The sequence below is a fragment of the Flammeovirga sp. MY04 genome (genome assembly GCF_001682195.2).
GTDB lineage: Bacteria > Bacteroidota > Bacteroidia > Cytophagales > Flammeovirgaceae > Flammeovirga > Flammeovirga yaeyamensis.
On the sequence record NZ_CP003560.2, the window covers coordinates 3511201 to 3626543 of the forward strand.

104 protein-coding genes and 1 tRNA gene (2 of these 105 only partly in view) are annotated in these 115343 nt (G+C 33.3%); 42 read left to right on the plus strand and 63 right to left on the minus strand.

All coding sequences use genetic code 11. The annotated features are described in order from the left end of the window. The 10 genes from MY04_RS14010 to MY04_RS14055 form a co-directional block, all read left to right on the plus strand. Positions 1 to 722: the 3' portion of a thiazole synthase gene (locus tag MY04_RS14010; protein ID WP_066210502.1), read on the plus strand. 52 nt of this gene lie to the left of the window's left edge; the window shows 722 of its 774 coding nt (coding positions 53-774); its start codon lies beyond the left edge, outside the window; it ends in the stop codon at positions 720 to 722. Between the two features lie 204 nt (positions 723 to 926). Continuing rightward, the gene (gene thiH, locus MY04_RS14015; protein ID WP_066210504.1) at positions 927 to 2036 is read left to right on the plus strand and encodes a 2-iminoacetate synthase ThiH; all 1110 of its coding nucleotides are present in this window, start codon (positions 927 to 929) and stop codon (positions 2034 to 2036) included. A 423-nt stretch (positions 2037 to 2459) separates the two neighbouring features. Beyond that, entirely contained in the window at positions 2460 to 3530 is a 1071-nt protein-coding gene (moeB, locus tag MY04_RS14020) for a HesA/MoeB/ThiF family protein (protein WP_066210506.1), read from the plus strand. Positions 3531 to 3572: 42 nt separating this feature from the next. Then, positions 3573 to 4433 carry a glycosyl transferase gene (locus MY04_RS14025; RefSeq protein WP_066210508.1) on the plus strand — a complete coding sequence of 287 codons (861 nt, stop codon included), beginning with the start codon at positions 3573 to 3575 and terminating at the stop codon, positions 4431 to 4433. A 73-nt stretch (positions 4434 to 4506) separates the two neighbouring features. Next, on the plus strand, positions 4507 to 5250 hold the full coding sequence (locus MY04_RS14030; RefSeq protein WP_066210510.1) for a polyprenol monophosphomannose synthase: 744 nt from the start codon (positions 4507 to 4509) through the stop codon (positions 5248 to 5250). Further along, complete coding sequence (gene glf / locus MY04_RS14035) at positions 5240 to 6337, plus strand: UDP-galactopyranose mutase (RefSeq protein ID WP_066210512.1); 1098 nt, start codon at positions 5240 to 5242, stop codon at positions 6335 to 6337. Before MY04_RS14030 ends, glf begins: the two co-directional genes overlap by 11 nt. Before the next feature lie 8 nt (positions 6338 to 6345). Continuing rightward, a complete protein-coding gene (locus tag MY04_RS14040; RefSeq protein WP_066210514.1) occupies positions 6346 to 7101 on the plus strand; it encodes a DUF4422 domain-containing protein in 756 nt (251 codons plus the stop codon). Positions 7102 to 7139: 38 nt separating this feature from the next. Further along, positions 7140 to 8042: a hypothetical protein gene (locus MY04_RS14045; RefSeq protein ID WP_084005887.1), complete on the plus strand. Its 903-nt coding sequence runs from the start codon at positions 7140 to 7142 to the stop codon at positions 8040 to 8042. 13 nt (positions 8043 to 8055) lie between these two features. Further along, positions 8056 to 9084 (plus strand): glycosyltransferase, encoded by a 1029-nt coding sequence (locus MY04_RS14050; protein WP_066210519.1) that lies wholly within the window; start codon positions 8056 to 8058, stop codon positions 9082 to 9084. Between the two features lie 37 nt (positions 9085 to 9121). Next, positions 9122 to 9913, plus strand: a complete 792-nt coding sequence (locus tag MY04_RS14055; protein ID WP_066210521.1) for a DUF5672 family protein — start codon at positions 9122 to 9124, stop codon at positions 9911 to 9913. Here MY04_RS14055 and MY04_RS14060 read toward each other — a convergent pair. From MY04_RS14060 to MY04_RS14070, 3 genes are read right to left on the minus strand one after another with little or no spacing between them, the layout of a single operon-like run. Further along, a complete protein-coding gene (locus tag MY04_RS14060; protein WP_084005888.1) occupies positions 9910 to 10983 on the minus strand; it encodes a glycosyltransferase family 4 protein in 1074 nt (357 codons plus the stop codon). The two genes, MY04_RS14055 and MY04_RS14060, sit on opposite strands and share 4 nt — an antisense overlap. A gap of 1 nt (position 10984) precedes the next feature. Next, positions 10985 to 12835 carry a glycosyltransferase gene (locus tag MY04_RS14065; RefSeq protein WP_066210522.1) on the minus strand — a complete coding sequence of 617 codons (1851 nt, stop codon included), beginning with the start codon at positions 12833 to 12835 and terminating at the stop codon, positions 10985 to 10987. Continuing rightward, positions 12836 to 14674: an ABC transporter ATP-binding protein gene (locus tag MY04_RS14070; RefSeq protein ID WP_066210524.1), complete on the minus strand. Its 1839-nt coding sequence runs from the start codon at positions 14672 to 14674 to the stop codon at positions 12836 to 12838. A 209-nt stretch (positions 14675 to 14883) separates the two neighbouring features. Between MY04_RS14070 and MY04_RS14075 the strand changes: the two genes are divergently transcribed. Both MY04_RS14075 and MY04_RS14080 read left to right on the plus strand, forming a co-directional pair. Next, on the plus strand, positions 14884 to 15537 hold the full coding sequence (locus MY04_RS14075) for an NAD-dependent epimerase/dehydratase family protein (RefSeq protein WP_066210526.1): 654 nt from the start codon (positions 14884 to 14886) through the stop codon (positions 15535 to 15537). A 66-nt stretch (positions 15538 to 15603) separates the two neighbouring features. After that, positions 15604 to 18069: a DUF6089 family protein gene (locus MY04_RS14080; protein WP_084005889.1), complete on the plus strand. Its 2466-nt coding sequence runs from the start codon at positions 15604 to 15606 to the stop codon at positions 18067 to 18069. A gap of 47 nt (positions 18070 to 18116) precedes the next feature. Here the strand turns inward: MY04_RS14080 and MY04_RS14085 are convergent, their stop codons facing one another. From MY04_RS14085 to MY04_RS14120, 8 genes are all read right to left on the minus strand, one after another. Further along, complete coding sequence (locus tag MY04_RS14085; protein WP_066210530.1) at positions 18117 to 19196, minus strand: PCMD domain-containing protein; 1080 nt, start codon at positions 19194 to 19196, stop codon at positions 18117 to 18119. A 4-nt stretch (positions 19197 to 19200) separates the two neighbouring features. Continuing rightward, positions 19201 to 19923, minus strand: coding sequence for an outer membrane beta-barrel protein (locus MY04_RS14090; protein WP_066210532.1), 723 nt, complete (start codon positions 19921 to 19923; stop codon positions 19201 to 19203). A 126-nt stretch (positions 19924 to 20049) separates the two neighbouring features. After that, positions 20050 to 20874, minus strand: coding sequence for a DUF6048 family protein (locus MY04_RS14095; RefSeq protein WP_066210533.1), 825 nt, complete (start codon positions 20872 to 20874; stop codon positions 20050 to 20052). Continuing rightward, positions 20855 to 21823: a DUF6452 family protein gene (locus MY04_RS14100; RefSeq protein WP_066210534.1), complete on the minus strand. Its 969-nt coding sequence runs from the start codon at positions 21821 to 21823 to the stop codon at positions 20855 to 20857. The genes MY04_RS14095 and MY04_RS14100 overlap by 20 nt, the downstream gene beginning before the upstream one ends. A 111-nt stretch (positions 21824 to 21934) precedes the next feature. Then, positions 21935 to 22582, minus strand: a complete 648-nt coding sequence (locus MY04_RS14105) for a DNA alkylation repair protein (protein ID WP_066210536.1) — start codon at positions 22580 to 22582, stop codon at positions 21935 to 21937. An 86-nt stretch (positions 22583 to 22668) separates the two neighbouring features. Continuing rightward, positions 22669 to 23847, minus strand: a complete 1179-nt coding sequence (locus MY04_RS14110; RefSeq protein WP_066210538.1) for an acetyl-CoA C-acyltransferase — start codon at positions 23845 to 23847, stop codon at positions 22669 to 22671. Between the two features lie 47 nt (positions 23848 to 23894). Then, positions 23895 to 26303 (minus strand): 3-hydroxyacyl-CoA dehydrogenase/enoyl-CoA hydratase family protein, encoded by a 2409-nt coding sequence (locus MY04_RS14115; RefSeq protein ID WP_066210540.1) that lies wholly within the window; start codon positions 26301 to 26303, stop codon positions 23895 to 23897. 66 nt (positions 26304 to 26369) lie between these two features. Further along, positions 26370 to 26888 (minus strand): MarR family winged helix-turn-helix transcriptional regulator, encoded by a 519-nt coding sequence (locus MY04_RS14120; protein WP_066210543.1) that lies wholly within the window; start codon positions 26886 to 26888, stop codon positions 26370 to 26372. 275 nt (positions 26889 to 27163) lie between these two features. Between MY04_RS14120 and MY04_RS14125 the strand changes: the two genes are divergently transcribed. From MY04_RS14125 to obgE, 4 genes are all read left to right on the plus strand, one after another. After that, the gene (locus tag MY04_RS14125; protein ID WP_066210545.1) at positions 27164 to 28945 is read left to right on the plus strand and encodes an ABC transporter ATP-binding protein; all 1782 of its coding nucleotides are present in this window, start codon (positions 27164 to 27166) and stop codon (positions 28943 to 28945) included. Between the two features lie 111 nt (positions 28946 to 29056). Continuing rightward, entirely contained in the window at positions 29057 to 29593 is a 537-nt protein-coding gene (locus MY04_RS14130; RefSeq protein ID WP_236941075.1) for an RNA polymerase sigma factor, read from the plus strand. 189 nt (positions 29594 to 29782) lie between these two features. After that, positions 29783 to 30355, plus strand: a complete 573-nt coding sequence (locus tag MY04_RS14135) for an adenylate kinase (RefSeq protein ID WP_066210548.1) — start codon at positions 29783 to 29785, stop codon at positions 30353 to 30355. A gap of 202 nt (positions 30356 to 30557) precedes the next feature. Then, a complete protein-coding gene (gene obgE / locus MY04_RS14140) occupies positions 30558 to 31658 on the plus strand; it encodes a GTPase ObgE (protein WP_066210551.1) in 1101 nt (366 codons plus the stop codon). Between the two features lie 160 nt (positions 31659 to 31818). On the opposite strand, the gene MY04_RS14145 is transcribed toward obgE, so the two are convergent. Together MY04_RS14145 and MY04_RS14150 are read right to left on the minus strand one after the other, a co-directional pair. Further along, the gene (locus MY04_RS14145; protein ID WP_205960477.1) at positions 31819 to 32298 is read right to left on the minus strand and encodes a Dps family protein; all 480 of its coding nucleotides are present in this window, start codon (positions 32296 to 32298) and stop codon (positions 31819 to 31821) included. 404 nt (positions 32299 to 32702) lie between these two features. After that, entirely contained in the window at positions 32703 to 34775 is a 2073-nt protein-coding gene (locus MY04_RS14150) for a S9 family peptidase (RefSeq protein ID WP_066210552.1), read from the minus strand. A gap of 344 nt (positions 34776 to 35119) precedes the next feature. Between MY04_RS14150 and MY04_RS14155 the strand changes: the two genes are divergently transcribed. The 3 genes from MY04_RS14155 (at position 35120) to MY04_RS14165 (ending at position 37342) form a co-directional block, all read left to right on the plus strand. Further along, complete coding sequence (locus tag MY04_RS14155) at positions 35120 to 35530, plus strand: hypothetical protein (protein WP_066210555.1); 411 nt, start codon at positions 35120 to 35122, stop codon at positions 35528 to 35530. 130 nt (positions 35531 to 35660) lie between these two features. Next, complete coding sequence (locus MY04_RS14160; RefSeq protein WP_066210557.1) at positions 35661 to 36980, plus strand: DUF2851 family protein; 1320 nt, start codon at positions 35661 to 35663, stop codon at positions 36978 to 36980. Positions 36981 to 37051: 71 nt separating this feature from the next. Continuing rightward, on the plus strand, positions 37052 to 37342 hold the full coding sequence (locus MY04_RS14165; RefSeq protein ID WP_066210559.1) for an ArsR/SmtB family transcription factor: 291 nt from the start codon (positions 37052 to 37054) through the stop codon (positions 37340 to 37342). Between the two features lie 4 nt (positions 37343 to 37346). Here the strand turns inward: MY04_RS14165 and MY04_RS14170 are convergent, their stop codons facing one another. Beyond that, positions 37347 to 38780: a BamA/TamA family outer membrane protein gene (locus tag MY04_RS14170; RefSeq protein WP_066210561.1), complete on the minus strand. Its 1434-nt coding sequence runs from the start codon at positions 38778 to 38780 to the stop codon at positions 37347 to 37349. Between the two features lie 279 nt (positions 38781 to 39059). Here MY04_RS14170 and MY04_RS14175 point away from each other — a divergent pair, with 279 nt between their 5' ends. The 4 genes from MY04_RS14175 (at position 39060) to MY04_RS14190 (ending at position 43202) form a co-directional block, all read left to right on the plus strand. Continuing rightward, complete coding sequence (locus MY04_RS14175; protein ID WP_066210563.1) at positions 39060 to 41099, plus strand: PP2C family protein-serine/threonine phosphatase; 2040 nt, start codon at positions 39060 to 39062, stop codon at positions 41097 to 41099. Between the two features lie 99 nt (positions 41100 to 41198). After that, positions 41199 to 41759, plus strand: a complete 561-nt coding sequence (locus MY04_RS14180) for a DUF4199 domain-containing protein (RefSeq protein ID WP_066210566.1) — start codon at positions 41199 to 41201, stop codon at positions 41757 to 41759. A gap of 3 nt (positions 41760 to 41762) precedes the next feature. Continuing rightward, positions 41763 to 42446 (plus strand): YggS family pyridoxal phosphate-dependent enzyme, encoded by a 684-nt coding sequence (locus tag MY04_RS14185; protein ID WP_066210568.1) that lies wholly within the window; start codon positions 41763 to 41765, stop codon positions 42444 to 42446. Between the two features lie 45 nt (positions 42447 to 42491). Continuing rightward, entirely contained in the window at positions 42492 to 43202 is a 711-nt protein-coding gene (locus MY04_RS14190; protein WP_066210570.1) for a Bax inhibitor-1/YccA family protein, read from the plus strand. 48 nt (positions 43203 to 43250) lie between these two features. Here MY04_RS14190 and MY04_RS14195 read toward each other — a convergent pair whose 3' ends face one another. After that, entirely contained in the window at positions 43251 to 43697 is a 447-nt protein-coding gene (locus MY04_RS14195) for a hypothetical protein (protein WP_066210572.1), read from the minus strand. Between the two features lie 486 nt (positions 43698 to 44183). On the opposite strand from MY04_RS14195, the gene MY04_RS14200 reads away from it, so the two are divergent. The 5 genes from MY04_RS14200 to MY04_RS14220 are packed head-to-tail and all read left to right on the plus strand — an operon-like array spanning position 44184 to position 47621. Further along, positions 44184 to 44681 carry a hypothetical protein gene (locus MY04_RS14200; protein ID WP_066210574.1) on the plus strand — a complete coding sequence of 166 codons (498 nt, stop codon included), beginning with the start codon at positions 44184 to 44186 and terminating at the stop codon, positions 44679 to 44681. A 48-nt stretch (positions 44682 to 44729) separates the two neighbouring features. Continuing rightward, positions 44730 to 45257: a hypothetical protein gene (locus MY04_RS14205; protein ID WP_066210576.1), complete on the plus strand. Its 528-nt coding sequence runs from the start codon at positions 44730 to 44732 to the stop codon at positions 45255 to 45257. 39 nt (positions 45258 to 45296) lie between these two features. After that, positions 45297 to 46088 (plus strand): 5-oxoprolinase subunit PxpA, encoded by a 792-nt coding sequence (gene pxpA / locus MY04_RS14210; RefSeq protein ID WP_084005890.1) that lies wholly within the window; start codon positions 45297 to 45299, stop codon positions 46086 to 46088. 1 nt (position 46089) lies between these two features. After that, entirely contained in the window at positions 46090 to 46761 is a 672-nt protein-coding gene (pxpB, locus tag MY04_RS14215) for a 5-oxoprolinase subunit PxpB (RefSeq protein ID WP_066210578.1), read from the plus strand. After that, positions 46758 to 47621, plus strand: coding sequence for a biotin-dependent carboxyltransferase family protein (locus MY04_RS14220; RefSeq protein WP_066210579.1), 864 nt, complete (start codon positions 46758 to 46760; stop codon positions 47619 to 47621). Before pxpB ends, MY04_RS14220 begins: the two co-directional genes overlap by 4 nt. Positions 47622 to 47801: 180 nt before the next feature. Here the strand turns inward: MY04_RS14220 and pruA are convergent, their stop codons facing one another. Then, positions 47802 to 49436, minus strand: a complete 1635-nt coding sequence (pruA, locus tag MY04_RS14225; RefSeq protein WP_066210580.1) for an L-glutamate gamma-semialdehyde dehydrogenase — start codon at positions 49434 to 49436, stop codon at positions 47802 to 47804. A 252-nt stretch (positions 49437 to 49688) separates the two neighbouring features. Here pruA and MY04_RS14230 point away from each other — a divergent pair, with 252 nt between their 5' ends. The 3 genes from MY04_RS14230 (at position 49689) to MY04_RS14240 (ending at position 54150) form a co-directional block, all read left to right on the plus strand. Continuing rightward, positions 49689 to 50153 (plus strand): hypothetical protein, encoded by a 465-nt coding sequence (locus MY04_RS14230; RefSeq protein ID WP_066210582.1) that lies wholly within the window; start codon positions 49689 to 49691, stop codon positions 50151 to 50153. 535 nt (positions 50154 to 50688) lie between these two features. After that, positions 50689 to 53544, plus strand: coding sequence for an excinuclease ABC subunit UvrA (gene uvrA / locus MY04_RS14235; RefSeq protein ID WP_205958199.1), 2856 nt, complete (start codon positions 50689 to 50691; stop codon positions 53542 to 53544). Between the two features lie 252 nt (positions 53545 to 53796). Beyond that, positions 53797 to 54150, plus strand: a complete 354-nt coding sequence (locus MY04_RS14240) for a DUF5684 domain-containing protein (protein ID WP_066210586.1) — start codon at positions 53797 to 53799, stop codon at positions 54148 to 54150. A 65-nt stretch (positions 54151 to 54215) separates the two neighbouring features. Here MY04_RS14240 and MY04_RS14245 read toward each other — a convergent pair whose 3' ends face one another. Both MY04_RS14245 and MY04_RS14250 read right to left on the minus strand, forming a co-directional pair. Further along, on the minus strand, positions 54216 to 54755 hold the full coding sequence (locus MY04_RS14245; RefSeq protein ID WP_066210588.1) for a hypothetical protein: 540 nt from the start codon (positions 54753 to 54755) through the stop codon (positions 54216 to 54218). Positions 54756 to 54911: 156 nt separating this feature from the next. Beyond that, entirely contained in the window at positions 54912 to 55517 is a 606-nt protein-coding gene (locus MY04_RS14250; protein ID WP_066210590.1) for an OmpH family outer membrane protein, read from the minus strand. A 232-nt stretch (positions 55518 to 55749) separates the two neighbouring features. Between MY04_RS14250 and MY04_RS14255 the strand changes: the two genes are divergently transcribed. Beyond that, entirely contained in the window at positions 55750 to 57801 is a 2052-nt protein-coding gene (locus MY04_RS14255) for a BatA domain-containing protein (RefSeq protein WP_066210593.1), read from the plus strand. A 75-nt stretch (positions 57802 to 57876) separates the two neighbouring features. Here MY04_RS14255 and MY04_RS14260 read toward each other — a convergent pair whose 3' ends face one another. Both MY04_RS14260 and MY04_RS14265 read right to left on the minus strand, forming a co-directional pair. Then, positions 57877 to 60270 carry a GAF domain-containing protein gene (locus MY04_RS14260; protein WP_066210595.1) on the minus strand — a complete coding sequence of 798 codons (2394 nt, stop codon included), beginning with the start codon at positions 60268 to 60270 and terminating at the stop codon, positions 57877 to 57879. 215 nt (positions 60271 to 60485) lie between these two features. Next, a tRNA-Leu gene (locus MY04_RS14265) sits at positions 60486 to 60567 on the minus strand. Positions 60568 to 60852: 285 nt separating this feature from the next. Here MY04_RS14265 and mnmA point away from each other — a divergent pair. Continuing rightward, complete coding sequence (mnmA, locus tag MY04_RS14270; protein WP_066210596.1) at positions 60853 to 62058, plus strand: tRNA 2-thiouridine(34) synthase MnmA; 1206 nt, start codon at positions 60853 to 60855, stop codon at positions 62056 to 62058. A 91-nt stretch (positions 62059 to 62149) separates the two neighbouring features. Here mnmA and MY04_RS14275 read toward each other — a convergent pair whose 3' ends face one another. From MY04_RS14275 to MY04_RS14300, 6 genes are all read right to left on the minus strand, one after another. Next, positions 62150 to 62965 (minus strand): hypothetical protein, encoded by an 816-nt coding sequence (locus tag MY04_RS14275; RefSeq protein ID WP_066210598.1) that lies wholly within the window; start codon positions 62963 to 62965, stop codon positions 62150 to 62152. A 19-nt stretch (positions 62966 to 62984) separates the two neighbouring features. Further along, the gene (locus MY04_RS14280) at positions 62985 to 63515 is read right to left on the minus strand and encodes a hypothetical protein (RefSeq protein ID WP_066210600.1); all 531 of its coding nucleotides are present in this window, start codon (positions 63513 to 63515) and stop codon (positions 62985 to 62987) included. A 2-nt stretch (positions 63516 to 63517) separates the two neighbouring features. Then, on the minus strand, positions 63518 to 64375 hold the full coding sequence (mreC, locus tag MY04_RS14285; protein WP_066210602.1) for a rod shape-determining protein MreC: 858 nt from the start codon (positions 64373 to 64375) through the stop codon (positions 63518 to 63520). Between the two features lie 263 nt (positions 64376 to 64638). Beyond that, positions 64639 to 65664: a rod shape-determining protein gene (locus tag MY04_RS14290; protein ID WP_066210604.1), complete on the minus strand. Its 1026-nt coding sequence runs from the start codon at positions 65662 to 65664 to the stop codon at positions 64639 to 64641. 340 nt (positions 65665 to 66004) lie between these two features. Then, positions 66005 to 66667: a carboxypeptidase-like regulatory domain-containing protein gene (locus MY04_RS14295; protein WP_084005891.1), complete on the minus strand. Its 663-nt coding sequence runs from the start codon at positions 66665 to 66667 to the stop codon at positions 66005 to 66007. 176 nt (positions 66668 to 66843) lie between these two features. Next, the gene (locus tag MY04_RS14300; RefSeq protein WP_158297707.1) at positions 66844 to 67482 is read right to left on the minus strand and encodes a hypothetical protein; all 639 of its coding nucleotides are present in this window, start codon (positions 67480 to 67482) and stop codon (positions 66844 to 66846) included. A gap of 489 nt (positions 67483 to 67971) precedes the next feature. Between MY04_RS14300 and atpD the strand changes: the two genes are divergently transcribed. From atpD to MY04_RS14335, 7 genes are all read left to right on the plus strand, one after another. After that, positions 67972 to 69486 carry a F0F1 ATP synthase subunit beta gene (gene atpD / locus MY04_RS14305; RefSeq protein ID WP_066210608.1) on the plus strand — a complete coding sequence of 505 codons (1515 nt, stop codon included), beginning with the start codon at positions 67972 to 67974 and terminating at the stop codon, positions 69484 to 69486. A 101-nt stretch (positions 69487 to 69587) separates the two neighbouring features. After that, the gene (locus MY04_RS14310) at positions 69588 to 69833 is read left to right on the plus strand and encodes a F0F1 ATP synthase subunit epsilon (protein WP_066210610.1); all 246 of its coding nucleotides are present in this window, start codon (positions 69588 to 69590) and stop codon (positions 69831 to 69833) included. A gap of 87 nt (positions 69834 to 69920) precedes the next feature. Further along, the gene (locus MY04_RS14315; RefSeq protein ID WP_066210613.1) at positions 69921 to 70616 is read left to right on the plus strand and encodes a WbqC family protein; all 696 of its coding nucleotides are present in this window, start codon (positions 69921 to 69923) and stop codon (positions 70614 to 70616) included. Beyond that, a complete protein-coding gene (locus MY04_RS14320; protein WP_066210615.1) occupies positions 70609 to 71532 on the plus strand; it encodes a glycosyltransferase family 2 protein in 924 nt (307 codons plus the stop codon). Before MY04_RS14315 ends, MY04_RS14320 begins: the two co-directional genes overlap by 8 nt. Beyond that, positions 71525 to 72556, plus strand: a complete 1032-nt coding sequence (locus MY04_RS14325; protein ID WP_066210617.1) for a sulfotransferase — start codon at positions 71525 to 71527, stop codon at positions 72554 to 72556. The genes MY04_RS14320 and MY04_RS14325 overlap by 8 nt, the downstream gene beginning before the upstream one ends. Before the next feature lie 6 nt (positions 72557 to 72562). Continuing rightward, positions 72563 to 73675 (plus strand): dTDP-4-amino-4,6-dideoxygalactose transaminase, encoded by a 1113-nt coding sequence (gene rffA / locus MY04_RS14330; RefSeq protein ID WP_066210619.1) that lies wholly within the window; start codon positions 72563 to 72565, stop codon positions 73673 to 73675. Positions 73676 to 73677: 2 nt separating this feature from the next. Then, positions 73678 to 74520 (plus strand): class I SAM-dependent methyltransferase, encoded by an 843-nt coding sequence (locus tag MY04_RS14335; protein ID WP_066210621.1) that lies wholly within the window; start codon positions 73678 to 73680, stop codon positions 74518 to 74520. Here the strand turns inward: MY04_RS14335 and MY04_RS14340 are convergent. From MY04_RS14340 to MY04_RS14475, 29 genes are all read right to left on the minus strand, one after another. Continuing rightward, positions 74517 to 75902, minus strand: coding sequence for an undecaprenyl-phosphate glucose phosphotransferase (locus MY04_RS14340; protein ID WP_066210623.1), 1386 nt, complete (start codon positions 75900 to 75902; stop codon positions 74517 to 74519). The two genes, MY04_RS14335 and MY04_RS14340, sit on opposite strands and share 4 nt — an antisense overlap. A 41-nt stretch (positions 75903 to 75943) precedes the next feature. Beyond that, positions 75944 to 76651: a WecB/TagA/CpsF family glycosyltransferase gene (locus tag MY04_RS14345; protein WP_066210624.1), complete on the minus strand. Its 708-nt coding sequence runs from the start codon at positions 76649 to 76651 to the stop codon at positions 75944 to 75946. Continuing rightward, a complete protein-coding gene (locus MY04_RS14350; protein ID WP_066210625.1) occupies positions 76638 to 77882 on the minus strand; it encodes an O-antigen ligase family protein in 1245 nt (414 codons plus the stop codon). Before MY04_RS14350 ends, MY04_RS14345 begins: the two co-directional genes overlap by 14 nt. Next, the gene (locus MY04_RS28100) at positions 77857 to 79011 is read right to left on the minus strand and encodes an O-antigen ligase family protein (protein WP_066210627.1); all 1155 of its coding nucleotides are present in this window, start codon (positions 79009 to 79011) and stop codon (positions 77857 to 77859) included. The genes MY04_RS14350 and MY04_RS28100 overlap by 26 nt, the downstream gene beginning before the upstream one ends. A gap of 11 nt (positions 79012 to 79022) precedes the next feature. Then, positions 79023 to 80669: a DUF6044 family protein gene (locus MY04_RS14355; protein ID WP_066210629.1), complete on the minus strand. Its 1647-nt coding sequence runs from the start codon at positions 80667 to 80669 to the stop codon at positions 79023 to 79025. A gap of 4 nt (positions 80670 to 80673) precedes the next feature. Beyond that, positions 80674 to 81561: a beta-1,6-N-acetylglucosaminyltransferase gene (locus tag MY04_RS14360; RefSeq protein ID WP_066210631.1), complete on the minus strand. Its 888-nt coding sequence runs from the start codon at positions 81559 to 81561 to the stop codon at positions 80674 to 80676. A gap of 237 nt (positions 81562 to 81798) precedes the next feature. Continuing rightward, positions 81799 to 82620: a polysialyltransferase family glycosyltransferase gene (locus MY04_RS14365; RefSeq protein ID WP_066210635.1), complete on the minus strand. Its 822-nt coding sequence runs from the start codon at positions 82618 to 82620 to the stop codon at positions 81799 to 81801. Positions 82621 to 82626: 6 nt separating this feature from the next. Then, a complete protein-coding gene (locus tag MY04_RS14370; protein ID WP_158297708.1) occupies positions 82627 to 84000 on the minus strand; it encodes a lipopolysaccharide biosynthesis protein in 1374 nt (457 codons plus the stop codon). Between the two features lie 46 nt (positions 84001 to 84046). After that, positions 84047 to 85075: a pseudaminic acid synthase gene (gene pseI, locus MY04_RS14375; protein WP_066210638.1), complete on the minus strand. Its 1029-nt coding sequence runs from the start codon at positions 85073 to 85075 to the stop codon at positions 84047 to 84049. Beyond that, entirely contained in the window at positions 85072 to 86091 is a 1020-nt protein-coding gene (locus MY04_RS14380; protein ID WP_158297709.1) for a hypothetical protein, read from the minus strand. The genes pseI and MY04_RS14380 overlap by 4 nt, the downstream gene beginning before the upstream one ends. 1 nt (position 86092) lies before the next feature. Further along, entirely contained in the window at positions 86093 to 86749 is a 657-nt protein-coding gene (locus MY04_RS14385) for a NeuD/PglB/VioB family sugar acetyltransferase (protein WP_066210642.1), read from the minus strand. After that, positions 86749 to 87630: an HpcH/HpaI aldolase/citrate lyase family protein gene (locus MY04_RS14390; protein ID WP_066210643.1), complete on the minus strand. Its 882-nt coding sequence runs from the start codon at positions 87628 to 87630 to the stop codon at positions 86749 to 86751. Before MY04_RS14390 ends, MY04_RS14385 begins: the two co-directional genes overlap by 1 nt. 1 nt (position 87631) lies before the next feature. Further along, entirely contained in the window at positions 87632 to 88105 is a 474-nt protein-coding gene (locus MY04_RS14395; protein WP_066210646.1) for a MaoC family dehydratase, read from the minus strand. Beyond that, positions 88095 to 88772 carry a pseudaminic acid cytidylyltransferase gene (pseF, locus tag MY04_RS14400; protein WP_066210648.1) on the minus strand — a complete coding sequence of 226 codons (678 nt, stop codon included), beginning with the start codon at positions 88770 to 88772 and terminating at the stop codon, positions 88095 to 88097. The genes MY04_RS14395 and pseF overlap by 11 nt, the downstream gene beginning before the upstream one ends. Then, positions 88769 to 89917, minus strand: coding sequence for a UDP-4-amino-4,6-dideoxy-N-acetyl-beta-L-altrosamine transaminase (pseC, locus tag MY04_RS14405; RefSeq protein ID WP_066210650.1), 1149 nt, complete (start codon positions 89915 to 89917; stop codon positions 88769 to 88771). The genes pseF and pseC overlap by 4 nt, the downstream gene beginning before the upstream one ends. A 12-nt stretch (positions 89918 to 89929) precedes the next feature. Further along, on the minus strand, positions 89930 to 90943 hold the full coding sequence (pseB, locus tag MY04_RS14410; protein WP_066210652.1) for a UDP-N-acetylglucosamine 4,6-dehydratase (inverting): 1014 nt from the start codon (positions 90941 to 90943) through the stop codon (positions 89930 to 89932). 12 nt (positions 90944 to 90955) lie between these two features. Further along, the gene (gene rfbB / locus MY04_RS14415) at positions 90956 to 91963 is read right to left on the minus strand and encodes a dTDP-glucose 4,6-dehydratase (protein ID WP_066210654.1); all 1008 of its coding nucleotides are present in this window, start codon (positions 91961 to 91963) and stop codon (positions 90956 to 90958) included. A gap of 52 nt (positions 91964 to 92015) precedes the next feature. After that, a complete protein-coding gene (gene rfbD / locus MY04_RS14420; protein ID WP_101958151.1) occupies positions 92016 to 92870 on the minus strand; it encodes a dTDP-4-dehydrorhamnose reductase in 855 nt (284 codons plus the stop codon). Then, a complete protein-coding gene (rfbC, locus tag MY04_RS14425; protein WP_066210657.1) occupies positions 92870 to 93418 on the minus strand; it encodes a dTDP-4-dehydrorhamnose 3,5-epimerase in 549 nt (182 codons plus the stop codon). The genes rfbD and rfbC overlap by 1 nt, the downstream gene beginning before the upstream one ends. A gap of 9 nt (positions 93419 to 93427) precedes the next feature. After that, entirely contained in the window at positions 93428 to 94288 is an 861-nt protein-coding gene (gene rfbA / locus MY04_RS14430) for a glucose-1-phosphate thymidylyltransferase RfbA (RefSeq protein ID WP_066210659.1), read from the minus strand. 78 nt (positions 94289 to 94366) lie between these two features. Further along, the gene (locus MY04_RS14435; protein ID WP_066210660.1) at positions 94367 to 95398 is read right to left on the minus strand and encodes a hypothetical protein; all 1032 of its coding nucleotides are present in this window, start codon (positions 95396 to 95398) and stop codon (positions 94367 to 94369) included. 75 nt (positions 95399 to 95473) lie between these two features. Beyond that, entirely contained in the window at positions 95474 to 96451 is a 978-nt protein-coding gene (locus MY04_RS14440; RefSeq protein ID WP_066210662.1) for an SDR family oxidoreductase, read from the minus strand. Positions 96452 to 96457: 6 nt separating this feature from the next. Beyond that, a complete protein-coding gene (locus tag MY04_RS14445) occupies positions 96458 to 97723 on the minus strand; it encodes a nucleotide sugar dehydrogenase (protein WP_066210663.1) in 1266 nt (421 codons plus the stop codon). A 144-nt stretch (positions 97724 to 97867) separates the two neighbouring features. Beyond that, complete coding sequence (locus tag MY04_RS14450) at positions 97868 to 98953, minus strand: mannose-1-phosphate guanylyltransferase (protein ID WP_066210664.1); 1086 nt, start codon at positions 98951 to 98953, stop codon at positions 97868 to 97870. 2 nt (positions 98954 to 98955) lie between these two features. Continuing rightward, complete coding sequence (locus tag MY04_RS14455) at positions 98956 to 99297, minus strand: DUF721 domain-containing protein (RefSeq protein ID WP_066210665.1); 342 nt, start codon at positions 99295 to 99297, stop codon at positions 98956 to 98958. After that, positions 99290 to 100381 carry a DNA replication/repair protein RecF gene (gene recF / locus MY04_RS14460; protein WP_066210667.1) on the minus strand — a complete coding sequence of 364 codons (1092 nt, stop codon included), beginning with the start codon at positions 100379 to 100381 and terminating at the stop codon, positions 99290 to 99292. The genes MY04_RS14455 and recF overlap by 8 nt, the downstream gene beginning before the upstream one ends. A gap of 32 nt (positions 100382 to 100413) precedes the next feature. Beyond that, the gene (locus MY04_RS14465) at positions 100414 to 101298 is read right to left on the minus strand and encodes a D-alanine--D-alanine ligase (protein ID WP_158297710.1); all 885 of its coding nucleotides are present in this window, start codon (positions 101296 to 101298) and stop codon (positions 100414 to 100416) included. A 115-nt stretch (positions 101299 to 101413) separates the two neighbouring features. Beyond that, positions 101414 to 102151, minus strand: coding sequence for an NRDE family protein (locus MY04_RS14470; protein WP_084005893.1), 738 nt, complete (start codon positions 102149 to 102151; stop codon positions 101414 to 101416). 16 nt (positions 102152 to 102167) lie between these two features. Then, entirely contained in the window at positions 102168 to 102689 is a 522-nt protein-coding gene (locus tag MY04_RS14475; protein WP_066210672.1) for a DinB family protein, read from the minus strand. 258 nt (positions 102690 to 102947) lie between these two features. On the opposite strand from MY04_RS14475, the gene MY04_RS14480 reads away from it, so the two are divergent. Then, positions 102948 to 103625 (plus strand): arylesterase, encoded by a 678-nt coding sequence (locus tag MY04_RS14480; protein ID WP_066210674.1) that lies wholly within the window; start codon positions 102948 to 102950, stop codon positions 103623 to 103625. Here MY04_RS14480 and MY04_RS14485 read toward each other — a convergent pair. The 6 genes from MY04_RS14485 to MY04_RS14510 all read right to left on the minus strand — a co-directional run bounded on the left by MY04_RS14485 (position 103622) and on the right by MY04_RS14510 (position 113022). Then, the gene (locus MY04_RS14485) at positions 103622 to 104656 is read right to left on the minus strand and encodes a hypothetical protein (protein WP_066210676.1); all 1035 of its coding nucleotides are present in this window, start codon (positions 104654 to 104656) and stop codon (positions 103622 to 103624) included. The two genes, MY04_RS14480 and MY04_RS14485, sit on opposite strands and share 4 nt — an antisense overlap. Positions 104657 to 104940: 284 nt before the next feature. After that, complete coding sequence (locus MY04_RS14490) at positions 104941 to 106740, minus strand: chloride channel protein (protein ID WP_066210678.1); 1800 nt, start codon at positions 106738 to 106740, stop codon at positions 104941 to 104943. A 205-nt stretch (positions 106741 to 106945) separates the two neighbouring features. Next, entirely contained in the window at positions 106946 to 108748 is a 1803-nt protein-coding gene (locus MY04_RS14495; protein WP_066210679.1) for a hypothetical protein, read from the minus strand. Positions 108749 to 108775: 27 nt separating this feature from the next. After that, complete coding sequence (locus MY04_RS14500) at positions 108776 to 110038, minus strand: OmpP1/FadL family transporter (RefSeq protein ID WP_066210680.1); 1263 nt, start codon at positions 110036 to 110038, stop codon at positions 108776 to 108778. Between the two features lie 346 nt (positions 110039 to 110384). Further along, entirely contained in the window at positions 110385 to 111647 is a 1263-nt protein-coding gene (locus tag MY04_RS14505; RefSeq protein WP_066210683.1) for a GDSL-type esterase/lipase family protein, read from the minus strand. Then, a complete protein-coding gene (locus MY04_RS14510; protein WP_158297711.1) occupies positions 111631 to 113022 on the minus strand; it encodes a GDSL-type esterase/lipase family protein in 1392 nt (463 codons plus the stop codon). Before MY04_RS14510 ends, MY04_RS14505 begins: the two co-directional genes overlap by 17 nt. 373 nt (positions 113023 to 113395) lie before the next feature. Here MY04_RS14510 and MY04_RS14515 point away from each other — a divergent pair, with 373 nt between their 5' ends. After that, a complete protein-coding gene (locus MY04_RS14515) occupies positions 113396 to 113878 on the plus strand; it encodes a GAF domain-containing protein (RefSeq protein ID WP_066210686.1) in 483 nt (160 codons plus the stop codon). A gap of 204 nt (positions 113879 to 114082) precedes the next feature. On the opposite strand, the gene MY04_RS14520 is transcribed toward MY04_RS14515, so the two are convergent. Further along, entirely contained in the window at positions 114083 to 114613 is a 531-nt protein-coding gene (locus MY04_RS14520) for a D-glycero-alpha-D-manno-heptose-1,7-bisphosphate 7-phosphatase (RefSeq protein WP_066210687.1), read from the minus strand. Positions 114614 to 114675: 62 nt separating this feature from the next. Further along, positions 114676 to 115343, minus strand: the 3' portion of a protein-coding gene (locus MY04_RS14525) for a glycosyltransferase (protein WP_066210689.1). It continues 322 nt past the right edge of the window; only the last 668 of its 990 coding nucleotides appear in the window; the start codon falls outside the window, past its right edge; it ends in the stop codon at positions 114676 to 114678.

A 115343-nucleotide genomic window follows, 5' to 3' on the forward strand; every position in this document is an offset into this window, starting at 1 on the left:
GTACAGGTAAATTTATGTCTAACGAGTTGATGGAACAATCACTTTTAGCATCAGGATCAGAATTGGTGACTGTTGCATTAAAAAGAGTGGATGTTGATAATCCAGAAGATGATGTATTAGCTCATCTAAAACACGATCAGTTTAATTTATTACCTAACACTTCTGGTGCTAGAACAGCTAAAGAAGCAGTATTTGCTGCACAATTGGCTAGAGAAGCACTAGGAACCAACTGGGTAAAATTAGAAATCCACCCCGACCCAAAATACTTGATGCCAGACCCTATCGAAACGCTACAGGCGGCAGAAGAAATGGTAAAACAAGGTTTTGTGGTACTTCCATATATCCATGCAGATCCAGTTTTATGTAAACGCTTGGAAGATGTAGGATGTGCAGCGGTGATGCCTTTAGGTGCTCCAATCGGAAGTAACAAAGGTTTAAAAACTTTGGATTTCCTAGAAATCATCATAGAACAAAGTAATGTTCCTGTAGTTGTAGATGCAGGTATCGGTGCTCCATCTCACGCAGCACATGCCATGGAATTGGGTGCAGATGCAGTGCTTGTCAACACAGCGATTGCAGTTGCAGGTGATCCCGTAGCAATGGGTAAAGCATTTGGTCAAGCAGTAGAAGCAGGTCGCGCAGCACACTTAGCACAAGTGGCACAACCGAGGGTGACTGCTGAGGCAAGTTCACCGTTGACGGGATTCTTAAATCAACTGTAAGTTAGGTAGTAGGTAGCAGGTAGTAGGTAGCAGGTGCTAATAGTTCGCTCCTCATTACTTGGTACAAATTTAAATTTGCTAGAAAGTAGATGTATCACTTACTTCTTACCTTTTACCTCTTACCTTATAATGATTCTCACAGAACAAGATCTTGGTAACTACTCCCTTAGTTCCTTAGTTTCTTAGTTCCTTAGTTATAAAAATATGTACCAAGATTTATTCTATCAGCATAATTGGGACGATGTTAAAGCTAGCATCTACTCAAAAACTGCTCATGATGTAGAAAGAGCATTGGGAAAAGAGAAAAGAACTTTGGAAGACTTCAAAGCATTGATCTCCCCTGCTGCTGCTCCATATCTTGAGCAAATGGCACAATTGAGTCATCAACTCACTAAGAAGAGATTCGGTAATACGATTCAGATGTACACACCGATGTATCTTTCGAATGAGTGTCAGAATATATGTACTTACTGTGGTTTCTCTTTGGACAATAAAGTGAGAAGAAGAACTTTATCCGACGAGGAAATCATTCGTGAGGCAGAAGCGATCAGAGGAATGGGCTTTGAGCATATTCTTTTGGTTACCGGTGAGGCCAACAGAACAGTTGGAGTTCAGTATATCAAAAAAGCTATTGAATTAGTTAAACCTTACTTTTCTCATATCGCCATGGAAGTTCAACCTATGGATCAAGATGAATATGAGGAATTGATTGAAGCAGGTTTAAATACCGTATTGGTATATCAAGAGACCTACCACAAAGAGGATTATAAAAAACATCACCCGAAGGGGAAAAAATCGAATTTTGACTATAGAGTGGATACACCTGACCGATTAGGAAAAGCGGGTATTCATAAAATTGGATTAGGTGTTTTAATTGGTTTAGAAGATTGGAGAACGGATTCTTTCTTCACTGCCGCTCACCTCGATTATTTAGAAAGAACGTACTGGCAAACAAAATACTCTATCTCTTTCCCTAGATTGAGACCTTTCTCTGGTGGATTGGAACCAAAGGTGGAAATGACCGATAGAGAATTAGTTCAGCTTATCTGTGCCTACAGATTATTTGATGAAGAAGTCGAATTATCTTTATCGACCAGAGAGCATCCGATTTTCAGAGATAACATCATAAAATTGGGAATCACATCTGCAAGTGCAGGATCAAAAACCAACCCTGGCGGATATGTAGTTGAGCCAGAATCATTAGAACAATTCGAAATTTCTGACGAAAGATCAGCAGAGGAGTTTGCTGAAATGGTGAAGAGTCAAGGATACGAAGTAGTCTGGAAAGATTGGGATATGGCGTTGCAGAGATAGGTAGCAGGTAGCAGGTAGCAGGTAGCAGGTAGCAGGTAGCAGGTAGCAAAGTTAACGCTCGTTTTTAGTTAGGAGGTAGTAATTAGGAATTAGGAGTTGCTCAAACTGGCGCAAATGTTAAGCGATAGCGTCATTTGTGCCTAAAAACGTTAGAGGTCTCCCGACCTCGTGTTTTAACTAAGGAACTAAGGAACGTTACTTTGTCGATGAGTTTAAACCTAATGCAAATTATGTTACATCCCTGTCTTCAACGAGGTGGCCTTGGCCCCTCGGTACACGGACCGGTTACACAGAATGGATATACGGACCGGACACGGACTAGATACATAGACCAGACTACACAGACTAGATACATAAACCGTATACACAGACAGGGTACGCAGACTGAATCATGCTAAAATAGCAGATAATATATAAGTAGACATGTTGACAAAAGAAGAATACAAAAGATACGACAGACACATCCGTTTAAAAGAAATAGGTGTAGAAGGACAGCAAAAATTGAAAGATGCCACTGTTTTAATTATTGGAGCTGGTGGCTTGGGATGCCCAGTCTCTCAATACTTAGCAGCAGCAGGGGTTGGACATATTATTTTGGTGGATCATGACGAAGTATCGATTTCCAATCTTCAACGTCAAATTATGTTTACGACAGAGGATGTCGGAAAACCGAAAGCTGAAGTGATTCAGAAAAGGTTAAATGCCATGAATCCACATGTGAAAGTGACGACAATTCTAAAGCAATTCAATAAAGAAAATGCCTTAGAGATTATCGCTATAGCAGATATTGTAGTGGATGGTACCGACAACTTTTCTTCTCGTTATCTTATCAATGATGCTTGTGTGATTCAGAATAAGCCTTTAGTATCAGCTTCTATCCAAGGATTTGATGGGCAACTTTCTGTTTTTAATTACCAAGACGGGCCGACCTATCGTTGCATTTTTCCTAATCCTCCTTCTGCTGAAGAAGCGCCAAACTGTAATGAAATTGGAGTGGTTGGAGCGATGGTAGGTGTATTGGGGACAATGCAGGCAACAGAAGTCGTAAAACTAATCACGAATGTTGGTAAGTGTTTAAGTGGCGAGCTTTTGTTGATAAATGGCTTAAATATGAGTTTTCAAACGCTCAGATTTAAGAAAAACCCAAAAGTTGCCAACATATCCACATTGGGTGATTATAATTTTGATTTTTGTGCGGTTCCTGATGATGATATCGAAATCACTTATTCACAATTGGAGGAGTTACTCACAGAAGAGGGAACAGTGTTGGTAGATGTTAGAGAAACCTACGAAAGAGAAATTGATGATATTGGAGGTATTCACATTCCACTAGCAGACCTAGAGGATAGCATCGATGAAATTCCTACAGCTAAAAACGTAGTCTTTTATTGCCAATCTGGAAAAAGAAGTATGATGGCAGTCGATATCTTTAAAGAAAATGCCCTAAATTCTCCTAATATTTTCAGTTTAAAAGGAGGTATGGAGTTATTATAATCAAAAGCTAATATCTTTGCAGTCTGTAAATGACTGTAGCAAATGAAAGTAACCGGTTTTAGTTTTATAAAAAACGCCATTAAGTACGATTATCCTGTTCTAGAAGCAATTACATCAATTTTACCACTTTGTGATGAATTTGTTGTTGCTGTTGGTAACTGTGATGATGGAACAAGAGAACTTATAGAAAACATTGACCCAAAAATCAGAATTATTGATACAGTTTGGGACGAATCTTTAAAAACAGGCGGTAGTGTCTTAGCCGACGAAACTAACAAAGCATTTAAAGAGATTTCTAAAGACACCGATTGGTGTTTCTATATTCAAGGAGACGAAGCTCTACACGAAGACTTTATCCCTACTGTAAAAGAAGCCATGTTAAAATACAAAGACGATAAAAATGTCGATGGCTTACTTTTTAAATACAAACACTTTTATGGATCGTATGATTATATTGGTTCTTCCACTAAATGGTATCGACATGAAATTCGTGTGATTAAAAATAATCCTGAAATATATTCATACCGTGATGCACAAGGATTCAGAAAAGGAGATAACGAAAAGTTAAGGGTAAAACCTATTGATGCTTTCATTTATCATTATGGTTGGGTACGCCCTCCAGAAAAAATGATGGCTAAGCAAAGTAACTTCAGTTCATTATACAACAACGGTACACCATCAATTGAAGGTGCTGAGTTCGATTATTCTGAAATCGATTCTTTAGATCTTTTTGATGGCTCTCACCCTAAAGTGATGCATAATAGAATTCAAAAAAAGAATTGGAAATTTGATCAAGATATTAGTATCAAAAACTATTCACTTAAGGAGAAAGTAAAACAGTTTGTGATGAAACTGACAGGAGGATATATTATTGGTGAGTATAAAAATTATATTAAAATATAATTCATTCTCTTTATTTAAGGACAACCTACTTTTCATTCTTTAATCCTAACAAACAAAAACATATCTTTGCATCGTGAAAGAAAATCTAGTAATAACACCAACATATAATGAGATCGAGAATATTGAACTGATCATCAGAGCAGTTATGAATCTCGATACACCCTTCGACATGCTAATTGTAGACGATGGGTCCCCTGATGGTACAGGAGCAAAAGTAAAAGAATTGATGCAAGAATTTGATGGCCGTTTGTTTTTGGAAGAAAGAACCGAAAAAAATGGTTTAGGTACTGCATATATTCATGGCTTCAAATGGGCAATGGAAAGAGATTATCAATACGTTTATGAAATGGATGCTGATTTCTCTCATAACCCTAACGACCTACCTAAACTTTACAAAGCGTGTAAAGAAGAGGGGAACGATATGGCTGTTGGTTCTCGATACAAATCGGGAGTAAATGTAGTAAACTGGCCAATGGGAAGAGTTTTAATGTCCTATTTTGCTAGTAAATATGTTCAGTTTATTACTGGATTACCAATTAACGATACAACTGCAGGTTTTAAATGCTACACTAACAGAGTCTTAAAAACACTCCTTAATAACGATAAAATTCATTTCGTAGGGTATGCTTTCCAAATCGAAATGAAATTCAAAACCTGGAAATACGGATACAAAATTCAAGAAGTGCCGATCATCTTTACAGACCGTACTCGCGGTGAATCAAAGATGTCCACTAAAATATTTAAAGAAGCTTTCTTTGGGGTAATTTTCTTAAAAATTAGAAGTTACTTCCGAAAATTTCATCGCTATGAAAACTAAGTATGATTACATTATTGTAGGTTCAGGTCTGTTTGGAGCTGTATTCGCCTACAAAATGAATCAAGCAGGGCATAAATGTCTTGTTATTGACAAAAGAGACCACAAAGGTGGTAACATCTACTGTGAAAATGTTGAAGGCATTAATGTTCATAAATACGGACCCCATATTTTCCATACCCACAGTAAAGAAGTATGGGATTTTGTGAATCAATTTGTGGAATTCAATCATTTTAGATACTCTCCTCTAGCAAACTATAAAGGCACTTTATACAACCTGCCTTTTAACATGCACACTTTCTATCAATTTTGGGGAACACAAACTCCAGAAGAAGCAAAACAAAAAATTGAAGAACAAAAAGCAGAGTTAAACATCAAAAAGCCTCAGAATTTAGAGGAACAAGCTATTTCGTTAGTAGGAAATGATGTTTACGAACGCTTAATCAAAGGATATACTGAAAAACAAAGGGGAAGAAATGCTAAAGATCTTCCATCATTTATTATCAAAAGATTGCCGGTAAGATATACTTACGGTAACAATTACTTTAACGATAAATATCAAGGTATTCCTATTGGTGGATATAATAAATTAATTGATGGCTTATTGGAAGGTATCGATGTTCAATTGAATACGGATTACTTCGAGAACAAATCATCTTTTGATGAAATGGGTACTAAAGTGGTCTATACTGGTAAAATCGACGAGTTCTTCGATTATCAATTGGGCTATTTGAATTACAGAAGTCTTCGCTTTGAGTCGGAAACTTTAGACAAGGCGAACCATCAAGGTATAGCAGCAATAAACTATACTGAAAGAGAAGTTCCATACACTCATATTATCGAACACAAACATTTTGAGTATGGCACTCAAGATAAAACGGTAATAACTAAAGAATATCCTCAAGAGTGGGACAAAGATAAAGAGCCTTATTACCCTGTTAACGACGAAACAAATTCTTCTCTATATAATCGCTACAAAAAACTAGCGGAAGCTGAAAATAATGTAATTTTTGGTGGCCGTCTGGCTGAATACAAATATTACGATATGCATCAAGTGATTGCTTCTGCATTAAAACGAGCTGAAAAATAATTAGGTCTATGATTTTTGTAATCCATCATAAAGAATTCCCTTTCGCAAAAAATGCTACTTTTCAACCTTTACATTGTGGGAAAGAGATTTCTGATAAAGAATTATATATTTTAGGTGATAACACCGGTGATCATATTTCTGAAAAGAACAAATATGTAAACGAACTGACGGGATTGTATTGGATTTGGAAAAACTATAATTATAAAGCATCAGATTTTATTGGTATATGTCATTATAGAAGGTTTTTTAACTTCAATAAAGTAAATCTATTTCTTGATAAGTATAGAAATGCAGATACTTATAAAAAAGGTGATATTCTAAATTTTTATCACGAGAATTTGGGAGATCAGATCAAATCTGACTTAAAAAAGTACGATGTAATTCTTCCTAGAAAACAATATTGGAAACACCTTTCTATTAAATCACAATATCTAAATAGTCATCATGAGGAAGACTGGGACATCATGATAGATGTGCTATTAAATAAGTACCCTAAGTACAAGGCAACTGTAGATGAAATAGAAAATAGGATTCCAACATATTGTTATATCTACAATATGTTTATTACCAAGCCGGAAATTTTTGAACAATTTATGACTTGGATGTTTGATATCATTTTTGAAATTGAAAAGCGTATTCAATTTCGACAAGAATCATATCAAAACAGAACAATTGGCTTCTTAGCGGAAAGGTTGACAAATATTTACTTTCACCACAACGTTTATAAAGTGAAACATTACCAAATTGCTTTTATAGAAGACTAAAACTTTTAACGACATATTATTCTTAACAGGTTACTCAAATGAACACTACACAAGAGAGAAAAATATACGATTGTTTCATGTTATTCAATGAACTTGATTTACTTGAAATTAGGCTTAAGTTATACTATGAACATGTTGATCATTTTGTAATTGTTGAGTGTAATCAAAGTTTCGTTGGAAAGGAAAAAGGTTTTTGTTTTGAAGAAAATAAAGATCGATACAGTCAATTCTTAGATAAGATTATCTATATCAAACTAGAAAATGAATTAACTTCTGCGGATGCTTGGGAAAACGAGGTAACTCATAGAAATGCAATTATGAGAGGTCTTACCGAAGCAAATGATGAAGATACTATATTCATTGCCGACCTTGATGAATTTTATGATATCAAATTGTTAGATCGCAATAAGAGTTTTGATAAAATATTGAAAATAGATATCCCACATTATAACTATTTCTTTAATTATAAAACAAACTCAATTTTTGATTTAACTTTTGTCTCTAATCTTAAAGAAATCAAGAACAGTGACAAAACATTAGATCAGATCCGAAAATCATCTGATTTTGATCATATAGAGTATGATCCTAAGAATGATAAATCGGCACATATGTCTTATGTTTTCGGAAATGATATTGAAATGTATGTGTATAAATTAAAAAGCTTCTCTCACCAAGAGTTTAATAAGAAGCCTTTTATCACGCATAAGCATATCAAGCATTGCTTAAAATTCCCTACGGATTTATTCATGAGAAAAGGAATATGGATCGATTGTATCCCTCCTGAGGAGACAATGTTTGCTGATATCTATAAGGATTATCCTCATTTATTTCAAACGAAAATAGATCCCAAACCTATTAATCTATCAGAATATATTTTCGCGTTTAGAAGAAATATATACAAGAACTCGAAAAAGTTTTCAGCTAAAAAATACCAATTCTAATTGATCCAATTTCATGCAAAAAAAAATAGTTTTCAGTGTTAATGGTTTTAGTCGACGAGGAACAGAAGTCGCTATATATGATTATGCCTATTTTAATGAAACGATATTAGGTAATACATCTTATATCATTTATTCATTAGAAAATAATGCAAAGCATGAAACACATGATGATGAAGTATTCAAAAAGTTTAAAACTCAATTTGATGACCGAATGTCAGGCTATAGTTCTCATGATGATGCACAATCAATAATAGATTATATTAAACCTGATTGTATCTATTTTTTGAGAGCTGGAAAACAGGATCATGAACTATATAATGGATATCGAAATGCTATACATGTAGTATTCGATTATTACAAACCTTACGGGGACGATTACTTTTATATTTCAGAGTATTTAGCCCGCAAAAGAGGAAAATTCCGTTCTTCATATGTTCCGCATATCATTCATATGCCTGAAGTAAATACCGACTTAAGAGAAAAATTAGGAATTCCTAAAGACGCTACTGTCGTTGGAAGATATGGTGGGGCAACAACTTTTGATCTTAAATTTGTACATGAGGCGATTACAGAAGCTGTTCAAGAAGACGAAAACCTTTACATCTTGTTTGCTAACACGAATAAGTTCTTCGATCATCCTAGAGTGATACATTTAGATCCTATTTATACCTTAGAGGAAAAGGCTACATTTATCAATACTTGTGATGCCTATTTACATGCTAGATCTGAAGGTGAAACATTTGGTTTAGCCATTGCAGAATTCCATATTCTAGGAAAAAATGTACTTACTTCTAAAAGTAAAAAAGACAATGCTCATCTAGATATTTTGGGAGATGAGTGTTATTTATACCACGATAAATCTTCTTGTAAAAAACTTTTATTCAATGCTAAATCATTACCAAAGAAGAATTACGATGCCTACAAACAGTTTTCTCCAGAAAAGGTAATGCAAATTTTTAATGAAGTGGTGATTGAAGAAAATCAATATTTACCCACGGCTCAAAATCTTTATCAAAAATTTTTAAAAATGATTTTTCAATAATTTGACGAATTATTAATAAAGAAATTACTTAAATAACATGAATAATAACTGCGTTGTAGTCATCCCTATTTATAAAAAGAGCTTAACTGATCTTGAAAAAATTTCTTTACAACAAGGATTGAAAGTATTACATCAAAGAGATATTTTTTTTATAGCTCCAAAAGGGTTAGATATTTCATATTATCAATCAGTTTGTCAGGAAGACTTTAATATAAAATACTTCAATAAAAATTACTTTCAAGATATTAAAGGCTATAACCGTCTGATGGTTTCTGAGGAGTTTTACAGTGCTTTTGATGCCTATAAATTCATGCTTATTTATCAAACAGACTGCTTCATATTTAGAGATGAATTAGACGATTGGTGTAATAGGAATTATTCATATGTAGGTGCTCCATGGCCAGAAAATGATGGTTCAGATTCTATTTGGTTTAAATATGTAGGTAACGGAGGTTTTTCACTGAGAAAAATTGATGATCACCTTAAGGTATTAAACGAAACTTCATCTTTCACGAAAACACTTTTTTCTTTTGACGGCAATCGATTTAGTAGTTGGTATGCATTATTCCGATTAAGAAAAAATGATTGGTCTGTTTATAAAAACAGTGATAAAAATGAGGATATGTTTTTTGGGAAGAACTCTTCAAAATCTTTTCCTTACTTTACTGTTCCAACTCCAGATGAAGCACTTGATTTCGGAATGGAATTAAGAGCAAAAGAAGTATTTAAATATCATAACGAAAGACTTCCTATGGGTATTCATGCTTGGTGGAAGGACGATTTTGATCTTTGGAAACCCTTTATTGAAGCTGAAGGTTATTCTTTCTAGGACAGTAGCTTTTCATATAATTCAAAATAGGCCTGTGCATTCTTTTCCCAAGTAAATTGAGAAGCATAATCAATTAATTTTTGGGAATTAGCTTCTTCATTTTGAAGATGTTTAGCTAAGCCTTCATTTACTATATTAGCCATATATTGGGGATCAAAATTCTCCCAATAACATGCCATATCACCACCTACTTCTGGTAAACTTGTTAGGTTAGAACTAAAAACAGGTTTACCACAATACATTGCTTCAATTATTGGTAAGCCGAAACCTTCATATAAAGAAGGAAATAAAAAACCAGAGCAATTATGATACAAATAGTTTTTTTCTTCCGTAGTTACTTCTCCTAATAATTTCACCCTATCCTCTAATCCATGTTCGGTTATCAAAGAATTAATAGTTTCAACATATTCAGGCTTGGAGAGTTGACCTCCGATATATAAATGATAATCATCTCCTATATATTTCATCATTTCCACCAATACGTGAAAATTTTTCTTCGGCATGATTGTACCAATCGTAAAGAAGAAACGGTCTGAACTTACCTGAGAAGGTTTACTTACATTGCCTTTTTGAGGCGGTTCTACACCATTAGGGACTACAATTATTTCAGTTCCCTCCGGGATAGTCAGGTATTCTTCAACTACTTTTTTAGTGAAATTAGAGATTACAGTAATCAATGTTGCGTTATCTACATGACGCTGTAACTTTTGTAATTTCTTTGAATATATCTCTTCGGGTTCTTCGTAAACATAGTTCAAATCATGGATTGTCACTATGTTTTTCTTTCCCTTAGACACAAAGTATTTGATCATTTGATTGGTAACATGGACCAAATCAGCCGACTTATCAAAAGCTCGAATATTTTTCTTTTTTAATAAGGATAGCTTTTGAATTGAAAAATTAGAATAATCTAAATGACTTACTGACTGAGTTTCTGATACTAAAACTTCCCATTCGAATTCATCTTGTTGAATATCAAATAGCTTGTTTCCAAAATTGATGGCTACATTACCCAAGCCACAATAAGGGATCTTAAGTTTATCAAGATCAATCAGTACCTTTTTTTTCATCTTATAATTCTAACAGTTCTTTGTAAAGTTGGTGATACTTTTCAGCATTCTTTTCCCATGTAAATTGAGAGGCGTAGTCTAAGAGTTCTTTTTGCTTTTCTTCTTTATTGTCATTAAAATCTTTTAATCCATCCATTACCACTTGTGCCATGTTTAATGGATCAAAATTGTCCCAATAATACACATGGTCTTTACCTATTTCAGGAAGAGAAGTTCTATTGGAAGAGAATGTAGGCTTTTGTGCATACATAGACTCAATGATAGGTAAACCAAAACCTTCCAATAAAGAAGGGAAAAAGAACCCTTCACAATTCTTGAATAAGTATGATTTTTCTTCGTCAGAAATAGGTCCCACAAGAATCACTCTATCTTGCAAACCATTTTTCTGAATGATATCCTCTATCTTTTGAACATACTTTGCTTTTTCTGGATTACCAGCAATGTAAAGCTTGTACTTTTCGTCTATATGAGCCATCATTTCCACCAAAACATGGAAATTTTTCTTTGGCATCACCGTTCCAATAGTGAAGAAAAAAGGTGAATCATCTACTTTCACAGGTGGATTACTTTCTGGTAAAATAGGTGATTTCACACCATTGTAGATTACTTTTATAGGTTTATCTGCAGGGATATCAAGGTGTTTGGTAACAATACTTTTAGTGAATTCAGAGATTACAGTAATCACATCAGATCGATCTACTGCAGCTTGTATTTTCTTGATGGTTGCTTGTGATTGCTGTTCACTTTTTTCTTCCAAAAAGTTTAAATCATGAATAGTATAAATACTCTTTTTAGAGTGATCTGCCTTGTAATTGATTATTTGATGTGTAAGATGGAATAAGTCAATATCTTCATCCACTGCTTTTACTCCATTTTTGGTAAAAAGATCATGTATTCTAAATAATATCCCGCTTTTATTTAGAATAAACTTTTTCCTATCCTTAGAAGACAAAAGGAATTCCCATTGAATTGAGTCATCCTCTATTTGTGTAAGCTGATTAGAGAAATTAATACTTACCTGTCCTAAACCACAATTTGGATATTTAAGGCGTTCAAAATCGACTAATACTCGTTTCTTATTCGAATAGTATTTGTTTTTATAATTCAGTTCGTAAAGCTTGAAGTATTTAAAAAATACATCAATACCAATATATGAAGAGATTAAAAAACCCCTCCAACCAAACATAAATCCACTCTTAAGGAAGTAACTTCTAAAAAAGGCAAACAATGCTTTAAGAGGTATCATTGCTGCTGAAACCTTTTTCTCACCAGCATTTTGTTTAGCATATAAGCCTGTGTAGAGTTGCATCTTAGTGATGATCTCATCAACAGAAGTATAAGATTCGTGCAACAATACACCTTTGAATATAAATCTATTTAAACCTTTTGTTTCAATAGTCTCATGAACTTCCGCATTGGTAAATTGAGTCACTTTTCTGTTATAAAGACGAGTGACATATTCATTTCCCCAATCCGTTCCTGAAATTACTTTTCCTAAGTATTCATTTGATCGATGAATAACTCCAACAGTATCTGTTTTATTTAGATCAAAATTCCTAATCTCTCCAAGTAATTGCTCATCAGGAACTTCATCAGAATCTATAGAAAAAACCCAATCATTTGATGCGTAAGAGGCAGCCTTATTCTTTAATGGTCCAAATCCAATAAATTCAGAATGAAATACCTTAACGTTGTTATACATTGCGGCTATTTCTAAAGATTTATCAGTTGATCCATTATCAAGAATAACAACTTCTTCAAATAATTCGAGAGAGTTTAAGGTGGTGATCAAAGAATTTTCAGCATTCTTTAATATCATCACCGCAGATATGTTTGTTATTTTGCCGTTCATCTATTGCGTATATTCCTGCATCTCTTGAAGTTTTTTATACACACCGTCTTCTTTACTCATCAAATCAATGTGCGTTCCTTCTTCAATGACATTACCTTCCTTGATCACCAAAATATTATCTGCCTCTTGAATTGTAGACAATCTATGGGCAATTACTAATACAGTTCTACCTTTCATTAAATGCTGTATAGCATCTTGTACCAATTTTTCTGATTCTGTATCTAAAGCAGATGTTGCTTCATCTAGAATTAGAATTTCAGGATTTTTTAATATTGCTCTCGCAATACTTAAACGCTGACGTTGACCACCAGATAATTTAGAACCTCTATCTCCAATGATTGTTTCATAACCATTATCTGTTTTCTCAATAAATTCGTGAGCGTTTGCAATTTTGGCTGCTTTAATTACTTCTTCTAAAGTTGTTTCGGCACCAAATGCAATGTTATTGTAGATAGTATCGTTGAACAAGATTGATTCCTGAGTAACAATACCCATATGTTCTCTTAAACTATTCAATGAATAGTCTTTAATATCGTGACCATCGATCAATACTTTTCCATCTCTTGGATCGTAAAAACGAGGAATTAGATCGGCGATCGTAGATTTACCACCACCTGATGGCCCCACTAACGCTAACATTTGCCCTTTCTTTAAATTGAAGTTGATTCCTTTTAAGACATCATTATCTTCATAGGCAAAACGTACATTTTCAAAAGTAATTTCTTTATCAAAGGTATTTAATGTTTTAGGATTCTCTTTATCCTTAATTTTGGACTCGGCATCCAATAATTCAAAAATTCTTTCTGTAGCAGCAATACCACGTTGAATACTTGAGATGTTACCCGAAATTGCTTTTACAGGGTTCAATACTTGTGTAAATAATACCAAGTAAGCCATAAATTCTGAAGCCGATAAAGACGGATCATCAGAAAGTACGATGGTACCTCCTAAATAAAGTAAAACACCTACGAACATTACGCCCATTGCTTCTGAAAGTGGAGAAGCTAATTCTCTTTTTGAAGCAAACTTTGTGTATTCCTGAACGTAACCTTGGTTACTCTTCTCAAAAGACTTTGATACATATTTATCAGCATTAAAACCTTTCACTACTCTCATACCCACAATTGTCTCGTCTAAAACACCAAGTAAATTACCAGTGATTTCTTGAAGGTTATGAGATACTGATCTTAGTTTTCGTGAGATTAAACCAATTGAAATACCCGATAATGGTAAAATCATGAATACGAACAAAGTCATCTTAGGTGATAAGTAGACCAATGTTCCAAAGAAAAAGATCAACATTACTGGATCTTTGATAAAAGTAACAATTGAACCAAATGCTACCTCTGTTTCACCAACATCTGTTGTTGAACGTGCAATGATGTCACTTTTTCTATTGTTCGTTAAATATCCAATATCTAAAGAAAGTACTTTCTTAAAAATCTTTGTTCTTAGGTTCGCTACAGCGTTTCTTCTGTAAGCTTCCGCCATTCGTCTTTCTATATATCTAAATATGTTAGTAGCAAAAGAGGCGATAATTGTAAAACCACAAATCAACATCAAAGCACTTAACTTACCATGTTCCAACATCAAAGTACCAAACTCTTGATACATATAATCTTTTAGGAAAGTAACATCAAATTGAAATTGGTCTAGTGTTAATGGTGTTTCAGGAATTTCGAATGAAGTCTCACTATTAAATAGCATATCCAATAATGGAATCATCATAGTAAAATTCAACAAACTGAACAAACTCATTAATAATGTTACAGCAATATAAGGAATCATAAAACCGCTAAAATTACCGGTTATTTTGATTAATCGTTGGTAAATTTTCATATGCTCTTTGAGCTTTCTTTTCTTTGATTTTAAACTTTCACAAAGGTAAGGATTGAATCGATAACCTAAACACCACTACATATAATAAAACTATAATTCGAGTGATTTCGAATGAATAGGTAAGATTTACCCCTTTTATGTGACAAATGAAAAGGGATTATATACAATTCAATAATTTTTGTATTTTTGAAAGTAGCATTTATAATAATATGGAACATCGAGTTGCACTTGTTATCGGAGGAACTGGTTTGATTGGAACATCGCTGATCGAACAACTCATTGATGATGAAAATTATTCTAAAATCATCTCTATTGCCAGACGTCCTTTAGGAAAACCACACCCAAAAGTTTCTGAGGTGATCACGCATTTGGAGAATATTGATACATTAGAAATAAAAGAAGAGATTAATGATGCCTTCTGTTGTTTAGGAACAACTATGAAAAAAGCAGGGTCAAAAGAGGCTTTTTATAAAGTGGATCACGATTATGTTCTTGCCTTTGCTGATTTATCAAAAAAGCTAAATGTACACTCATTTAATGTGATTACTGCAATGGGTAGTAATAAGAATTCAAAAGTCTATTACAATAAAGTAAAAGGTGAAGTACAAGATCATCTAATTAAGTTAGACTTTGATGTACTAAATATTTACCAACCTTCGTTATTACTTGGAGAAAGAGATGAAAATCGTTTAGGTGAGGATGTAGGTAAGATTCTTAACAAAGTACTACGTCCTATTATCCCCAAAAAATATCAAGGAATTGATGGAAGTAAAGTTGCAAAAAGTATGATTAAAACAGCTTTAGAGTCTAATAAAAAACTCAATATTCTTACTTCCGATCAACTTCAATCTTTAGGTCAATAGACATACATATTCATCGTTTGTTATTTAACTTTCTTTCTACTATCACTTTTTAGTTTCTATTTTTTTATGAACTATTACAACAGCGGTCTGAAACTACTAATTACTTCTATAATTACCCTTGTAGTTACATTTTCTGTGTCAGCACAAAATAAGGTGAATAAAAACTTTGCTCCCTCCACGGATAAGCATTGGGCCTTGACCATTTTTGGCGGATGGGGAAATTATTTTGGAGACCTCACTCCTTCCCGTTCTCCTTTTTCTACTCAGTGGAATATGAAAGGAGGTAGCTTTGGTACAGCCTTAGAAAAAAGGTTAACTCATCGTTTCTCCGTTCGTGCAGAAGCAAGTTGGACCCGAATCAACGGCGATGACGCACAAACAGCAGAAATAGGCTCTTTTGAATACAATAGAAATTTACATTTCAGAAACGATCTATTTCAGTTATCTGGTTTGGTTCAAATAGATATTCTCCCTCATACAGGTCACTTTTCACAAAGACGTTTGGTTTCCCCCTATGTAGTAACAGGAGCAACTTTGCTTTTTCATACTCCAGAAGGTATGACCACCATGCAATATGGAAATACTTGGGTGGATTTAAGACCACTAGGCACAGAAGGACAAGGAAAACAAAATACAAGACCACTTTACGGAACTTCTGCATTGGCCATCCCTTTTGGTATTGGTGCTAATTTTAAAATCAACGAACGACTAGATCTTGGCGTTGAATGGATGGCTCGGTTTACCTCAACAGATTACTTGGACGATGTCAGTAGATCTTATGTTGGTGATGTTCATTTCGGGAATAATCAAGTAGCAGCTGCAATGGCTGATCGCTCAAGAGAAAGTATTGCAGTACTTACAGGTCAACCTAGGGTAGTTCCTGATCAAAGATTTAGCCCTGGTGACAAAAGAGGAAGTAATAATACAAATGATGGTTATAGCACTGTTTCGTTTCGTCTAAAGTATATATTATCAAAAAATAAGGCTCCTAAAGATTTATCTTGGCTGCATAAAAGCAACGAAACTTATATTCCTATGTCGATGAATAGGAGTAAAAGATCTAGAAAGTCATCATCAAGAAATAATTCTGAATTTTCGAAGTACAAAGATCGCTATTCAATTCAAAATCTAGCTATCAATACAGAAGGCTCTGAAAAGTCTCCTAACTTCTATTATGGTGGAATCATTTATGCCACGGATAGAAACGATAGAAAACATTTCAATAAAAGAAGTAGAAAGTCATATTACAATCTTTACTATGCGCCTTTGCACGATTTATACAGAAATGAGCAAACACGTCCCGTAAACATTGACACTACTTTCTTAAGCAAATTCCATCATCATTCTGCCTTTCAAATTAATGATGAGCAGGTAATCGCAACTATGTATTCAGCTGACTTACCAAATACAGAAGTAGCTCAACACAAGCTATTTTTGATGGATATTTTAGGTGAAAACGTATGGAAAGAAAGTAAAGAACTACCTTTTAATAACGAACATTACTCTATCTCCGAGCCTACTTTTAGCAAAGACGGTAACTTAATGTACTTTGTATCTGATATGGATGGAGGCTATGGTGGTACAGATATTTATGTGAGTTATTTATATAAAGGTCAGTGGACTTACCCCATTAATGCAGGTCCAGTGGTTAATAGTGAAGGTGATGAAGTTAGTCCATTTATACATCAAGATGGTACTTTATATTTCGCTTCTGATGGTCATGATGGAATGGGTGGCTTAGATGTTTATGAATGTATCATGAAAGATGGGCAGCCATTTGATATCGCCAACTTAGGTGAACCAATCAATTCTGAATACGATGATTATGGTTTGATCTTAAATACAGTAAAGAGAGTTGGATATTTTACTTCTAATAGATTAGGCGGTAAAGGTGGCAACGATATTTATCAGTTAAATGTAAAAGAAATAAATGTTTCCAGATTACTAACTGATGATCATAAAAACTTATTTGTTGTCGAAGAGATGAAACTGAAAGGAAAAGTCATTTCTAAAGACACCAAATCTCCTCTAGCTAAAATAATGGTCAGCTTAAAAAATAAAGAGACCAAAGCCTTAGTGACCAAAAGAACAGATAATAACGGTTACTTTGAATTTAATATTTCTAACGAATCCAATTACGAGATATTCCCATCAGCATTTGGTTATAAACGTATGAAGGCAACTGAAATATCTACAGTAGGTATATTTGGTGTCGGCGAAATTGATCAGACATTAGTGATTGAACCTTTAGAGAAAAAGGTAAAACTATATGGCAAAGTAACCAATAAAGAAACGGGCGAAGTGCTTAGAAATATAGAGCTAGTGATTATATCTCCTAACGAAGAACAAAACTTATATGTAAAATCCGATAATGAAGGAAATTACAAATTAGAAATCGATAAGAATAAGCGTTATTTCTTCTTTGTCGAAGAAGATGGATTTGAGAAAAAGAATTATGCTATTCCTGATCTTTCTAAATTTAGAACGGTGAAAACGATGAAGTATAATATTAAGTTGGCGCCGAAAAAATAAAGCTAAAAAAGCCTATCATTTTTCATTTATGATAGGCTTTTTTAATCTTATTCATATTGAAGAGCAAAATTATCTATTTCTAATATACTACCTGCTGCACCTGTAAAATCATCTCCTAAAGCACTTGCAGAATATACTATAATTATATGAGTCGGAAACTCTGAAGCATCTGCAAAACCAGTTTCAACTTCATCTTCATATTGATTTAAACCTGTGTAAGAAGGTGCATTTTCGGGTAGTTCTCCATAGTGAATATCCAGTTTCAAATTTGTCCAATCAGACACCGTCTCACCACTTCTATGCCATGCTGTTCCTAATCTCAATCTCGTTCCATCATCTTTACGAACTTGAAGCAATACATAAATATCACACTCGTCATTTCCAGTTGAAGGTTGACTATTTACTCTATAATCAGTTCCAGGAGTATATTTATAATCCACAGAAAATGAAATTGGCTTACTTCCAAAATTTCTACCAAAGTTGATGTTCTTTCTTGGGTTATTAAGATCTAAACTACCATCAGTAAATTTCCCAGAAAAAACACTCGCAGCCGATAAGACTTCTATTAGTGGGGGAAGACCTGTAATTTTAGTTTCCATGTGAATATATTGACCAGTAGGTCCATCCGCTGGATTAACTAAAATTTGACCTCCAGTATTTGATCCTCTATTAGGAGTATCCCAATATTGTGCACCTGTTGACTCACTCCCTGGACCAGGTTGTTGATATGAACCTACAGTATACCATTCCTCATAATCAGCATTTGGTATTTCATCATTTTGAGCTTCCGCGATTACTTTCCAATTCTGAATTGAGCCATCTTCAGCCGTTACAACATAAGTTACTGTATCTCTAAAATCTTGTTTCTCTCCAACTCCGGGTTTAATAGTAGCCAAACTAGATAGTTTAATTTCAGTTGGAGCTAAGTTCGATCGATCAGCAGTTTTATTTACTGGAACTATTATTAATGAATTTACTGAGTCTATTTCTGAAGGAGAACCCGTTTGATCTTCTAAAGAAAAGATAATAATTTGATTTTCATTTAGTAAACCAAAATAATCCCAATCTATACAAGATGTAAACACAACTACCATAGCAGTGAACATCAAATAATTTAATTTTTTCATATCTCTAGAAATAATAAGCTACAGCAAGTTTAATTTGTAATAAATTGACTTTAAAGTCTAAGTCAAAATCAGTTCTTTGTGATTCTTCTGTGTAATTTTTAACTGATTTACTATGGTCCATTTCTAATCCTAATAGACCCACTGAAGCTTCAAAAGCAAAACCATCAGTAATAAATGCGGCTAAACCGGGTTGAATACCTATACCTAATGTAATTCGATCAGTCTTTACTTTATCAGTTTCTTCATTAGCTTCTGTTTGTTTTAAACTTGTTCCAAAACCAACTTGTAAAGCTGTCTGATTAAAAATACTAAACCTTCTATTCTTTGATAACGGAATATAATTTCTGATATATGGTGCAATGTAATATCCCTGACCCACTGATTTCAAATGAGTTCTTATATTATTAGCAGTATAGATTTCATCTTTTTCTTGACGGTTGTAAGAAAATTCAACCCCCACCATAAAAAAGTCTTTAATGAAATAACCACCTTGAGTACCTATTTCAAAGCTTCCATTGTCTTGTGAATGTAGCTGCCTAATAAATTGGTCTTCATCTGTAGCATTACTAGATGACACTTGAACTGTTAAAGAGGTATACCATTGTCCTCTATTTTCATTAGCATTAAAATCTAACAACCTTGGGTCTGCATCAGAAGTCGAACTTTCTTGTGCCCAAAGGAAACCTCCAAAAAAGAGTAATAAGATTGTAAAAAGTAGTTTTTTCATGAATGATTGTAAAAAGAGTAAGTATAAATCCGAGTTCAACGAACTCCGATGATCAGGTTTTACAAAATAGTTTTTGAAGAGAAATAAAACCTAATACAATTAGATATAATTTAAGATAGTAAATATCTATCTTCTTCTAGGTCTTTCTTGAGTATAAATTGGGAATAAAGGTATTCTATATAATAATCGATATTGAAAATTAAGTCTAGAACGATCATCTTTATTGAAATACCAACCAGGGATATCATTTTTAGTAATTGCAGTATCAGGAAAGTCTTTTTTGATATTGTAGGCAAAACCGAAGTCGGCAGTTAGGCCTTTCCATAAAGCTAAACGTAAACTGACTACAAACTCAAACCAATCCACATTCACATTTTTCTCTGTTAAACTTTTTAAGGTTGCCCCTTCATCCCAATAGCCATTTCCTGTACTGTAGTAATCTGCTGATTGATCGAATCTAGAATTCGCATATTTCAAACCAATAGACAAACCACTATCTACAGAAGCACGACGCATTAGGTTATATTCAATTCCAAAACGATAAAAATTTCCTACAGATTGATAGTTAAAAACATTAGTTTCTACACTACTTCTTGTTCTATCCATATAACCGTATTCTGCAGTAATATACCACATGTTACGAATCATAACATCTCCATAAAAAGTATAGGCAGTCATTCCTTCATCTGTTAATGAAGTGACAAGTGGTCTTAAATCTGTTCCTAATCGGATACCTGATAAAACAAAGTAACCAGATCCTTTCGGTTGACCTTTCTTATTTAAAGGCCAATCGATAACCGTCGTATCTTGCTCTACTAAAGCAGAATCAGCTGCCTGATCTGCGGCATCAATATCATCATCTAACGTTTGTGCAAATCCTTCGATATTGAATAAACACATCATCAAGATGAAAATAAATGAATATGTATTTCTAATTAAATAACTTAACATTCGGGAAATCAGGATTAGTGTTTACTGTCTTTCTATCAACTTCCATTCTTTGGAAAATAGAATCTATAGGAAAGACAAAGTTATCTCCTTCTACATTATTACTTACCAAAGTTACCGAACCTGTACCATTTGTAAAAATACATCCGGTTTCATCATCATTTATTACGGTAGAATTATTAAATCTTACTTTTAATTCCTGAGTAATCGTGTTCGGGTCACTATCATCTTCACCTATTCTAAACTCAAATACAGTGGTAGTATCAGATTCTAATGGTAAATTAATTGTACTAAACTTATCTGCATCAGTGTAAATAGGATCTGAATCTCTACCTTTAACATGTATAGAGGTAAACTGTAACTCTCTCGGATTATTCGTTTTTATATCATAAAAAGTAACAATCAAATTTCTACTAGCTGTTTTAATATCAGCATCGCATATATCAATTAAAAATTGAATATTTTCATTGATAGTATCGGCCGATACCGTATTATTTACCACTACAACAGAATCGAACAATGCTCCTTGTACTCCACTATACGACGATTGACCGGGTTGAGAAGGATCTCTTGATACTCCTAAACCAGTAAACTGCTCAAAAGCACCACAATCAGGACCATTCACTTTTACTGATGTCGAATAATCAATATAAGTTGTATCCGCCAACCCTGAAGTTATAAACGAAAACCCAGTCTGACGCTCAGTTACTTTCAACGGCAATAAAATCTTTTGATTTGATAACTGAGGAATATTTGCTCCCCCAATACCATTAATCGACTCAAAAGTAATATTTACTGCTGTTGTCGGATTATTTTTATCATAAAAAGCCCCTAATGCATATGATGATGGATTAGAAAAGGCGTCACAATCTCTACAAGAAGGTGTTACTAAAAAAATAAATAGAGGTAAAAAAGATAATACATACCTCTTCAAATTGTTTTTAAAGTTCATAGAACAAAGTTAAAAGTCATTTCTCAATAAAAAAGGATTTATTGAGGTTAACTTTTCGATAAAATCAAAAAGATAGAAACATTAAGATACTGTCTCTTCTTCTTATGACACTTATAGTCCTCTTTTGGACGTTTCAATTCTGATAAACTCAGGTAAATAATTCGGCGTACATCCTTTTGGCGCCTTCTCCTCTTTATATAACCCAATAGTTTCTCCAATAGAAATACAACGATCTCTATATTCTTTTTCGTAGATACCAATCCATGCTGCAGTAAAGTTCATAGCCCATTGCACTTCAGGAGGTTCGTTTAGTATATCAGCTTCTAATTTATCTATTAACTCTTTAGAATTTGGAGGTGGCGTTTTTCCTGTCCATCTCAATCTTGCTTGATAATACCAGAATAATCTTCTCTGCAATGCCGAAGGACTATTTTCCCAAGATTCCATCAACCCAATCAGCTTTTTATTTTTGGTTAATTGATTCGCCATCAACCAATCAATCATTTGTGTTTTTTCCTTTTGAGGATGTTGTTCTTGTATGTCCTTATCTAACTGATTAATGACCTCTTGATCCAATTTTGCCTTATCGAATATCAAAATAGCTAATTGACGTGGAAAGAATTCCGGAATTGTCCATAATTCCAACGCCATTTCATGGTCTTTCTTTATCTCCTTTGCCAACTTTTTGATATCACCCAATTTGGTCGTATCTGAATTAATTTGATCGTAAATCGATTGTGTTTTTTCTGATAACTTCATTTTATAAATATATCATTTATAAAATAAAAAAGAGCACTCCGAAGAATGCTCCTTTTATAACTTTCAAATTATATATTATGGCTATATTATTTCAATAACTCATAGATACCTGCGACACCTTGACCTCCACCTACACAGGCAGTGACCATTCCGTATTTCTGATTACGACGACGCATCTCATTAAATAATTGAACAGATAGCTTGGCACCTGTACAACCTAGAGGGTGACCTAAAGCAATCGCTCCTCCATTCACATTAATTATGTTTGGATCGATATCAATGTTTTTGATTACAGCAAGAGATTGAGCAGCAAAGGCTTCGTTCAATTCTACCTGCTCGATATCAGATGCTTTTAGACCCGCTTGTGCTAATGCTCTTGGAATAGCTTCCACAGGACCAATACCCATGATTCTTGGATCTACCCCTGCCGATGCATAAGATACCATTCTAGCAATTGGCTCCAGCTTTAACTCTTTCACCAAACGCTCAGACATCACCATCACAAAAGCAGCACCATCTGATGTTTGTGAAGAGTTACCTGCAGTTACTTGACCACCTTGTTTGAAGGCAGGTTTTAATCTACTTAAACCAGAAACATCCGATGGACGAGGTCCTTCATCTGTATCTACTACAAACTCTCTTGTCTTTTTGCGATCTCCTTCCAAATACGTTTCTTTCACAGTAATTGGAACGATCTCGTCTTTAAATTTACCTTCCTTGATCGCTGCCAAAGCTTTTTCGTGTGATTTTACTGCAAACTCATCTGCTTCATCACGATCAATTCCGTATTCTTTTGCTACTTCCTCAGCCGTCAATCCCATGTTCAAGTAGTATTGAGGTGTTTCTGTAGCTATCTTATAGTTTAATCCCGTTTTGTATCCCATCATTGGTACCATCGACATCGATTCTGTACCTCCTGCAATAATACAATCGGCCATACCTGCTCTAATTTTAGCAGTCGCCATGGAGATTGTTTCCACACCAGAACCACAGTAACGGTTTACTGTAACACCCGGCACTTTTAAATTATCTGGAGCAAATGCCAATAACGAAATCATTCTCGCCATTTGCATACCTTGTTCTGCTTCTGGAATCGCACAACCTACAATTAGGTCGTCGATTCTTGTTGGATCCAAAGCGGGAACACTTTGGACTAGATGTTGGATAACATCTGCTGCTAAATCGTCAGGACGTGTGAATCGAAATCCCCCTTTTTTCGCCTTGCCGATCGCTGTTCTATAACCTGCTACGATATAAGCTTCCATTGTCTTTTAATTAATGATCTGTGGTTAATTTTTGATGATGAATTAAATTAGTTTCTTAAAGGTTTACCCTTGAAAATAATACTCTGGATACGCTCCAATGTTTTCTTTTCACCCGATAAACTTAAGAATGCCTCACGCTCTAAGTCCAGTAAATACTGCTCAGACACATAAGTTGGTGATGATAAATCGCCACCATTAATTACATAATTTAGCTTTCTAGCAATCTTTGCATCATGCTCTGAAGCCCAATTTGCATACTCCATTCCAGCAATACCTGCTTCGAATAAAGCCATGCCACCACGACCTTGTACTTTAATATCTTTACGCTGATTTTTCTCTACATAACCAAGAGCGGATAACTCTAATACTCTTGTTTTAGCATCTGCAATCACACGTTTACGGTTAAGCGTTATTCTCGATGCTTCGTTCATGAAGCCCATGTCTCTCATCTCTTCTGCTGAAGTCGCTACTTTAGCAGTCGCAATGCTCATAAATGCATCTTGAAGACGGTTGTACTCTGGGTCACCCGATTTTAAGTGATCCGATACACGAAGTGCCATTTCTTTGGTACCTCCACCGGCTGGAATTAAACCAACACCAACTTCTACTAGACCCATATACGTTTCGGCGTGTGCTTGTACAGCATCACAATGCATCGAAAGCTCACATCCACCACCTAGTGCCAAGCCAGAAGTGGCCGCAACAACAGGTACAGAAGAATAACGTGCTCTCATCATTGTTTTCTGGAATTGAGCAATCATCAAGTTGATTTCATCGTATTCCTGATCACAAGCAAACATAAATAACATGGCAAGGTTAGCACCTGCTGAGAAATTCGCAGATTCGTTACCAATCACAACACCTTTCCATCCTTGATCTTCAGCGATAGAAATTGCTGTATTGATACCTTCCAAGTTTTCTTGTCCAAGGGCATTCATTTTGGTATGGAACTCTAAGTTCAATACGCCATCTCCAATATCAAATAGTGTTGCTCCTGGGTTGCTCCAAACTACATTTTCTTCTCTAAGTGTTTCTAACATCACTAGAGACTCAGTACCTGGAACCACTTTATATGATTTCGTAGGGATATCGTAATAATATCTCTGACGTCCTTCATTTTTATAGAAAGAAGTATGACCTGCATCAAGCATTTCGTACACCCACGCAGCAGGCTTTTCTCCAGCTGCTTCCATTTTTTCTACAGTATCTTTTACTCCAAGAATATCCCATGTTTCAAATGGACCTAATTCCCAAGCAAAACCTGCAGCTACCGCTTCATCAATTCTGAATAACTCATCCGCAATTTCTGGAATACGGTTCGAGCAGTAACGGAATACATCAAAGAATGTTTTACGGTAGAAATCTCCCGCTTTATCCTCAAAATTTAAAAGAATTGGAAGACGCTTTCTTAGGTTATCGATATCCTTCACCGCCTCTAAAGCTTTAAACTTCGCTCTAGTTTTTGGTTGATATTCGAAGGTTTCAAGATTCAATTCAAGAATGACTTTCTTACCTTTCTCGTCTTTTGTCTTTTTGTAATAACCTTGCCTAGTCTTATCGCCATACCATTGTCTATCGTTCAATTCGCTAACGATTTTAGGTAATACGAAACGTTCTTTTGATTCATCTTCTGGCAAACCTGCATGCAAGTTATTCGATACCTTAACCATAGTATCCAAACCAACGACATCACTGGTACGGAATGTTGCCGATTTTGCTCTACCAATAATAGGACCTGTAAGTTTGTCTACCTCACCAACAGATAATCCCATTTCTTGGATGGTATGCATACCCGACATAATTGCGTAAACACCAATACGGTTGGCAATAAATGCAGGTGTATCTTTACATAAAACAGTTTCTTTACCTAATTGAACATCACCATAGTTCATCAAGAAATCGACTACATCTTGATCTGTTGATGGGCCTGGAATGATTTCCAATAATCTTAGGTAACGCGGAGGGTTAAAGAAGTGAGTACCACAGAAGTTTTTCACAAAATCTTCACTTCTGCCTTCACACATAAATTTCATCGGGATACCCGAAGTATTTGATGTGATCAGTGTACCTGGCTTTCTGTATTTTTCAACTTCCTCGAATACTTTCTTTTTGATATCCAAGTTTTCCACAACTACTTCGATGGTCCAATCACACGATGCGATTTTAGACATATCGTCTGTAAAGTTACCTGTGGTAATAAGTCTTTCTACTCCTTTTTTGTATACAGGAGCCGGTTTTGATTTTAAAGCTGTTTTAAGAGCATCGTTTACTATTTTATTACGAAAAGCTTTGCTTTCCATAGTAAGCCCTTTGGCTGCTTCAGCCTCTGATAATTCTCTAGGTACGATATCTAATAATAGAACTTCGACACCTACATTCGCAAAGTGACATGCGATACGCGACCCCATAACTCCGGAGCCAAGTACTGCTACTTTCCTGATAGTTCTTTTCTTCATCGGTTTACCGATTTGTGTTGTTTATTTATGTGTATTCAAAATTGAATCGAGATAGATAGTATCATATTATTTGTTGAGATTGTCTTCTGTGATACCGTATTCTTTTAAACGGTCTCTAATCTCATCAAACATATGATTTTTAGGGTCTTTAATGACATCATTAATTTGATCCATCACATGAAAAAAAACGCCTAATTCGTCTAAGGAAACTTTCTCTTCTACTCTTCTCTGAAAAACCTTTACCGTCTGTTTCGACATTTCGCGTTTGGCTTGTCCGTAATCAGTCAACTTGATAATCACCTTACGTTTGTCGTGTTTATCAGGTATTCTAACTATTAAACCTTTTTCTTCGAAATTTTTAAGCATTCTGGTCAAACTCCTTGCTTCCATACCCATCAAAGGAGCAATTTTGGTCGCAGGTGTTCCTTCTACCGGATCAATATTCAACAATACGAAACCTATAGAATGGGAAATATCATAAGGTGCACCTAATAGGTTATACATCTTAGAAATTCCTAACCAAGTGGCTTTGATACTTAAGTCGACCGACTGCTTCTTTTTTTCAGATCTGCGCAATCCCTCCATGCTTTCATTTTTACTTTTGTGATGTATTGTTTGGTGTGTGTGTTTGTCAAATATAGAAATAAAAGGTATGCAAGCATAACATTTTTAGATAAAATATTAAATCTTATTTAGAATTTACCCTTCAGATATAAAATTTTCATGATTTTAAGTTTAAAATTTCCTTATCCAAACCTCTCTTTACATTCATGTTTAAACTATTTGGTTACATTTGTGTTTCGATATTTTGTGACAACAATTATCCCTATTATCTTTCAAAAAAGATTTCTTAAAGAAGCATGAAAGAACTCGCTTTCTTAAATAAATACATTATTCGATATGGTTTTAGGCTGACCCTTGGGATCATCTTCATGATCATATCAAACATTTTTGCCATTGCACCTGCACAAGTTGTACGTTACGCTCTTGATCTAGTTATTGATACTTTCAAGACACAAGAGCTATTGAAAGGATCTGCAGAACATACTGTTTTTGTAGATGATTTCTTCCAAACAGTACTTCTTTATGGAGGAATTATTGTTTTGATGGCCCTTATGAGAGGCGTATTCTTATTTCTTGTTCGTCAGACTATCATTGTGATGTCGCGTTTGATAGAATACGATTTGAAAAATGATATCTTCGAGCATTATCAAAAACTCTCTTTGAGCTTTTATAGAAAGAATAATACAGGTGATTTGATGGCAAGAATCTCTGAAGATGTAAGTAAAGTGAGAATGTATTTAGGACCTGCTATCATGTACTCTATCAACATGATCATTTCCTTTATTCTGACGATTGGTATTATGTTAAGTATCAATGTTCATCTTACTTTTTGGGCTTTATTTCCACTTCCTCTTTTATCAATTAGTATTTACTTCGTCAATAATATCATCAATAAGAAGTCTGAATTGATACAGCAACAGTTGTCGTCGATGTCGACTTTTGTACAAGAAGCTTTCTCTGGAATTCGAGTGATTAAGGCTTTTGTAAGGGAAAACGAATCGCTCTCACAATTTGATGAAAACGCTACAGAATACCAGAACAGACAATTAGAGCTAGCCAAAGTGAACTCGATGTTCTACCCTTTGATGTTATTCCTCATCGGTCTATCGACTATCCTTACGGTATATGTAGGTGGTATTGAAGTAGAGAAAGGTACGATCACTGCGGGTGTTATTGCCGAATTTATCATGTATGTTACTTTACTTACTTGGCCTGTCACCTCTTTAGGTTGGGTAACTAGTATTGTGCAACGAGCAGCCGCCTCTCAGAAAAGAATTAATGAGTTTTTAAACGAAACTCCAGATATAGTTTCTACCTCTTCAGAAAAGAAAGACATTAAAGGTAATCTAAAATTCGATAAAGTTTCTTTGGTCTATCCTGACTCTGGAATTAAAGCTTTAGATGAATTATCTTTTGAGATTGAATCAGGTAAAACATTAGCGATTCTAGGCACTACAGGTTCTGGTAAGAGTACTGTAGCCAACCTAATTTCTCGTCTTTACGATCCTTCATCAGGTACTATTTATATTGATGGAGAAGATCTGAAAGGGTATAATCTTCAAGATATCAGATCACAGATTAATATGGCTCCTCAAGATGTCTTCCTATTTTCTAATAGTTTAAGAAATAATATCTCTTTTGCTAAGACAGATGCGACAGAAGAAGATATCATTCAAGCTACAAAAGACGCTGGACTTTATGAAAATATCGTTCAGATGGACAAAGGCTTGGATACTTTAGTGGGCGAACGTGGTATTACGTTATCTGGTGGTCAAAAACAAAGAACGACGATTGCTAGAGCGATCTTAGGGAATCCTAAAATTTTAGTATTAGACGATAGTCTTTCTGCGGTAGATACGAAAACTGAAAACCTAATTTTAAATAATCTACAGAGGGTAATGAAGAATAAAACTTCTGTAATCATCTCTCACAGAGTTTCTTCTGCAAAATTGGCTGATAAAATAATTGTGCTTCATGAAGGCAAAATTATTGAAGAAGGTACTCATAATGAACTTCTTGAGAAAAAGGGTCATTATAATACCTTATTCGAACAGCAATCTAAAGGGAATAATTTGTAAACATTATTCAATAACTTTTGTATTTTTACCCTCTAGCGTAAGTTTCTTCAATCATTTTATTGATTTAAAATAAAAAATTCTAGAACTTCTCTATTCATCTGACAATTAAAAGTGACGTCAATAAATTATCAAGATAACAATCAACCCCAAATAAATGAAAAAGATTTAAAGTTGCTTTTTGATCAATATTTCGAAAGTATTCGAAGTTTCATTTATTATAAATTAGGCGATATCGATGCAGCAGAAGATATCGCACAGGAAGCGTATATCAAATTTTGGGAAGCGCGTGAAAAGGTGATCAAAGAAACAGCTAAAACTTACTTATATACGATTGCGAATAATCTTGCGATGAATTACATCAAGCATAATAAAGTGGTGTTACAATTCGAGCAAAAACAAAATAAGAAAGACGGAGAAACAGAAACCAATCCAGAATTTAAGATGGAATTGAATGAGTTTCAACATTCATTGGAGGAAACCATTAATCAGTTGCCAGATAAAAGTAAAGAAGTTTTTTTAATGAATCGTATGGAAGGTTTGACCTATGCGGAAATAAGCGATAGATTAGATGTAAGCATTAAGGCCATAGAAAAAAGAATGAGTAAAGCCCTAAGCATTTTAAGATCAAACCTTAAAATAAATATATAATTCGTATTGCAACCGATTTATATCCAATTCATTGCCATTTTTCTAAATAAACCTTTTTCAAGCACATCAATTTTAAATTAAGAGAACATTATCTTACAATTAATTCGGTATTTTTTTTAGTTTTGCCGTTTAAGGGTATTTCTCTTAATTAAGATGAAGAAATATTTTATACTAAAATAAACTTACAAAATGATCAATCTTGTATTATTTGGCCCTCCGGGTGCTGGTAAAGGTACGCAAAGTGATAAAATCAAAGCGAAGTACGAATTGACTCACCTTTCTACTGGTGATTTACTTCGTGGTGAAATCGCAGCGGGTACTCCACTTGGGCTAAAAGCAAAAGAATTGATGGACCAAGGTCAATTAGTTCCTGATGAAGTAGTTATTGGTATGATCGACTCTAAGATCAAAGAATTTAAAACTGGTAACGGTTTTATCTTTGATGGTTTCCCTCGTACTGTAGCTCAAGCAGAAGCTTTAGACCAATTAATGGCAAGCAATGACATCGCTATTTCTGGTATGGTTGCTTTAGAGGTGGATGAAGAAGAGTTGACAAAACGTATCTTAAAACGTGGTGAGACTTCTGGTCGTACAGATGATCAAAACGAAGATTTGATCCGTAACCGTGTACAGGAGTACAATAACAAAACTGCTCCTGTAGCGAACTTCTACGAAGGTCAAGGTAAATTCAAATCAATTAACGGTGTAGGTACTATCGAAGAAATCTTCGAAAATGCTTGTACTGCAATTGAATCTTTATAGTCTATAATTATACATTATAGAGACAAAAAGCATGAGGCTGGTCCTCGTGCTTTTTTTATGCTCAAAATCTCCGGGTATTAAAAAGATGTTAATAATGTATAGTTTAAAAAAATACATTGTCTAACTTTGCGGTTCGGCTGATATTTAAGCATCAAGTTTATAACTATCAACCACTTATTTATCAAGTAATTAAGATACAGATATGGCATCATCAAATTTTATAGATTACGTTAAAGTCTTTGTCCGCTCTGGTGCAGGAGGAGCAGGTGCGGTTTCTTTCCGTAGAGAAAAGCACGTTCCAAAAGGTGGACCTGATGGAGGAGATGGTGGTCGTGGTGGTCATATCATCTTAAAAGCAGATAAGCAGCACTGGACATTACTTCACCTAAAATACCGTAAACATATTCACGGTTTTAATGGTGTTAGCGGTAGTGGTACAGGTAAAAGTGGTGCTGATGGTGAAGATATTATCCTTCCTGTTCCTCTAGGTACAATTGCCAAAGATGCAGAAACAGGTGAAAAAATCTGTGAGCTGACAGAACCTGGTCAAGAAGTGATCTTGATGAAAGGTGGTAAAGGTGGTTTGGGTAACCGTAATTTCAAAACGGCAACCAACCAAACTCCTAGATACGCCCAACCTGGAGAAGAATGCGAGGAAGCTTGGGTAATTCTTGAGCTTAAAGTACTTGCTGATGTTGGTTTGGTAGGATTCCCTAACGCAGGTAAATCTACTTTACTTTCTGTTCTTTCTGCTGCAAAACCAGAAATTGCAGATTATCCTTTTACAACCATGGTTCCTAACCTTGGTGTAATTCCTTACCACGATAACAAATCGTTTATCATGGCCGATATCCCTGGTATTATCGAAGGAGCTGCAGAAGGAAAAGGGTTGGGTATTCGTTTCTTACGTCATATCGAAAGAAACTCGGTACTATTATTTATGGTCCCTGCCGACAGTGAAGACGTGGCTAAGGATTACGAAATCTTAGTCAACGAGTTGACAAAATATAACCCTGAGTTATTGGACAAAAACCGTCTTCTTGCCATCACTAAGAGCGATATGCTAGACGATGAACTAGAAGTTCTTATCAAAGAGACATTACCTGAAGGAGTTCCTTATGTGTTTATCTCATCAGTCATTCAAAAAGGTATTCCTCAATTAAAAGATCTACTTTGGGAAGCTATCAACGAAGGTGTTGAAGAAGAGGAAGAAGATTTTGTAGAAGAAGATTACGATCAACCATTAAACGACTACAATCCATATCAAGATAATATTGATTTGGAAAATGAGGCGGACGACTAAGGTTGACCTAAAAATATTTTGAGGAGGTTTTGATATCAAAGCCTCCTTTTTTTGTATAAACAAAAACCTCAACAATTAAATGTTGAGGCTTTGATTGATAAGTTTGGGTTAATTAAGTCTGTGTCCAAAGTTTGAGATGAAAATTCTAGCAAATTATACTTTAGTTTAACCAAGCATTCAGCATCCAAACGGTTTTCTCTTGCTCACTAATTAGTTCCGAAATTAGTGCAGCTGTACCTTCGTCTTCAGCGTCTCCTGCTTGTGATAAAATTTGTCTTTCAATCTTAAGTAATATCGCTAGATTATTTCTCACTAATTCTACTGATGATTGATCGTCTACAATATTTTTACCTTGCTTAATTTCCGATGCTTCAATATAATCAGAAAATGTATGCAATGGTTGTTCTCCTAATGTCAAAATTCTTTCGGCAATCTCGTCTACTCTATCATTTGCCCCTGTATATAATTCTTCGAATTTAGAGTGTAATTCAAAGAAATTTTTACCTTGAATATTCCAGTGTAAACCTCTTAAATTTTGATAGTACAACTGAAAATTAGCTAATAAAGTATTTAATGAACCTGCTAATGATCTTGCAGTTGTCACTTCTAATCCGATTGCGTTGATGTTTATTGTTTCCATTTTTGTATTTGTTTTTGATTGATAACATTACAAAGGTGAGGAAAGTAATTGATAGATGGAAATTATAATTTTCTATATCAACATAAGGTTTAGTTATACATCTGTTTTTTTGATAATGGAAGAAGATTGAGGTAGTAGGTAGCAGGTAGCAGGTAGCAGGTAGCAGGTAGCAGGTAGCAGGTAGCAGGTAGCAAAATTAACGCTCGTTTTTAAGTAAGAAGTAAGAGGGAAGAAGTAATACTGGCGCAAATGTTAAGCGATAGCGACATTTGTGCCTATAAACGTTAGAGGTCTCCCGACCTCGTTACACGAACCGGTTGATTAGACTTATGGATAAACAAACAGCCACATCATATATTAATAATGTGGCTGTTTGATTTATTTTTGACGATAGTTCACTACCCTTACAAAGGCTTCATCTGATCCGGCGTCACAATCGCAAAAATAGTCGCATATTCAAATGCTACTTCTTTGAAACGTTGAAAACGACCTGATGCTCCACTGTGACCTGCATCCATATTTGTTTTAAGGAAGATGTAGTTATCACTAGTGTTTTCGATTCTTAGTTTGGCCGCCCATTTTGTAGGTTCCCAATATTGAACCTGAGAATCGTGCAAACCTGAAGTAATCAATAAGTGTGGATAACTTTTCTTCTCTACTTGATCATATGGTGAGTACGATAACATGTAATCATAATACTCCTTATCGTTTGGATTACCCCACTCATCATATTCTCCCGTGGTTAATGGAATAGATTCATCCAGCATTGTGGTTACTACATCAACGAATGGTACGTCTGCAATGACTAATTTGTATAAATCTGGCCGAGCGTTAACCACAGCACCCATTAATAATCCTCCGGCTGATCCGCCATTGACTACAAATTTATCGGCTGATGTATATTTCTGATCTATCAAATATTCTGAACAAGCGATGAAATCATCAAATGTGTTTTTCTTTTTGAGAAGCTTGCCGTCCTCGTACCAAGCACGACCCAAGTCTTCACCACCTCGAATATGTGCAATAGCATAGGCATACCCTCTTTCCATCAAACTAATTCTTGATGGTGAAAAGGCAACATCATAAGAAATACCATAAGATCCATAACCAGTCATGTATAAAGGATGTTCACCATTTAATTTAAATCCTTTTTTGTAGACTACTGAGATCGGCACTTTTACTCCATCTTTGGCTGTAGCGTATAAACGTTTTGCTTCGTAATCGTTCGGGTCGAATTTACCCACTACTTTCTGTTGCTTTAAAAGTACTTTTGAGCGATCGATCATATTGTAATCGTACTCAGAGTAAGGAGTAGTTAAAGAATTGTAGCCGTAACGAAGGATATCAGTATTAAAATCTGGGTTGGCACTTGTCCATGCAGAATAGGTTTCTTCGCCAAAATCTAAATAATGCTCAGATCCATCTTCCCATTTAATAATTCTTATATGTACTAGGCCATCCCTTCTTTCCTCTACAACATAGAAGTTTTTGAAGATGTCCAAGCCTTCGATCATTGTATCGTTACGATGAGCAATGACCTCTTCCCAGTTTTCTTTATTTGTGGTATCTACATTTTCGGCAACTTTCATTAAACGGAAGTTCTTTGCTTCCCAGTTGGTCACTACATAAAATGCTCCATTGAAATGAGAGATACTGTATTCGTGTTTTCTCTCTCTTGGAAGAAACGCTTTGAATTCACCTGTAGGATTATCTGCTTTCAGAATTCTTGTCTCTGTGGTTAAAGTAGAACCCGATTCAATTGCTAAATATTCTCTCGACTTTGTTCTCCTCACACCAATCCAGAAAGTATCGTCGTTTTCTTCGTATACAACTACATCATCAGATTGTGGAGTACCTAGTGTATGTCTCCAAACTTTATCTGGACGTAGCGTTTCTTTATCTTGAGTGGTATAGAAAAGTGTTTTACCATCGGCAGCCCATACGGCATCACCTGTGGTTTCTTCTAAAACGTCTTCTAAAATTTCGTTGGTATCGATGTTTTTAAATCGAACAGTATAAATTCTTCTACCTACTACATCTTCAGAATAAGCCAAAAGATTTTGATCCTCTCCGACTGTCATTCCTCCGATCTTGTAATAGCCTTGATCTTTAGCATGATCGTTGGCGTTCAACATCACTTCCTCCTCTGCTTCCAAGCTACCTTTCTTACGGCAATACAAAGGATACTCTCCACCTTCTATATAACGCACATAGTAAAAGTAATCTCTGGCTTTATAAGGAACACTTTCATCTTTTTCTTGAATACGTCCTTTCAGTTCCTGAAATAAATCTTCTTCGAACTGTTTATGTTCAGACATCACATCGTCTATATACTTATTCTCTGCATTGAGGTAATCAATTACTTCTTGATTTTCTCTATCACGCATCCAATAATAAGGGTCAGTACGTTTATCTCCGTGTTTCTCTAGCACTTTTGGTTCACGTCGTGCAATAGGCGGTGTGATATTGTTTTTCATCTTTTTCTGTTTTAGAGAAACAAAATTAACTTATTCGATGAAACCACTCTAAAATATTTAAAGGAATTATCACATTATCTAATGATAATTAAACTAATTCTGAAGTTTTTACTTCAAAACGCAACCCAATTAATGAATGTAAACACAAAGTGTTCGGATATGAGTAACAATGTGTTCAACCCGTTGAAATAGCGTTCGATATCGAACGGTGTTTTTGAGCCGGAAAAATATTTTCAACACATAACTAACTGATTTAGTCTTAGTTATATTTTTTTGGCATCAACTTGGAATAATAGATAGTGTGTCAAATTAATTTTTAAAATACTTAAATACTAAATACAATTATGAAACAGTTTATCATCACTCTATCATTCTTATTATCATTAAGTTTAGCTTCTTTTGCCAATACAAACGATTTGGAATTACCCACTGAAGAAAGTTCAGCAAAGTTAGTTAAAATGGTTCAAGGAGCTGACAAATCAGATTACGAAACATATACAAAAGCAGCTGAGTTTGCTATTAACTGGAACGCCGATTTAGAAATGGCTAAAGGTTGGATTGATCATGCTTTAAGTATCAATGAAAATAGTAAATCAGTTGAAGTTTTAGGTGATTATTATGTTAGAGTTGGTCAACCTGAAAAAGCTAGAGACGCTTACTTTAAGGCATTAGAATTAGGTTTACACTCAGTAGATCAAAAAGATATAGATAGACTACAAAGAAAAGTTCTTGTGTATGCAAGACAATATAAATAGTCGAAAAAATAATATAGTAGAAAAATAAGCATAACAGTTTTGAAAGGCCAAGGGAAATTTTCTCTTGGCTTTTTTGTGGTCTTCAAAATGATAACTATCTTCGATAAGTACGATTCTAATTACTATTCTCATGCGCGAAGACTTTTTACATTTTGTATGGCAATACAAATATTTCCAACAATCTGACATATACACCACTCAAGGTGAATCTATTACCATTAAATTTCCAGGATACCATAACCATAATGCTGGTCCCGATTTTTTAGATGCGGTCATTATCATTAACTCTATTGAATGGCACGGTCATGTCGAAATTCATCATAAAGCTTCTGAATGGTATCAACATCATCATGAAAATGACTTGAAATATGACAATGTTATTCTTCATGTAGTCTATGAAAATGATGTTGATGTATTTCATCAAGATAAAACCACTATCCCTTCCTTAGTTTTGAATGGAATTTTGAAGACCAATATTTTAATCAATTACGAACACCTTTTACATACGAATCATTCTATCGCATGTAAAGAAAACATTGATGATGTCCCAAGAATAAAGCGTATGCAAATGTTGGACAGAGTGTTAGTGGATAGAATAGAAAGGAAAGCTCAGTTTATTTTATCATTACTTGATGAAAAAGAAAGAGATTGGGAAGAAACCACTTATAGTTTCTTTGCTCAATATTTAGGAATGAAAGTCAACAACACACCCCTAAAGCAATTATCTGATATTATCCCTGCCAAATTATTACGATTAAACGCTCACTTACCAATTACCAACGAAGCACTTCTTTTTGGGGCTGCAGGTTTTCTTCAATCCACATCAAGTGATCTTTACGAGCAGAAATTGTACAAAGAGTTTCGATTTCTTCAGCATAAATACAATTTGGGAGATAAAGAGATGAAACAACATCAATGGAATTTCTTAAGACTTCGACCTGCCAACTTCCCTAGTATAAGAATTGCTCAATTAAGTAGAATCATGACAGAAATACCTCATTTATGTTCTGCTTTTCTACATGTCCAAAATAAAGCTTCATTTTATAGATTAATGGATATCCCAACTTCCTCTTATTGGAATTCGCATTATCGGTTTGGGGTAGAATCGAAGTCAAAACAAGAAAAAAAAATAGGAAAAAAGACTTTAGACTCTATACTGATCAATGTAATAGTACCACTACAATTTGCTTATGGTATCGACAAAGGGAACGATCAATATAAAGAAAAAGCAATTGATTTATTAGAATCTATCTCCGCTGAGCATAATAAGATTACTAAAGTTTTTAAAGAACTCGGTCTAAACATAAGAACAGCTTTAGACTCTCAAGCGTTTATAGAATTATATAATAACTATTGTGCAGATAAAAAATGCATGGAATGTGGAATTGGACATCATGTTTTGAATCAGAAAACCACATTAAAAGTGAAAGAAATTGAAAAACATTCATAATAAACGATTTTATCATATGATCATTTATTCATGAATCGTATATTTGTATTCTATTAATTATCAGAATAAATATGGAATACGATAAGGCAGAAAAGGCAGCTTTTATTTTAAAAACAATTGCCCATCCCGTAAGACTTAGAATACTAGAACTATTAGATTGTAATAATCGATTGTCTGTAAGTGAGATTTGTGAAAAGTTGAACTGTGAGCAATCACTTACTTCACATCATCTTTCTAATATGAAATTGAAGGGTATTTTATCTTCTCAAAGAGAAGGAAAGAACATTTTCTATTCTTTAAAAGAAAAGGCGGTGTTGAACATCATGTCTTGTTTAGAGGACTGTGAGTGCAATATGGGCTAATTGATTATAAGTCTACTGAATAATAGAAATACAATCCTCCTCCGTCTCCGTGACGATTAAATGAATATTCGAACTTAAGCACTGAACTGTAAAAAGTGACAAAGTCGATACCAAAACCATAACCCAAAAGTGGTGTATTTGTAAATCGAGCATTTGTTGGATCTACTCCATTGAAACGAGCATAACCTGTATCAATGTAGCCTTTCACTAAAACATCTATAGGTACTCTTTTTATATGTTTTGATCGGATGATATTCTGAAAACTCAATGAAGTAGAGAATGCTCTTAATCGAAGTTCATTCTTTAAAACACCTGCATTCTGACCTTCAATAACATAATTATCGTATCCTCTCACTAACATATTTCCATATCCTAAAGCACGCATTTGATTATAAGGCACTAATTCAGGGAACCCTAATTTACCTGCAAATCCAATAGAATAATAGAATCGATTGGCTTGTTTAATATTCCAAAATTTCCAAGTTGACCATTGAAGATTCAAAGTATTAAGATCATCAAAAATGCCTAAACCCACTTTTTCTAATCCGAATTGTAAGTAATATCCGTTCAGAGGATAGCTAGTAATATCCCTTTTATCTCGAGTATAGGTATATTTCATAGTGAAATACCTCAACTCTGTTCGGCCATCAAGGAAGAAATCTGGATTTAATACGGCAATAGTATCATTTACTTTATCGTAAGTGAAACCAAAATTAAGATTATGATGATCGTAAAACCCGTATCGTTTACCAAAGTTTACTTGTCCATTCCAAGAACGTCTTTGTACTTCAGTATCATTTTCGTATTCCACGAATTTATTCTCTTCAGTTTTATAAGCAACAGTCGTTTCCTCTTTGTAACTCGTTCTGAAGGATAAACTCGTCTTTTGTTTTTTATCAATATAAGGAAAGGAATATCCTAATGTAAATTGTCTTGAGAACCCTAATTTGATTAATAGATGAAGCGTTTCATTACGTCCTCTCATGTTTTTCTGCTTGAAATCGAGGCCATATTGAATTCTTCCCAGGTCAGCATCTCTATTATTCCACCATTCGTTAAAACTTCTATCTGCTAACTCGATAAGAGGAACAGGCCAAGTATACCAACGTTCTACCATGATAAAGTCCACATTTAAGGTATCTTTTCCTTGTTGTGTGACCAAAACATCAACAGATTCGAATAACTGAGTGTTGAAAACTTTATTTCTTTCTGTGGTAATATAGTCTTTTATCCCTTTTTTAGGCACTAAAGACCCGTCGCGTATATCAAGTTCTCTGGTAATAATTTTTGGGTGTGTTTTTTTATTACCAATAAATGATATCTTATTAATTCTTACATAACCTACAGTATCTTCTTCATATTGATCTAGCCCAGTCAATAGTAAATCATTTTGGGCATAAGTATCTACCGACCAACACATTAATAATGCATTGATCATAAAAAGAAAACTGAGTTTATTTATTTTAAATCTATATGTATTTCTCTGTTTATTTCTCACAAGGCTTGTTAAAAAAATCAAGCATTTACATGTTCGACTAAGATTGTTGCTTTATTTATAGAAAAGCACAATTTGTCGATTATATTTGTTAAACGAATGCTACACCAATACAAAATCGGATATGCAATATATATTCTTTTATTGTCTTGATGAACCATTTGATTGAATTTCAAAATTAAATTTTAATTTATTATTAAAGGAGCTGTAAAAATATCCGAAATGTTCAGCTACAATAGCGTAAAAAGAATAAGTACCATCGTCTGTATTATCAGTTGGGTGCTACTTCTTTTCATAGGCGTACAAGAACAATATTTAACGGATGAACAAATTCCTCATGCTCCTTTCCCTTCTTTTGTGAAAGGTTTAATTTTAAATGTGTGGATCATTACCACCTATTTTAATATTTGGATCTTTTTTCAACCCAAAGAAAGGGATTTCCAAGGATTGCTCTGGCAAATATTTGTCGTTGCTTTGCTCTCCACCTTACTCTCTATGGGAGTAAATATTCTGTTAACGTGGCTTAGAGACGATTTAGAATACAATCTACCCGTCCTATATGCCATATTTTTCCATGTGGAGTTTACCTTACTGATGACTTTGCTGATCAGTACCTTTGTAACTTGGAAAAAGCTCATCTTGTTTGAACAGACACGCTTTACCCACTATACGTGGCTTTTGTTCGAAATATTTTTAGGTATTACCATGGTGGCTCACTTCTTTAGAATTGGGACCATAGATGTTTATTTTAAGATCCCAAGTATTTTCCTTACACTTTGGATTTTAATGATATCAGTGAATGTAAGATGGGTACCTCACTTAAATTTCCAACAGAAAATTCAAGGAATATTTAAGTTAGGCTTTATCATATTAGCATTAAGTTATTTTGTTGCCAGTTTAAAATTCTATTTCTACGAGCAATCCCTAGTTTCTGATGATATCGTCAAGAACTTATTCCCGCTTACATTATTAATTTTTGTATTTGTTTATGCAGCCTCATCTACCTTGTTTATGTTGTTTAGTTTACCAACATCAAGTGTATTCGAGAAAAAAGAACAAGAAATTTCTAGTTTCAGAAATTTAAGTTTGGCGGTAAGAGACGGAAAAAAAGAATCTGATGTATATAGAGTATTACTCAACAGTTCTTTAAAAAGTATTCAAGCTGATGCTGGGTGGATTATGAGTAATGACTACGAAGTAAAAGTAGTTACGGGTATCGATGAGGAGGATGTAAGACAAGTGCTTTCAGATCTAAGAAACGCCCCTTATAATGGAGGTGCTCCTCTTAAATTGAACTATCAACCTTATTTCAGAAAAGAGAACGCCAATAGAAATTACCGCTCTATCCTAGCGATACCAATTATTGTAGATCAGCAAGTAAGAGATTCTTTGATATTGGTTAAAAGACTACACAATTCCATCGATTCTGTAATGCAGTCTACGGTGAATACTTATGTGGCTCAAGCAGGAATTGCCCTTTTCAACCTCGACTTGCTTTCTAAAGCAGTAAAAAATGAGGTCTACAAAAACTCAATGCAAATTGCCAAACAAACGCAAGAAGCATTGATGCCGAAGAGTTTAGAAATCAACGAAAACATAGAAGTTTATGTAACTTGGGAACCTGCTATTGTGGTGGGAGGTGACTATTACGATATGCACCGACTCAATGACCATGAAGTAAGTTTTATTATTGCCGATGTTTCTGGTAAAGGACCTAAAGCTGCCTTTAATATGGCACAGATGAAGGGTATTTATCAGTCGTTAGCCAGAGAAGAAAGTATTAAACCCGATGAGTTCTTTACAAAAGCCAATGCTGCTTTAACAGGATGTATCCAAAGAGATACTTTCATTACAGCGACCTATTTGCATGTAAATACAGACGCAATGAAGGTGGACTTTGCAAGAGCAGGTCACTGTCCAACTTTATATTACGATACAGAAAAACAAGAAGCTCAATTCTTAGAAAATAGAGGTTTAGGTCTAGGTATTGTAAGAAACAACTCTTACAGTAAGTTTATCCATAACCATGAAATCAAATACAATCACGGCGATTTAATGATTTTATACACCGACGGAATTACTGAAGCTAGAAGTAAAAACGGTGTTGATGAGTATGGATATGAGCACATGAAAAAAATCATCGAAGAATATCACGAATTACCTTTAAAAGAGATTGCCAATAAGATCTTAGAAGACATTTATGGCTTTATGGGTAAAAAAGCCATGGACGATGATTTTACTCTATTATTAATCAGATTATAAAATCTCTGCCTACCTATTATAATTCCAATCAATTTTATCCTATTTTTTTGCCACACTGTATAAAGTATGCTGTATTTTTGTGGGCATTAAATCATCATTATGAAAGAACAAACAAATACTACAGAAAAAACTGTAAAATTTATTAGGCCTGAGTTATTCCGTGTAGGAGCTATTTTTGGTGTCATCGCATCTCTTTTATGCATTAGTTACACCTTATTACTATATGGTTTAGATTTCAATGCATTTGGTAAATGGAAGTACATCTATTTCCCTATTTACGGTTTAACCTTTGCTGGAGCTATGAGCTATTTCAGAATTAAACTGAACAATGGAAAAATGCAAGGACCACAAGGGGTAATCATTGGTATGACCTTAAACCTAATTGCCTCAACTATCTATGGTATTCTTCTTCAAGTGGTTTTAAGTACTGAGAAAATGGGACAAGAAATCATCGAAAGACATGCTACAGAATTGAAAATGATGATGGTAGAAGGGAAAGCTCAAATAATAGAAACATTAGGTGAAACGGAGTATAATGCACAAATAGAGAAATTAGGTCAATTATCTGCTGACACTTTGGCAGTAGATCAAGCAATTGGTATGCTTATGTTTGGTGTATTTGCAACCTTCTTATTTATGTTGATTACAAAACAAAAATAGATCATGTCTATAGCAGAAAATATAAAATCATATAATCAAAAGCTTGATGGTACAGACTGCAAATTGGTAGCGGTGAGTAAAACCAAACCCAATGAGTTATTACAAGAAGCTTACGATGCTGGACAACGTATCTTTGGTGAAAATAAAGTGCAAGAACTTGTAGAAAAAAGTGAAACACTTCCAAAAGATATTCAGTGGCACATGATCGGTCACCTACAGAGAAATAAGGTAAAATATATCGCCCCTTTTGTTTCTTTAATTCATTCTATTGATAGTCCTCGACTTTTAAAAGAAGTACAGAAACGTGCAGCTCAAAATGAGCGTACTATCGATGTGTTACTTCAAGTATTCATAGCAGAGGAAGAAACAAAGTTCGGTTTTGATAAAGAGGAATTGACTTCATTTTTGTCTTCGGATGAATTTAAGGAGATGACTAACGTGAGAGTGATTGGAGTGATGGGAATGGCAACGAATACGTCTGACCAAAATCAGGTAAGAAAAGAGTTTGCTTCTTTAAAATCACTTTTCGAAGAGTTAAAGAGCTCTTTCAATGCTCTTGATAATGTAGCATTATCAGAAATTTCGATGGGGATGAGTGGCGATTATCAAATTGCTGTAGAAGAAGGAAGTACAATGATAAGAGTGGGAAGTGCCATTTTTGGTGCCCGCAATTATGGTACAATGTAACCTTTGAATATTACAAATCGTTTTTATATCATAAATGACAAAAAAATGAGAGAGACAAACTATCAAAATTTCGGAGCGCGAAGATATTCTGATGTTGAAATAGCTAGTGCACAGAGTTCATTCATGACCAAAGTATATGGTCGTATGAGTATCGGTCTTGTGATTACTGCCCTTACCGCTATGTTTATTGCCAATACCTATGAATTTGTTCAAATGGTAGCACAATTTAGATGGGGATTAATTATCGCACAATTAGGTTTAGTATTCGCAATTAGCGGAGCAATAAATAGAATGTCGTCTGCAACGGCTACAGTTCTATTTATTTTATACTCTGCATTAACAGGAGCTACTTTATCAAGTATCTTCTACATATATGATATTAATTCCATAGTCAGCACATTCTTTATTACTGCAGGTACATTTGTAGGTATGAGTGTTTATGGTATGACTACTAAAAAAGATCTTAGTTCTTGGGGTAGCTTACTAATTATGGGTCTATTCGGTATCATCATCGCTTCTATCGTAAATATGTTTATTGGTAGCAGTGGATTATACTGGATCATTTCTGTAGTTGGTGTATTGATATTTGTTGGTTTAATTGCTTACGATACACAAAAATTAAAAGAAATGAGCTATGCAATGATGGATGGAGAATCTGCTAACAAAATGGCGATTCTTGGAGCATTAAGCTTGTATTTAGATTTTATCAACTTATTCTTATACTTACTTCGTTTCTTTGGAGGGAGTAGAAGATAATTTTAATCGATATTACTCAAAGGTCAACATGAAAATGTTGGCCTTTTTTTACATCTCAGCATAGAGTGTTTTAATATTGGGATGAAGTGCAGGAGTAAACACGGCCTTTAACTGTCTGTCCTCTGTAATATACAAATGCATATTATTCAGACTACTTGTTCCTGGCTCAACTTCAAATTCATAGGTAGACGATTCTCTACCAATATTATCTACTTTTTGTTCTTGAAGGTTCCATGAAAAATCAACAATTTCAGTTTCCATAACGAGACGTACAGAAACTAAACTATCCCCTTGTCTAATTAAAGAAATGTAATTATCAGTATCGTCACTAATTTGTTGGGCTTCGCCATCACCGTCAAATTGAAAACTATTAATCACATACTGACCTTGTACTTGAGAAGCAACATCTATAGATAAATTTGAATCATCATTAGTAGTACATCCAATTAGAGAAAAAAGCAAAATAGTTAAGGCTGAAATAACAGATAGTTTCATAATGTATATGCTTGGTGTACTATTAATACATTTATATGATAGAAATAATTCTTTTTTAGTGAATAGAGTGAATTATCATACATGTAATATATTGTCGATTATTTAATATAAAACCTTAATCAAAAGAGCATATTCGATTAATGGATATTCATTTTATTTAAAATTACAATGTTAGTTTTCAGATAAAAAAAGAAGATAATCAATCATTTTTATTGATTCTTTTAACTTCTATACGCCTTAATTTATCATATTTCTTTACATTTTTATAGGTGAAATTATTGATAATGAAGTGAGAACTTGATGTTGATGAATAGAATAATATCACCCTATTTTTAAATAATTTATATTTTTATTACATATATTAGCACCGCAAACAAAGACCAATTCATAGAAAGAACTTACTTTTTTCAACTATTAAAATCTAATACTGGACTGGTATTTATATAAGCAAACAAATCAATTTTTTATATTTTAATTCAACTAATCATGCTAAAAAAAGTAACTACAGCATTCTTCATTATGCTAACTCTTAGTCTATTTTCATGTACAGAGAATGATAAAACTGAGGAAGAACTCGATCCTATCAAAGGTACTTGGCAATTAACTGCACTAAATGGAACATCGACAACCGATTGGGGGTATACAGTTGAAACTACAAAAACTAAAGCTGTTAATATTGATGTGACCTATCAATTTCTCGACAATAATATCTTAGTAGTGGAGGGAACTGCTGATTCTGAACAATATGATGCAGATGGAAACCTAATTTTAGCAGCAAGAGGTGTTCAACATAATCGTACAGATTATTGGGAAGTAAACGAAGACCTTGATGAACTCTATTTTGCTATTGAAGGTGGGTTTTTCGAAGAGTATTGGGAAATAACTTCACTCACTCCTAATAAAATAGTAGCTAAACATGTTATGGAAAATGATTTTGGTGAGTTATCTACTGAACATATCGTAATCATGGAGTTAGAGCGTTAATTCTTATTTTTTAAACAATCATTTTTTTATATTTTATTTAAACTAATCATGCTAAAAAAAGCGACTACTGCAGTTTTAATTGCAATTACTTTAGGATTATTCTCTTGTTCTGGAAATGAGACTGTTAGTGACCTCCTCAGAGAAAATCACCTCATTTATGGTACTTGGAACCTGAAAGCTGTTGAAAGCACTCAGAAAATATCCTTTATTGAAGGTGATGAAGTAATAGAATTTCCTGATCAAATTGTGGTTTATGAGAATATCAATATCACAATGGAATTTAAAACTGACAAAACAGTAGAAACAAAAGGTACAACTGATATTAAGACCTTAGATGAAGATGGTAGTACTATTATTACTCTCTTAAACCAAGCTGTTCTAGGTACTCAAAATTGGGACTTTGACGATGAGGAGAATATTATCATACAAGGTGCTGATGGGTTACCTGAATTAATGATCATTGAAAAACTTACAGAAACAGAATTAGAGGTAACTAGTAATAAAGTTCAAGAAGTCGACAATGGCTTCTATACGCAAAAAGTAGAGGCTAATGCATACATGAAATTAGAAAGATAGTAATCAATAATACATTGATTTTGAAACCACTTCAAGAAATTGAAGTGGTTTTTTATTTACTTTGCACAAATCACAACTATTACGCTATTGAAAAAAATTGATCTCAATGCCGATTTAGGAGAAGGTTTTCCATACGATGAACAGCTTCTACGCTATGTTTCCTCTTGTAATATCGCTTGCGGTGGTCATTCTGGTGATGCACAAAGCATGAAGTCTACCCTACTTCTTGCACAAAAAAACAATGTAAATATCGGGGCACATCCTAGCTATCCAGATAAAGAGAATTTCGGAAGAAAAGCAATGGATATTGGTGCACAAACATTACTCTCCTCTCTCATCAAACAATGCGATGATTTGATAAAAATTGCCATTGAATTGAATGTAAAAGTAAATTATATCAAACCACATGGGGCTTTGTATAATAAAGCAATGAGTGACATATCGACAGCTCAAATCATCATAAAATTGATAGAAAATTACAATGGACATCTCGCTTTAATGAGTATGCCTAATAGTATTTTGGAAACTCTTTGTAAGGAGAAAAACATCACTTTTATTAAAGAAGGATTTGCTGATAGACGTTATACTACTGATGGAAAATTGGTAGCTAGATCAGAAAGTCATGCCGTAATACATGATAAAGAAGAAGTTTGGCAACAAGTAGAAGAGATCGTCAAAAACAAAAGAGTCATTGATGAAAATGGCCAATATATTTCAATGTCCGTAGACAGTATCTGTTTCCACGGAGACACTCCAGAAGCTTTGGAAGAACTTCAATTTGTCTATCAAAAGTTGTCTGAGGAGCATATTCAAATTCAATCGATTTTATAATATGGAGATCAAACAATTTGGGGAAAGGGCTTTGATCATTCAGTTTGAAAACATCATTTCTGAAAAAGTTCATCAAAAAGTAAAGGCGTATTATCAATATTTATCCAATAGGCATTTGGAGGGCATCACTTCTTTAATCCCTGCCTACACTTCAATTACTATTCAATTTGATGATGATTTAATCAACTTCTTTTCACTTTCTGAAATTATTCAATCCATTGATATTCATCAAAAAGAAAATCAACCACTGCAACGTATTGTAGAAATTCCTGTATGCTATGACGCTTCTTTAGGGTTAGACTTAGAAGTAGTAAGCCAACAACTTGATATATCCATTGATGAAATTATAGAACTACACACATCAAATTTATATACTGTTTACATGTTGGGGTTTTCTCCTGGCTTTATGTACTTAGGAGGCTTAGATTCTCGTTTATTTATTCCTCGAAAATCTACACCAAGGTTAAAAATTCCTACAGGTGCCGTTGGGTTGGCCGATCAACAAACGGGAATTTACCCACAGGCTACACCTGGAGGCTGGCAAATTATTGGTCAGACTCCTTTATCTATATTTGAAGTCAATCAGCCACCAAAAGTAAAAATGGGTGATAAAGTAAAGTTCGAAGCCATCGACTTATCCACATTTCAACAGCTAAACCAGAATAACGTATGAGTTTCGAAATAATTGATGGAGGATTTCTCTCTACAATTCAGGATAATGGCCGTTGGGGAGTACAAGATCAAGGAATTCCTGTAAGCGGGTTCATGGACATGACCTCAGCCAATATCGCCAATGCCATATTGGGTAATGATCCCAATGCTCCCGTAATAGAAATGTGTATGAAAGGCATTACTTTACTCGCTCACATTCCATTTTCTGTCGCTTTTTATGGTGCCGATATGGAACTCAAAGTGAATGATGAAATCAATTCTCAAGGAAAAATCATCACTTTAAACCCCGGAGATCAATTAAAAATAGGATTTTCTAAAAAAGGCACCTATGGTTATCTTGCTTTCAAAGGAGTACTTGATATCCCTAAAATATATAACAGTGCCTCTACTTACCTACCTGCTAAATTTGGTGGATACTTTGGTAGAGCACTTCAAAAAGGGGATCGTATCACCTTGCTATGCCCTGAGCAATTACCCAAAAGACACAGTGTTATTAAAGCCAGAAATATATCATCAGAAAATCTTTTGGAATGTTTTGTTGGCCCTGAATGGAATTTGTTGACCGATCAACAAAAACAAAAAGTTATCAACAGCGAATTCACAATATCAAAAGATATCAACAGAATAGGTTATCGATTAGAAGGTGAGAAAATAGAAATGGAAAATCAAAAAGAAATCATCTCCTCAGGAATGGTCAAAGGCACAATACAGTTGACAAGTGGTGGTGATTTAATTATCATGATGGCCGATGCCCCTACCACCGGAGGTTATCTTAGAATATTGAACCTTAACAGCAAAGCCTGTGATAGTTTAGCACAGATGAATACAGGAGGAAAAGTAAAATTCAGTATCACGAATTAAACTATTGTATAATTCTACGAGCGTTAGCTTAACATCTCACGTTTTTCATTTTTCACTTTTAATTTTTAATTCAAAAAAAGGCCTAGCCTTCCAAAGAAAGCTAGACCTTCATCTATAGTAAAGTTCCAAATAAACAAGAAATCGCTCTTCACTCTTCCCTATTCACTCTTCACTTTAAATTTATCCCATGAATGGGTATTTGTAATCTGTTGGAGGAACAAATGTTTCTTTCAACGTTCTTGGAGTAGTCCAACGCATTAAGTTGATTGCTGAACCAGCTTTGTCGTTAGTACCTGAAGCTCTAGAACCACCGAAAGGTTGTTGACCTACTACTGCACCTGTTGGCTTGTCATTGATGTAGAAGTTACCTGCTGCATTCGACAATTTGCTAGTTGCCAACTCAATCGCGTAACGATCTTGAGCGAAGATAGCACCTGTTAATGCGTAAGTCGAAGTATTGTTTACCAAGTACATAGCCTCATCGAAGTACTCTGCATCGTAAACGTAGATAGTAACGATTGGTCCAAAGATTTCTTCTACCATAGATTCGTAGTTAGGATCTTTAGTTACGATGATTGTTGGCTCAACGAAGTAACCTTTTGACTTGTCGTATCCACCACCTGCGATGATTTCACACATGTCAGAAGCATTCGCTCTGTCGATATAACCTGCACATTTATCAAATGACTTCTCGTTGATTACCGCAGTAAAGAAGTTTTTGAAATCATGTGGAGTACCCATGTGGTTGTTTTTGATATCGTTCGCATCGTCGATAATGTAACCTTTCACTTCATCCCACATGTTATTAGGAACATATACACGAGAAGCTGCAGAACATTTCTGACCTTGGAATTCGAATGCACCACGAGTAATTGCAGTGGCTAAACCTTTTGGAGTAGCTGATTTGTGTGCCAAGATAAAGTCTTTACCACCAGTTTCACCTACGATACGAGGGTATGTATTGTACTTCGCAATGTTGTTACCGATAGTAGCCCAAAGATCTTGGAATACGCCAGTTGAACCTGTAAAGTGAAGACCAGCAAATTCTGGGTGATTGAAGATCACATCACCTGCGTCTGGACCAGAAACATAAACAAGGTTGATTACACCGTCAGGTACACCAGCTTCTTTAAATACTTCCATCAATACGTTTGCAGAGTAAATCTGATCGTGTGATGGCTTCCAAACGATAGTGTTACCCATCATTGCAGGAGCAGTTGGTAAGTTACCTGCGATAGCCGTGAAGTTAAATGGAGTCAATGCGAAGATGAAACCTTCTAACGGACGGTATTCTAATCTATTCCACATGCCTGGAGCCGATTCAGGTTGATCCTGATAGATCTCAGTCATGAATTGAACGTTAAATCTTAAGAAGTCGATTAATTCACATGCTGAATCAATCTCTGCTTGGTGAGCAGTTTTTGACTGACCAATAACTGTTGCAGCATTAATTTTTGCTCTGTATGGTCCAGCTAATAAATCCGCAGCTTTCAAGAAAATAGAAGCACGGTGTTCCCAAGACAACTCAGCCCAAGCCTCTCTAGCGCCTAAAGCAGCGTTGATTGCTTGAGTTACATGGTCTTTATCGCCTTTATGATATTCACCTACAACATTTTGGTGATCGTGAGGAGATACACAAGTACCTAAATTGTCTGTTCTAACTTCTTGAGATCCAATGTACATTGGGATGTCAATTTTCTGAGATGACATCTCTTCGATTTTCGCTTGTAATTCTGCACGCTCAGGTGTACCCGGTGCATAGCTCTTGATCGGTTCGTTAACAGCTTTAGGTACGCTGAAAAATCCTTTTGCCATGGTAAATATTTATATTATGTAAATATGTGAATACTTGTATAGTATGTTGAGATTCCGTGGTTAGCGACATCTCTGTTTATAGTGTTACAAAAGTATGAATAAGAAGATGAAATGCAATATTATGGACTAGTATCCTTAATGATTTTAAATTATTTAATTCCTTATTGACTTAAAGAGGCAATCAAATGTTCTTTTCTGACCTATATTTAGCTATTTTTATTCTTTGATTTTAATCACCTACAATATTAAACCATGCAATTCAGATCATATCAATCAGAAGACAAAAACGATATCTTCAAAATATTTCATTCCAACTGCCCCAAATATTTTGATGTTAAAGACGAGGAGTATCTAATCGATTTCTTAGACAATTATACCGATGAAAATTACTTAGTAGTAGAAAATAGTAATGGGGAAATCATTGGCTGTGGAGGTCATTACACCAAAGAAGATAGACACGGCATCGCATGGGTAATGTTCGAAAGTGGAAGTTTAGGAGCACCAAACCTTATTACCATTGCCAAAGCTTTTTATGGGGAAATGGAACGTAGAATCATCAAAGAAGGGAAAAATTTACCGATCTACATCAATACGACTCAATTAATGGAAAAACTCTTTAATTACTTTGGTTTCGAAACCTATGAGAAGATTAAAGATGGATTTGGAGAAGGGTTGGATGAGTTTAAGATGAAGAAGCCAATGAAAGGTAGCAGGTAGCAGGTAGCAGGTAGCAGGTAGCAGGTAGCAGGTAGCAGGTAGCAGGTAGCAGGTAGCAGGTAGCAAATTTAACGCTCGTTTTAAGTAAAAGGTAAGAGGGAAGAAGTAAAACTGGTGCAAATGTTAAGCGTTAGCGACATTTGTGCCCATAAACGTTAGAGGTCTCCCGACCTCGGTTTTGAACTAAGGAACTAAGGAACTAAGGAAAGATATTTCGCTGATGAACTTAAATCAAAATCTGATATCATTTTTTCTCCATATTAAACCACTCAAATTTTAACAATGTGTTCAAAAAATGGGTTATACAAAAAAATACTTTTAACTAGTTACACGAACCACACCTGCTACCTGCTACCTAAAATTATTTCAAACATCGAAAAACCAAGAGATAAAACCACCCCCTCAAAAGAAACCACCCTCTCCTATTCCTAATTCATTGTATTTTCACTAATTTAGATATTCTAAAAGTTATCAACATTTTCAATCAGTGTGTTGATAGCTTGTTCACTGTCGTTTCATCATCATTTCTATCACATTGAAGCAGCAATCAGAAGCCTACGTTGAAGAGGAAATCGCCATTTATGGTGCGAGAGAAAATAACCTAAAGAATTTTGACCTTACATTTCCAAGAAATAAGCTCGTAGTTATTACTGGGGTTTCTGGAAGTGGGAAATCATCCTTAGCATTCGATACAATTTATGCTGAAGGTCAAAGACGTTATATGGAAAGTTTCTCTGCCTATGCCCGTTCCTTTATTGGGAATATGGAGCGTCCTGATGTCGATAAAATCGAGGGATTGAGTCCTGTGATTTCAATTGAACAAAAGACTACATCAAGAAATCCGCGTTCGACGGTGGGTACTACTACAGAGATTTATGATTTTCTCCGTCTACTTTATGCTAGAACAGGTGAAGCATTCTCTTATGTGACAGGTGAAAAAATGATCAAGCAGTCAGAAGATCAAATTATTGAGTTTCTGATGAGTCATTTTGATGAACAAAAAATGGTGATACTTGCCCCTGTTATTAAAGGTAGAAAAGGTCATTATAGAGAACTTTTTGTTCAGCTTCGTAAGCAAGGCTACAGCAAAGTGAGAATCGATGGTGAGATACAAGATCTTGTACCAAAAATGCAGGTCGATCGATACAAAACTCACGATATTGAGGTGGTTATCGATCGGGTAAAAGTAGTAGAAAAAGATCGTTTCCGCATTGCTCAATCTATAAAAACAGCAATGAAGGAAGGAAAGGGAATTATTGTATGCTTCTTCCCTGATGCTCCTAAAAAAGAACAAGTGAAGTATTTCTCTAAGTTCTTGATGGACCCAAAATCAGGAATTTCCTACGATGAACCTGCTCCTAACATGTTCTCCTTCAACTCTCCTTACGGTGCCTGTCCAACGTGTAATGGCTTGGGAGAAATTGAGGAAATTACGAAAGAAGCAGTCATTCCTGATGATAGTAAAAGTATTTTCAGTGGCGGAATCGTTCCTCTTGGTGAATATCGTGATATCTATATTTTTAAGATGATCGAACAACACCTTAAGCAAAGAGGCTTTTCGTTAACTACTCCAATAAATGAGCTAAGTGATGAAGCCATTGAGGTAGTGCTTTACGGTTCGGATGAAGAAATTGAGGTACTCAGTGCCAAAGATTCCAAATACGATAAAGCATGGATTACTCAGTTTGAAGGGGTCATCCCATTTTTAAAACGCCACGCCAATAGTAGTTCTGATAAAGTGAAAAACTGGGCGGAGGAATTTACGATCATCAAAAAATGTCCCACTTGCAATGGACAACGATTAAAGAAAGAATCACTGCATTTTAAAATTGCAGGTAAAAATATTGCTGAGTTAGCAGAAATGGATATCAAGGCTTTTGGTGATTGGATCAATAATGTGGATCCTGATTTAACTGAAAGGCAAAAGACCATTGGTGCAGAAGTTTTAAAAGAACTTCGCAAACGTACCGGCTTTTTGATAGACGTTGGTCTAGATTACCTCACGTTAAATAGATCTTTAAAAACACTTTCTGGAGGTGAAGCTCAACGTATTCGTTTGGCCACTCAGATTGGTACTCAGCTTGTCGGCGTATTGTATATTTTAGATGAGCCAAGTATCGGTTTACATCAAAGAGACAATGTGAAGCTAATTAAAGCCTTACAAGATCTTAGAGATTTAGGTAACTCCGTAATTGTGGTAGAACACGATAAAGACATGATGCTTGCCTCAGATTATATTTTGGATATTGGTCCAAAAGCAGGCTTACATGGCGGTAATGTCGTTGCTGCTGGAGAACCATCATCATTCCTAAAACAACATACTACCACTGCCGACTACCTAAGCGAGAAATTGGCTATTGAAGTTCCTAAGCAAAGAAGAAAAGGAAGTGGTAATGTGATCTCCCTCAAAGGAGCGAATGGTAACAACCTAAGAAACGTTTCTGTCGATTTTCCTTTGGGTAAAATGATTTGTGTAACGGGTGTATCTGGATCGGGTAAATCTACACTCATTCACGATACATTATATCCGATTCTAAATCAGAAAATCTATAAGTCGAAGAAGAATCCTAAAGAATACGAGTCGGTAGAAGGACTAAACTTTATCGATAAAGTCATTGAGGTAGATCAATCACCTATCGGTAGAACACCTCGTTCTAACCCTGCCACTTATACCGACATGTTCTCTGAAATTAGATCTTTGTTTACGAATCTACCCGAATCGAAGATTAGAGGATATAAACCCGGCCGATTCTCTTTTAATGTAAAAGGAGGTCGTTGTGAAACTTGTCAAGGTGCAGGTAAAAAGTTAATCGAGATGGATTTCCTTCCGGATGTCTATGTAGATTGTGAAGACTGTAAGGGCAAACGTTACAACAGAGAAACACTAGAGATCCGTTATAAAGGAAAATCAATTTCCGATGTTCTAAACATGACTGTGAATCAAGCAGTAGAATTCTTTGAGGCCTATCCTAAAATTCTTAGAAAGTTGACGGCATTAAAAGAAGTGGGATTAGGATATATCACTTTAGGTCAACATGCCACTACACTATCAGGAGGTGAAGCACAAAGAGTGAAACTAGCGACAGAATTATCGAAGAAAGATACTGGTAGAACATTCTACATTCTTGATGAACCTACAACAGGTCTTCACTTCGAAGATATCCAACATCTATTGAATGTATTACAGCAATTGGTAGAAAAAGGAAATACGGTATTGGTCATCGAACATAACCTAGATGTGATCAAAGTATCGGATTATATCATCGACCTTGGTCCAGAAGGTGGTAAAGGTGGTGGACAAATCATTGCGAAAGGCACTCCTGAACAAGTTGCAAAAAGTAAGAAAAGCTACACTGCCAAATTTCTTAGAGATGAATTGAAAAATTCTTAAGATAAATGAATGATTATTCGCTTTTATCAACAAAACGGCGAATATATTATCGAATTTTTGGATGATTAGGGTAATTATTTGTATTATCGAAATATTGACTCTATATTTGAGATACCAACCAATTCAATTATCATTTCTTACTTGAGTATAAACTCAGGAAAAAAAGCACTTTGATCACGAAGATCAAAGTGCTTTTTTATTATATTGTATGATATATTAAATTTCAATTTAACTAACTATAGCTCTCTTACTATGGAAAACTCATATGGTATTATGGGAACGATTATTTATATCGCAGTAATCGTTCTGTCCATACTTGCGTATTGGAAACTTTTTGAAAAAGCTGGTAAACCCGGTTGGGCATCTATTATCCCAATCTATAATGCAATTGTACTTTTAGAAATCGTAGGCAAACCATGGTGGTGGGTTCTATTATTTTTAATCCCTGTGGTGAACATCATTTTATTTATTTATGTCACACACCTTTTTGCTACTAGTTACGGAAAGGATATAATCTATACTATTGGATTACTTTTACTACCCTTCGTTTTTGGAGTGCTAATGGCATTTGATAATGATACAAGATATGTTGGTCCAACAGGATGATCTATAATAAAAAAGCCAATAAAGAAGTTATCTTTATTGGCTTTTTTATTTATTCAAAATGATAATTACAACTTCATATCCGTTTGATCAAACGGTACATTATTCAACATATTTTGTTTATCCTCTTTCTTTAACCTTAAATCTGAGATCACATTATGGATACTTGGATTACTCATCGCAAATAAGATCATAGAAACCACATAAAGACCAAAAACCAAAGGTTCTAAAGTTAATCTATACAGTACTGCTACGATAATCGGAGGAATAGACAAAGGAATAAATTTAAAGAACTGTGCCTTTAATAATAGAGTCAATCGAAAAGGAAGTGACGGTTCCTTTCTAATTTCCTTCAGCTTACTATTGTACTTTTTGTACTCTACCATTGAAACACCTATAATTAAAACGGCTAATATTGCAATAATAATTTCACCTAGAGGATCAATGACAGGTTCTATTTCTACTACTTCGGAAGAATTCTGTAAATACCAAAATAAGGCAAAAGGTACAGAAATACTTGCCAATCCGTAAAAACAAATTCTTAATTTATTGACCATATCAAAAGGTTCTTTAAACCCTTCGAAAAATGATGGCTTTTTATTGTTCATATCTAATTTCAAATTACAGATTCAACCATTTAACTCATTAAATTAAAAATAGTTGAAACTAATGAAGTTCATTTTTTACAAATTTCGGTATTATAAAAAAAATCCGCAACACACGTATGTATTGCGGATCATATATTAACAAATCAAATGATTTGATTACTTACCTTTTTCTTCAGAAGATTGAGCGTTTTGCTCGTCCTCGTAGATTTTATTCAAACCGTCGATAACATCTTGAGTAATGTCTTCTACGTTTGGAGTAGACCAGATTACAGTAGATGTAACACCATCGCTATAACCCAATACAATACTGTAGTTTTTATCAGCAGAATAGTTATCCAAGAATTCTTTTACTCTTTTTCTTACTTCAGTTTGAATAGCAATTTCTTCAGCTTGCAAACCTTGTGCTTGTGATTGTTGAGCTGCTTGTAATTCTTGTTGCTTTAATCCCAATTGCTCTTGCTTCTGACGAATATCGTTTTGAGACATCAAACCAGCTCTAGCTCTTTTCTCAAAGTTTTGCATTTCTCCTTGAAGTTTCACAGCACGAGTTTGTAAGCTCTTCTGTGCTTTCTCCATTTTCTTTTGCAATTCATTGTACTTGTCCTCACCGAACTTGTAGTATGTAGAAAGACTGTCGTTGTTGATGTAAGCAATTTTCATTGCTGAAGCTACTGTCTCAGTAGAAGCTGTTTGTTGAGCTTGTGGTTGTTGACATGCAAACATAGTTGCGATAATGCCAACTGCTAATAATAATTTCTTCACAGTATGTATTATTTTAATAAATAAGATGCTTTCGATGATGAGTTAATCTAGGTTGATATTCCCTACAAAAAGTCCTTTTTAATCTACCTATTGTGATTTTCACCGGCACAAATATAGTTAATTCATTGAAAGTGTAAAAAGTCCTATTCTTTCATTGTATATTAATAGGTACTTTTTAAGAAAAATGATGAAATTAGTAGGCTATTAAGCATAGAAACCTCTAAATTACTCTATGAACTTCGTAAACCCCGCGTTTCTTTATGCACTTCCCTTAGTGTTAGTGCCTTTGATAATTCACTTATTTAACTTCCAACGTTCATCGGAAGTTAAGTTTACCAATGTGGCTTTTTTACAAACCGTAAAGGAGATGTCGAACGCTCAAGATCGTTTGAAAAAAATATTGGTAATGATTGCCCGTATGCTTTTTATCTTAATGGCAATTTTGGCTTTTGCAAGACCTTATATTCCAAAAGAAAACGGATATGCTCTACTTAAAAACGATAAAGGTAAAGTAAGTATCTACATTGACAACTCTTACAGTATGCAAAGTGAGAGAAATGCCAAAACACTATTTGATGCCGCAAAAGACATTGGTAGAAATATACCAAATGTTTTTCCTGTTGGCTACAATTATCAAATTCTCGACAATCGTTTTACAGGTGGTTCACGCTATTTTATGAACCACGATAGAGCCGAGGAAGAAATTATTGGTTTAAACTATTCCAACTTCACTAGGACACTTCAAGAAGTCGAAAATTTCACTCAAGATGCTTTCAATAGAGAAAAAATTGATGAAGGGAAACAAGTATTCTGGATTTCAGATTTTCAAAAATCAACCATTGGTGCACTAGAAAACTTAGCATTTGATTCTGCAACAAATTATCACCTCATTCCTTTATCAGCTGATAAATTAGAAAACTTAAGAATCGATTCTGTTTGGTTGGACAAACCATTTATCAAGCAGAAAGAAAACAATAAGCTATACGTTCAAATATCCAATCTTGGAAATGCAGATGTAGAAGATAGGGAAGTGACTCTATTTGTAGATAAAGTTCAATCATCGAACACTACAATTAATCTTAAAGCTGCCGATACACAAACGGTAGAAATGGCTTTTGCTATCAGTGATCCTGGCAATAAACAATGCAAAGTAAGTATTTCTGACTACCCTGTAGATTTTGATAATGACCATTATTTCATTTTAAATGTGTCGCCTAATATCAATATTGCCATTATTTCTGATAACCCTAAAAAGTACTTAAACACGGTGTATCAGAATGAGCCTTTCTTGAACGCCACCACTTTTAAATCAAACTCTATAGATTACAGTGCTACAAACGGTGCAGATTTATTGATATTGGACCATGTGGATGTTATCAATGAGTCTTTGAATAATGTGATCTTAAATGGAATAAGAAATGGGACGAATATCGCCGTTTTCCCATCAGAAAATTTGGATATCGATAGTTATTCAAAAGCATTTGGAACACTTATCAGTAAAAATAAAATTGAAGACGGTGCAGAGATGATTGGAACGCAAGTTCCTCCTTCAAGAGATCCTTTCTTTGCCAATGTATTTGAGAAAAAGGTAAAGAATATGAGTATGCCTGAAGGGAAGCCGCTCTACCAATGGCAAGGCAGAGGAGTAAGAACTTTATTGAGCTATAAGAACAGTCAGAGTTTCCTCTCTATCCAAGAAAATGCCCTACAGAGTAACTACTTTGCATCTGCTCCTCTACAACCAGAATACAGTAATTTTGGACGTCACGCCTTGTTTGTCCCTGTGATGTACCGAATGGCAATACTTAGTAAAACCCAGTCTGATAAATTATCATTTAAATTCAACGAGAAAAACCTTAGAGTTCGATTTGATGGATTAGAAAAAGGCGTCATTTATAAACTGAAACATGGCGATACCGAAATTATCCCAAGTCAGAAAGTAAATGCAGATGTACTCACATTCAAATTACCATCTGATGATATGGAGGCAGGCTGCTACGAAATTGTCAAAGCAGATAATGATACCGCCTCAATTGGTTATGTTGCCTTTAACTATGCAAAAGGTGAATCACAATTAAACAGTTACACCACTTCTGATCTTGAGAAGACCCTAGAATCTTATTCCAACATCAAGATCTATGAAAATATTAAAGCAGATAGTTTCACTCAAGTATTTAACGAAAGTAATATCGCTCAACCGATATGGAAATACTTCTTGTATTCTGCCTTATTATTCTTGCTTATTGAAATGGCTTTAATTCGATTTTGGAAAACAAAACCTTAATTAATTTCAACCAATTAGTGAGAGTAAGTTTTATAAAATGAAAGGGATGTTGAATTGATCAACATCCCTTTCATTTTATTCTTCATCATCCTCTTCTTCTTCACTTGGTATTTGTGATTTATAGAATAGAATCTGTTCATCTTTCATGGCAATTTCTTTCTGAAGAGCTTTTCTTACTTCTTCCAACTCCTTCTGTCTTCTCTCCATCTCCTCCTGAGTTGCTTGTAATTCTTCAGTGTTCTGAAGCATCTCTTCCTCACGAATTCTTAACTCCTGAGTTAAGGTTTGTGCTTCTTCAAGCAGTTTTGCCGTTCTTGTATTGTGTTTCGCAGAGGTAATGGCCGAAGCAATACTTTCGGAGACTCTTTCCACAAATTCGATCATGTATGGTTCCACAGTATTAAATGAAGCCAATTCTATAACGCCAAGTGCTTCTTCATTGAACTTTAAAGGCACCAACAATAAGCTTTTTGGAGAAGCGAGTCCTAACCCCGTAACTATTTTAGAATAGTCTTCAGGAATATCATCAATGTACAAAGATTCATTTTCTTGCCAACATCTACCTGCTAGGCCTTCACCATAATTCACTTGCTTGTTCAAAAATTTCTTTCTGTCAAATGCGTAACAAGCTTTCAATTGAAGGAACTTATCGGTTGTTTTATTATCCTCCTCAACCAAGAACATCATTCCTTGATTTGCTTTGAGATAGTCGACCAATTCTCTTAATACAATTTCATAAAGTCCGTCTACATTATCTAAATATTGTCTTGTAATTTCAGCAAACTTAGAAATTCCTTCATTTACCCATTGTCTCCTTTGATCTTCAATTGATACTTCTTTAAGACGGTCCCTCATTTTAATTAATGAGTTTCCTAAAACATCTTTATTTCCGAAAGTATCAAAGTCAGTTTCAAAATCCCCCTTACCTACTTTTTTCGCAAAATCCGAGGTTTGTTTGGTTCTTTCTATCAACAAATTCATGTTATAAATCGTCTTACCGATTTCATCTCCTGATGGGACACGAATGGAAGAAGAAACATCACCTTTAGCCAACCTCGAAATGGCTTTCTGCAACTTATCCACAGGTCTTGTGAAATTAGTAGAATAAGCATTGGCAACGATAAAACCGATAATGAATATAACAATTGTCGCTAAGCCTACATTTAATTTTAATTTATCTATGGAGGCGAAAGCTTCTTTTTCTTCTATTTCAGAAATAATAATCCAAGGCAGTTCTCTGATATTTAATAATGAATAGGAACTTAAGGCCTGTTTTCCTAAATAATTTTGAGCGATTATATTTCCAGAATGACCTTTAAGAGCATCTTGTACAGGAGCTGTATTCACTGACTTGGAAAGCACCGTTGTTCTTAAGGATTTTATTCTATTGATTTCTTCAATAGGTACATTTAAATCCAATAATTGTTGGTTGAATTTATCCGACTCCTCTACAAACAGTCTAGCATCACTTCTCATCAATTGATCTTTACCTACTAGATATGTCTCTCCCGTTGTTTCTAAACCTTCTTCCGCCCAATCTCCATCATCAGTCATTATGTTATTGATTTCAGATAGCGGAAGTGTTCCTATCAAAACAGCTACTTTCTCTAGTCCATCCCCTGTATTATCATATACTGGAGCAGCGAAGAATAATTGTAAATTACCATAGGCTCCTTCATAAGACACAAAATCGGATAGTATCACCATGTTTGGTCTGATCGAGTTTCTAGCCAATGTGAATGCTTGCCCTAAAGCTGATTGTCTGAAAACACCATCCATTAAGTTGGTTCCAAAATCAGCATTTTTAGAGACTGAATAAATCACATCTCCAGTATTAACACTTACCAATAAAAGGTCGGAAAATCCTTCTGCTTTTAAATATCTTCTAAATGATGAGTGATACCTCTCATGAATATCAGAATAGGCGGTTCTATCATTACCTCTATTCAATAAGTCCTTCTTACCAATGGGATTTTGATTCTGAGTGAGGTAAAGGTGCTGAAGAATGACCATCTTATCTGAGGCCTCATCAACGGAGTTGATCAGTTGTTTTGAGAAATTTTCTTGATCACTTAATTTCCTATCAATAGTAGAACGGTAATACTCCTTAAGTGTACGTCTCATTTTGACGATTTTACCTGGAGTATAATAGTAATCCATGATATCAAACGCAGAGGAGAATTCTAAAACAGCATCAGACACCATTCTACTTTGTGCCAACACACTGATATGTTTCTTAGAATTATCAATATAATTTTCTAAAGATCTACGTTTCACCTCCCTCACAGAGGTCAACTGACGAAATACAGCTTCTTCTAATGATTTTTTTGCAGAATAGTAACCAAGCAAGCCAACAGCTATACTCGATAGTGCAGCAATCAATAGTAGGTTAAGTAAAACTTTGATTCTTATACTGAGGTCCTTTAACCTTATTCCAGACTCTTTGTTGTTCGATAATTTTTCTTCCATAAATTACTAGAAGGCTTTTCTTCTATTTGCATCCTGCAATTCGAGTACCATGTTATTAAAGAACGTACAAAATAGAAAAGTATTTTTTTATTGATCAGGTATTTTGAAGCATCAACCAGGAGTATTCCTATTTTTTATCTTTATCGAAACCTTCAGTTGCTGTAGAAAAATAGACATAAAAAAAGAGGTTGATATTTCTATCAACCTCTTTCGAGTGCGGGTGGAGGGACTCGAACCCCCACGCCGTGAAGCACTAGATCCTAAGTCTAGCGTGTCTACCAATTTCACCACACCCGCTTTTGTGGTGCCTTTGTGTTTTAAAGCGATGCAAATATGCACGATTAAATTATTCTACGCAAGTACTTCTTGAAAATATCTACCAAATAAAAGTGAATACTCCCCTAACCACTTCTACATTAAAGCACTATTTTTCGTATTCAGAAGTGTTAAGTCATTGATAATAAAATACGTGTAGAACATAAAAAGATATTATTATCTTTGTGAAACTTTTTTCAGAAATCTGAAAAAAATATTTTGATTTACGTGAAAAGGGACCTTAACCCCCTGTAAGCAGTAAAAGTTATGGCAAAAAGAGTAGTAGTGGGTCTCTCTGGCGGAGTAGACTCTAGTGTAGCCGCTCACCTTCTAAAAGAGCAAGGCTATGATGTCATTGGTTTATTTATGATCAATTGGCACGACGGTAGTGTAACCATCCAAGGCGAATGTCCGTGGATTGACGATAGTAACGATGCACTACTTGTTGCAAATAAACTAAACATCCCTTTCCAAAGTGTTGACCTCTCTGAGCAATACAAAGAACGTATTGTCGATTACATGTTCTCTGAATATGAAGCAGGTCGTACCCCCAACCCAGATGTACTTTGTAACCGTGAGGTAAAGTTTGATGTCTTTATGGATATCGCAATGAGCCTAGGAGCTGATTATGTAGCTATGGGTCATTATTGCAGAAAAGACAGCTTTATTGATGAAAACGGAAAAGAAGTTTTTAGATTATTAGCGGGTGTAGATGGAAATAAAGATCAGAGTTATTTCTTATCTCAATTAAGTCAGGAGCAGTTATCAAAAGCTTTGTTCCCTATTGGAGAACTTACAAAGCCTCAAGTAAGAGAAATCGCTGCTGAGCAAGATTTAATCACAGCCAACAAAAAGGATTCTCAAGGGCTTTGCTTCATTGGTAAAGTAAAACTTCCCGATTTCCTAAAACAACAATTGATGCCTAAGACAGGTAATATTGTGGAGATTGCAGTGGATCATCCTATGTATGCTGAGAGAACAGCAGCTATAGAAAATGCATCTACAGAAGAGGAAAGATTAGCTTTAGAGACTTCTCCATACCAATACAAGCCTACTTATGGCAAAAAGGTAGGAGAACATCAAGGAGCACATTATTATACAATTGGTCAAAGAAAAGGCCTTGGTGTAGGCGGTACTCCACTTCCTTTATTTGTGATTGCCACAGATACTGAAACTAACACTATTTATACTGGACAAGGTGATCAACATTCAGGTTTAAATCGTCAGGGTTTAAAAGTTGAAAACGATGAAATCCATTGGGTTAGAGAAGACTTAAAGATGGAAGTGGGTGAGCAAAGAGAATACATGGCTCGTATCAGATACCGTCAGCCTCTTGAAAAGGTGACACTTTATAGAAAAGAAGACGGTCTATACTGTGTATTTGATAATAAACAATCTGGAATTTCTGCCGGACAGTTTATCACTTGGTACACAGAGGACGAATTGATTGGATCTGGAGTGATCAATCGATAAATCCTTAAAAATCATATATAAAAAAACTCGTATCAAAACCTCAGATTCGATTTCAGGGTTTTAATACGAGCTTTTTTATTTTTAATACTTTCTATTTCACCATAGCTTTCGCCATATTTTCACCTACTTTTTCAAATGAATAGGTAAATGCTTTAATCGTATTTTCAGTAAAATATTTACCCTCTTCCGAAGCCCAAACTGTAGTATACTCTTTTAGTTCTTCATCTGATAAATCCTTATACATATAAAAAGAATATGCAATCATTTGCTGTTGCAACTGCTGCATTATCATAGGAGGAAATGCCTGATTTGCTTGTGCTTGCATTTGTTCTTCTGTTAATTTCTCATTTGCAGGTGCCATAGAGTTTGCTCCCTTTAAAATAGATAACATCATGCTTTTCATCAAGTTCTCTGTCATTTCTACAGTACCTAACTCTTCGTTTAATGCTCCAATCAATAATATTCTTTCTTGAGATGGAGGATTAGTCCCCATATCTTGAAAGAAAGTCATTTGTTCTGCTTGCTTTGAAGGATCTTTTGAAGCGATCTCTCCTTGTTTTGCTTTTTCAACTAATGGATTATCATATAATTTGATGGCTGCTTTAAGCTTTTCTTCTGAGCAGTTTTTCATGTAATATTCCTCAAATGCATTGCTTAGCATTTGTGCGTTTAAAGAAGATTTCATTATTTTCTCAAACTTAGCATAATCTTCAGTGCTCATTGCTGCCTTACTTTGTTGAAGTTGAGCCTCAACCATTTGATCTACGCTTTCGAACTGACCTTCGATACCAGATACTTTGAATAATTCTTGTACTGTAGCTTTAGAACTTTGAGCAAAAGAGAATTGAGTACAGAACAGAAGAGTAATTAATCCAAAAATAACTCTTCTTGGGTGGAGTATGTTCATGATATGTTTAATTGATATATCAGATTCTTCTTCTTGAGAATCCTTTGTAGAATAAATATTGTACAGCTAAAATAATAAAGATCGTTGCAATGCTACTCAGAAAAGCTCTGAATAACGCCTTGGGCATAAATCCCCAATCCGCCGCTTCAATACTAAAAAGTAAAATATGATGTATTAAAACTTGAGGAATAACAAAGGTGATAAATGTACCAAATCCCATCTGTCCTATCAACGGAACATCAGATAGATCATAACCACCACTAGGTGCTGTTACTTTAATAATTTGATACCTTGTAAATGCCATCCCGACACAGGCTGCTGTATGAATACCAATAGAATCATAAAAAATATCCATTACAAAACCCATGACAAATGCAATGTTGAGCAACTTCATATTGTCTGCTCCAAAAGGTAACAAAACCAAGAAAGCCACATAAGGGAAGATCATTACATTTCCATCAAAAAATGTGAGATTTCTAAAAAATAAAACTTGTGCGAATAGATAGATAAAAAATACACCTACCTGTTTTAACCATATTTCTCTTCCCATTGCTATTCTTCTGCTATATTTTCTAGTGAATCCTTTTCGGCTCTAAACAACGATTTAGAAACGTACACATGATGTAGTTTAGAGAAATCGACGGAAACATCTATAGTTATTAACCAAAATCTTTCTGAAGGTACTCGACTTGCTTCAGATACAACACCAAGCATCACTCCTTCTGGATAAACAGTATTAAATCCTGATGTGGTAATTGTATCACCTACATTAATATCAAGATGTAATGGTAAATAATTGGCTGATGCTGTTGTCGGGTCTTGAGTATCCCATTTAACTGTACATAGATCACCTGTTCGTTTTAGCTCAGCAGAAACATTCATCTCTCTATGCAGTAAAGAGTAACAGGTAGCAAAATTATCGGATACCGTCTTAACTTGTCCTACCACTCCTGCTTGTGTCATTATACCCATTCCTGGCTCGATACCATCCTTACGACCTTTATTAAGCGTAATGTAATTGGCCATTCTGTACATGGAATTATTGATCACTCTTGCAGGAATAAAATCATAAGCAACGGTATCAGACATACCATAGAATAAATTCGTAATGTTTTCTTTTGATGAATCTGTTACAGAATCGCTTGCTATTCCTACTTGAAGAAGCTCAATTTGTTTTCTAAGAATAGCATTTTCATCCAAAAGCCCTTCGTTTACTTCAGTTAGATTAAAGTATTGAGTAACATTTGAAGTGGTATTATAGATACCCCCTACTAACGTATTGGAAGACGACAACACAATAGATCGTTGATAACTATTGTTATTCACGATTAACCCTGCGGCGACAATTTCCAAAAATAAAAAGAGAAGGAATACTCTATATCTAAATATAATGGCAAATAACTGACTCATGGAGTAACTAAAAAGCGACCTAAATTAAGGTAATAAACTCTCAAAAAATGAGGTGATTCAACGAATCATTCAATGAACAAATTTAATGAAATAAGTACAAACCTAAGCTTGATAATTTTATTTTTTCATTCAAACCTAAGTTAAAAGATTTAAGAACGTCAAAAAAAACTCCTTGTTCGAGAGTAAAATGATTAACTCTTGCAACAAGGAGTAAACTTTCCATTTATAAATCATCAAACTGAAAAATCAGATGACAACAATTACTAAGTAATTAAAATGGCTTTATAACGGTTGAGCTCTTTTAAAACTGCTCCAGTACCAAGAACTACTGCCCTTAATGGGTCTTCCGGTACATGAACAGGTAATTTCGTTTTTAATGATATCCTCTTATCTAGACCTCGAAGCAATGCTCCGCCTCCTGTTAAGTGAATTCCTCTATCGTAAATATCAGCTGATAATTCTGGAGGAGCTGTTTCCAATGCTCTTAAAATTGCTTCTTCAATTTTAGAGATAGATTTGTCTAAGGCAAATGCTACTTCAGCGTATGAGACATTAATTACTTTAGGAATACCAGTAAGTAAATCTCGTCCTCTGATTTCGTAATCCTCTGGAGCATCATCAAGTTCTGCTAAAGCTGCACCTACTTCGAATTTGATTTTTTCTGCAGATCTTTCCCCTATTAATAAATTATGTTGACGACGCATGTAATCTAAAATATCTCTATTGAACACATCGCCTGCAGTTCTTACAGATTGGTCGCATACAATACCTGACATTGCAATAACAGCAATTTCTGTTGTACCACCTCCGATATCCACCACCATACTTCCCATAGGTTCCTCGATATTTACACCAATACCAATAGCTGCTGCAATTGGTTCCGGAACCATATACACTTCTTTTGCTCCTGCGTGTTCTGCCGAGTCTCTTACGGCTCTTTTTTCTACTTCCGTAATACCTGATGGGATACAAATAACCATTCTATGAGAAGGCATAAAGAATCGCTTCTTATTATCAGACATTTTAATAAGACCACGAATCATTTGTTCGGCTGCATGGAAATCGGCAATCACACCATCCTTAAGAGGACGGATTGTTTTTATATTCTCATGCGTTTTTTCATGCATTTGCATAGCCTTCGCTCCTAGAGCAATCACTTTACCTGATTGTCTATCCAAAGCGATGATGGAAGGTTCCTCTACGGCAATTTTGCCTTTTGTGAGGATTAGTGTATTTGCAGTACCCAGATCAATAGCTAGGTCGGTAGTAAAAAAATCAAAGAAGCCCATTAAAATTTACTCTTTTTCATTCGAAAAATATTAGCAAAAACCGCATGTAAAATACTTAAAGAGTTATTTATATTTCTCTATTTCATGATTGATTTAGGTACCATCAAACAATTAAACAAAAAAATAAAAGGTACGTTTCTCTTTATCAGCTAAGAGTTTAACGCTATATTTAAAAAGTATGGTATAAATCAGACTACAAATTTCTTTCCATAAATCAAGAAATAAGTAATGCTAAATTAATTTATACAATTTCTATCAAGTATATATAGAAAAAAGAGTTCTCTTCAGTGGGATTGAAGTACTAATCAGTTAAGATTATAATATCAATAGAAGGAAAAGTTTAATCCTTTTTCTTAAAGTCGCCTCTCTTAATCGATTTAATTAAATCGCCCCATGCAAATGGGTTTAATAGAGGGTTTGCTGTTTCCATAAAATATTGGGTGGCTATTTGATCCGCCCTGTAATTCATATAGTATTTATAGTTGCCTGTTGCTCCCATTGGTAAAGCATTAGACATCATGGTCAGTTTTTCTTGACTCAGGTTTTTCTCCATATTTTCTATCCTTTGATCTTTTTGTTCTCCTAAGGCTAGAAAAGCTTCTTCGAAAATTTCTTTTGTGGGGTAAGGGAATACTTCAAGAAGAGGTAATTCTGTTACATCCTCTCTCATTTCAATCAAAACAGTGAATCCTAAATCGTCTCTTTTAGGGATCACAATTTCTTGTTTTGCAAAACCAACTGATGATACAACCACTGTATCACCTACTTGGGTAGGCATAGTAAAGAAACCTGCATGATTGGTTACAGTACCCTTTCCTGCTTGCTTGATATAGACGTGAGCTCCTGGAACTCCATAAGAGCTATCTCCTTCTACAACAATACCGGAAAATTGTATTGAGTTTTGTTCTCCTTGTGCTTTTACTTCTAAAGAAGTGAATAATGCAAAAATTGAAAAGATAAGAAGGTACTTATAATATTTTGGTGTACTATACAGTTCAGTCATTCTGTGTTAATAAAAAGTTTGGAGTGTTCACTACTTCAAAACAACATCAAAAATATTTCACTCCAGTGATCATAAATTCACAAATGTTATTTTCAAATATAATGAAAGCCTCAATACCAAAAAGGTTGTATTGAGGCTTTTCTTTATTTTAAGTACTTTTTTTACAAAAAATTAGATTAATGAGATGAATTTGAAGAAGAAATTGATGCAATCATAGAAACTTTGAGCCTTTCGAATTCTTCTTTCTTATAGGCCTTAAGTTCCATTTTCTTTTCATAAACCCATCTTTCTGGCGAATATTTACCATTAGGATATTTGTCCCAATAGCTTACATAACTTTTTCCTAAAGCTTCGAATTCCATATCAAATTCATCTTCTATTAGGATAAAGTTTTTTCTTAAATCTCTTGATAGAATTTCAATTAAGCTTGGTGTTTGAACCATCTTTTTTTCTAATTCCTCAAAGTGTTCCTGAAGTTCTGCTTCTATCTTAACTGATTCTTGTTGAGATACTGCTGATTGTAGAACTTCATCTTCCCAGAATTCATCATCTTCAGCAAAAACTTGTGTATCAATTTCTTTCTGTAATTGAGGAGTTAAAGCTACGTGAACTTCTGGATTATTATTTTTTATTTTAGGGCGTGATGCCTCGATATCTGATTTCCACTTATCGATTTGTTCTTTCTCATGTATGGTCATACAAACCCATGATTTTCCCATGTACGCTGCCCAAAGCGCCTCGTCTTGAGGAGACTCTTTCAGCATTTCCCAAACTTTGGGCTTTTTTAAAGGGTCGTTGCCTGCTTTAATTGTCAAACTGCTAAATGAAATTAGCAGGATAATTAAAATTCTAAGATTCATATTACACAGATAGTTACAAGGTGTTGGTAGCTTACACAAATAAAATAGGTTACACTTTCAACACAACATTTAAGTTAGTTGTTATTTACACCTAAAAAATCATGCCTAATTCGATGTAAGATCAAATAGACCATTAATTAAAAAAGTAAATGATACGCTTATTTTTCAATAAACATACATGATAATTAATGAGAAAGTCTACTATTTAACAATAATCAATGATAATAATCCTCTTTTTAAGAATACTTTTTCTAAAAAAAGGCCTAAAAAAGCGCTTCATAAGGTTAAAATTGTAATTAAAACACAAATTCGGCTCTTAATTTGTCAATAATCTTTGGAAACAATTATTAGAATTTTAGTTTTGCATTTAAATGTAGTCTTTGAGGTTATTAACTTCAGAGTCTCTATGTCTGAATTCATTGATATATATAATATAATTCCAAGATGTCAAATATCGGTAAGGTTACCTCAGTCATTGGACCAGTAGTTGATGTAAGCTTCGAAGCAGAAGGATCAAAGTTACCTGCGATCTATAATGCTTTGAAAGTGAAAAAATCCAACGGTCAAGAGATCGTATTGGAAGTTCAACAACACCTTGGCGAAGAGCGCGTTCGTACTGTAGCGATGGACGGTACAGAAGGACTTCAGCGTGGAGCTGAATGTCAAGATACAGGGGCACCAATTGCGATGCCTACAGGAAATGATGTAAGAGGTCGTCTATTCAACGTAGTTGGAGAAGCGATCGACGGTATGGATCAGCCATCCGGCAAAACATCTTTACCAATTCACCGTTCTGCTCCTGCTTTCGATCAGTTAGCAACTTCAACAGAAGTTTTATACACAGGTATTAAAGTAATCGACTTATTAGAGCCTTATACTAAAGGTGGTAAGATTGGTCTTTTCGGTGGTGCCGGTGTAGGTAAAACTGTATTGATCATGGAGTTGATCAACAACATTGCAAAAGTATACTCAGGTATCTCAGTATTTGCTGGTGTTGGTGAGCGTACTCGTGAGGGTAATGACCTTCTTCGTGAGATGATCGAATCTGGCGTAATCAAATACGGCAAGGAATTCGAAGAAGACATGGAGAAAGGTGGATGGGACCTTTCAAAAGTAAACAAAGAAGAATTAGAAACTTCACAAGCAACATTGGTATTCGGTCAGATGAACGAACCTCCAGGTGCTCGTGCACGTGTAGCTCTTTCTGGTCTTACTATCGCAGAATACTTCCGTGATGGTGAGGGACAAGGAGAAGGACGTGATATCTTATTCTTCGTTGATAATATCTTCCGTTTCACACAAGCAGGTTCAGAGGTATCAGCCCTTCTAGGTCGTATGCCTTCAGCCGTAGGTTACCAACCAACGCTTGCTACAGAAATGGGTGCTATGCAAGAGCGTATTACATCGACTAAGAGAGGATCAATTACGTCGGTACAAGCGGTTTACGTACCTGCCGATGACTTAACTGACCCTGCTCCAGCGACAACATTCGCCCACTTGGATGCACAAACAGTACTTTCACGTAAGATTACTTCATTAGGTATCTTCCCTGGTGTAGATCCACTAGAGTCATCTTCACGTATCCTAAGCCCAGAAATCTTAGGTGATGAGCACTATAATACTGCACAACGTGTAAAAGAAACAATCCAACGTTACAAGGAACTTCAAGATATTATCGCGATCCTTGGTATGGATGAACTTTCTGAGGAAGATAAGCAAGTAGTAGCACGTGCTCGTCGTGTGCAACGTTACTTATCTCAACCATTCCACGTAGCAGAACAATTCTCAGGTATCCCAGGTCTAATCGTAGACATCAAAGATACAATCAAAGGTTTCAACGAAATCTTAGATGGTAAGTGGGATCACCTTCCAGAGGCTGCCTTCATGTTCGTAGGTAAAATCGAGGAAGCTGCAGAAAAAGGAGAGAAAATGCTTGCAGAAGCTGCTAAGAACGCTTAGTCCAGTTCTCAAGTCAATATATAAGGCGAGAGTCTTGGGCAACGCTCGGATTCTCGCCTTTTTAATTAAGTATCAATTACTAATTCTTAATTTAAAGAATCATGTTTGTAGAATTACTTACTCCAGATAAAAAATATTTCGAAGGTGAAGCTACAGGTGTTAAAGTTCCCGGTATCAACGGTGAATTCGAAATGCTTGATCGTCACGCTAACATCATCTCTAGTTTAACTAAGGGTGAGGTTAGAATCGCAAAAGGATCGGAAGTAACTACTTTCTCGATCGATGGCGGTACAATAGAAATGCTTGACAACAAATTGGTTATTTTGGCTGAGGCGGTTGTTGGGTAGTAGTGGTTAATCCAATCAATACTTATAAAGTCCATCTATAATATATTCAAACATTATAGATGGACTTTTTTTATTTAACTTTATGATATGAATAAAAAAATTGCAATTCTACAATCAAATTATATACCCTGGAAAGGTTACTTTGACATCATCAATATGGTTGATACTTTTGTTTTATTTGATGATATGCAATACACAAAGAGAGATTGGAGAAATAGAAATAAGATTATCACAAAGGATGGTCTAAAATGGTTAAGTATTCCGGTTGAAACTAAAGGTAAATTTGAACAAAAAATTGAAGAGACTAAGATTAGTGATAAAAAGTGGGCCAAAAATCACTGGATGACAATAAAAAGCAATTATTCAAAAGCAAAATATTTCAAAGAATACGAGGACATATTTGAAAATTTTTATTTAACAAATTCAGACGAATACCTATCCCAAATAAATTATAAGTTAATTACTATAATTTGTGATATCTTAGAAATAAAAACTAAGATAATTTTCTCAAATACCCTCTCAACAGAAGGTAACAAAAACGATAGACTTATAAACATTTGTAACGAACTTAATGGGGGAACTTATTTATCTGGGCCTGCTGCTAAATCATATCTTGATGAAGAATTATTTTATAAAAATAATATAAAAGTAGAATGGATGAATTACAGTGGTTATCCTGAATACCAACAACTTTCATCAAATTTTGAACATGGAGTCAGTATAATTGATTTAATTTTCAATTTAGGAAAAGAGTCAAAAAAATATTTAAAATCTCATGCATAAAACCAAATATTCCATTGTTATCCCTGTGTATAAATCTACATCATCATTAGAAAAAATTTATAGTGAGATTAAAAATACATTTTCATTGTTAGAAAATAAATCATTTGAATTAATTCTTGTAAATGATAGTCCATTTCATATACCAACAAAAAAATTTCTAAAAAAAATCAGTGACTATAATAATGTAAAAGTCATTGAACTAATGAAAAATTTTGGACAACAAGCAGCTACTTTATGTGGTGTTCATCATGCATCAGGCGATTATATTATAACGATGGACGACGATTTCCAACATCATCCAAAGGATATTTTAGAACTTATGAAAAAGGAAAATCATGATGTTGTAATAGCTAAGTTCAAAAAGAAAAAGCATTCTGTATTTAAGAGATTTGCCAGTAATGTTAAAGGGTATTTTGACCATATTATTTTAGGTAAACCCCAAAATATTCAATTATCTCCTTATCGTTTAATAAAAAAAGAAGTTTTAGATCATGCTCAAAAAATAAAAACACCTTACCCATTTATACCTGCGTTAATATTTCAAGTGACCAATGATATAGTAAATATAGAAATAGATCATTACAACCGATTTGAAGGAGATAGTAATTATAACCTTAGAAAAATGGTTACTTTATTCAGTAATTTACTCATAAACAATTCTTCAATTCTACTAAGGTATGTTGGTTATTTTGGAGGTTTATCTTTTGTTCTTAGTATTATATTATCAATATTATTAATAGTGAAAAAAATATTTTTTGGACAAATCACACCTGGTTGGACCTCAACATCATTATTGATTTTGTTTTTCGGTGGGGCAAACTTAATTACTATCGGAATAATAGGAGAATATCTTATTCGATTAATTAATACTACTGAGAATAGACCATATTATTATATTCGAGAAATCTATGAATAAATATTTATTTATTACTGGAATGGGACGTTCAGGAACAACATTGTTAGATAAGATACTATCTAATCATCCACATATAAATATATTGTCTCAACCATTACCATTATTACATACAGAACTATCAAAAAGATTTATCAAACAAAAATATGATGAAGATCTATATTATGCATTAAACAAAGACTATGATAATAATTATAAAATTGATTTTAATAACTTTTTAAAAAACAATATCATATCAAATTCATTTTTAGATAATGTTTTTCTTAAAATGAAAGGGTATTCTGGTCAATATACTTCATTTGATAAAGTAAATTTAATTAACACTAACAATACATTCATTGACATCTACAAGAAAACAATAAAACAACTTACTAGAAATGGTGACAACATATACATCGGTAGTAAAGAGATTTTTTGTGAATCATTCATTCCTTTTTTTACAGACAATAACATTAAGTGTATTGGAATTATTCGAGATCCAAGAGATATAATTGCTTCTGTAAACTATCCTAAAAAAGAAAAATTTCTGGGTGCTAAAAAACCAACCTTATTCTTGGTTCGTTCATGGCTCAAAAGTTTTAATTATTTTAAAAGTATCTATTCAGAAAATTTTATTTTTCTAAAATATGAGGATTTAATAAAGAATACTGAAAAGACTTTATCTGAAATTACTACATATTTAAACCTAACTAAATTTAATACAGATTTTCATAAAACAAATTTAAAAGATCAAAACGGAAAAGAATGGTCTTCTAATACATCAAACGAAAAAAGCACTTCGAATATATCTTCAGAATCTATTGGCACATATAAAATGAAACTTCCCAAAAAAGAAATCGAATATATTGAAGCTTTATGTTATGACCAATTAAAAGAACTTGGTTACCAAGTCGGTAAAAAACCAGATCAAAAAAAAATAATATTAGAATTTAAAGATTTTGGCATTAAAGACTCGCACGAGATTAAATATAATTTTTCATCTGATGAAAAGAATATCAAAGAAGAGCTTAAAAGATTAAAATTATAAATAGTTATGATTCCATTTAATAAACCTCATTTAACGGGAAAAGAAACACATTATATTTATGATGCAGTTTATTCCCAAGGTAAACTTTCTGGTAATGGTAAATACACGAAGTTATGTCAGGAGTTCTTTCAAGATAAATATCACTTTTCAAAAACATTGTTAACTACTTCTTGCACTGATGCCTTAGAAATGTCTGCAATACTTGTAAATATCCAAAAAGGTGATGAAGTAATTATGCCTTCGTATACATTTGTTTCAACCGCTAATGCTTTTATTTTAAGGGGTGCAAAAGTAATATTTGTCGACTCTTTGGATGATCATCCTAATATTGACCCAAAAAAAGTTCAAAAAGCAATTACAGCTAAGACAAAAGCAATTGTAGTAGTACATTATGCTGGAATAGCTTGTGACATGGATAAAATAATGGCTTTGGCTAATAAACATAACTTGTTTGTTATAGAAGATGCCGCTCAAGCAATCGATAGCTTTTATAAAGATAGACCATTGGGAGGAATTGGACATTTAAGTACATTTTCGTTTCATGAAACAAAAAATATAAGCTCTGGAGAAGGAGGAATGCTTGTAATAAATGACAAACGATTTATTGATAGATCAGAAATTATTTGGGAAAAAGGAACAAATAGAGCATCATTCTTTAGAGGAGAGGTAAATAAATATGGTTGGGTTGATATTGGTTCCTCATTTTTACCCTCAGAATTAACAGCAGCTTTTTTATACGCTCAACTAGAACATTTAAATGAAATACAGGCAAAAAGAAAAAAACTTTGGACGCAGTACAATCAACTATTAGCAAATAAGAGTGACTTTTTTGGAAAAAAAATCAAAAAACCTGTAATCCCTAATTACGCAACTAACAATGCACATATGTTTTATCTTCTTTTGGACTCTCTGGAGGATAGAAATGATTTAATTAAGATCTTAAAAAATAAAGGTTTACATTCTGTATTTCATTATTTACCTTTAAATGAAAGTGAATATTTCAAGAAACACTATCAAGGTGAAGAATTGAAAAACACAAAGCTGTTTTCGAATAATTTATTAAGATTACCTTTTTACACAGATTTAGAGTTTAAAGAAATAGAAAATAAAATAGTTTAAACATGAGTCTTGAAAAAATTGACAAAACCAATTTATTTCAGAGTTCAAATGGTATTTTTTATTCTAAAAAAAGTACTAAAATTTCATACCCTGAAGATGGCAATAAAAAATTTTCACAAATTGAAGACAATAGTTATTGGTTTAAACATAGAAACGACATTTTAATTCCTCTTATTAAATCTCTTATCAAGGAAAAACATTTCATTGATATTGGTGGAGGAAATGGTTTTGTATCAAAAAGTCTTCAAGAAAATGACATTAATGTTACTTTGATTGAACCAGGTAGATCAGGTGTTCAAAATGCTCAAGAAAGAGGTGTTAAAAATATTATTTGTGCCACATTTGAAGATATTAAATTTGAAAAGGACAATATAATCGAAGCAGTTGGTCTATTTGATGTAATTGAGCATATAAATGAAGATGACAATTTTTTGAAACAAATAAATGAACAGCTCTGTGATAATTCTTATATTTTCATTACAGTTCCTGCTTACAATTTTTTATCTTCTAATGAAGATATTGATGCTGGGCATTATAGAAGGTACACACTTCAAAGTTTAACTAACTTATTGAAAAAAAATAATTTTGAAATCAAATATAAAACGTATTTTTTCTCTTTCTTAATTCTTCCAATACTCTTATTTCGAACTATACCTAGCTTATTGGGATTTAATAAAAACTCAAAAAGTACAGACAAACATAAAAAAGAACATAAAATAGGCAATAGTATCTTAATGAAAATTCTTGATAGAGTTCTTTGTTTTGAAGTAAGGAGAATCAGAAATTTCAAGTATATCCCTTTTGGTAGTAGTTGTTTAATTATAGGTCAAAAAAAGAAAGCTTAATAAGCCTTTTCATCACCATTAATAATTCCCAAGACTGTATCTAAAATAATCTGAACATCAAACCACATCGACCAATTATTTACATAAAAACGATCAAGTTTAACACGTCCTTTCATAGCATATGGGTCGTTTTCTGTTTCGCCTCTATAACCTCTTGCCTGAGCTAATCCAGTAATACCTGGCTTTACTAGATGTCTTGCCATAAATTTCTCCACTTTTTGACTATACTCTTCTGTATGGCGCAGCATATGTGGCCTAGGACCAACAACGGACATTGAACCTATAAATACATTAAAAAACTGTGGAAGCTCATCTATGGACGTTTTACGGATAAATGAACCTACCTTAGTAACTCTCATATCCCCTTTTGTTGCTTGTCTGGCATCAGAATCAGAATTCACAGCCATAGACCTGAATTTATAACACCAGAAAGACCTACCATCTTTACCGGTTCTCTTCTGTTTAAAGAACACTGGTCCCTTAGATTCTAATTTTATTATTAATGCCATCAATGGAGTTAACCAAGACATCAAAAGAAGAATTACCGAAAAAGAAAAAGCTATATCAAAACCACGCTTAATAAACTGGTTTTGCTGATCATCTAAAGGTACTGGAGAAACATCTAATACAGGTATCTCATCATAACGATCAAGGGTAATACCTTTTGAAGCAAATCCTCTAAAATCTGTAATCAACTTCACTTTGATCATATGACTCTCTCCCCAATCAATTAACTCTCGAATTAACTCATAATTGATATATGGGATACAGCAGTAAACTTCATTCACATCCTTTTCTAGTGCAAATGCTTTAAAATCTTTCAGTTGTCCTTCGACATACATTTCTTTTGATTTATCATCAAAGAAACCTAAAAATCTAAAACCATATTCGGGGTGAACCCTAAAGAACTTTCTTATTTCTATTGCAAGTGGACCATACCCAAGAACTACTACATTTTTATAACTAAAACCTTGACGACGATACATACGCATGAGGTATATACCAATAATTTTAGTTACAAATAAGAGAGGTGTCCATATTAAATATAAATTCAATAGAAACTCTCTGGAAACTCTACCAAACTTAATACCTACTACGAAAGTTGATATAGCCATTCCATGCCAAACAATTGAATAGGCATAACCTCTTAAAACTTTAGTTACACGCTGAGTTCTGTGAAATGTATGGGGTTTTATTGATAAGGCTACAATGATCCAAGCAAGGTTTGAGAAAACCCATAACATATTATAAGCTTCTTGCTCAAATGTTGGTATTAGTTTATTAAACTTTAACCACATAGCAAAGAAAAAAGCCACATTATATGTAACTAAATCAAATAAAAAATTTAAAGGCTGAAGATATTTAGATTTTCCTACATTCATATTGCGAATCAAAAACTGAAAACGACTTACAAATGTATAACTTATTTATGATTTAAATAATCTTTATTCTTAATATAAGTAAGCAGATCAATAAAAAAATATAAAATAAATTTCAGATAATTTGGTAATTTTTTTCTGAATTCTGGTTCTGCATATATCCTGTAAAACATCCTTAAGTTTAACTTATCTATCCATTCAGGGTAAAAATGTATATTTTCGGTAGTCTGATGAATAAATCCTCCACAAGTGTAAATGATATTTTTATAACCACATTTTTTTAATTCTACTAAAAAATGTTCTTGTATTGGCACTCCCATACCAACAATTGTAATATCCGGTTCTTTATTGATAATTTCATTTATAACATTCTGTTCTTCTCCTTTTATATAACCATTTCTAAACCCAATAATATTTACACCTTCAAATTCTTTTTTTATGTTTGAAACAAATTTTTCTATCGATTCTTGAGTTGATCCTATTATATATATTTTACGATTTTGAATAACTGATTGTGAAAAAATATCTTTTCCTAAAGAAGTCATATCAAAACTCTTCCTTCCTTCTTTGTATTTATTAAATAATTTCAGGAAAAATAAAAGACCTATACCATCAATATAAATTTTATCAATTTTAGTATATATATCAAGATGTTTTCTTGCTTCTACATATGAAGCAGGATTTAAAAAAGTAAATGTTTGAGGATTATTTTTGTCCCGTAATATTAAACTGATTAAGTTATTCTTTTTCATTTAATAAACATCTAAAGTAATAGAAACCGTATATAGCATATATAAAAGCGAAGATCATAATGCCTTTATTTCTGAGCAATACATTTTCAGTAGTACAAAATAGAATTAAAGGAATTTGTGTTAATAATATATGTATATTTTTCTCTTTATAGCTAACATATAGGGGCATAAGCATAAATACTAAAAAACAAAAAAGCCCAATTAAACCATGAGAAACCAAAATAGATAAATATTGATTATGAAGATTTAAGTTTCTTTTGAGATAACTTTTAATTGCTTTTATTTCACTAGGTTTATAAATGTCTTTATTTATTTCTTTTTCTAATTGTTTATTAAGGTAAAATTGATCTGAGTTACTACCTACTCCTATAAGAGGGTAATCGTGTAAAATATTAATACCAAGCTTCCATAAGAATACTCGTTGTGTAACACCATTTTCATAATTACCTCCTATAAGTTTTTTAGAATCAAAATTATAAATTTGTTCAAATCGTTTTTTATAGTCTTGGGGAATTGTGAATATTACCAATAAAGAAACTGATATGAAACCAAATAATATTATGTTTTTATTTTTATGGGTTCTTACATATTTAAACATTAAAAATAATAGGCATAAAAAAGCCGAAATAGTAATTATTCTTGATTCCAATAGAATTAGTCCAATAATTATTAAAACAATTGATATTATCCTATAAATACCAATAATAGTTTTATTATTCAATAAGAAAATTAAAGATATCAGTAAATAAAGAGAAAAATAACTCGAGTGTAAACCATATAAACTTAGTAGTTTATGATATATAAAATTTTCAATATTAAAATCTCCTACATTTATTGATAGAATAAAGTTATAAGAGAAAGATGTTATTAATGTGAATAATGTACCTAAAATAAAAAAGGTTTTAAGGTTATTAAATTGGTGCTTATCAACGTATATGAAACAAATAAAATAAAAAATATAGACAATATACTTATCTAAAAATATTTGAGTATTTTCAACTATTGGAATATAATCCGAATAAAATATTCCTACGAATTTAATCATCGGAAATAATAAAAACAGAAATAATTTATCAGGTTTATTTATTCTTTCTGTTGATAGAATATATAAGCATGTAGTAATAATAATTAAAATATTACTTATATGTTCGACAAAAAATGGCAAAGTAAATATCTGAATCAAGAAAAGGATATCTGCACTCTTCTTAAGATAATTTTTTTTCAAGTTCATTGTTATGTTTTAATTTCGAACAAATAATGATTAATGGAACCAAGAACATTGAATAAATCATATTATGATAAAATGAAAATAAATATAATAAACATAATATGAAGGATATATTATTTCTAGATGAAAGTTTATATAGTAAGATTAGATATAATAAAGTGAAAATAATTCCAAAATCTACTAAGATTCTTATATAGTCATTATGAACCAATAAGTCTTGACCAAAAATTTCTATAACTTGTATCCTAGTATACTCTGATCCATTTCCAAATATTTTATTTAGTCTAGAACTTTCTAAAAAAAAGTTGAGTCCAATATCATTTAAATGTGATCTTAAGCCAAATGAAGCATCTCTTTTTTCCCCATACCTTATCATTATTAAGTTCTGGAAAAAATCCAAATTCATCACATAATTATAAATAGGGTAAATAGATAATAGAATAGTATTAAAAATGATAAACAACTTTTGTTTTGATATTAGGTCATAGTTTAAAACATAATAGATCGGTACTATCAAAGCAAAGAAAACTAAATTTAAACGGGTTTTAGTTAAGTATAGAAAATAAACACTGATAATAAATAATAGTATTTTAATCCATTTTTTCTTAAATGAAAATAGGGATAAAATATACATTACTGTTATCATTACACTAAATATAGTAGGACTATTAAAAAAAGATTGATATCTAGTATGGTTAAAGAAATAAGCATCTTTTGATTTGATATAAAGAAAAGATAAAACAAAAAAGGATATAATTATTAGTTTAAAAAAAGGATATAAAGCATTAAAATTAAAAGTATTAATTTCAGTAACAGAAAATACTAAGAACAAAAAAACAAAAAAATAAGTTGGTTTAGAATATCTTATCGAATCAATATTAATAAATGTAATAAAAACAATAGCAAAGAAAAGTGCTAAAATTGATAATGATATTTTTATATTTTCATTTAAAAATTTTGTTAAAATGATTCTCGAAATTAATAAGATCAAAATTCCGAAAAAGAAGTAATTTTCAAACTTTGTTCCTATATCCCTAATTAATGGTATAGCATATATCAATGGATACAATATAACAAGGCCAAATAATAAACCACTTAAACTATATTTATTTAATTGCAATATTTTTTGCATCGTGCATTTGTTCAGATAATTTCATAAAGATAAATCTTCCAATATTCATTATCGTCATAAAATAACTTTATTAACTTGATTTGGTCATTTTTTATTTTTGCTGAAGATAAAATAAACCGACAGTTTATCTTTTTTAGTAACTCAAAATTAAAGTTCAAATTATTAATTTCCCTTTTTTCATCATTATTTAAATAATCTCTCCCCAATTCATTTGTAAATGCATAACACCTTGACCCCCAATTATCAAAGTAAGATTTAAGAACTGCATTTTTATTTAGTTCTCCTTCAATGATTTGTCTAAATGATTTTTTGTAAAATAAAGGATAGGAGGGCAAGTAAGCATCAACTGTTTTAATACCATTAAATTGTGCAATAGCAGGGTGAATTCCAATATTAATTACCCGTTGATCTTTCACATATTCTCTTTTTATGCTTTCAAAGATTTTTTTGGAATAAAACTCTTTAAATGTGATTTTCTCTTCGAAAAATATATGTTTATTTAAAATGTAACCAAATTGAAATAGCATCAGACTAATAATAATTATTTTAACAATGACCTTATTATAAGTCTGATATATTATTGTAAGTATGTAGCCATACATTATGTACCACATAGTAGGAAACATAAAATAGAACCGATCTAACTGTATAGGGAAAATTTTAAAAATTGGTTTAGCAAAATCAAAAATATCCGTTTTTTTAAATCCGTAATAAAAAGATACAATCATTAAAAAGACTATTATTAAATAATACTTTATAGTTATTTTTTTGAAGATTTTTGGAATAAAAATAGGTAATAGAATTATCCAAAAAAATAAATCATTTAGCAATGGTTTTACATGAATTTGCCCATTTAAAATTAACATCTTCATATTATAAAAAGCCTTATCATAATTTGGAACAGAGGCTTTAAATTCTATTCTATGACTAATAACATGATTAAATAAAAAAGTATATATACTCGGAGAAAAAGCTACTATATATGTGATTGATAAAATTAATAATCCTACAAATAGATTTTTATTAATATTTTTCGATTTAAATAAATCAAAAAATAGAATAAATGTAAAAATCACCAATACAAAAAAACCAGTTAACACAGGTGAAGTTGTAAATCCTAAAAATATCAATAATATATAATCATAATGAGTTATTTGGCTTGTTCTAAAATTCAATAAAATAAAGAAAAATAAAGGAACTCCTGCTATGTCAAGTGTATAAGACCAAAAAGGTAATATTGAGAATAAAAAAGCAGTGAATTGAATAATTATTGTATCTTTTTTTTCTTTAATGAAATACCTTTTCAACAAATAATACAATCCGAAAAAGGCTACAAAAGACATCAATAATCTGCAAAAAATATAACCCCAATACATTCCGAATACTTTGAATATTAGAATATATAAGCTGTATTTTGACATAATTGATGATATATCAATATTAATAGCTAGAATATTACCTATCTTATCATTTGGTAAAGGGAAAAATTGAAATGAATCTATAACAACTTTCATCCATGCTAAATTAGAATCTAAATTATCATGGATTCTAATGTAAGAATCTTCACCAAATATAAAATAGGGTAAATAATACCCTACTATTATAATTGAAAAAAAAATTAGTGAATTCGATTCATTTTTTAGAATTCTTTGAATCATTATTTTACCAAAGTTTGTTTTTGATTTTATTTAAAAATTCTTGATCAAAATTAAATTTACGAGCGAATAAGTAATGATCTTTATTTGAAGAAGAATTATTTATGATATCAATATGTTTATCACTCATTAGCTCAGGATGTTTATTTCCATGTATCCATTGTGTGTAAGTAACTGTTTTTCTTATTCTAGACTTAAATATAGAGTTTGACAAAATTGTTTGAAAATAAAACTCATCTGGTAAAAAAGAAGTTAACACATTCTTTGTGAAGTCTTTATCATTATTATATTTTTCAATGACAAACAATATTGCATCTTTAGGTAAAGCCCACCATGTTCCTCCGTAATATAATTGTCGATCATTTTTTTTCTTATAAAAAAGAGCTATTATTTCTTCAACCATAAACACAATTATTTTTTTCAAATTCATCTTGTTCTTTGGTATATCAAAATATTTATATCTAAATCGATCTGATGAACCCATGAAATAAGTACGTCTTCTTTGATAGATTTTTTTTAAAGACATATCCATAGGAGTTGAATCAATATAGCAGCAGTCGTCATCGAACAACTTCTTTTTTATATCATGTTGATTTTTAATTGGAAAACATGCTCCGCTTAACAAAACAAACCTTTCACCATTTCCATTTTCTAAGGCAAATTTTACCGTTTCAATAATTGCTCTTAAAATACTTGCACCACCCCATTTAACACTAATTCGATTGGGTACTAAATAAACATTTTTATATTGCTCAAATTCACTTTTTTGTATCTTAAATTTCAAGTCTAAGTGAATAAAGATTTCATTATTATCAACATTAAGAGTTTCAATCAAATTAAAAAGTTGTTTTTTGTTATTATGAGCAACTATTATATAATTAATTTTTTTGTTCATGATAATTAGTAAATTTTTGTAGTCTTGTCAATAGTTTTTTACTAAATAAATATTCATTTTCTGTTTCTAGAGATTCAAATATAATTTTTGAATGTAACACAGTATTTATTTTGAAGACATTTTCTAATGGATAACCCATCATAATGATATCAAAAATTACAGATGAATTAAAGTGAATAATCAAATCATAATCAAAATAATTTAAATTTTCTGCTGGTAGGTTAAATGGAAGAACTTTTACATTAGCAAAATCATTATATTTTGAAGGAATTTCTCTTGGATGTGGTTTAATATGAATTGATTTTTTATTTTTAGTAATAAGTCTATAATTTTCGTAATAATTTCAGATTCTTTTTGTTCTGAAATTTTTTTCTGCTCTGACAATGGTGAAGTTAATAATAAGACAGTATTAAAATGATTCTTTACATTACCTTGTGATCTCAAATTTGATTTCGGAATTTCTATTAACTTATTTAGATTGTTGCTTTTCTTAATTAAATCTAATCTCCTTACATAAACTTTATCAGCTCTTTTATCATTTCCTAAAGCATAAACATAATTTAAACTAACACCAAATATTATTGGCGTTAAGGCTGAATAAATAAGATTAAAGATTCTATGTTCAAAAGTATTTTCTTTATAATATCCAATACCTTCTTCTACTAGAATTATTTCTAACTTTTGATTAAACTTTAAAACGTAGTGATAAAATAATTGATCGAATATAGATTTATCTGAACCTGAAAAAATATTAAAAGAAATACCTGAGTTTGAATTTAAAAAAAGAACTATTTGTTCTTTATACTTTTTAAGTATGGTTCTTACTTTTTTATACTCTGATAATGGTTTAGCAATTAGTTTTTTTAGTAATATGTCCTCTTCATAAATATGATGGATTTCTACGATTTGATCATTCGGTATTATTTCAAATAAATATTGTTCATCCACATATTTTGATATAAATATATATAGATCACCTTCTATTAAATTATGATCAATTAAATTTTTATATTGAACAGCTTGAAAAGGTGTTAAAATTATTAATATATTATTTGTCATTAATTCTTAAACATGTAACATGTTTACAAAATAAAAAATTATAAATAAAATACAAGATGGTATAAAAATCAATTTTTCGAAATTGAATAAAGTTGCTTTAGATTTTTCATAGCTCTTTTTAAAAATAAACCAACTTTCAAAAATAATTAAACTAAATATATAGCTAATAGGTAATGCATAAATATCCATAAATGGAAATAATACATAAAATAAAATTATTTTTATGATACCGGTAACTATTACAATTTTATGAGCAATTATTGTATTTGTCATTAAAGTGTAATACTGTCTATGCATTATACTGAACCTCTCAAGCAGAATGGCGAGAGATAATAAAAACCAAATATCAAAAGTTATAAATTCAGTTTTTGATGATATTATATCTAAAAGTAAATGGCTAAATAAATAAACTCCAAAAACCCCAAGAGTTATAATTAAATAACTAAGATTCATTGATTTATTCACGAGATTAATTTGTTCTTTTTTCCTATTTTGTGCTTCTAAAACACTCATTTTAGGTAAATTTGGATCAAATGCACCAACAGAAATTTGATTTATTTGCATAATTACTCTATTTGCAAAAAGGTAAGCTGCAGATAAGTTTACAGGAATTAAATTTGACACAACTACATTTAAAATAATGTTTACTCCATAACCTCCAATACCTGCTGCAAAACTTCGCTTTGCTCTTGATTGAATATTATCCCAAACTTTTGAATCAAACTCAACATTTGTAACAGGATAAGATTCTTTCACTTTTTTGCATAAAAACCGATTTTTTAAAAACAAAGCAACATGCATAAAGTAAAAAGTTGTAACAATTAATATAAATGATGGATATAATAAAGTAACAATTGCTGTTAGTAGTAAAGAAAATAAGTTTATAATAGCATCCGTCCTTCTCATTTCTGCAACCTTGTTTACTCCAATAAGAAAAGAGGTATAAGAATTACCAAACAAAGAGAAAACTATAGATATCAATAATATTACCCAACTTAGCCAATATTCATTGTAATTCCCATCAATACTATTAATAGTTTTAAAAAGTGATATCGGCCCTAAGAATAACAATAAAACAAAAGCAATTATTGTCACATAGAGATATACTTTTCTAGAAACCTTTTCAATCTTAAATATTAATTGATAGTTTGGTTCATCTTGGTTTATAGAAAATTCATTAAGAGAAACGCTCCCACCTAAAGCATAAGAATACGCTCTTGAAATATTGTTCACTAGACCAAGATCTAAAATATCTTTAAAGCTAAATATTAATTGAAATAAAAACCATAAATTAATTACTTCAACGGGAAAAGTTCTTAATAATAAAGGTAAAATTAGTAGTACATTACCAATTTTACCTATCATACTTGCCCACGTCATAAGAGTGGGATTATTAATAATTTTATTAAACATATCAAACTTTTAGCTAATTTTCAATATCAAATAGCGAAAATGGTGTTCCCTTATTAATATCCTTATTTACTTTTTTGCCTAAAACTTTCAACAAATATTTTGGGTGAAGCCCTACACCTGGTCTTAATGATTTAATATTATCCTCTGTTAGGATATCTCCTTTTTTTAAATTTTCAACAATAAATAGAGATCGACCTCTTTTTCTACTATCTTCAGCTTTATCGGTTAATTTATAATTTACAGATCCCAATGCTAACTCTAAATTTCTTACTGAAGTAATCATATTTTTAAATTCTTCAGGTTCCATTGAGAATGTAGAATCAACGCCTCCCATTTTTCTATCTAAGATGAAATGCTTCTCTACTACTCTTGCGCCCAATGCAACTGCTCCTAATGGTACAGTCGAACCCATTGTATGGTCTGATAACCCAACAATTTCCAAATTAAAAGTTTCCTTTAAGTTTGGAATTACATTAAGGTTAATCTCTTCAAAAGGTGCTGGATATGCTGTAGTACATTTCAATAAAATCACATTATTATTACCTTCGTTATAGCAAGTTTCAATAGCTAATTCTATATCACTCAACTTAGCTATTCCTGTTGAAATAATAATTGGCTTTTGCTTGCTAGCTACATATTTTATCAATGGAATATCAGCAATCTCCAGAGAGGCAATTTTATAAGCGGGGACATTCAAATCTTCCAAAAAATCAACATCTTTTTTTGAAAATGGCGATGAAAAGAAATCCAATCCCAATTCATTACATCTTTTTTGAAGATCATAATGCCATTCAAAAGGAAGAGCTGCTTTTCTATATAAATCATATAATTTTTGACCTTTCCATATTGTCTTTTCTCCAGCCATAAATAGTGGATCTTCTAAATTTAAAGTCATGGAATCAGGAGTAAAAGTTTGTACTTTTACTGCATCAGCCCCACTTTCTTTAATAGCATCTATTGTTTCTAATGCTGTTTGAAGACTTCCATTATGATTAGCTGAAAGTTCTGCTATAAAATATGTTCTATCTTTTGATAATTTCATTTTAAGATCAAATCAATAATATTTTTAACCGCATCTTTACTAAAGACGTCTTTATTTAAAAATGCTCTTTTTTGAAACGTGGAATAGTCCTTTTTAATTTTACTTAAGGAGGATTGGAAGTGTTCAATATTAAGTTCTTTTGAAAGGCCTAAATCAATCATAGAACTTATTTTTGATGCCATAACTGCACTTCCCCTTGCATTTGGTATTGCATGCCCTACACTTAAGATTGGAATACCAAGATAAACTAATTCATAAGTAGTTACCCCAAAAGTAGAAATAACTAAATCACAATCTTCGAAATAAGAATAATCAAAATCTACTAAGTGAATATTAGATGATAGTTCCCTTTTTAATATTTCCAATTCATCTTTTTTGATAAAATTAACCCCAATGAGTGCAAATATTTCGTATTCTGAACCATTTAGAAAAGATAAAAGCTTAAGCATTACCCCTTCAGGATCACTTCCTCCTGTGGTGACAATAATTTTTTTTATTTTTTCTTTTTGAATTAGATTATTGCTACGGTATTTCTCTAAGGAATCATTGAAAATTACATAATTAGATCCATGATATAAAATACTTAATTCCCCTTCTTTCCACCTAGAATCATTTAAATATTCATTATCGTTATGGATAGAGGGTAAAATAAACTTATCTACTTTGAACTTACTTTTTGAATTATTCTGGAAAAATATTATTTCGGCTTTTTCTTTAATAGAAGTAATAAAATCTAAAGAATAATCATAAATAATATCAAAATAGATTTTATCAGGTTTAATGGTATTTATATTAGAAAGTAAAAACTCCTCTTCGGATAAGTTATTCTTATCAATAACTAAAATTTCATTGTCTACTCTACTTTCAAAGATAGATCGTGATACTTGATCAAATTCTACAAGAAGAATAATTTCTACACTACTCTGTTTTAACAACTGATTAATTAGAGTGATAGTTCTTGACAAATGCCCTAAACCTATTTTGGCATATGCATCCATTCTAATTATCAATTTCATTTTATTCAACTTTACCTATTACTCTAGAAGGGTTACCTACAACTTTTGTAAAATCATCAATATCTTTAATAACTACTGATCCCATACCTACAAGTGACCATTTCCCAATAGTTATGTTTTCTAAAGTTGTTGCATTAGTACCTATGTATGCACCTTCTTTCATAACCACTGAAGCACCAATACATGCATTATTAGCAACATAAGAGTAGTCCTCTAATTGTGCATCATGCCCTATCATGGATTGAGCAAAAATATGTATAAAGTTACCAATTTTGGTATTTGGACCTACATTCACAAATGGTTGAATACAAACTCCATTACCAATTTCCGAAAATTTTGATACTGCTGCAGTTGGATGAATAACAGTGGCGAATTTATTTAATGGAATAGATAGATCCTTTAATTTATGTAAAAATTTATAATTTAATTTTGTAGAAATTAAACTATAAAAGTAATATACATCATCATCAGCTAAGTATTTAGCTACAGTTTCTTTATTTATATTTCCAAGTATAGGGTAACCATTAATATCTCCCTCAACATTATCATTAAGAAAACCTATAATTTCCCAAGTTTTTTTTACCTGATTAATATCTTCGACTGTTGAGGCTACAACAGTTCCATTACCTTGCCCCCCAATGATTATTAATTTCTTCATTATTTTTTATTAATTCTTTTTACTTTTTCTAAAAGTTTTTTTGCTGCCGCAACCATTGGAGGTCCAATAAATACATTATTTTTTACAGCTACACCTTGACCTTTTGCCTTTGCTTCTTCAGATAAAACAAGCATTTCTTCTGCCTTCTGAATTTCTTCATTGCTTGGTGTAAAGTATTTATGTACTAATGGTAATTCTTTTGGATTTAAAACTAAACTACCTTCGAACCCAAGTTTTTTAGCTAGTATTAAATTCTTTTCTAAATCTTCTAAATCGTGTACTTTGATATGAACAGTATCAATAGGAGCTACACCATTTGCTCTAGCTCCAAGAGCAATCATAGATCTCGCATATGAAATACTCAAACCTTCTGCATCATGAACACCTTCTAAGTCAGTCACAAAATCCTCACAACCAAAAGCTACTGCTACTACCCTATTTGGACATGCTTGGCATATATCTTGAATATTTAGAACTGCTGCAGTGGTTTCTATTAAAGGGATAATTTTAAAATGCCCTATTGGATATCCTTTCTCGTATTCTATAGTTTCGAGTAATTTTCCGAAAAAATAAATATCTTCACCTTTTTTAGCTTTCGGATAGGTAAAGCCATCAACTCCATCAATCGTTAATTGAGTTACATCTTTCAAAAGTTCACCACTTTCTCTATCATTAACTCTAGGGTAAACACCATAATTATCAAACTTCCCAGATTTCACATAATCTATGATGTTATTTCTAGCTACTTGTTTGTTTTTATATGGTTGAACAGAGTCCTCAATATCAAGCAAAAGAACATCTGCATCCGATCTTCCTGCACTACTCATCAATCTCTCGTTATGAGCAGGTACAAACATTAAACTTCTAAAGGTATGTGTCATATTATTTTTTGGGGATTAATACTTTTCTTCTGAAAGTTAATATATGAATGTTGTCTTGATTATACGCTTTTGTTTCAACATAAACTATTCCTCTATCACTTTTTGATTTAGAAGGTCTTTTATCTAAAACTTCTGTTTCTGCATAAATAGTATCTCCAATAAAAACTGGAGCTACATGATTAACTGATTCGTATTGCAAATTAGCAATAGCTTTACCACTTATTTCAGAAACCGTCATACCTACAACTACAGAAAAAACAAGAGTACCTACAACTAAAATCTTTCCATGCTGATGAGATTCACAGTATTTGGTATCTAAATGAACTGGGTGATGATTCATTGTGAGAAGTGAAAACATATTATTATCACTTTCAGTTATTGTTTTTCCAGGCCAGTGTTTAAAAATAGACCCAATTTCGAATTCTTCATAATAGTGACCAAATTTATCACTACAATCTATTATTTTATTTTCCATTAATCACTTTATGTTTTAATTCAGCTAATATCCAATCATCCATAGTATCAATATCTTGTACCTTCATTTGAGGTAATTCAAATCCTCCTCTTCTAATTGAAGATAATTTTGAACCTTTTTTAACCCAATAAAATGAGCCAGAATCATGATACATTTCTTCTAAATCTTGAGACCTTGTTTTAATATTTGCTTGATCTATAAATTCAACAAATCCATTATGATCCATACTTTGAGCTCTTTGTATAGGATAAGAAAATTTTGCTAAAGGCCTTATGGAATCAAAGTTTCCAGTCAATAAAAGATCATAACCCTTTTTTAAGTCCTCAACTGTTAATAAAGGAGCAGTTGCAAAAATACAACAGACATGCCCTATATTTCCATATAAATTAATATAATGTGAAGTAACCTCTTCTATAACATCAGCAATTCCTGCATAGTCATTAGAGTTTTCCTTTGACCTTAGAAATGGAACTTTTGCTCCATATTCTAAACTAATTCTTTTTATCTCAGGATCATCTGTTGAAACCATTACTTCATCAAAAAGTCCTGATTCAAGTGCTAATTTAATACTATAACTAATTATAGGTTTTCCATTGAATAACTTTATGTTTTTCTTTGGAATTCTTTTACTTCCTCCTCTAGCAGGTATAATAGCTATGTTCTTCATTTAGTAAATTCCAAGACTTTATCTATAACAAATTGTTGCTCATCATCTGTTAGCGTTGGATACATTGGCAAGCTTAAACATTGTTTGTAGTAATTTTCAGCTATTGGAAGAACCACATCAACATTGTGTTCTTTGTAAAAAGGCATTTTGTGAAGTGGTATATAATGTACCTGTGCAAATATGTTATTCTCCCTTAAGTGATTGTATAATCCCAAACGGTTTTCTACTTGTATTACATATAAATGATAAGCATGGTCAATATTTGCTTGAACTTTGGGTGTAATTACATTAGAAGCAGAAAAAGCCTTATCATATTTTTGAGCAATTTCATTTCGTCTTTGAATACCTTTTTCTGCACGATCAAGTTGGCTTTTTCCTAAAGCAGCTTGAAAATCAGTTATTCTATAATTATACCCTAATTCAACCATCTCATAATACCAACCGCCATGATTTTCCTCTAAAACATCTGGATTTTTAGTAATACCATGAGTTCTCAATGATAATAACTTATTATAAACATTCTCATCATTAGTTGTAACCATTCCTCCTTCACCAGCAGCAATGTGCTTAACTGGATGGAATGAGAAAATTGCAGCATCTGCAAATTTTCCATTACCACATTTTTGCAAGTGATTAGAACTATCATAAAAAGCTCCTCCTGGAGCATGGCAAGCATCTTCTAAAAGAAATAAGTTATATTCATCACATAACTTTTTATATTCTTCAAGATTTACAGGATAACCAGCAAAATCTACAGGAATAATACCTTTAAAAGTTCCTTTAGGGTGTTTTTTTAAAAGGGCTCTTACTTTATTTAAATCTAATAAAAAAGTGCTCGGATCAATATCAGAAAACACAACCTCCCCTCCTGCATATTTAATACAATTGGCAGATGCTGCAAATGTGTTTGGAGTAGTAATAATTTTATCACCAGGCTCAACTCCTAATGCTAATATAGATAAATGTAGAGCTGCTGTTCCGTTAGCAACAGCAACTGCATATTTAGATCCAACATATTTCGAAAATTGTTTTTCAAATTCTAAAATTTCTGGACCTTGAGTTAAAAAATCTGAATTCAATGCTTTAACTACTGCATTGATATCATCTTCATTAATGTCTTGTCTACCGTATGGAATAGCTTTCATATGTTTTAATAATTATGCCTCAAAATTAGGATCAACATATGTTTTTATTTTTTCTCTTAATGTATCTACAGTTTCCCATTCTGTATTTTCACCTGAGTTATATTTAAATCCAAATGGGACTAATTTTGCATTGTGGTGTTCTAAGAATTTCTCTCTTTTGTGTACAAACGAAACTGAAGGTAAAATTGCATAGTATTTTTCCATTTCAATTGTATTTAAAGAATCAGATTCAGTAATCATTTCTTCATGGAGTTTTTCTCCAGGTCGAACTCCAACAATTTTGATTTCACAATCTGGTGCAACTGCTTTAGCTACATCTAAAATCTTGTAACTTGGTATTTTAGGTACGAATATCTCTCCTCCTAAAGCATTTTCAATTGCAAAGAAAACAAGTCTAACCCCATCTTCTAAAGAAATATTAAACCTTGTCATTTCATCATGAGTAATAGGTAAAATACCTTCCTCTTTTTTATTCATAAAAAAAGGAATAACAGATCCTCTAGAACCCATTACATTACCATATCTTACTACAGAGAATTTAATATCTTTTGAACCTTTTATGTTGTTTGCTGCACTAAATAATTTATCTGAAGCTAATTTTGTTGCTCCATATAAATTAATAGGTGCACATGCTTTATCTGTACTTAATGCTACTACATCTTTAACTCCACATGTTAACGCTGCATCAATAACATTTTCAGCACCATCAACGTTTGTTCTAATACATTCAGTAGGATTATATTCAGCTGTATCAACTTGTTTTATTGCCGCAGCATGAATAATCACATCAATACCTTCACAAGCCCTTGTTAGTCTTGCTTTATCTCTGACGTCTCCAATAAAAAATCTTAATTGAGGATACTCAGAATGAGGGTAGTTTTGCTTCATTTCAAATTGTTTTAACTCATCTCTAGAGTAAATTACAATTCTTTCTACCTCTGGATAATCAGCTAAAATCATTTTGATAAACTTTTTACCAAATGACCCAGTTCCTCCAGTAATTAAAACTTTTTTCCCGTTTAGCATATTTTTATTTTTTTATTTTTTTAGATACCAATCCACTGTTTTCACAATACCACTTTCAAAATCTTCGTCAGCTTTCCAGCCAAGTTTGTCCTCCAATTTTGTAGCATCAATAGCATATCTTCTATCGTGCCCTGGACGATCTGTTACAAAAGTAATCAACTCTTTATAGGATTTACCATTAGTTAAAGGTTGTTTACTATCTAAAATACTACAGATCTTATCGACAATGTACAGATTATCTCTTTCATTTCTACCACCAATATTATACGTTTCTCCTAGAACGCCTGTGTGATACACTAAATCTATACCTTTGCAATGGTCTAAAACATATAACCAATCTCTAATATTCTTTCCATCTCCATAAATAGGAATAGGTTCTTGAGACAAAGCTTTTCTAATAATTGTAGGAATTAGTTTTTCTTTGTGTTGTTTTGGACCATAATTGTTGGAACAATTTGTTGTCACTACATTCATTCCATACGTATGAAAATAAGATCTTACAATCATATCTGATGATGCCTTAGAAGCACTGTATGGAGAATTTGGTGCATATGGTGTTTCTTCAGTAAACAAACCTGTTTCACCTAGAGTACCATACACTTCATCCGTAGAAATATGATGGAATTTACAATCTTTATACTCCTCCTTATATTCAAAAGGTCCATTCATCCAATACTTTCTTGCCACATCAATCAATACAAATGTTCCGTGAACATTCGTTTGAATAAAAGCTTCAGGACCTATAATTGAATTATCTACATGAGACTCTGCAGCAAAGTGAATTACACCTCTGATATCATACTTTTCAAATATTGATTCAATAAGATCTCTATCACAGATATCTCCCTCTACAAAGGTATATCTTGGGTTTTCCTCAATTTCTGATAAATTTGTCAGATCACCTGCATAGGTCAATTTATCTAAATTGATTAATTGATATTTTTCGTATTTTTCTAAAAAGTAAGGAACAAAGTTGGAACCTATAAAACCGGCTCCTCCCGTGATAAGAATAGAAGACATAAATTATATTTTTGGTAATAACAATTGCACAAAGGTAATTAAAAGTTGATTCCTAATCTATCAACTGAAGACAATTCAAAAGGCTATCTTGCCAATAAGGAATTGTTACATTAAATGTTGTTTTGATTTTTGACTTATCCAGCAAACTAAAGCTAGGTCTTTTTGCTGGCGTTGGATAAGCTGATGTTGGGATTGGATTTACATTCACATCAACTTTTTTCATCAAGAAAATTGTTTTCGCGAAATCATACCAACTTGCTACACCTTCATTACTAAAATGATAAATGCCAAAACTTCCTTCGCCATCTTTAAGTATTGATAATATCGACTCGGCAAGATCTCTTGCGTAGGTAGGTGTTCCAATTTGGTCTACAATTACACCTAATTCACCTCTTTCACGACCCAAACGAAGCATTGTTTTGACAAAATTATTCCCGAAACTACTATACAACCATGCAGTTCTTAAGATATAATATCGTTCAGTTGCTTCTTGTATAGCTTGCTCTCCTTTTAACTTTGTGTCCCCATATACTCCCAATGGGCTAGTTGGCATATCTTCTCTATATGCTGTAGAACTATCCCCTCCAAATACAAAATCTGTTGATACATGAAATAGGATAACACCTTTATCTTTACAAACTTTTGCAAGATTTTTTGGACCTTCAACATTTACTTTATAAGCTAAGTCTTGATCAGATTCTGCTTTATCAACAGCGGTATAAGCCGCACAATTAACACAAAAATCAAACTGACCTTGATCAAAAAACTGCATCACTTTATTTAGATCAGTGATATCCAAAAGATCTACATCAACAAAAGTGAAGTTTAAATCTTTATGATTGTTTGATAAAAATTGTAGCTCAGATCCTAATTGACCGTTGGATCCCGTGACTAGTATATTTTTCATTATTTCTTTTTCAAATCAGATAAGAGAGGTAATAATTGATCTTTTTCAGATATTATTTCTTTACCTGCTGGAATTTGCCAATCAATATTTAATTCTGGGTCATTATATTTAATTCCTCCTTCTGATTCTTTGTTATAATAGTTATCACATTTATAAGCAAATTCTGCACTTTGCGTTAAAACAGAAAAGCCATGAGCAAATCCTCTAGGAACAAACAATTGACGCCTATTTTCTGCAGATAATTCAACCGCTTCAAACTGACCATAAGTTTCACTATCAGGACGTAAATCAACGGCTACATCAATAACTTTTCCTGATAATACTCTTACCAATTTAGCTTGAGCATGTACACCTTTCTGGTAATGTAAACCTCTAATTACACCATAAGTGGAAGAGGATTGATTGTCTTGAACAAAATTAACTGCCAACCCGGTTGCTTCAGTGAACTTCTTCAAATGAAAACTTTCAAAAAAATAACCTCTTTCATCTCCGAAAATTTGAGGTTCAATAATGTAGCAATCTTTTAATTTTGTTGATGTAATTTTCATTCCCTTCGATTATTTTAAAATATTTAAAATATACTGACCGTAACCACTTTTTACTAAAGGAGCAGCAATTTCCTCTAATTGTTCTTTATTAATGTAACCCATTCTGTAAGCGACTTCTTCTATACACCCCACACTTAAACCTTGCCTTTCTTCAATAACTCTTACATATTCTCCTGCTTGCATTAAAGAAGCGAAAGTACCAGTATCCAACCAAGCTGTTCCTCTGTTCATTATACCAACTTGAAGTTTTCCTCTTTTAAGGTACTCTTCATTTACTGTTGTGATTTCTAATTCACCTCTTGGGCTTGGTTTTACATTCTTGGCTATTTCTACAACATCATTATCATAAAAATACAAACCTGGAACTGCATAGTTTGATTTAGGAACTTCTGGTTTTTCTTCAATAGATATCGCTTTATTATTTTCATCAAACTCAACTACCCCATATCTTTCAGGATCCGTCACATGATAAGCATATACACAGCCACCATCTACATCATTATTAGCTTGTAATAATTTGGATAACCCAGATCCATAAAAAATATTATCTCCTAAAATCAAGGAAACTTTATCATTACCAATAAACTCTTCACCTATTAAAAATGCTTGAGCTAAACCTTCAGGTTTTTCTTGTACAGCATAAGAAAATGAACAACCTAATCGAGAACCATTTCCTAATAACTTTTCAAATAAAGGGAGATGTTCAGGAGTAGAAATAATTAGAATTTCTCTAATCCCTGCCAACATCAATGTTGACAAAGGATAATAAATCATTGGTTTGTTATATACTGGCATCAACTGTTTACTCACAGCTAATGTAAGAGGATGAAGTCGTGTTCCTGATCCTCCTGCTAATATAATTCCTTTCATAATTCGAATATAAAAAAAGGTATGTAGACTTATCTAAAAACCCACATACCATTCAACTTTATCTTTTTAAACTTAAAATTACAATCCCGATTTTTTCTTTAAATAAGTATTTAAATCAACAAGAACACTAAAGGATAAAATAATAATAAAACCAATCAACATCCCTAAAACAGTTTTACTTTTAGTTGAAAGTGACACTGTATTTAATTCAGAAAATCTATTTACAAATTCAATATTTCCTTCAACAGTTAATTGCTTTCTAACAATCATTAAGCTATCTGAAATATTCCTCTCCGCTAACATCGATTCCATCGACATGTCTCCACTTTGTCTAATAACGCCATCAGGGTTTTCTGCAGAAACATGTAATACATTAGAATTACCTGATCTTTGATTAGCTTGGCTTTCAATTACGTTTTTGTAAGCTTTAGTATATGCTTTTAATTCTGCTTTTTGTTCGATTAAAGTAGCTTCTCTATCTTTTAAACCTGCTCTATAAACCTGTTTATACCTATTGATATATTCATTATTACTAAAGAAATATTCAAATCCTTTTTGTATATCTTGTTTTGATAAATCTTGTGTTTTAGTACTTATGGTGATATCAAAACGTTCTTCATTCTTTAAGGATTCCATCAAAAGTGAATCAGCAGATTCTTCAGCTACTTTTCCTTTTAAATATTTATCCATGTAACCAACAGAAGTGATTTCTGATATACTATTTACCGTTTCAATCGGCAAATTAAATTGTTCAGAAAGTTTCTTATAGCCATCTTCGTTACATAGTGAATTCAATTCAATAATTTCATTGTTAAAATCGACACCTTTTAAATAGGGTGAATTCACCGATGCTTTAGATGAATAATATTGAGATGTATTTTTCATCAAATAGCCTGTTACACCTCCGATAACTACTGCAATACCAATAACAATTTTCCAAGAATATACTTTTTTATATAAGTAGATTAGAAGTGATAAAAATCCATTAAAAAAACCTGTAAAAATAGATTTAATCTTATCTCCTATAATTGAAAATAACTCAATTAAATCGATTTCATCATTGGTGTTTTTTGATGATTGATTACCTGTATCTTTATTAGAATGTTCCATCAATTATTATATTATTAAAAGTACAACCGCAAATATAATTAGAAATCTTTCGATTAAAGTATAGATTAAGGATTTTTACTTTAAATAATTGTAATACCAAATTGTAGCCTCCTTTAAGCCCTCTTTAATATTATACTTTGGGTTATAACTCATTAAAGTCTTTCCTTTTTCAATAGAAGCCAAAGAGTGTTTTACGTCTCCTTGTCTTGGGGGACCAAAAGTAGGATTAATTTCTTTTACTTTTGGATCGAATTCTGATAAATACTCCTGAATTAAGTAATATAATTCTTTCAGATCTGTTCTTTCTCCAAAAGCTACATTATAGACTTCATTTAAGGCGTTTTCATTATCTGTAATTGCTGCCTGCTCGTTGGCATGCGTTACATTCTCGATATAAGTAAAGTCTCTTGAGTTATCACCTTCTCCGTTAATTGTGGGTGACTCCCCATTCAACATGGCAATCACAAACTTTGGAATAACAGCAGCATAGGCTCCATGAGGATCCTGACGGCGACCAAAGACATTAAAATATCTCAAGCCAATAGTATCTATTCCATAAGTTTTATGAAATACATCTGCATATAATTCATTCACATACTTTGTTACTGCATAAGGAGAAAGTGGCTTTCCGATTTTATCTTCTTCTTTTGGTAATCCTGGATGATCCCCATAAGTGGAAGATGAAGCAGCATAAATAAATCTTTTTACATTGGCATCTTTTGATGCTGTTAGCATATTTAAGAAACCAGATATATTTACCGCATTTGTTGTGATTGGATCGTTAATAGAACGAGGAACAGATCCTAAAGCAGCCTGATGAAATACAATCTCAACTCCTTCTACTGCTTTTTGGCAATCTTCAATATTTCTGATATCACCTTCGATAAAAGTACATTTTGGATGATCCAAAAATGCTTGGATATTTTCTCTTTTTCCTGTTGAGAAATTATCCAAACAAATGACTTCATTATCTTGAGCTAAAAATTTATCGACTAAGTTGGATCCAATAAAGCCTGCTGCTCCTGTAACTAATACTTTTCTCCCTTTAAGCATGTTGTATTAAAGTCTGTCTGTAACGTATTTTCTATCTAGAACACTCTTCACATCATAAACAATAGGATTGTTTGATGTTAGTGCATCCCAATCTATTTCTTCTTGGAAAGATTTATGAGATACTGCATGAATAATAGCGGCATAATTCTCTCCTACTTTCTCTACCAAATCTAAGTCATACTCTTCCTTTACTTCATCTTTGTCCGCATGTGGATCAAAAACTTCAACGTTCATGTTGAAACTCTGAAGTTCACGGATCACATCAATTGCTCTGGAGTTTCTGATATCTGGACAATCTTCTTTGAAAGTAATACCCAACATTAGAATTTTAGCTCCTTTTTCTATTGATGATGATTTTTCCATCATCAAACGCAATACTTTATTGGCAACATGTGCACCCATACCATCGTTTATACGACGACCTGCAAGAATTACCTCTGGGTGATAACCTAAAGATTCTGATTTATATGTTAAATAATATGGATCAACACCAATACAGTGTCCACCTACCAAACCTGGACGGAAAGGAAGGAAATTCCACTTGGTTCCTGCTGCTTCTAAAACTTCTAATGTATCGATACCTACCTTATCGAATATTTTAGACAATTCATTCACAAAAGCAATATTTAAATCTCTTTGTGAGTTCTCAATTACTTTTGCCGCTTCTGCGACCTTAATGCATGAAGCCTTATGAGTACCTACTTTCACCACTACCTGATACATCTGATCCACTTCCTCTGCAATTTCAGGAGTTGAACCGGAAGTAACTTTCATAATATTGTGCACCCTGTGTACGTGATCACCCGGGTTAATTCTTTCTGGAGAATAGCCTGCATAAAAGTCTTGGTTAAATTTCAAACCACTCACTTTTTCTAAAACAGGAACACATTGTTCTTCAGTACAACCTGGATAAACAGTAGATTCATAAACAACAATATTACCATACGATAATACTTTACCCACTGTCTCACTAGCCTTCTTTAATGGAGTTAGATCAGGTGTTTTATATTCATCGATGGGAGTTGGTACTGTTACAATATAAATATCTGCTGATTTGATCACATCTAAATCAGAAGTATAAGTAATATCTTGGGTAACTGACTCTAATTCATCAGTGGTTACTTCAAGTGTATGATCTTTGCAATTATTCAATTCGTCAATTCTTGGTTGATTAATATCAAAACCAATCACTTTCACTTTATTTTTTGCAAATTCAACAGCTAAAGGCAAGCCAACATAACCTAAGCCTATAACACAAATAGTTTTGTTCATTATTTTAGATAGTGAATATGAAATGGGAACAACATCAAGAGTTCTGTTTACTTACAGCAGCACAAAGTTGTGCAAAATCTAGCCCCAATCAGTTATTAAAAAATTTTGACTCTAATTTATTACATAAAGAAACAATAAGGTAATTTATATATACTTTTCTCCTTTTTGTTCTTTAGCATTCTTTAGAAACTGCTTTACACGTTGCTCATGATCTTTATTACAAATCATTAAAACATTATCGTATTCAGCAACAATATAATTTTCCAATCCTTGTACTACTACAAGTCGATCGGACGGTGTTTTTACAATTGAATTAAATGTTTCGTAGGCCATAACATTACCTTGCAATACATTTTCTTCTTCGTTTTTAGGTGCTTGCTCATATAATGATTTCCATGTACCCAAATCAGACCAACCAAAATCTGTACGCATTACATACACATTGTCTGCATGTTCCATGATTCCATAATCTATTGAGATATCTCTACACTGATGATAGATCTCATCTATAGCATGGCTTTCCTCTGAAGTGTAGAATTTGTCTTCCACTGATGAGAATAAATGATCTACATCGTCCAAGTATGTTTTAAAGGCATGTTTGATTGATTTCGCATTCCAAACAAAAATACCTGCATTCCATACAAAGTCGCCACTTAATACAAATGCACGAGCTAATTCTTCATTGGGCTTTTCAGTGAAGGTTTTCACTTTATAAAGTACTTCCAAGCGTTCATTATTTAATGCTTGAATATAGCCATACCCTGTATCAGGTCTATTTGGTCGGATACCTAAAGTAATCAATACATCATTTGATGCTGCATAGTGCAATGCTTTTTCAACACGCAATTGGAATTCAGGAACATCCAAAATTACATGATCGGCAGGTGCAACTACAATATTTGCATGTGGATCTTTTAAACCAATCTTATAACTCGCATAAGCAATACATGGTGCTGTATTTCTTCTCATTGGCTCACATAATACCTGATCTTCACTTAAAAACGGTAATTGTTCCAATGTAATGTCTTTATAGGCTTGACTAGTCACCACAAAAATATTTTCTTTCGGACAAACAGGTTCAAAACGCTCTGCTGTCATTTGAATCATGGTCTTCCCAACACCTAAGATATCTTGAAATTGCTTTGGACGGCTTTCTCTACTGTATGGCCAGAATCTACTTCCAACTCCACCGGCCATAATAACAACATAGTTATGCTTATTTTCAGACATATTTATACGAATTTTACTTCAGACAGTATTTCTGCCCCAAGTCTTTGGTTTAATCTTTTTACAACATGTTCTCTGGCCATATTTAGTTCATTTCTGAGGGCCGGAGTATTTAATTTAATATAGAGGGTTTTACCTCTAAGTCTTAGTTCTTGAGTTCTAGAAGCAATCGTATGACCCATTACTTCATCCCAAACCTTGTTTAACATAGCTTGGTTATAACTCTTACTTTTATTTAGAGTTTTGACAAATTTCTGCATCGCCTCTCCAATCCCAATCGTCTCATGCTTCTTGGGAATAGGAGTTCTTTTTCTAAATCGATATACAGTCTTCTTTTCTTCAGCCAAAATGTTCTATTTCTATAAAATGAGATGCAGTATTAATTTCCTCCATCAATGATTTAGACCGTTCAGGTCGAGCATCTGTCAAAATTATTTGACCAAATTTCTTTTCTTTGATCAACTCTAACAACTTTTTGATCCTATTATCGTCCAATTTGTCAAAAATATCATCTAAAAGTAAAATTGGAACTTTAGACAACGTCCCTTTTAATAGAGAATGTTGTGCCAATTTTAAAGCGATGATAAATGATTTTTGTTGACCTTGGGATCCATATTTCTTTAATGACAAATCGGATAATTGAAATTCAAAATCATCTTTATGAATTCCTTTTGTAGTCCTTTGTAAAACCACATCCTTCTCCCAGGCTTCTTGATAAATCTCCTCAAAATTATCTTTCGAAAATTCAGATTTATAGCGAATTGAGGCTTGCTCTCTTCCCTCAGATAAAAATGAATAGGATTCCTCAAAAAATGGAAGAAATTTAGTAACAAATTCTTGTCTCTTTTGATTGATTAATTTCCCATTTTGAAGTAAAGCATGATCATAAGGTGCTACCCAATCGCGATTAGGCATTTGCCTTTTCTCTGCAAATAGCTTCAAAAGCTCATTTCTTTGCAATAAAGCTCTTTGATAATCAATAAGGGCTTTTAAATATACCTTATCGTACTGGGAGATCACACTATCAAAATACTTTCGACGAATCTCGCTTCCTTCTCTCAAAAGATCAGTATCATTGGGAGCTATTAATACACAAGGATACTTCCCAAAATGATCGCTAAACTTCTTGTAGTCTTTTCCGTTGACACTAAATTTTTTCTTCGGCTTTTGAAACTGACAAATAACAGTATCCACTTGATCACGATGAATAAACTTACCAGAAATTGCAAAAGTCTTCTCACCGTGACGTACATTTTGTTGCTCAGTATAACTGAAAGCACTTTTCGTCATAGAAAGCAAATAAATCGCATCCAGCATATTGGTTTTACCTATTCCATTAGGTCCCACTATACAGTTTACTCCTTCTTTTAACTCTACTGTTTGTTCAGAATAGCTTTTAAAATCTTTTATGTACAACCGCTCAATAAACATTCAACGTCTTTTTTGATAGAATGCAAAGATAATTATCTATTCATTAAGGATTGTAATAAAACCGGAAAAGGGGTATCAGAATGTCCTTGTTTTCTGTTTTGTTTACCAATTTTATAGATTCTCCACCAATGGGCAAACAAATCTTTATAGGCAGCGAATAATGAATTTTCCGGGTCGTAAATATGAGCAGGTTCAGAGTTCACACCATTCAACTCCATCACTTTAAAATCACCATTGATCAATGATTGCTCGTCTTTCGCTTTTAAATCATACCTTCCAAAATAAAAGCCATCAATATGAGAAGAAATTTCATCAAAGACTTTAGTATCTAATTTTGATATCAAGTAATTTGCATCATTGAAGATAGCTCCTCTAGAATGATTTCCCATTTTTGATAACATGAAAACCTCTCCATTATCAACTACTTCATGCAAACGATCTTCGTACTTTTCTTTCAAAAAATCTAAATACAAAGAGGCTCTTTGATGTCCTTCAAAGAGTTGAAGTAAATTACTTACTCCATCTCCAACAACGTAAAGTTCTCCTTTATAAACAATGGATGTGATTTTCCCTTTTAATTGATCAGGATAACGTACATACATCACCCCATATTCATCATTCGTATCGATAAACTCTTGCAAGATAATTTCTTTGGGCTGAGGTCTTAAATATTCTTCTAAATCTATATCAGATTGGATTTTTTCTACGCCACTTCCTCTTTCTCCTTCATTGGGTTTTAAAATGATAGGATATTCTAACCCCAAAGATTTCATAGAAGCTTTCACTTCATCAACAGAAGGAGTATCGAAATAAAAATCACTTTTAGGGACATACTTTTGAGGTATCTGCTTTAATACATCATATTTTGAATAATCGAAAAACCCGCCGTATTTCATTCCTGGGTTGACTGACGTCATGAAGCTGAGTGACCTCGACATCATGGATAAAATGAAATAGAGAAAGTAAACAGGAATGTAGAAAATATAATAAGGCCAAAATTCCCATTTAAATATGCGATATCTAAAATTGGGCTTAAGATTCATGATTTAATACTTTTTGAGGCAAAGAGGCAAAGTCTTTCTCAGTGGAAATACGATCGTGATAACACATATCCACCTTTTGATCATCTACAAGTAGCTGTGTGGTACTTACCGTACAAAACTGAGGTCTAAGCATAGATAAACCTGAAATTTGTTCAATATCTTTATCTAAATTTTCATGAAATTCTAATATTTCATGATTACTTCTTTGTTCAGAAGATAACCAATTTAAAAATTGATGTGTTCTCCTTTCTCTTTGAATTGAATTATATAATGTCACAGACGACCAAATATGTGGCTGTTCAGGATCAAGCTGATTTTTTGTTCCTTTTTTACCATCCCATATAAACTGATATATCTTTCTGTTTATCTTGTTTTCAATAATTACTAAAGTGAAGGGTTCTACATTAGTAAAATCATAATCCGATAAATAGTCATCTATATTTTCTGAAAGTAACGCATCGATCACCACTTTACCTCTAGAATGCTTGTATGGCGGCGTCGGAGTATGAGGTGTATAAGCTCCATTCAGTAAACAAACCACCCTCGAATGCTCATTAGCACCAAGCCACGTTCCTAAAGCTTGTCCATCTATTGGAGCAAGATAAGAAACTCCTCCTTGTTTGTGTACGGAAGGAGCAAAAGCAGTCGACCTACTTTTCATTTCATCCCTGTTGGATGTGAAAAGATACGATTTTGGTGAGAGCGGTATATAAGTAAGCGTACACATATATCGATAAAATTCTTTATTTCCCTTTTCTGTAAGCGTAAGTAGATTTGGCTACCCCAAAGATTTCTTTCAATTTAACATCTGGAAAATAATGATTTAAACCTACTTTGATTATTGCCAAGTGATGAACGGTATGCTCATTACAATAATGCATTTCTCTTGCTACTGTAGAATCTGATACCCAATCTTTATTATTTAAGTCGTCATCAAAATCTTTCACTTCCAATTTGATAAACGACGGATATTCGTCCACTATAGTTAAACCTTGCTGCAATTCTTCCAATACTTGAATCGCATAACTACGTTCACTTTCTAAAGGCATACTTCTTTCTCTATCTTCATAACAAACATTTTTATTATTTGTTACACTGTGAAGTAAGCACTGATAAAACTCTACAATATGTCTTGTATGTTGTCCGATAGAGGCTCCTGAAAAAAGAGGTAATGAAGCCGAAAATTGATCATCTGATATTTGAGTCAATAAATCATTAAGTTGAGCACAGAGCTCGATAGCTGAATGTGTTACCTGATGGTTCATAAATATATAGTAAGGAAAAAATTAGCAATTTCAGATAAAATATTTAGAATATTGCTACCGATAATATCATCTAAAAATAAAACATTTATTATCTTTTTCTATATATGATGTCAATTCATTCATCATATATATCGTTTTAGTGTTAGAAAAAGTGAGTTACTGACAAAAAAGTTGATAAAAATAAGATTAATACAAAAATAGTAGGGGTGCATCCCATTGAAAGTTATATTTGATAACAAAATCAACCATTACATTCCAATGAAATTAAAATTATTGTCGATACTCTTCCTTTTCGTCTTTTTTTCTTCTTGTCAGGAAAAAAATAATCAGCAAAAAAAGGAGAACGTACAGGAAAGCTCAGTAAAAGAGACGACTACATCTGATAAAAAGAATATCGTTTTCTTTGGTAATAGCTTAACTGCAGGATATGGTTTAGAAAAAGAACAAGCCTACCCTTCTTTAATTCAGAAAATTATAGACGATAAAGCATTAGGATATAACTGTATTAATGCGGGCTTAAGTGGAGAAACCACTGCCGGTGGATTAAATAGAGTAGATTGGGTGATTGGTCAGGAACAAGTAGATGTTTTTGTTTTAGCTTTAGGTGGAAATGATGCATTAAGAGGTATCGATCCAAAAAGCACAGAAGATAACTTGATAAATACGATTCAAAAGGTGAAATCTAAATATCCTGATTGTAAGATATTATTAGCAGGCATTCTTCCTCCTCCAAATATGGGTGATGAATACTCTAAGGCATTTGAAACCTTATATCCTCGCATCGCTAAAAATGAAAATGTAAAACTAATGCCCTTTATACTTAAAGATGTTGCAGGAGTAAAAGAATTAAATCAAGAAGATGGGATTCACCCCAATGAAGAAGGTGCTAAAATTCTAGCTAAAAATATATTTGCAGAATTACAATCGCTTCTCTAATCCTTCTTTTTAGGTTTAAAAACTGGACGAACTCTTTTTGGTTTAACAGATTCCTCCTTAGCTTCTTCAACACTATCAGTTGAAGGTGCTTCTTTTTTCTTAAATACGGGTCTTACCTTTTTAGGCGTATTTTCTCCTTCCTCAGATTGAGTCTCTGTGGCCGGTTTGTCTTCTACATCTGAAGATGGCTTTTTCTTAAATACTGGACGAACTTTTTTAAGTGAATCAGTCGCTGTTTTTTCTTCAGTGGCTTTTGGTTCCTCCGTTTCCGATGTTGATGTTTTCTTTTTGATTACCGGACGTACTTTTTTATGAGCACTAGGTAATTCTTCCGCTTGTGGAGGTATTTCAGAAGGAGTGTCTTTTTCAACCTCAGTAGTTGATGATTTCTTTTTAAATACTGGACGTGCCTTCTTTGGCTTTACTGTTTCTTCTACAGAATCACTCTCTGATGTTGATTCTACTGATTCAGTTGAAGATGGCTTCTTTTTAAAGACTGGGCGAGCTTTTTTTGGTGTAGAAGTATTTTCTGCTTCAGATGTTTCAACCTTTTTCTTAAATACAGGACGAGCAGCTTTTGGTTTTGAAATAGCCTGTTCTTCATCCTCAACTTTTTTCTTGATAACAGGTCTAGCTACTTTCTTTTTAGGAGCTTCAGTTAATGAAGACGTTTCATCAGAAGTTGTCTCAGACGTTTCCTTTGGTTTTACCTTGACTTTTGGTCTAAACTTAGGCTTTGGTTTGGGTTTAACCTCTGCTGACTCCTCAGTTGCCTCAACAACTTTTGGAGCCGGCTTTTTGATCACAGCTTTTGGTGCAGCTTTAGGCTTTTCATCCACCACTTTTACTGCTTCAGCCAACCAATATCTTCGACGTACCTGATTTATCAAAAATAACTTTTGCTGTGTAAAACTCTTCGGATGTACTTGCATAAATAACGATTCCCACTCTTCATAACGAGAAGGTTCAGAAGTTTTAAACTCCTTAAAATCAATTCTTTTTTTCGTTAAAAATGCCTCAAATTCGTTCATACACAAAAAATTACATCAAATAAACTACCCAAAAAAATATATAATTAATACTAAATACTGTTCTTAATTTTAAACATCCACAGGAATAAATTCCTGGGCTTTTGATACTCTCCCCAAAAGACTAGCCTCGTCGCCACTCAGTTCCTTAGTTAAAAACGAGCGTTAATTTAGCTAACTCCTAACTCCTAACTCCTAACTCCTAACTCCTAACTCCTAACTCCTAACTCCTAAAGAAAATCATTTGTTATCAGAAATTGATGTCAACTTAAATATATGGGCGAAAATTAATTCCCCACCCATTCTTTATTCAATCGTTGAAGTTGCTTTCTATAGACACTAAATATTCTAGATTTAGAAACCATACCTATATATTTACCTTTTTCATCTACTACAGGTAAGTTCCAAGCATCTTCTTTTTCGAACTTTCTCATTACTGAGGTCATTCTTTCACCATAATCAACAATATCGGGTGGTTGCATCATTACATTTTCTATTTTCACCTTCTGCTGTTGTTCTTGATCAAACATTATTTCTCTCACTTGATCAAGAGTAATGATTCCTTTTAATCTACCTCTTTCACTAACTACAGGGAAAACCGATCGCTTACTTACACTAATTGCATCTACTAAATCACTTAAAAGTCCTTTAACAGGCACTGTAACAAAGTTAGTTTCAATTAGTTTATTGATATTTAAACGGTCTAAAACCTGCATATCTCTATCACCTTTTAGATAGTCTCCACGAGCTTTTAATGCGCTTACGTGAGGAGCATCTGGATTGACAACACTTACTGTTGTATAAGCAATTGCAGAAACCAACATCAAAGGTACAAATAGTGTATAACCTCCGGTAATCTCAGCAATTAAAAATATGGCTGTTAGAGGAGCATAAACTACCCCACACATTACTCCACTCATACCAACAAGTATAAAATGAGATTCGTGCAGATTACCTAAACCTAATAAGTTCACCAAGCGGGCAAATGAAAAACCTGTAAGTCCTCCAATCACCAAAGCGGGACCAAAAGTACCACCTGATCCACCTGAAGATAACGTAAGTGATGCCCCAATTACCTTGGCAAATAATATCATAATGATATAGGCTAAGAATAACCAAGCCTTAGTATTTGGAATAATCCCTTCAAATAACTCAGCCCTATGCAAAAGGCTACCCTCATCTCCATTTAATAAAGCTTTTATTGATTCATAACCTTCACCATAAATAGGAGGAAATAAGAAAATGAAGATAGATAGTAACAAACCTCCCACTAATGCCCTTTTATATCGATTAGGGAATTTCTCTTCCATCAAATGCTCCATTTGATGCAGAGTTTGATTAAAGTATATAGAAACAAAACCAGCAATTACACCAAGGAGAATAAAAAACGGAATGTTCTGTGCTTGAAAATCCTCAGCAATTTGAAAGGAGAAAAGTACTTCTTCACCCAAAATAAGTGATGAAATAATGGCTGCACTTACTGATGAGATCAATAAAGGAACAAAGTTCGCTACAGAAACTCCAGTAAGAATTACCTCAATACTAAAAATAAGACCTGTAATAGGTGCGTTGAATATAGCAGAAATCACCCCTGCCGTACCACAACCAATCATTAAGGTTTTGGTCTTATAATCCATTAATAGTTTACGTCCAATATTTGAACCTATGGCCCCACCTGTAAGTACAATAGGTGACTCTAGTCCTACTGATCCACCAAAACCTACTGTAAAAATGGAAGTAACAATACGGGAGTACATTTTACTTTTCCCAATATTACTATTGTTTCTGAAGATGTTATGAAGGATATCTGTTATGGCGTGTCCTACACTACTTTCTTTATATAGAGATTTCGCTAATAAAGTCGTAATAATCAACCCAATCATTGGGTAAAATATTATCCCAAAATTTTCACCAAAACTCTGATGGGTTAGAATATGATGCATCTCATGCACCGACTTCTTTAAAAGAACAGCCGCCATGCCTGAACATATTCCCACAATACTACTTACTATAAGGATAAAGTTCCTATCCGAAAGATGGACTCTCCTTAAATTAAATAGTTTCTCTATCAGTTTGTTTTTTGCCATCTAAAAATCTTGATGAAATAAAATGTTGGATTGCATTTGGTTATCTAACTCACTAAAAATAAAAGAATAGTAGTTCATTTCCCTATTGAGATAGTAACTATCTAGCAAAAGTAATAAATGAAGTCAAAAAAAAAACCTATCTCTTGCCATAATGACAAAAGATAGGTTGTATTTCTATAAGATTCTAAAATCTTAGTCTTTCAAATTAATTTGAAGGAGCAACATCTGGTGTGCTCTCCTCAATTACAGGGTAATCGTTTTGTTGAACAGTAGGTATTTTTGATCCATACTTATTGTTCACAGCATCAATTACAAAGTTTGCAATTACAGCATATCCTCTTTGAGTTAAGTGAGCACCATCAAGGGAGAATAAGTTACCTGAGATATAAGCAGTTGAGAATGTTACACCATCAATGATAATACCGCCGGCAGCTTCATCCATTACCGATTTTACATCAACATAAGCTAAATCTCTTGCAGAAGCTTGCTCATTTAGGTAAGTATTATAGCCATCAATTGCTGATTTAACAGCATTAACATCAGCTGCTTCCAAAAATTCGAACTGGGATGCAGTTGCATCATTTACTGGAAGATAATCTTTCAATTTAGTGATGTCTAAATCACCCCCAGACAAGATTAATTCACCAAGTGCAATAATTTTAGTCAATGCAGCTAATGAGAATATAGTCCCTTCCGCAGGTACTCTTAACATTGTTGGAGAAGTAGCATCGTAAACTGGTAACTGATTTGACTCTGCTGTGAACTCTGGATAATACCCAGCAACTTTTAATTGAGCTATAGTAGAAGTAACAGCATTATCAATTATTTCATCAACTTCTTCATCAGTACCAGTCATAGTCGCCCATGATTGATCAATACCTAAAGCAACTAATTGTGCAATATTAGCTTGACCTTCAGTAGAAGCGGCGTAAGCTAAACCTGCTTGATGTGCCTGTTCCATTGAAGCACCCATTCCAAGAGCTTCATTATATGCTCCCAAATAAACAACAGTATAAGCTAAATCTGCAGCCACAGATGGATCTTTTCCTAAATTTGGAGCGGTATTCACAGCAATAGCAATTGTATTTGCATTGCCTGCTGCAGGGATTGGCGTCAATAATGAAACAATAGTTGATCTTCCTGCTTCAATCTGAGCTCTAATCACGGGATCAAATGCACTTGCTAAATAACCATTTACTAAAGCAAGAAACTCATCCGTTAATTCCATACCATTTGCAGCAAGCATTTTTTCTAATGTATTTGGAGTAGTTTGGAACAAGGCTGCATTTGTAATATCTGGAATATTTAATAATACACCTTTAGCTCCTCTCGCATCCATGCTATCCAATACCATCCCAACTGCTGCTTCATAATCAGATTGAGAAGTAATAGCTCCAGGTCCCATTGAACCACCTGTTGTCGCATAACCTAATACATCATTAGCTCCCAACCACATTGAGAAGAAAGTTGGATCTAAACTTAATGCATCAGATAATACTGTCGATTGCCCAGGTGCACTTGCGAAGTAACCGTAAAGACCTGCTGCTAATGCAGGGTTGTTAACTTCAACAGCTTTCATTCCAGAAACAGCCATATTATGGAAACCTCCATTAGCATGCTCTTGGTAAATATTTGATGTTGGTACTTTTGGTGTTTTACAAGAAAAACAAGGTCCTTGAGATGTCAAGATAAATGGAGCACCAAAATATTCTTCACCAGAGTGACTGATCAAGGGCTGATTAAAACCTTGAGCACCTAAACCAACTTCCTGTAACTTATTAGCTATTAATTGTGGATATGAATTCACTTGAGATTTTGCCATCCAAGCGTTATCAGTTACTCCTGCTGTTAAAGAGTTTCCTAAAGCAACATAGCTCGTAAAGTTTAAAGCTTTTCCGTCTTTATCTGCACCAGAGGAAGGTTGAAAGTCATCCACCTCCAAAGTACAAGATGCTAAAAATGCTACAGCTAGAGCTGCGATTAAAGATCTATATTTATTAAAAATCATTTTTTTTAGTTTTGATAGAGTGATGGATTAGAAGTTATAGTTTAGTGAAATACTTGGTATGTAAGCAGTTGCTTTATACACACCATTTAATCCACCTGTATCTTTTCCTTCAGGAACAATATTTTCTCTTTGCTGCTTATTTGTAAATAAGAATGCAGCATCCACACCGAATTTTTCAGAGAACATGTAGCTAAGACCTACAGAAGTACCGATCGAAAGCGCATCTGGAGATTCTGGAGTCATATGTCCGTCAGGTACTGGAGTAGTATCTAAATATGCACCTGCTCTCACAGTTAAGGCATCTGTTACCATGTAATCTGCACCTAAGTTGAAAATCCAAGAATCTTCCCAACTTCTATCAAATGCAATTGGAGCATAGTCGCCATCAGGGAATTCTACTTTTAGTTCTTTGTATACACTCCAAGTTACATAACTCACATCTACACCAATCGATAATTTTTCGTTTGGATAGAATCCAACACCAAATGCATAAGTATTAGGTAGTGGTAAAGTTGCATCAAATGCTGCTTTATATGGTTGGCCTGCCGTATAATTATCTCCAAATAATTGTTGGCCGATGTATGCGTTAGGAACATTGAAGAAAGCATCTCCTCTTTCCACTGACATATCCACACCATGACGGTAATTTAAACCAACAGAGAATTTTTCACTTGGTTTAATATACACACCTGCGTTAAAAGTGTACTGAATAGTATTTCCTTCCATATCAAATCCAACATCTCCTCCTGAAGCTGTAACATCTTTCTTGAAAGATACTGAACCATAAACCACATCTAAACCTGCACCTACAGAAATCATATCATTGATTCTATAAGATACCGTTGGCTGAATATAAATTGCTTGAAGAGAAATTTCTTGTAATGAATATCTACCAGTCCATCCATCTTCGTAGGTAACTGTTGAACCAAATGGAGTAAATACACCTAAACCGAAAGCCCAAGGTGACTCTACAGATGGTCTAAATACACCATAAGCTTGGAAAGGCGTTCCCATTGGTGAAGTTGATGCATGCTTTGTAGAACCATCGATTGGTCTATAAGAAATGTTGGAGAAAACGGGGTTAAAACCAACTTGCACTGTACTTGATTCTAAGAAAGACAATGCGCCAGGATTAAAAAATAAACTTGAACCGTCTGGTCTAAAACCAACCTGTACGTTTCCTCGACCCACTGCTTTAGTTCCTTGTAGTAGAACTTGAAAGCCGTTAGCAAAAGTGGCAGAAGAGATACACACTGTTGCCAGAACCATTAGTAGATTTCTGATTTTCATTAAAATATTAAGTTAGATGAATTTCATTTCAAGATTTAAGTCAAACATCTTGAATATACCTTATTCTTAGTATTAGATTGATACAAAAAGTGTTATGCATACATAACAATTGAAACAATATTAATTTCAAGGGTCGCAATGTGCAAATTATAAGCCACTTTTTCTGTGTAAAAATAACACTTAACTTTAAATATTTACATTTGTTATTAATATTTTACAATGGTTTACTTTGAATTTACGTTAATTTTCAATAATGAATATTCATTCATTTATTATTTGAAGACGATTATATATATACGCTTCTTAGAGTGTATTGACTAAATGAAATACAAAAAATATTCTTCGTTTAGTGATATGTTGTAAACTTATTATAATCTGAAATGATAGCTCTATACAAGAGCTCTCCTTGGTATTGATAACCTGATCTATTCAGGTGTACTTTATCTCCAGCGGTCATCGACTTTTCATTCCATTTATTGATGGAAGATAAGCCTCCCATTACTTGAAAGAAGTCCCATACAGCGAGATTTCTTTCTTGAGCTACTTTATATAATTCCTGAATAGCTTTAACGTTATCTTTATTGATATATCTTGATTTTCTCAAGTTATCACCCGGCGTGGTAATGAGAATTGCTGCCTCTGGAAGGGCTGTTTGAATCTCTTCAATCAACGAGAGATATTTTTGATAAAAAACTGTTGGATAAAAAGGTGGAACAAAGGCATCGTTAGTTCCTAATGACAAAATAATTAAATCGGGTTGAATGGCTTTTATGTCATTATTAAGTTCTTTACACCTTAAAAAAGAAGTCGCTTTTGCTCCATTTACGCCAACAGAACTATAGGTCAAACCATTCATCTTATCATTTTCAACATCAAAACCTCTTAAAGAAAACTGAGTTTGATGCTTATTTTCTTTTCTAAAACTCAGACGAAACTCTTTAATAGCTTTATCAAACTTAAAAGAGACATATTGATCATGCTTTTCTACGCTTTGCAAGCGAGCATTATTTGATAAGGGCTGAACCACAGGAGTAAATTGAGTTTTATCGTTTACCGGATAGTACACATCTACTCGATTTCCACTGTATGAATAAATAGAATCTGTACTAACATTGACATTGATTTTAGCAAATTGTTGATTAGTTTGTGCGGTAATGCCTGCTGCTCCCCAATTACTTTTATGATAACTAATCGAACATCTTTGTCCTTTCCATTCGCCAATTTTACTTACCTTATAATTGTAAGGGTTATTGGTTTTCACAGCTTTAAAAGGGAAAATAAAACCTCTCCCAGACATTTGAAATTGAGGATTTTCATAAAACCGCTGTCTAACCCAACCAGAAAACAAATCAGCTTGTATATGTGAATCTCCTAAATGCAAGATCTTAACATGCCCCTCTTTATGTTCTGATAAATTTTTTAGTTTTCTATAAAAAGGGTATAAAATTGTATCTCCGAAAGGTTGAAGTTGATTCAAATCCATACGGATAAAATCATAGGCTACAAAAGGTCTATTTTTGTTGTTCCCTGACTTTGGAGTAGCATGTGCTACTAATATTAATACAGTTAGAAGTCCTATGAAGGGTCTTATTTTATTTTGAAGTGACATCCTCCTTATTTCTGTTTTTATACCTTTGATACTCTCGCATTAACTCATTGTGAAGCATATCTCCTATAAAATTAGCTCCCTTTCTAGTGAAGTGAGTATAATCTCGGCCTGCCCAAGCAGGTGATTTATCCGCCCATTTAACAATCGAATTAGGACCTCCCATAGCTAAATATAAATCCCAATACGCTGCTCCGGCTTTATTAGCTGCTCTTCTTTCCGCTGCTCTTACAGCGTCAATATTAGGATAAGATTCTATTTTTTGCCCATTTTTTCTCGCCATGTCCGACACACCCACTATTAATAATTTAATATCAGGATTTACTTCTTTGAAGTAATTAATTTGTTTCACTAAAAGACGCTCATAAAATGAGTAGCTTTCTGCTTCTTGAGGTACAACATTTACACCAAACTGAAGAATGACTAGCTTCACATTCAGATCTTTAACTAAATCACCTAATAAACCTTTTCTTATCTTGGTAAAATCTGTCCCCGAACTCCCTCTCATTGGGATATTATCAACAGCAATACCAGAATTACAATCAAAACTAACACCATACACTTCAGGGGAAACATCAGATTTAAAGTGAACATCAACTTCTCCTAAAGCACCAGATATCGGTAGTTTTATCATTTTAGGTGTAGAAGAAGCTTCAATATTTACTGTTTTACCTTCCACAGAGTTCATAGCATAATCCAAGCTTACATCAGCTACTGTATTTCTTAAATAGACATTAAAGTTTTCAAACTCTTTATGCAGTTTTTTAGAATAAGGAGCCTTTGTAAAATTGATTGAAGCTTCCGTTCCTTCATATGTAAAATATTTCCCAAAGAATCCATAATCATTATGCTTTCCTCTATACTTTTTAGGACCAAAACATAAATACTGATCCCAATTATTAGAATAATTTTGACTTAAAGTAGTTCTCATATTTTTTAGCTCCATAATTGGAACTAAACCTACTCCACAGCCTCCAAATTGTTGTTGCAAATTTTTTCTTAAACGCTCTGTCATTCTATCCCCCTCTAACTGAGAATCTCCATAATGCAATACACGAATTAGATTTCCTTCTTCAGAGATACTACTCAACCCTTGAAAAAAAGAATCTAGATAGGTTTTCTCATTATTTGGATATTCTATGGCCACAGCTCCCTTTGGTGTTTTTACTACAAGTGGCTTCTCCTCTACTGGCTGCCAAGTAGATGATTTTTTTATTTCAGTTAGGTCAACTGTTAAAGAATCTTCCTCTACCTCTTCTAACACATCAGGTTGAACGTTTTCTTCCTCATTTGCAGATAAAAGGCTTTCTGGTAATACATCTTTGGTGGATGGTATTTTCACTTCCCAGCCAAATACCTCGATTTGGTTCGGGGACATGATTAAGATTATACTCATCATTAAGCCAATGTACACTAGAATTTGAAGTATTTTTAACGGAGTAACTTTCATAGAATATAGGTCAACAATTAAATAGGTTACCCTTCTAGATTTTAGTAATCATTTATAATTAAGAAGGATAATGATGCTATTATTAAATAAAAAATGTATTCACCTTAGCTCGATCACCAAGGTTTTAGGAAACAACATCAATAAAAATAAAACATTTAAACCACCTTTGTACTTTATTTGATATTAAATTTTGATCATATCTTACGTAAACACTATATAATATCATTTTTTATACATTCCTTGTACCTTTGTTATTCGGAAATTCAGGTTTATAAAAATAGTATTTAAACAAGAATTAAACATGGCAGAAGAATTATTTATCCCTTCAGATACATCGAAAGATCAATTATACGAATCATTGATACCGCAGATTAAAGGACTCACTTCGATTGAAACTGATCTAGTAGCAAATTTATCCAATTCATGTGCTGTTTTAACGACTGCATTTAAACACCTATGGATAGGGTTTTATTTGGTGAAAGAAGACGAACTAGTTTTAGGTCCATTTCAAGGTCCTATAGCGTGCACAAGAATCAAAAAAGGTAAAGGAGTTTGTGGAAGTGCATGGGAAGAAAAAAGAACTTTTGTGGTGGAAGACGTTGAAGCTTTTCCTGGACACATTGCTTGTAGTTCTGCTTCAAAATCTGAAATTGTTGTTCCTTTAATTAAAGAAAATAAAGTTTTGGGTGTTCTTGATATTGATAGCGATCAATTATCAACTTTTGATGATACCGATAAAAAATATTTAGAGGAGTTGTGTGATTATCTGGTGACTTTGTTTTAGGGTAACAAGTATTCACAATCTAAAGCTATTTTCATGGCCCACGATTAAAATCGTGGGTTGGTAAAAGTTGATTTTGGCAAACACTAAAGTGTTTACCAAAATTAGGTTGTACCACAATTTTATTCAGACTTTAGTCTGAATAAAATCAATATATTAAAAAACCCATGATTTCAATCATGGGTTATTATCTATTTATTCGTGTATCTACTCTTGATTAGCAAGAATAATCTTATCTACGGCTTCCAAAAGGTTTTTTGCGTAATGAGTAGCTACAGAACCTTCCACCAATGGGTTGTCTACTTGAATTCTGTGTTGAATACCCACTTTCTCTGCTGGAATTAAATCTCTTTCTTTATCACCAATCATCCAAGTATTTTCCATGTCTGCATTGTACTTGTAGATGGCTCTTTCGAACATCAAAGTACCAGGTTTTCTACTCAAAGAATTTGACCACTTTTCGTGTAATGGTGCATAAAACATATCATCAATAGCATGATCGCAAGCTTCTTGCAATGCATTATGACAAATGTAAACGTCTTCTTTTTTGTAAATTCCTTTTACGATTCCGGATTGATTGGTTAAAATCACAAGCTTAAAGCCTGCATCCTTCAATTTATTAAGTGCTTCTGGCACGCCTGGCAACACTTCGAATTTTTCTAAGGTGTAAGCGTAGTCCACATAGTCTTTATTTAAAACGCCATCTCTGTCTAAAAAGACACACTTATTCTTTTTCATGAATATTTTAAAGTAATTGATATTGCGACAAAGGTAAGAATAAGTTTTAATGTGGGGGAAGTTTATTCGGATTTATAAAGTCTTCCCTTCCAATCGATAGCAGGTGATGAAAAACGATAGATAAAAAGTCGTAAATACATAAAACTGTAGATTGGTTCATAGAATAACGACATCCACCAATCGATTTTTATTTTTAGTTGGTACTGAAAAATGACTAACATTAAAAACTTGAGAAGCAATATGCTAACAGTAACTGACCATATTTGAGGATATAACAAACTAAAAAATACTAAAAAAGGGAGCGTTAAAATATTAATGTAATTTAAAAAAATTAAAAGAGGGTGAGTTTTCTTTCCTCCTTGAAACCATCGGTTTCTTTGTTTTAGCCATAACAATATACTGTCTACTCCTTCTGTTTCTGCTAACACTTCATACTGAAATAGTTGTATAAAGTCCCCTCCTGATTTTAAGTGCTTATTAAAAAGAATAAAATCTTCTACGGCTGTTGTTTTAATATTGTTATAACCACCAATAGCATCAAAAGCTGCTTTAGAAATCCCCATATTATTTCCCATTGCTGTTACTCCGATATTAAAAACAGATAGCATTTGAAGATTTTTAAGTGCCTGCATCCATTCCAATCTTTGCCATCTATCCAAAAAAGAATTTCGTTTAGGAATTGTCACTCCTGTAACAAAATCGGATTTTTGTAATGATTTTAGCATAAAAT

Excerpts from the sequence above, each read along its gene's own strand:
- MY04_RS14335 (WP_066210621.1), top strand. The coding sequence starts at position 73,678 with ATGAGTCTTGAAAAAATTGACAAAACCAATTTATTTCAGAGTTCAAAT.
- MY04_RS14105 (WP_066210536.1), bottom strand. The coding sequence starts at position 22,582 with ATGAAGTTATCAGAAAAAACACAATCGATTTACGATCAAATTAATTCA.
- obgE (WP_066210551.1), top strand. The coding sequence starts at position 30,558 with ATGGCATCATCAAATTTTATAGATTACGTTAAAGTCTTTGTCCGCTCT.
- MY04_RS14070 (WP_066210524.1), bottom strand. The coding sequence starts at position 14,674 with ATGAAAATTTACCAACGATTAATCAAAATAACCGGTAATTTTAGCGGT.
- MY04_RS14345 (WP_066210624.1), bottom strand. The coding sequence starts at position 76,651 with ATGAAAAAGAATAACTTAATCAGTTTAATATTACGGGACAAAAATAAT.
- MY04_RS14505 (WP_066210683.1), bottom strand. The coding sequence starts at position 111,647 with ATGTCACTTCAAAATAAAATAAGACCCTTCATAGGACTTCTAACTGTA.
- rfbB (WP_066210654.1), bottom strand. The coding sequence starts at position 91,963 with ATGTCTTCTATTCTTATCACGGGAGGAGCCGGTTTTATAGGTTCCAAC.
- rfbA (WP_066210659.1), bottom strand. The coding sequence starts at position 94,288 with ATGAAAGGAATTATATTAGCAGGAGGATCAGGAACACGACTTCATCCT.
- MY04_RS14310 (WP_066210610.1), top strand. The coding sequence starts at position 69,588 with ATGTTTGTAGAATTACTTACTCCAGATAAAAAATATTTCGAAGGTGAA.
- MY04_RS14475 (WP_066210672.1), bottom strand. The coding sequence starts at position 102,689 with ATGAACCATCAGGTAACACATTCAGCTATCGAGCTCTGTGCTCAACTT.
- MY04_RS14170 (WP_066210561.1), bottom strand. The coding sequence starts at position 38,780 with ATGATCAATGCATTATTAATGTGTTGGTCGGTAGATACTTATGCCCAA.
- glf (WP_066210512.1), top strand. The coding sequence starts at position 5,240 with ATGAAAACTAAGTATGATTACATTATTGTAGGTTCAGGTCTGTTTGGA.
- MY04_RS14075 (WP_066210526.1), top strand. The coding sequence starts at position 14,884 with ATGGAACATCGAGTTGCACTTGTTATCGGAGGAACTGGTTTGATTGGA.
- MY04_RS14185 (WP_066210568.1), top strand. The coding sequence starts at position 41,763 with ATGTCTATAGCAGAAAATATAAAATCATATAATCAAAAGCTTGATGGT.
- thiH (WP_066210504.1), top strand. The coding sequence starts at position 927 with ATGTACCAAGATTTATTCTATCAGCATAATTGGGACGATGTTAAAGCT.
- pseC (WP_066210650.1), bottom strand. The coding sequence starts at position 89,917 with ATGAAAGCTATTCCATACGGTAGACAAGACATTAATGAAGATGATATC.
- MY04_RS14045 (WP_084005887.1), top strand. The coding sequence starts at position 7,140 with ATGAACACTACACAAGAGAGAAAAATATACGATTGTTTCATGTTATTC.
- MY04_RS14350 (WP_066210625.1), bottom strand. The coding sequence starts at position 77,882 with ATGAACTTGAAAAAAAATTATCTTAAGAAGAGTGCAGATATCCTTTTC.
- MY04_RS14445 (WP_066210663.1), bottom strand. The coding sequence starts at position 97,723 with ATGAACAAAACTATTTGTGTTATAGGCTTAGGTTATGTTGGCTTGCCT.
- MY04_RS14115 (WP_066210540.1), bottom strand. The coding sequence starts at position 26,303 with ATGAAGAAAAGAACTATCAGGAAAGTAGCAGTACTTGGCTCCGGAGTT.
- MY04_RS14155 (WP_066210555.1), top strand. The coding sequence starts at position 35,120 with ATGAAACAGTTTATCATCACTCTATCATTCTTATTATCATTAAGTTTA.
- MY04_RS14165 (WP_066210559.1), top strand. The coding sequence starts at position 37,052 with ATGGAATACGATAAGGCAGAAAAGGCAGCTTTTATTTTAAAAACAATT.
- MY04_RS14360 (WP_066210631.1), bottom strand. The coding sequence starts at position 81,561 with ATGAACAAAAAAATTAATTATATAATAGTTGCTCATAATAACAAAAAA.
- MY04_RS14340 (WP_066210623.1), bottom strand. The coding sequence starts at position 75,902 with ATGAATGTAGGAAAATCTAAATATCTTCAGCCTTTAAATTTTTTATTT.
- pruA (WP_066210580.1), bottom strand. The coding sequence starts at position 49,436 with ATGGCAAAAGGATTTTTCAGCGTACCTAAAGCTGTTAACGAACCGATC.
- MY04_RS14380 (WP_158297709.1), bottom strand. The coding sequence starts at position 86,091 with ATGAAATTGATAATTAGAATGGATGCATATGCCAAAATAGGTTTAGGG.
- MY04_RS14025 (WP_066210508.1), top strand. The coding sequence starts at position 3,573 with ATGAAAGTAACCGGTTTTAGTTTTATAAAAAACGCCATTAAGTACGAT.
- MY04_RS14065 (WP_066210522.1), bottom strand. The coding sequence starts at position 12,835 with ATGAACGGCAAAATAACAAACATATCTGCGGTGATGATATTAAAGAAT.
- MY04_RS14520 (WP_066210687.1), bottom strand. The coding sequence starts at position 114,613 with ATGAAAAAGAATAAGTGTGTCTTTTTAGACAGAGATGGCGTTTTAAAT.
- MY04_RS14205 (WP_066210576.1), top strand. The coding sequence starts at position 44,730 with ATGCTAAAAAAAGCGACTACTGCAGTTTTAATTGCAATTACTTTAGGA.
- rfbD (WP_101958151.1), bottom strand. The coding sequence starts at position 92,870 with ATGAAAAATATACTAGTCACGGGATCCAACGGTCAATTAGGATCTGAG.
- MY04_RS14325 (WP_066210617.1), top strand. The coding sequence starts at position 71,525 with ATGAATAAATATTTATTTATTACTGGAATGGGACGTTCAGGAACAACA.
- MY04_RS14150 (WP_066210552.1), bottom strand. The coding sequence starts at position 34,775 with ATGAAAAACAATATCACACCGCCTATTGCACGACGTGAACCAAAAGTG.
- MY04_RS14180 (WP_066210566.1), top strand. The coding sequence starts at position 41,199 with ATGAAAGAACAAACAAATACTACAGAAAAAACTGTAAAATTTATTAGG.
- MY04_RS14490 (WP_066210678.1), bottom strand. The coding sequence starts at position 106,740 with ATGGCAAAAAACAAACTGATAGAGAAACTATTTAATTTAAGGAGAGTC.
- recF (WP_066210667.1), bottom strand. The coding sequence starts at position 100,381 with ATGTTTATTGAGCGGTTGTACATAAAAGATTTTAAAAGCTATTCTGAA.
- MY04_RS14290 (WP_066210604.1), bottom strand. The coding sequence starts at position 65,664 with ATGGGCTTCTTTGATTTTTTTACTACCGACCTAGCTATTGATCTGGGT.
- MY04_RS14435 (WP_066210660.1), bottom strand. The coding sequence starts at position 95,398 with ATGGAACATTCTAATAAAGATACAGGTAATCAATCATCAAAAAACACC.
- MY04_RS14145 (WP_205960477.1), bottom strand. The coding sequence starts at position 32,298 with ATGGAAACAATAAACATCAACGCAATCGGATTAGAAGTGACAACTGCA.
- MY04_RS14040 (WP_066210514.1), top strand. The coding sequence starts at position 6,346 with ATGATTTTTGTAATCCATCATAAAGAATTCCCTTTCGCAAAAAATGCT.
- MY04_RS14480 (WP_066210674.1), top strand. The coding sequence starts at position 102,948 with ATGAAATTAAAATTATTGTCGATACTCTTCCTTTTCGTCTTTTTTTCT.
- MY04_RS14365 (WP_066210635.1), bottom strand. The coding sequence starts at position 82,620 with ATGACAAATAATATATTAATAATTTTAACACCTTTTCAAGCTGTTCAA.
- MY04_RS14385 (WP_066210642.1), bottom strand. The coding sequence starts at position 86,749 with ATGAAGAAATTAATAATCATTGGGGGGCAAGGTAATGGAACTGTTGTA.
- MY04_RS14495 (WP_066210679.1), bottom strand. The coding sequence starts at position 108,748 with ATGATTTTTAATAAATATAGATCTTTAATCGCAGCTCTAGCTGTAGCA.
- pseI (WP_066210638.1), bottom strand. The coding sequence starts at position 85,075 with ATGAAATTATCAAAAGATAGAACATATTTTATAGCAGAACTTTCAGCT.
- MY04_RS14470 (WP_084005893.1), bottom strand. The coding sequence starts at position 102,151 with ATGTGTACGCTTACTTATATACCGCTCTCACCAAAATCGTATCTTTTC.
- MY04_RS14055 (WP_066210521.1), top strand. The coding sequence starts at position 9,122 with ATGAATAATAACTGCGTTGTAGTCATCCCTATTTATAAAAAGAGCTTA.
- rfbC (WP_066210657.1), bottom strand. The coding sequence starts at position 93,418 with ATGAAAATTACATCAACAAAATTAAAAGATTGCTACATTATTGAACCT.
- mreC (WP_066210602.1), bottom strand. The coding sequence starts at position 64,375 with ATGAGTCAGTTATTTGCCATTATATTTAGATATAGAGTATTCCTTCTC.
- MY04_RS14245 (WP_066210588.1), bottom strand. The coding sequence starts at position 54,755 with ATGAACAATAAAAAGCCATCATTTTTCGAAGGGTTTAAAGAACCTTTT.
- MY04_RS14100 (WP_066210534.1), bottom strand. The coding sequence starts at position 21,823 with ATGAACTTTAAAAACAATTTGAAGAGGTATGTATTATCTTTTTTACCT.
- MY04_RS14110 (WP_066210538.1), bottom strand. The coding sequence starts at position 23,847 with ATGGAAGCTTATATCGTAGCAGGTTATAGAACAGCGATCGGCAAGGCG.
- MY04_RS14275 (WP_066210598.1), bottom strand. The coding sequence starts at position 62,965 with ATGAACATACTCCACCCAAGAAGAGTTATTTTTGGATTAATTACTCTT.
- MY04_RS14195 (WP_066210572.1), bottom strand. The coding sequence starts at position 43,697 with ATGAAACTATCTGTTATTTCAGCCTTAACTATTTTGCTTTTTTCTCTA.
- MY04_RS14090 (WP_066210532.1), bottom strand. The coding sequence starts at position 19,923 with ATGAAAAAACTACTTTTTACAATCTTATTACTCTTTTTTGGAGGTTTC.
- MY04_RS14320 (WP_066210615.1), top strand. The coding sequence starts at position 70,609 with ATGCATAAAACCAAATATTCCATTGTTATCCCTGTGTATAAATCTACA.
- MY04_RS14135 (WP_066210548.1), top strand. The coding sequence starts at position 29,783 with ATGATCAATCTTGTATTATTTGGCCCTCCGGGTGCTGGTAAAGGTACG.
- MY04_RS14370 (WP_158297708.1), bottom strand. The coding sequence starts at position 84,000 with ATGACGTGGGCAAGTATGATAGGTAAAATTGGTAATGTACTACTAATT.
- MY04_RS14240 (WP_066210586.1), top strand. The coding sequence starts at position 53,797 with ATGGAAAACTCATATGGTATTATGGGAACGATTATTTATATCGCAGTA.
- MY04_RS14395 (WP_066210646.1), bottom strand. The coding sequence starts at position 88,105 with ATGGAAAATAAAATAATAGATTGTAGTGATAAATTTGGTCACTATTAT.
- MY04_RS14510 (WP_158297711.1), bottom strand. The coding sequence starts at position 113,022 with ATGTCCCCGAACCAAATCGAGGTATTTGGCTGGGAAGTGAAAATACCA.
- moeB (WP_066210506.1), top strand. The coding sequence starts at position 2,460 with ATGTTGACAAAAGAAGAATACAAAAGATACGACAGACACATCCGTTTA.
- MY04_RS14190 (WP_066210570.1), top strand. The coding sequence starts at position 42,492 with ATGAGAGAGACAAACTATCAAAATTTCGGAGCGCGAAGATATTCTGAT.
- mnmA (WP_066210596.1), top strand. The coding sequence starts at position 60,853 with ATGGCAAAAAGAGTAGTAGTGGGTCTCTCTGGCGGAGTAGACTCTAGT.
- pseF (WP_066210648.1), bottom strand. The coding sequence starts at position 88,772 with ATGAAGAACATAGCTATTATACCTGCTAGAGGAGGAAGTAAAAGAATT.
- rffA (WP_066210619.1), top strand. The coding sequence starts at position 72,563 with ATGATTCCATTTAATAAACCTCATTTAACGGGAAAAGAAACACATTAT.
- MY04_RS14230 (WP_066210582.1), top strand. The coding sequence starts at position 49,689 with ATGCAATTCAGATCATATCAATCAGAAGACAAAAACGATATCTTCAAA.
- MY04_RS14280 (WP_066210600.1), bottom strand. The coding sequence starts at position 63,515 with ATGGGAAGAGAAATATGGTTAAAACAGGTAGGTGTATTTTTTATCTAT.
- MY04_RS14450 (WP_066210664.1), bottom strand. The coding sequence starts at position 98,953 with ATGTCTGAAAATAAGCATAACTATGTTGTTATTATGGCCGGTGGAGTT.
- atpD (WP_066210608.1), top strand. The coding sequence starts at position 67,972 with ATGTCAAATATCGGTAAGGTTACCTCAGTCATTGGACCAGTAGTTGAT.
- MY04_RS14060 (WP_084005888.1), bottom strand. The coding sequence starts at position 10,983 with ATGAAAAAAAAGGTACTGATTGATCTTGATAAACTTAAGATCCCTTAT.
- MY04_RS28100 (WP_066210627.1), bottom strand. The coding sequence starts at position 79,011 with ATGCAAAAAATATTGCAATTAAATAAATATAGTTTAAGTGGTTTATTA.
- MY04_RS14085 (WP_066210530.1), bottom strand. The coding sequence starts at position 19,196 with ATGAAAAAATTAAATTATTTGATGTTCACTGCTATGGTAGTTGTGTTT.
- pxpB (WP_066210578.1), top strand. The coding sequence starts at position 46,090 with ATGGAGATCAAACAATTTGGGGAAAGGGCTTTGATCATTCAGTTTGAA.
- MY04_RS14120 (WP_066210543.1), bottom strand. The coding sequence starts at position 26,888 with ATGGAGGGATTGCGCAGATCTGAAAAAAAGAAGCAGTCGGTCGACTTA.
- MY04_RS14255 (WP_066210593.1), top strand. The coding sequence starts at position 55,750 with ATGAACTTCGTAAACCCCGCGTTTCTTTATGCACTTCCCTTAGTGTTA.
- MY04_RS14500 (WP_066210680.1), bottom strand. The coding sequence starts at position 110,038 with ATGAAAATCAGAAATCTACTAATGGTTCTGGCAACAGTGTGTATCTCT.
- MY04_RS14080 (WP_084005889.1), top strand. The coding sequence starts at position 15,604 with ATGAACTATTACAACAGCGGTCTGAAACTACTAATTACTTCTATAATT.
- MY04_RS14095 (WP_066210533.1), bottom strand. The coding sequence starts at position 20,874 with ATGTTAAGTTATTTAATTAGAAATACATATTCATTTATTTTCATCTTG.
- MY04_RS14175 (WP_066210563.1), top strand. The coding sequence starts at position 39,060 with ATGTTCAGCTACAATAGCGTAAAAAGAATAAGTACCATCGTCTGTATT.
- MY04_RS14355 (WP_066210629.1), bottom strand. The coding sequence starts at position 80,669 with ATGATTCAAAGAATTCTAAAAAATGAATCGAATTCACTAATTTTTTTT.
- MY04_RS14315 (WP_066210613.1), top strand. The coding sequence starts at position 69,921 with ATGAATAAAAAAATTGCAATTCTACAATCAAATTATATACCCTGGAAA.
- MY04_RS14220 (WP_066210579.1), top strand. The coding sequence starts at position 46,758 with ATGAGTTTCGAAATAATTGATGGAGGATTTCTCTCTACAATTCAGGAT.
- pseB (WP_066210652.1), bottom strand. The coding sequence starts at position 90,943 with ATGCTAAACGGGAAAAAAGTTTTAATTACTGGAGGAACTGGGTCATTT.
- MY04_RS14485 (WP_066210676.1), bottom strand. The coding sequence starts at position 104,656 with ATGAACGAATTTGAGGCATTTTTAACGAAAAAAAGAATTGATTTTAAG.
- MY04_RS14050 (WP_066210519.1), top strand. The coding sequence starts at position 8,056 with ATGCAAAAAAAAATAGTTTTCAGTGTTAATGGTTTTAGTCGACGAGGA.
- MY04_RS14515 (WP_066210686.1), top strand. The coding sequence starts at position 113,396 with ATGGCAGAAGAATTATTTATCCCTTCAGATACATCGAAAGATCAATTA.
- MY04_RS14200 (WP_066210574.1), top strand. The coding sequence starts at position 44,184 with ATGCTAAAAAAAGTAACTACAGCATTCTTCATTATGCTAACTCTTAGT.
- MY04_RS14295 (WP_084005891.1), bottom strand. The coding sequence starts at position 66,667 with ATGACTGAACTGTATAGTACACCAAAATATTATAAGTACCTTCTTATC.
- MY04_RS14465 (WP_158297710.1), bottom strand. The coding sequence starts at position 101,298 with ATGACGTCAGTCAACCCAGGAATGAAATACGGCGGGTTTTTCGATTAT.
- MY04_RS14440 (WP_066210662.1), bottom strand. The coding sequence starts at position 96,451 with ATGCTTAAAGGGAGAAAAGTATTAGTTACAGGAGCAGCAGGCTTTATT.
- MY04_RS14260 (WP_066210595.1), bottom strand. The coding sequence starts at position 60,270 with ATGGAAGAAAAATTATCGAACAACAAAGAGTCTGGAATAAGGTTAAAG.
- MY04_RS14160 (WP_066210557.1), top strand. The coding sequence starts at position 35,661 with ATGCGCGAAGACTTTTTACATTTTGTATGGCAATACAAATATTTCCAA.
- MY04_RS14125 (WP_066210545.1), top strand. The coding sequence starts at position 27,164 with ATGAAAGAACTCGCTTTCTTAAATAAATACATTATTCGATATGGTTTT.
- MY04_RS14390 (WP_066210643.1), bottom strand. The coding sequence starts at position 87,630 with ATGACACATACCTTTAGAAGTTTAATGTTTGTACCTGCTCATAACGAG.